This window comes from Gemmobacter sp. 24YEA27, from assembly GCF_030052995.1.
Taxonomy (GTDB): domain Bacteria; phylum Pseudomonadota; class Alphaproteobacteria; order Rhodobacterales; family Rhodobacteraceae; genus Pseudogemmobacter.
Genome location: NZ_JASJPW010000001.1, coordinates 2,504,898 through 2,620,240 on the forward strand (window position 1 = coordinate 2,504,898; position 115,343 = coordinate 2,620,240).

Annotated in this window: 98 protein-coding genes and 13 pseudogenes (2 of these 111 cut by a window edge); 48 read left to right on the forward strand and 63 right to left on the reverse strand. The window is 62.6% G+C overall.

Annotation, left to right across the window (positions count from 1 at the left end):
* Positions 1-576, reverse strand: the 5' portion of a protein-coding gene (gene gap / locus QNO18_RS12515; protein ID WP_198838739.1) for a type I glyceraldehyde-3-phosphate dehydrogenase. The gene continues 426 nt to the left of window position 1, outside the view; only the first 576 of its 1,002 coding nucleotides appear in the window; its start codon is at positions 574-576; its stop codon lies off the left edge, out of view.
* A gap of 248 nt (positions 577-824) precedes the next feature.
* On the opposite strand from gap, the pseudogene QNO18_RS12520 reads away from it, so the two are divergent.
* A pseudogene (locus QNO18_RS12520) lies at positions 825-1,794 on the forward strand (DUF808 domain-containing protein).
* A gap of 77 nt (positions 1,795-1,871) precedes the next feature.
* Here QNO18_RS12520 and rarD read toward each other — a convergent pair.
* The 4 genes and pseudogenes from rarD to QNO18_RS12540 all read right to left on the reverse strand — a co-directional run bounded on the left by rarD (position 1,872) and on the right by QNO18_RS12540 (position 4,403).
* Complete coding sequence (rarD, locus tag QNO18_RS12525; RefSeq protein ID WP_283177929.1) at positions 1,872-2,804, reverse strand: EamA family transporter RarD; 933 nt, start codon at positions 2,802-2,804, stop codon at positions 1,872-1,874.
* 95 nt (positions 2,805-2,899) lie between these two features.
* Positions 2,900-3,327: pseudogene (locus tag QNO18_RS12530) on the reverse strand (cupin domain-containing protein).
* A gap of 16 nt (positions 3,328-3,343) precedes the next feature.
* Positions 3,344-3,908 (reverse strand): annotated as a pseudogene (locus QNO18_RS12535) (pseudouridine synthase).
* Between the two features lie 178 nt (positions 3,909-4,086).
* A pseudogene (locus QNO18_RS12540) lies at positions 4,087-4,403 on the reverse strand (iron-sulfur cluster assembly accessory protein).
* A 136-nt stretch (positions 4,404-4,539) separates the two neighbouring features.
* Between QNO18_RS12540 and QNO18_RS12545 the strand changes: the two are divergent.
* Positions 4,540-5,739: a deoxyguanosinetriphosphate triphosphohydrolase gene (locus tag QNO18_RS12545; RefSeq protein ID WP_283178796.1), complete on the forward strand. Its 1,200-nt coding sequence runs from the start codon at positions 4,540-4,542 to the stop codon at positions 5,737-5,739.
* A gap of 103 nt (positions 5,740-5,842) precedes the next feature.
* Here the strand turns inward: QNO18_RS12545 and QNO18_RS12550 are convergent, their stop codons facing one another.
* Complete coding sequence (locus QNO18_RS12550) at positions 5,843-6,310, reverse strand: disulfide bond formation protein B (protein ID WP_283177930.1); 468 nt, start codon at positions 6,308-6,310, stop codon at positions 5,843-5,845.
* A gap of 224 nt (positions 6,311-6,534) precedes the next feature.
* Here QNO18_RS12550 and QNO18_RS12555 point away from each other — a divergent pair, with 224 nt between their 5' ends.
* Positions 6,535-7,404: a neutral zinc metallopeptidase gene (locus QNO18_RS12555; protein WP_283177931.1), complete on the forward strand. Its 870-nt coding sequence runs from the start codon at positions 6,535-6,537 to the stop codon at positions 7,402-7,404.
* A 1,152-nt stretch (positions 7,405-8,556) separates the two neighbouring features.
* Here QNO18_RS12555 and QNO18_RS12560 read toward each other — a convergent pair.
* Both QNO18_RS12560 and QNO18_RS12565 read right to left on the reverse strand, forming a co-directional pair.
* Complete coding sequence (locus QNO18_RS12560; protein WP_283177932.1) at positions 8,557-9,525, reverse strand: transposase; 969 nt, start codon at positions 9,523-9,525, stop codon at positions 8,557-8,559.
* 74 nt (positions 9,526-9,599) lie between these two features.
* Positions 9,600-9,929: pseudogene (locus tag QNO18_RS12565) on the reverse strand (transposase); the annotation flags it as partial.
* Between the two features lie 307 nt (positions 9,930-10,236).
* On the opposite strand from QNO18_RS12565, the gene QNO18_RS12570 reads away from it, so the two are divergent.
* Genes QNO18_RS12570 through QNO18_RS12585 form a run of 4 tightly spaced genes read left to right on the forward strand, consistent with a single transcriptional unit; the run spans position 10,237 to position 11,901 of the window.
* A complete protein-coding gene (locus tag QNO18_RS12570) occupies positions 10,237-10,368 on the forward strand; it encodes a hypothetical protein (protein ID WP_255532626.1) in 132 nt (43 codons plus the stop codon).
* Positions 10,368-10,556: a hypothetical protein gene (locus QNO18_RS12575; RefSeq protein ID WP_283177933.1), complete on the forward strand. Its 189-nt coding sequence runs from the start codon at positions 10,368-10,370 to the stop codon at positions 10,554-10,556. The genes QNO18_RS12570 and QNO18_RS12575 overlap by 1 nt, the downstream gene beginning before the upstream one ends.
* 11 nt (positions 10,557-10,567) lie before the next feature.
* The gene (locus QNO18_RS12580; protein ID WP_283177934.1) at positions 10,568-11,407 is read left to right on the forward strand and encodes a hypothetical protein; all 840 of its coding nucleotides are present in this window, start codon (positions 10,568-10,570) and stop codon (positions 11,405-11,407) included.
* Complete coding sequence (locus tag QNO18_RS12585) at positions 11,407-11,901, forward strand: hypothetical protein (RefSeq protein ID WP_283178838.1); 495 nt, start codon at positions 11,407-11,409, stop codon at positions 11,899-11,901. Before QNO18_RS12580 ends, QNO18_RS12585 begins: the two co-directional genes overlap by 1 nt.
* Here QNO18_RS12585 and QNO18_RS12590 read toward each other — a convergent pair.
* Positions 11,865-12,032: pseudogene (locus QNO18_RS12590) on the reverse strand (transposase); the annotation flags it as partial. The gene QNO18_RS12585 and the pseudogene QNO18_RS12590 overlap by 37 nt on opposite strands.
* Here QNO18_RS12590 and QNO18_RS12595 point away from each other — a divergent pair.
* The 7 genes and pseudogenes from QNO18_RS12595 to QNO18_RS12625 form a co-directional block, all read left to right on the forward strand.
* Entirely contained in the window at positions 12,023-12,229 is a 207-nt protein-coding gene (locus QNO18_RS12595; protein WP_283177935.1) for a PC4/YdbC family ssDNA-binding protein, read from the forward strand. The pseudogene QNO18_RS12590 and the gene QNO18_RS12595 sit on opposite strands and share 10 nt — an antisense overlap.
* Positions 12,226-12,567, forward strand: coding sequence for a hypothetical protein (locus QNO18_RS12600; RefSeq protein WP_283177936.1), 342 nt, complete (start codon positions 12,226-12,228; stop codon positions 12,565-12,567). Before QNO18_RS12595 ends, QNO18_RS12600 begins: the two co-directional genes overlap by 4 nt.
* A gap of 8 nt (positions 12,568-12,575) precedes the next feature.
* Positions 12,576-12,989, forward strand: coding sequence for a hypothetical protein (locus tag QNO18_RS12605; protein WP_283177937.1), 414 nt, complete (start codon positions 12,576-12,578; stop codon positions 12,987-12,989).
* Between the two features lie 116 nt (positions 12,990-13,105).
* On the forward strand, positions 13,106-13,291 hold the full coding sequence (locus tag QNO18_RS12610; protein WP_283177938.1) for an AlpA family transcriptional regulator: 186 nt from the start codon (positions 13,106-13,108) through the stop codon (positions 13,289-13,291).
* A gap of 101 nt (positions 13,292-13,392) precedes the next feature.
* Positions 13,393-13,722, forward strand: coding sequence for a hypothetical protein (locus QNO18_RS12615; RefSeq protein WP_283177939.1), 330 nt, complete (start codon positions 13,393-13,395; stop codon positions 13,720-13,722).
* A 104-nt stretch (positions 13,723-13,826) separates the two neighbouring features.
* Positions 13,827-14,115: pseudogene (locus QNO18_RS12620) on the forward strand (hypothetical protein); the annotation flags it as partial.
* Positions 14,101-14,357, forward strand: a pseudogene (locus tag QNO18_RS12625) (transposase); the annotation flags it as partial. The pseudogenes QNO18_RS12620 and QNO18_RS12625, both read left to right, overlap by 15 nt.
* 170 nt (positions 14,358-14,527) lie before the next feature.
* Here the strand turns inward: QNO18_RS12625 and QNO18_RS12630 are convergent.
* A complete protein-coding gene (locus QNO18_RS12630; protein ID WP_283177940.1) occupies positions 14,528-15,580 on the reverse strand; it encodes a lysine-2,3-aminomutase-like protein in 1,053 nt (350 codons plus the stop codon).
* A gap of 45 nt (positions 15,581-15,625) precedes the next feature.
* Positions 15,626-15,871: an usg protein gene (locus QNO18_RS12635; RefSeq protein WP_283178797.1), complete on the reverse strand. Its 246-nt coding sequence runs from the start codon at positions 15,869-15,871 to the stop codon at positions 15,626-15,628.
* Between the two features lie 390 nt (positions 15,872-16,261).
* Between QNO18_RS12635 and gyrA the strand changes: the two genes are divergently transcribed.
* The 4 genes from gyrA to gluQRS all read left to right on the forward strand — a co-directional run bounded on the left by gyrA (position 16,262) and on the right by gluQRS (position 21,673).
* Positions 16,262-19,033, forward strand: coding sequence for a DNA gyrase subunit A (gyrA, locus tag QNO18_RS12640; RefSeq protein ID WP_283178798.1), 2,772 nt, complete (start codon positions 16,262-16,264; stop codon positions 19,031-19,033).
* Between the two features lie 99 nt (positions 19,034-19,132).
* Positions 19,133-19,483 (forward strand): DUF6614 family protein, encoded by a 351-nt coding sequence (locus QNO18_RS12645; protein WP_283177941.1) that lies wholly within the window; start codon positions 19,133-19,135, stop codon positions 19,481-19,483.
* A 40-nt stretch (positions 19,484-19,523) separates the two neighbouring features.
* Complete coding sequence (gene trmFO / locus QNO18_RS12650) at positions 19,524-20,852, forward strand: methylenetetrahydrofolate--tRNA-(uracil(54)-C(5))-methyltransferase (FADH(2)-oxidizing) TrmFO (RefSeq protein WP_283177942.1); 1,329 nt, start codon at positions 19,524-19,526, stop codon at positions 20,850-20,852.
* Entirely contained in the window at positions 20,840-21,673 is an 834-nt protein-coding gene (gene gluQRS / locus QNO18_RS12655) for a tRNA glutamyl-Q(34) synthetase GluQRS (protein ID WP_283177943.1), read from the forward strand. Before trmFO ends, gluQRS begins: the two co-directional genes overlap by 13 nt.
* A 29-nt stretch (positions 21,674-21,702) precedes the next feature.
* Here the strand turns inward: gluQRS and hisI are convergent, their stop codons facing one another.
* Positions 21,703-22,062: a phosphoribosyl-AMP cyclohydrolase gene (hisI, locus tag QNO18_RS12660; protein ID WP_283177944.1), complete on the reverse strand. Its 360-nt coding sequence runs from the start codon at positions 22,060-22,062 to the stop codon at positions 21,703-21,705.
* A 91-nt stretch (positions 22,063-22,153) separates the two neighbouring features.
* Between hisI and QNO18_RS12665 the strand changes: the two genes are divergently transcribed.
* On the forward strand, positions 22,154-22,594 hold the full coding sequence (locus QNO18_RS12665) for an iron-sulfur cluster assembly scaffold protein (RefSeq protein WP_283177945.1): 441 nt from the start codon (positions 22,154-22,156) through the stop codon (positions 22,592-22,594).
* Between the two features lie 160 nt (positions 22,595-22,754).
* Here the strand turns inward: QNO18_RS12665 and QNO18_RS12670 are convergent, their stop codons facing one another.
* From QNO18_RS12670 to QNO18_RS12690, 5 genes are all read right to left on the reverse strand, one after another.
* On the reverse strand, positions 22,755-22,877 hold the full coding sequence (locus QNO18_RS12670; RefSeq protein WP_283177946.1) for a hypothetical protein: 123 nt from the start codon (positions 22,875-22,877) through the stop codon (positions 22,755-22,757).
* 150 nt (positions 22,878-23,027) lie between these two features.
* Positions 23,028-25,118, reverse strand: a complete 2,091-nt coding sequence (gene recG, locus QNO18_RS12675) for an ATP-dependent DNA helicase RecG (RefSeq protein ID WP_283177947.1) — start codon at positions 25,116-25,118, stop codon at positions 23,028-23,030.
* Positions 25,115-27,397, reverse strand: a complete 2,283-nt coding sequence (gene ligA / locus QNO18_RS12680; protein ID WP_283177948.1) for an NAD-dependent DNA ligase LigA — start codon at positions 27,395-27,397, stop codon at positions 25,115-25,117. The genes recG and ligA overlap by 4 nt, the downstream gene beginning before the upstream one ends.
* Before the next feature lie 153 nt (positions 27,398-27,550).
* Positions 27,551-28,264 (reverse strand): response regulator transcription factor CtrA, encoded by a 714-nt coding sequence (ctrA, locus tag QNO18_RS12685; protein WP_283177949.1) that lies wholly within the window; start codon positions 28,262-28,264, stop codon positions 27,551-27,553.
* A 111-nt stretch (positions 28,265-28,375) separates the two neighbouring features.
* Positions 28,376-28,654: a DUF1153 domain-containing protein gene (locus QNO18_RS12690; RefSeq protein ID WP_092897661.1), complete on the reverse strand. Its 279-nt coding sequence runs from the start codon at positions 28,652-28,654 to the stop codon at positions 28,376-28,378.
* A 155-nt stretch (positions 28,655-28,809) separates the two neighbouring features.
* Between QNO18_RS12690 and mnmA the strand changes: the two genes are divergently transcribed.
* On the forward strand, positions 28,810-29,949 hold the full coding sequence (gene mnmA / locus QNO18_RS12695; RefSeq protein WP_283177950.1) for a tRNA 2-thiouridine(34) synthase MnmA: 1,140 nt from the start codon (positions 28,810-28,812) through the stop codon (positions 29,947-29,949).
* A gap of 122 nt (positions 29,950-30,071) precedes the next feature.
* Here mnmA and lpxB read toward each other — a convergent pair whose 3' ends face one another.
* The 14 genes and pseudogenes from lpxB to pyrH form a co-directional block, all read right to left on the reverse strand.
* On the reverse strand, positions 30,072-31,238 hold the full coding sequence (gene lpxB, locus QNO18_RS12700) for a lipid-A-disaccharide synthase (RefSeq protein ID WP_283177951.1): 1,167 nt from the start codon (positions 31,236-31,238) through the stop codon (positions 30,072-30,074).
* On the reverse strand, positions 31,235-31,945 hold the full coding sequence (lpxI, locus tag QNO18_RS12705; RefSeq protein ID WP_349293858.1) for a UDP-2,3-diacylglucosamine diphosphatase LpxI: 711 nt from the start codon (positions 31,943-31,945) through the stop codon (positions 31,235-31,237). The genes lpxB and lpxI overlap by 4 nt, the downstream gene beginning before the upstream one ends.
* Positions 31,933-32,055, reverse strand: a complete 123-nt coding sequence (locus tag QNO18_RS25675) for a hypothetical protein (protein ID WP_349293859.1) — start codon at positions 32,053-32,055, stop codon at positions 31,933-31,935. Before QNO18_RS25675 ends, lpxI begins: the two co-directional genes overlap by 13 nt.
* Positions 32,052-32,857 (reverse strand): annotated as a pseudogene (lpxA, locus tag QNO18_RS12710) (acyl-ACP--UDP-N-acetylglucosamine O-acyltransferase). The gene QNO18_RS25675 and the pseudogene lpxA overlap by 4 nt, the downstream one beginning before the upstream one ends.
* Before the next feature lie 3 nt (positions 32,858-32,860).
* Positions 32,861-33,334, reverse strand: a complete 474-nt coding sequence (gene fabZ, locus QNO18_RS12715) for a 3-hydroxyacyl-ACP dehydratase FabZ (RefSeq protein ID WP_092901673.1) — start codon at positions 33,332-33,334, stop codon at positions 32,861-32,863.
* 148 nt (positions 33,335-33,482) lie between these two features.
* Entirely contained in the window at positions 33,483-34,163 is a 681-nt protein-coding gene (locus tag QNO18_RS12720; protein WP_283177952.1) for an OmpH family outer membrane protein, read from the reverse strand.
* A 25-nt stretch (positions 34,164-34,188) separates the two neighbouring features.
* Complete coding sequence (gene bamA, locus QNO18_RS12725; protein WP_283177953.1) at positions 34,189-36,588, reverse strand: outer membrane protein assembly factor BamA; 2,400 nt, start codon at positions 36,586-36,588, stop codon at positions 34,189-34,191.
* 387 nt (positions 36,589-36,975) lie between these two features.
* Positions 36,976-37,140, reverse strand: a complete 165-nt coding sequence (locus QNO18_RS12730; protein WP_283177954.1) for a hypothetical protein — start codon at positions 37,138-37,140, stop codon at positions 36,976-36,978.
* A 113-nt stretch (positions 37,141-37,253) separates the two neighbouring features.
* The gene (gene rseP / locus QNO18_RS12735) at positions 37,254-38,585 is read right to left on the reverse strand and encodes an RIP metalloprotease RseP (protein WP_283177955.1); all 1,332 of its coding nucleotides are present in this window, start codon (positions 38,583-38,585) and stop codon (positions 37,254-37,256) included.
* Between the two features lie 14 nt (positions 38,586-38,599).
* Complete coding sequence (gene dxr, locus QNO18_RS12740) at positions 38,600-39,838, reverse strand: 1-deoxy-D-xylulose-5-phosphate reductoisomerase (protein WP_283177956.1); 1,239 nt, start codon at positions 39,836-39,838, stop codon at positions 38,600-38,602.
* A 4-nt stretch (positions 39,839-39,842) separates the two neighbouring features.
* Positions 39,843-40,694: a phosphatidate cytidylyltransferase gene (locus QNO18_RS12745; protein ID WP_283177957.1), complete on the reverse strand. Its 852-nt coding sequence runs from the start codon at positions 40,692-40,694 to the stop codon at positions 39,843-39,845.
* A complete protein-coding gene (gene uppS, locus QNO18_RS12750) occupies positions 40,691-41,533 on the reverse strand; it encodes a polyprenyl diphosphate synthase (protein WP_283177958.1) in 843 nt (280 codons plus the stop codon). Before uppS ends, QNO18_RS12745 begins: the two co-directional genes overlap by 4 nt.
* Before the next feature lie 20 nt (positions 41,534-41,553).
* Positions 41,554-42,123 carry a ribosome recycling factor gene (gene frr / locus QNO18_RS12755; protein WP_283177959.1) on the reverse strand — a complete coding sequence of 190 codons (570 nt, stop codon included), beginning with the start codon at positions 42,121-42,123 and terminating at the stop codon, positions 41,554-41,556.
* A 375-nt stretch (positions 42,124-42,498) separates the two neighbouring features.
* Positions 42,499-43,257: a UMP kinase gene (gene pyrH, locus QNO18_RS12760; RefSeq protein ID WP_092897685.1), complete on the reverse strand. Its 759-nt coding sequence runs from the start codon at positions 43,255-43,257 to the stop codon at positions 42,499-42,501.
* A 181-nt stretch (positions 43,258-43,438) separates the two neighbouring features.
* On the opposite strand from pyrH, the pseudogene miaA reads away from it, so the two are divergent.
* The 6 genes and pseudogenes from miaA to QNO18_RS12790 all read left to right on the forward strand — a co-directional run bounded on the left by miaA (position 43,439) and on the right by QNO18_RS12790 (position 51,880).
* Positions 43,439-44,304 (forward strand): annotated as a pseudogene (gene miaA / locus QNO18_RS12765) (tRNA (adenosine(37)-N6)-dimethylallyltransferase MiaA).
* A gap of 187 nt (positions 44,305-44,491) precedes the next feature.
* Positions 44,492-45,289: an AraC family transcriptional regulator gene (locus QNO18_RS12770; protein ID WP_283177960.1), complete on the forward strand. Its 798-nt coding sequence runs from the start codon at positions 44,492-44,494 to the stop codon at positions 45,287-45,289.
* Positions 45,290-45,713: 424 nt separating this feature from the next.
* Positions 45,714-47,357 (forward strand): ABC transporter substrate-binding protein, encoded by a 1,644-nt coding sequence (locus QNO18_RS12775; RefSeq protein WP_283177961.1) that lies wholly within the window; start codon positions 45,714-45,716, stop codon positions 47,355-47,357.
* 102 nt (positions 47,358-47,459) lie between these two features.
* The gene (locus QNO18_RS12780) at positions 47,460-48,545 is read left to right on the forward strand and encodes an ABC transporter permease (protein ID WP_283177962.1); all 1,086 of its coding nucleotides are present in this window, start codon (positions 47,460-47,462) and stop codon (positions 48,543-48,545) included.
* Positions 48,546-48,555: 10 nt separating this feature from the next.
* Complete coding sequence (locus QNO18_RS12785; protein WP_283177963.1) at positions 48,556-49,719, forward strand: ABC transporter permease; 1,164 nt, start codon at positions 48,556-48,558, stop codon at positions 49,717-49,719.
* Positions 49,720-49,786: 67 nt separating this feature from the next.
* Entirely contained in the window at positions 49,787-51,880 is a 2,094-nt protein-coding gene (locus QNO18_RS12790; protein WP_283177964.1) for an ABC transporter ATP-binding protein, read from the forward strand.
* A 24-nt stretch (positions 51,881-51,904) separates the two neighbouring features.
* Here the strand turns inward: QNO18_RS12790 and QNO18_RS12795 are convergent, their stop codons facing one another.
* The 6 genes and pseudogenes from QNO18_RS12795 to QNO18_RS12820 all read right to left on the reverse strand — a co-directional run bounded on the left by QNO18_RS12795 (position 51,905) and on the right by QNO18_RS12820 (position 58,025).
* The gene (locus QNO18_RS12795) at positions 51,905-52,183 is read right to left on the reverse strand and encodes an antifreeze protein (RefSeq protein WP_283177965.1); all 279 of its coding nucleotides are present in this window, start codon (positions 52,181-52,183) and stop codon (positions 51,905-51,907) included.
* A 232-nt stretch (positions 52,184-52,415) separates the two neighbouring features.
* Positions 52,416-54,086 carry an amidohydrolase gene (locus QNO18_RS12800; RefSeq protein ID WP_283177966.1) on the reverse strand — a complete coding sequence of 557 codons (1,671 nt, stop codon included), beginning with the start codon at positions 54,084-54,086 and terminating at the stop codon, positions 52,416-52,418.
* 72 nt (positions 54,087-54,158) lie between these two features.
* Positions 54,159-55,187 (reverse strand): extracellular solute-binding protein, encoded by a 1,029-nt coding sequence (locus tag QNO18_RS12805; RefSeq protein WP_198836794.1) that lies wholly within the window; start codon positions 55,185-55,187, stop codon positions 54,159-54,161.
* Between the two features lie 40 nt (positions 55,188-55,227).
* Positions 55,228-56,031, reverse strand: a complete 804-nt coding sequence (locus QNO18_RS12810; protein ID WP_283177967.1) for an ABC transporter permease — start codon at positions 56,029-56,031, stop codon at positions 55,228-55,230.
* A complete protein-coding gene (locus QNO18_RS12815) occupies positions 56,024-56,956 on the reverse strand; it encodes an ABC transporter permease (RefSeq protein WP_283177968.1) in 933 nt (310 codons plus the stop codon). Before QNO18_RS12815 ends, QNO18_RS12810 begins: the two co-directional genes overlap by 8 nt.
* A gap of 3 nt (positions 56,957-56,959) precedes the next feature.
* Positions 56,960-58,025, reverse strand: a pseudogene (locus QNO18_RS12820) (ABC transporter ATP-binding protein).
* Between the two features lie 384 nt (positions 58,026-58,409).
* Between QNO18_RS12820 and QNO18_RS12825 the strand changes: the two are divergent.
* Positions 58,410-59,453, forward strand: a complete 1,044-nt coding sequence (locus QNO18_RS12825; protein WP_283177969.1) for a cytochrome-c peroxidase — start codon at positions 58,410-58,412, stop codon at positions 59,451-59,453.
* Positions 59,454-59,459: 6 nt separating this feature from the next.
* On the opposite strand, the gene QNO18_RS12830 is transcribed toward QNO18_RS12825, so the two are convergent.
* From QNO18_RS12830 to QNO18_RS12860, 7 genes are all read right to left on the reverse strand, one after another.
* Positions 59,460-60,533, reverse strand: a complete 1,074-nt coding sequence (locus QNO18_RS12830; RefSeq protein WP_283177970.1) for an AbrB family transcriptional regulator — start codon at positions 60,531-60,533, stop codon at positions 59,460-59,462.
* A 228-nt stretch (positions 60,534-60,761) separates the two neighbouring features.
* Positions 60,762-61,394 carry a thioredoxin domain-containing protein gene (locus tag QNO18_RS12835; RefSeq protein WP_283177971.1) on the reverse strand — a complete coding sequence of 211 codons (633 nt, stop codon included), beginning with the start codon at positions 61,392-61,394 and terminating at the stop codon, positions 60,762-60,764.
* A gap of 7 nt (positions 61,395-61,401) precedes the next feature.
* Positions 61,402-62,226, reverse strand: coding sequence for a L,D-transpeptidase (locus QNO18_RS12840; RefSeq protein WP_283177972.1), 825 nt, complete (start codon positions 62,224-62,226; stop codon positions 61,402-61,404).
* 354 nt (positions 62,227-62,580) lie between these two features.
* A complete protein-coding gene (locus QNO18_RS12845) occupies positions 62,581-62,790 on the reverse strand; it encodes a hypothetical protein (RefSeq protein ID WP_283177973.1) in 210 nt (69 codons plus the stop codon).
* 135 nt (positions 62,791-62,925) lie between these two features.
* A complete protein-coding gene (locus tag QNO18_RS12850; RefSeq protein WP_283177974.1) occupies positions 62,926-63,114 on the reverse strand; it encodes a hypothetical protein in 189 nt (62 codons plus the stop codon).
* On the reverse strand, positions 63,111-63,737 hold the full coding sequence (locus tag QNO18_RS12855; RefSeq protein ID WP_283177975.1) for an alpha/beta hydrolase: 627 nt from the start codon (positions 63,735-63,737) through the stop codon (positions 63,111-63,113). The genes QNO18_RS12850 and QNO18_RS12855 overlap by 4 nt, the downstream gene beginning before the upstream one ends.
* 206 nt (positions 63,738-63,943) lie before the next feature.
* On the reverse strand, positions 63,944-64,426 hold the full coding sequence (locus QNO18_RS12860; RefSeq protein WP_283177976.1) for a helix-turn-helix domain-containing protein: 483 nt from the start codon (positions 64,424-64,426) through the stop codon (positions 63,944-63,946).
* Positions 64,427-64,568: 142 nt separating this feature from the next.
* Here QNO18_RS12860 and QNO18_RS12865 point away from each other — a divergent pair, with 142 nt between their 5' ends.
* Together QNO18_RS12865 and QNO18_RS12870 are read left to right on the forward strand one after the other, a co-directional pair.
* The gene (locus QNO18_RS12865) at positions 64,569-64,952 is read left to right on the forward strand and encodes an antitoxin Xre/MbcA/ParS toxin-binding domain-containing protein (RefSeq protein ID WP_283177977.1); all 384 of its coding nucleotides are present in this window, start codon (positions 64,569-64,571) and stop codon (positions 64,950-64,952) included.
* A complete protein-coding gene (locus QNO18_RS12870; RefSeq protein WP_283177978.1) occupies positions 64,912-65,679 on the forward strand; it encodes an RES family NAD+ phosphorylase in 768 nt (255 codons plus the stop codon). The genes QNO18_RS12865 and QNO18_RS12870 overlap by 41 nt, the downstream gene beginning before the upstream one ends.
* A gap of 12 nt (positions 65,680-65,691) precedes the next feature.
* Here the strand turns inward: QNO18_RS12870 and msrA are convergent, their stop codons facing one another.
* The 8 genes from msrA to epmA form a co-directional block, all read right to left on the reverse strand.
* Positions 65,692-66,198, reverse strand: a complete 507-nt coding sequence (gene msrA, locus QNO18_RS12875) for a peptide-methionine (S)-S-oxide reductase MsrA (protein ID WP_283177979.1) — start codon at positions 66,196-66,198, stop codon at positions 65,692-65,694.
* 26 nt (positions 66,199-66,224) lie between these two features.
* Positions 66,225-67,391: a M20 aminoacylase family protein gene (locus QNO18_RS12880; RefSeq protein WP_283177980.1), complete on the reverse strand. Its 1,167-nt coding sequence runs from the start codon at positions 67,389-67,391 to the stop codon at positions 66,225-66,227.
* 97 nt (positions 67,392-67,488) lie between these two features.
* Positions 67,489-68,832: an FAD-binding oxidoreductase gene (locus QNO18_RS12885; RefSeq protein WP_283177981.1), complete on the reverse strand. Its 1,344-nt coding sequence runs from the start codon at positions 68,830-68,832 to the stop codon at positions 67,489-67,491.
* Positions 68,833-69,937: 1,105 nt separating this feature from the next.
* Entirely contained in the window at positions 69,938-71,230 is a 1,293-nt protein-coding gene (locus tag QNO18_RS12890) for a DUF3422 domain-containing protein (protein ID WP_283177982.1), read from the reverse strand.
* A gap of 157 nt (positions 71,231-71,387) precedes the next feature.
* The gene (locus QNO18_RS12895; protein ID WP_283177983.1) at positions 71,388-72,647 is read right to left on the reverse strand and encodes a glutamate-5-semialdehyde dehydrogenase; all 1,260 of its coding nucleotides are present in this window, start codon (positions 72,645-72,647) and stop codon (positions 71,388-71,390) included.
* A gap of 101 nt (positions 72,648-72,748) precedes the next feature.
* Positions 72,749-73,861 carry a glutamate 5-kinase gene (gene proB, locus QNO18_RS12900; RefSeq protein WP_283178799.1) on the reverse strand — a complete coding sequence of 371 codons (1,113 nt, stop codon included), beginning with the start codon at positions 73,859-73,861 and terminating at the stop codon, positions 72,749-72,751.
* A 17-nt stretch (positions 73,862-73,878) separates the two neighbouring features.
* A complete protein-coding gene (gene obgE / locus QNO18_RS12905; protein WP_283177984.1) occupies positions 73,879-74,904 on the reverse strand; it encodes a GTPase ObgE in 1,026 nt (341 codons plus the stop codon).
* Positions 74,905-75,082: 178 nt separating this feature from the next.
* Positions 75,083-76,141, reverse strand: a complete 1,059-nt coding sequence (epmA, locus tag QNO18_RS12910) for an EF-P lysine aminoacylase EpmA (RefSeq protein WP_283177985.1) — start codon at positions 76,139-76,141, stop codon at positions 75,083-75,085.
* A 113-nt stretch (positions 76,142-76,254) separates the two neighbouring features.
* Between epmA and efp the strand changes: the two genes are divergently transcribed.
* Both efp and QNO18_RS12920 read left to right on the forward strand, forming a co-directional pair.
* The gene (efp, locus tag QNO18_RS12915) at positions 76,255-76,821 is read left to right on the forward strand and encodes an elongation factor P (protein ID WP_198836773.1); all 567 of its coding nucleotides are present in this window, start codon (positions 76,255-76,257) and stop codon (positions 76,819-76,821) included.
* 277 nt (positions 76,822-77,098) lie between these two features.
* The gene (locus tag QNO18_RS12920; protein WP_283177986.1) at positions 77,099-77,896 is read left to right on the forward strand and encodes an alpha/beta hydrolase; all 798 of its coding nucleotides are present in this window, start codon (positions 77,099-77,101) and stop codon (positions 77,894-77,896) included.
* Positions 77,897-77,979: 83 nt separating this feature from the next.
* Here the strand turns inward: QNO18_RS12920 and QNO18_RS12925 are convergent, their stop codons facing one another.
* Complete coding sequence (locus tag QNO18_RS12925) at positions 77,980-78,741, reverse strand: pyridoxamine 5'-phosphate oxidase family protein (RefSeq protein ID WP_283177987.1); 762 nt, start codon at positions 78,739-78,741, stop codon at positions 77,980-77,982.
* Positions 78,742-79,047: 306 nt separating this feature from the next.
* On the opposite strand from QNO18_RS12925, the gene QNO18_RS12930 reads away from it, so the two are divergent.
* Positions 79,048-80,721 carry an SbmA/BacA-like family transporter gene (locus QNO18_RS12930; protein WP_283177988.1) on the forward strand — a complete coding sequence of 558 codons (1,674 nt, stop codon included), beginning with the start codon at positions 79,048-79,050 and terminating at the stop codon, positions 80,719-80,721.
* Positions 80,722-80,785: 64 nt separating this feature from the next.
* Here the strand turns inward: QNO18_RS12930 and QNO18_RS12935 are convergent, their stop codons facing one another.
* The 4 genes and pseudogenes from QNO18_RS12935 to QNO18_RS12950 form a co-directional block, all read right to left on the reverse strand.
* Positions 80,786-82,906 (reverse strand): TonB-dependent receptor, encoded by a 2,121-nt coding sequence (locus tag QNO18_RS12935; RefSeq protein WP_283177989.1) that lies wholly within the window; start codon positions 82,904-82,906, stop codon positions 80,786-80,788.
* Between the two features lie 178 nt (positions 82,907-83,084).
* Positions 83,085-83,897 (reverse strand): pyridoxamine 5'-phosphate oxidase family protein, encoded by an 813-nt coding sequence (locus QNO18_RS12940; protein ID WP_283177990.1) that lies wholly within the window; start codon positions 83,895-83,897, stop codon positions 83,085-83,087.
* Between the two features lie 376 nt (positions 83,898-84,273).
* A pseudogene (locus tag QNO18_RS12945) lies at positions 84,274-85,305 on the reverse strand (IS5 family transposase).
* 161 nt (positions 85,306-85,466) lie between these two features.
* Complete coding sequence (locus QNO18_RS12950; protein ID WP_283177991.1) at positions 85,467-86,609, reverse strand: PQQ-dependent sugar dehydrogenase; 1,143 nt, start codon at positions 86,607-86,609, stop codon at positions 85,467-85,469.
* A gap of 245 nt (positions 86,610-86,854) precedes the next feature.
* Between QNO18_RS12950 and QNO18_RS12955 the strand changes: the two genes are divergently transcribed.
* From QNO18_RS12955 to QNO18_RS12990, 8 genes are all read left to right on the forward strand, one after another.
* Positions 86,855-88,057, forward strand: a complete 1,203-nt coding sequence (locus QNO18_RS12955; protein WP_283177992.1) for an ABC transporter substrate-binding protein — start codon at positions 86,855-86,857, stop codon at positions 88,055-88,057.
* A 144-nt stretch (positions 88,058-88,201) separates the two neighbouring features.
* Positions 88,202-88,984: an ABC transporter ATP-binding protein gene (locus QNO18_RS12960; RefSeq protein WP_249495457.1), complete on the forward strand. Its 783-nt coding sequence runs from the start codon at positions 88,202-88,204 to the stop codon at positions 88,982-88,984.
* Between the two features lie 66 nt (positions 88,985-89,050).
* A complete protein-coding gene (locus QNO18_RS12965; RefSeq protein WP_283177993.1) occupies positions 89,051-89,764 on the forward strand; it encodes an ABC transporter ATP-binding protein in 714 nt (237 codons plus the stop codon).
* A 207-nt stretch (positions 89,765-89,971) separates the two neighbouring features.
* Entirely contained in the window at positions 89,972-90,292 is a 321-nt protein-coding gene (locus tag QNO18_RS12970) for a hypothetical protein (RefSeq protein WP_283177994.1), read from the forward strand.
* A complete protein-coding gene (locus QNO18_RS12975) occupies positions 90,292-91,296 on the forward strand; it encodes a branched-chain amino acid ABC transporter permease (RefSeq protein ID WP_283177995.1) in 1,005 nt (334 codons plus the stop codon). The genes QNO18_RS12970 and QNO18_RS12975 overlap by 1 nt, the downstream gene beginning before the upstream one ends.
* A 1-nt stretch (position 91,297) precedes the next feature.
* Complete coding sequence (locus QNO18_RS12980) at positions 91,298-92,593, forward strand: branched-chain amino acid ABC transporter permease (RefSeq protein ID WP_283177996.1); 1,296 nt, start codon at positions 91,298-91,300, stop codon at positions 92,591-92,593.
* The gene (locus tag QNO18_RS12985) at positions 92,590-93,504 is read left to right on the forward strand and encodes a hypothetical protein (protein ID WP_283177997.1); all 915 of its coding nucleotides are present in this window, start codon (positions 92,590-92,592) and stop codon (positions 93,502-93,504) included. Before QNO18_RS12980 ends, QNO18_RS12985 begins: the two co-directional genes overlap by 4 nt.
* Positions 93,505-93,560: 56 nt before the next feature.
* A complete protein-coding gene (locus QNO18_RS12990; protein WP_283177998.1) occupies positions 93,561-95,981 on the forward strand; it encodes an FAD-dependent oxidoreductase in 2,421 nt (806 codons plus the stop codon).
* A 270-nt stretch (positions 95,982-96,251) separates the two neighbouring features.
* On the opposite strand, the gene QNO18_RS12995 is transcribed toward QNO18_RS12990, so the two are convergent.
* A complete protein-coding gene (locus tag QNO18_RS12995; protein WP_283177999.1) occupies positions 96,252-96,854 on the reverse strand; it encodes a hypothetical protein in 603 nt (200 codons plus the stop codon).
* A 533-nt stretch (positions 96,855-97,387) separates the two neighbouring features.
* Positions 97,388-101,040 (reverse strand): annotated as a pseudogene (locus QNO18_RS13000) (vitamin B12-dependent ribonucleotide reductase).
* 689 nt (positions 101,041-101,729) lie between these two features.
* On the opposite strand from QNO18_RS13000, the gene QNO18_RS13005 reads away from it, so the two are divergent.
* Entirely contained in the window at positions 101,730-102,662 is a 933-nt protein-coding gene (locus QNO18_RS13005; protein ID WP_283178000.1) for a DMT family transporter, read from the forward strand.
* 141 nt (positions 102,663-102,803) lie between these two features.
* Positions 102,804-104,081, forward strand: a complete 1,278-nt coding sequence (eno, locus tag QNO18_RS13010) for a phosphopyruvate hydratase (protein ID WP_283178001.1) — start codon at positions 102,804-102,806, stop codon at positions 104,079-104,081.
* 93 nt (positions 104,082-104,174) lie between these two features.
* Here eno and QNO18_RS13015 read toward each other — a convergent pair whose 3' ends face one another.
* Both QNO18_RS13015 and QNO18_RS13020 read right to left on the reverse strand, forming a co-directional pair.
* A complete protein-coding gene (locus tag QNO18_RS13015; RefSeq protein WP_283178002.1) occupies positions 104,175-104,717 on the reverse strand; it encodes an RSP_2648 family PIN domain-containing protein in 543 nt (180 codons plus the stop codon).
* A gap of 1 nt (position 104,718) precedes the next feature.
* Complete coding sequence (locus QNO18_RS13020; RefSeq protein WP_283178003.1) at positions 104,719-105,942, reverse strand: RSP_2647 family RNA methyltransferase; 1,224 nt, start codon at positions 105,940-105,942, stop codon at positions 104,719-104,721.
* Between the two features lie 304 nt (positions 105,943-106,246).
* On the opposite strand from QNO18_RS13020, the gene edd reads away from it, so the two are divergent.
* Together edd and eda are read left to right on the forward strand one after the other, a co-directional pair.
* Complete coding sequence (edd, locus tag QNO18_RS13025) at positions 106,247-108,064, forward strand: phosphogluconate dehydratase (RefSeq protein ID WP_283178004.1); 1,818 nt, start codon at positions 106,247-106,249, stop codon at positions 108,062-108,064.
* Positions 108,065-108,193: 129 nt separating this feature from the next.
* Positions 108,194-108,838, forward strand: coding sequence for a bifunctional 4-hydroxy-2-oxoglutarate aldolase/2-dehydro-3-deoxy-phosphogluconate aldolase (eda, locus tag QNO18_RS13030; RefSeq protein WP_283178005.1), 645 nt, complete (start codon positions 108,194-108,196; stop codon positions 108,836-108,838).
* Positions 108,839-108,842: 4 nt separating this feature from the next.
* On the opposite strand, the gene QNO18_RS13035 is transcribed toward eda, so the two are convergent.
* Positions 108,843-109,109 (reverse strand): hypothetical protein, encoded by a 267-nt coding sequence (locus tag QNO18_RS13035; protein ID WP_283178800.1) that lies wholly within the window; start codon positions 109,107-109,109, stop codon positions 108,843-108,845.
* A gap of 19 nt (positions 109,110-109,128) precedes the next feature.
* Positions 109,129-111,927: a glutamine-synthetase adenylyltransferase gene (locus QNO18_RS13040; RefSeq protein ID WP_283178006.1), complete on the reverse strand. Its 2,799-nt coding sequence runs from the start codon at positions 111,925-111,927 to the stop codon at positions 109,129-109,131.
* A gap of 9 nt (positions 111,928-111,936) precedes the next feature.
* On the opposite strand from QNO18_RS13040, the gene QNO18_RS13045 reads away from it, so the two are divergent.
* From QNO18_RS13045 to QNO18_RS13060, 4 genes are all read left to right on the forward strand, one after another.
* Positions 111,937-112,074, forward strand: coding sequence for a hypothetical protein (locus QNO18_RS13045; protein ID WP_283178007.1), 138 nt, complete (start codon positions 111,937-111,939; stop codon positions 112,072-112,074).
* Between the two features lie 153 nt (positions 112,075-112,227).
* Positions 112,228-112,719, forward strand: coding sequence for a DUF2852 domain-containing protein (locus QNO18_RS13050; protein ID WP_283178801.1), 492 nt, complete (start codon positions 112,228-112,230; stop codon positions 112,717-112,719).
* Positions 112,720-113,068: 349 nt separating this feature from the next.
* A complete protein-coding gene (locus QNO18_RS13055; RefSeq protein WP_283178008.1) occupies positions 113,069-113,929 on the forward strand; it encodes an arginyltransferase in 861 nt (286 codons plus the stop codon).
* 518 nt (positions 113,930-114,447) lie between these two features.
* Positions 114,448-115,343, forward strand: the 5' portion of a protein-coding gene (locus QNO18_RS13060; protein WP_283178009.1) for an acetolactate synthase 3 large subunit. 853 nt of this gene lie beyond the right edge of the window; only the first 896 of its 1,749 coding nucleotides appear in the window; the start codon lies at positions 114,448-114,450; its stop codon lies off the right edge, out of view.

Here is a 115,343-nt window from a genome sequence, read left to right on the forward strand (position 1 = left end):
GGAATGGCGGCGGTCCAGCGTCGGCTGATCGCCGGTATAGGAATGGATCGTGGTCATGATGCCCGATTCAATCCCGATCGTGTCATTCAGCACCTTGGCCAGCGGCGCAAGACAGTTCGTGGTGCAGGACCCGTTCGAGACGACCAGATGCTCCGGCAGCAGCGACCGGTGATTGACGCCGTAAACAACCGTCAGATCGGCATTCTTCGCCGGCGCCGAGATCAGCACCCGTTTCGCGCCGCGCCCGAGATGGACGGCGGCCTTACTGCGGTCATTGAAATTGCCGGTGCATTCCAGAACGACGTCAACGCCCTCCCAGTCGAGCTCTTCCGGGTTGTAGGTCGACATCACGCGGATCGGCCCGCGCCCGAGATCCAGCGCGCCCCCCTCAACCTTAACAGTGCCGGGGAAACGCCCATGAACCGAGTCGTATTTCAGGAGATGCGCATTGGTCTCGATGGGCCCGGTCGCATTGATTGCCACGACCTGCACATCATTGCGGTTCGATTCCGCGATATGGGCGAGGGTGCAGCGGCCGATGCGGCCAAATCCGTTGATACCGACTGTGATGGTCATATCCTGTGTCTCCGCTGCACGAAATTATCCCGGGTCTCAGGTTGGTTAGCGCTGCCCTGCAGCTTTTCAAAGCATAAAAGATACGTATTTTCATTGTGTTAGCGCAAACCCAGACTGTTTGCGCTAGCGCTTGCGGTAACAGTTGCAGGCCCGGGCAGCAAGAAGGCGCCAGGGCCGGGATAACTCCCCCTTGCTTTGGCCGGGTGATTCCCTGTCATTGTGCTTGGAGGCGCTGAAACGGGTGTGACATGAGTGGTTTGCTGGCTTTGCTGGATGACGTCGCGGCGATTGCCAAAGTGGCGGCTGCATCGGTCGACGATATTGCGGCGGCGGCCGCTAAGGCAGGGGCCAAAGCCGCAGGCGTGGTGATCGACGATGCCGCGGTGACGCCGAAATATGTGACCGGGTTCAGGCCGGAACGCGAGCTTCCGATCATCTGGCGGATCGCGCTCGGATCGATGCGCAACAAACTGCTGGTCCTCTTGCCGGTCCTGCTGGCGCTGGAGGCGTTCCTGCCCGTCGCGATCACGCCGCTGCTGATGCTGGGGGGCCTATTTGTGTTTTGAGGGGGCGGAAAAGCTGTTCCATGCGCTGTTCCCGCATGGCGACGCGTCGCAAGCGGATCACGCGGCAGGGAATGAGACGCAGCTTGAGGAGGCGAAGGTCGCAGGGGCGATCAAGACCGATTTCATCCTCTCGGCTGAGATCATGACCATCGCGCTTTCGGTGATCGACAGCCCGGATTTCTGGATGAAGGCTGTGGTTCTTGCAGTGGTGGGCGCGCTGATTACGGTGGCGGTTTACGGCGCGGTGGCGCTGATCGTGAAGATGGATGATATCGGGCTGCATCTGGCGGCGACCGGGCGGATTGGCGTGACCAGGGCCTTTGGGCGCGGGCTGGTCAAGGGAATGCCGGTGCTGCTTGGGGTGCTGTCCGTGGTCGGAACGGCAGCGATGCTCTGGGTCGGTGGCAATATCGTTGTGCATGGGCTCGAGGTGACGCATCTCTGGGCCTGGCCCTATGAGACCATCCACCATATTGCAGCCTCTGCGGCATCAGCTGTTTCCCGGGCGGCAGGGCTGGTGGAATGGCTGGTGACGGCGGCGCTTGATGGCGTGGTCGGCCTGATTGTCGGGACGCTGCTGATCCCGGTGGCGACAAGGGGGATCGCGCCGCTCTGGCGCCTTGTCAGCGGCAAGGAAGGATCTGCTCCTTGAGACTTCGATAACCGGGCGCTGGCGAAATCTGCACAGATTTCGCGCCGGAGCCTTGGAAAGGCTCCGTGCCGGAGTTTTCAAAACTCCGGTTTCGTACCTGTCCGGCGGAGCATTGAGAGGGAATAGATCACCAGCCCCAGCCAGATGAAGCCGAAAGCGATCAGTTTTTGCCGGCTGAACGGCTCGTCAAAAACGAAAACCGCGGTCAGGAAGATCATCGTCGGCGCGATATATTGCATGATCGCGATGGTCGTCAGCCGCAGCTTCTTGGCGCCATTGGCATAGAGGATCAGCGGCCCTGCGGTCACCAGCCCCAGCAGGAACAACATTGCGCTCTGCCATCCAGGCCCGTGCAGAAACTGCATCTCACCCGATGTGGCCAGCCAGCCGATCACCGCCAGCGCCGGCAGCAGCAGCACCATTACCTCCAGGGTGAAGCCCTGGTTCGGACCGATCGGCAGGCTCTTCTTAAAATAGGCGTAAAAGCCCCAGGTCAGCGTCAGGGCCAGCGCGAGGACTGGCAGACGCCCGGCCTCGAGGGTCAGAATCGCGACCCCGATGAAGGCCGCAAGAATTGCGAGCCATTGCACGCCGCGCAACCGCTCGCCCAGCAACACGGCGCCCAGCAGGATCGAGAACAGCGGGTTGATGTAATAACCAAGCGCCGCATCCAGCGCCCGCCCGGAGGTGATCGCATAGACATAGAACCCCCAGTTGACCGAGATCAGCCCTGCCGTAACCAGCGTCATCCCGAGCATCGCCGGATTGCGCAAAGCCGCCTTCAGATCTGCAGTCCGGCGCGTCAGGGCAAGGATCAGCAGCGCGACCGGCAGCGCCCAGATCACCCGATGTGCCACCACTTCGATCGGCGAGACATGATCCAGCGCCTTCATATAAAGCGGCAGAAATCCCCAGAGAAGATAGGCGGACAGCGCGTAGAGGAACCCGGAGAGGCTGTCTCCTTCCTGCGAACCGGCGGGCTGTGGTTTGGGGGAGGGGCTGTGTTCCATGGGACCGGTTTATCCAGGGGCGCCCCTGGCGGCGAGGGCGCATCTTGTAATGGATACAAGATTTGCCATGACCGGCCAGCGGGGGGATGCCTATTTTACGTCCGGGCTGGCTCAACAGGCAGGCTCCAGCCCGCCGGGGCCAGCTCATAGCCCTCGAACCGAAAGCCCGGGCTGACCGTGCAGGACAGAAGCGTCCAGTCGCCGGTGCTCACGGCTTCCTGCCACCAGCCGGCGGGCACAATCATCTGACAGTGCTGCCCGCGAGGATATCTGGCCCGAGGGTGTAATGCCGCGCCGCGCGGTCCCCCATTGCGAGGTCGAGGGGCGCGCCCGCATGCCAGTGCCAGATTTCATCGGCATCGACCCGGTGCCAGTGGCTTCTCTCGCCCGCCTGAAGCAGAAAGAGGATCGAGGTGCCGCTGGCGCGCGCTTCACGGGTCGGGCCACGCCAGGTTTCGCGATACCAGCCGCCTTCGGGATGCGGTCTCAGATCGAGATGGGCGATGATTTCTTGTGCAGCAATGTTCACAAATTCCTCCTCACAAATCTCTCCATTGTCCCGGCGCAAGGCCTTTCAGTGTCCAGTCAGCCACCCGCCAGCGGATCAGGCGCAAGGTTGGCAGGCCGACCGCCGCTGTCATGCGGCGCACCTAGCGGTTGCGGCCCTCGCGGATGGTCAGCTCGATCCAGGAATCGGGCACCGATTTGCGGACCCGGATCGGTGGCTCGCGCGGCCAGAGCCAGTCGGGCGCCGCCACCAGCCTGGCGCGGGCGGGCAGGGCAGGGCCGTCATTGAGCATGACACCCTGTTCCAGCGCCGCCAGCGCGGCCGCATCAGGCGCACCCTCGACCTGGGCGTAATAGGTCTTTTCGGTCTTGTGCTTTGGATCGGAGATCCGCGCCTGCAGCCGCCGTCATCGGTCAGCACCACCAGCCCCTCGGTCAGCGATCCACCAGAATCGCGATCCAGCCGCGCCGCGCGGATAGACGCCGGGCTGGTCAAGGGCACCGCCGAGAGGGTCGGCGCGGGCGAAGGGCTCTTCAGATCGGTGAACTGGCAGAGAGCATATCGAAGGGTTTGTTCAGAAGGATGATGCGGGACATGGCGCCATAGTGCCATGCAGCCGTGACGCGGAAAAGCGGCTGTTGCATCGCACAGCGATGAGATGTGGGACTGACGCGAATATGAGGCAGCCGGGCTTGTCCGGAGGCAGGTGTTGCAACGCTAAGGTCGCAACCGCTGCCTGCGGCGTTTCAGCCGGTTCGTTTCAGCCCTTAAGCGTCAGATCGAGAATGAGGTGCCGCAGCCGCAGGAGCTCGACGCATTCGGTTCTCAATCACAAACCGCGCCCCGATCAGCTCTTCGGTGAAGTCGATTACCGCATTTTGCAGGAACGGAAGCGAGACGGGATCAACCAGCACACGCTGGCCGTCTTTCTCGAACACCAGATCCTCGGGGCCGGCCTCGCCCAGCACGATCTCATATTGAAAGCCCGAACAGCCGCCGCCAAGCACGCCCACGCGCAAAGGCTGTGGCGCGCCGGTGATCTCGGCAATTTCGGCCAGCCGCGCGAAAGCGCGGTCGGTGACGCGCGGCAGCGCATCGGCAAAGGGGACGGCATCGGGGGAAGCATAAGTTCCATGGCTGTTCCGGTATCTTTCAGCGCTTTCCCGGAATATAGGGGGCAGGGCCGCGCCGAACAAGCCGCCGCACTGAATTGGGAACCGGATCGTGATGCTTGCCGCTTTTGCCTGTCAGCCAGAAGAGTCGCGTGGGAGGCTGTTTGACGAAGGAATGAGCACATTCCGCTCGCCCTTTCAGCGGGATCGCGACCGGATCATTCATTCCTCGGCTTTCCGCCGCCTCAAGCACAAGACACAGGTCTTTGTCGAACATGAGGGCGATTACTACCGCACCCGCCTGACCCATTCGATCGAGGTCGCACAGGTGGCGCGCACGATTTCGGGGGTGCTGGGGCTGAACACCGATCTGGCCGAGGCGATCGCGCTGGCGCATGATCTGGGTCATACGCCCTTTGGCCATACCGGCGAAGATGCACTGGCACGGCTGATGCAGCCCTATGGCGGCTTTGACCATAATGCCCAGGCGCTGCGCATCGTGACGCGGCTGGAACGTCACTATGCGGGCTTTGACGGCCTGAACCTGACCTGGGAGACGCTGGAAGGCATTGCGAAACACAATGGCCCGGTGATCGGGCCCAATGCCGATGACAAACACAAGCATGACCCCGACCACTTGCCCTATGCGCTGGACGAGGTGAACCGCGCCTGGGATCTGGAGCTTTCCACCCATGCCAGCGCCGAGGCCCAGGTCGCGGCCATTGCCGATGACGTGGCCTATTCGCATCACGACCTGCATGACGGGTTGCGCTCGGGGCTTTTCTCCGAGGATGACCTGATGGAACTGCCGGTCGCCGGCCCTGCCTTCCGCAAGGTCGACGAGCTTTACCCAGGGCTCGACCGTATGCGCCGCAGGCATGAAGCGCTGCGCCGCGTCTTTGGCCGTATGGTGGAAGACGTGATCCATGTGGCGCAAAACCGGCTTGATGCCGCACAGCCACAATCGGTGAGTGAGATCCGCCATATGGGCACCACGATCATCCGCTTCTCAAAGCCGCTTTACCAGGAACTGAAAGCGGTGCGCAGCTTCCTCTTCCACCGGATGTATCGCGCGCCCTCGGTGATGGAGGTGCGGGCGCGGGTGACGGGTGTGATGGATGATCTCTTCCCGCTGTTCCTGAACCAGCCGGAGCTTTTGCCCGCTGAATGGCAGGAAGACATTCGTGATGCCGGCCAGGATGAAACCACGCTTGCCCGCATCGTCGCGGATTATGTGGCAGGGATGACCGACCGTTTCGCGATCCAGGAACATGCGCGCCTCTTCAATTGCGCGCCGGTGACCGACGGGGCCTGAGCCTTCTCTGGCCAGCCGCATCTCCCCGACTGAAATATTCCCGCCAAAGGCAACCGCGCCCTGCGAGGCGCCGGATGCCCTTGGTTGCGTCCCTCCCGTTGTTTCAGTCCCGGCGGCTGGCGCCGAAAACCCAGAACAGCGCCAGAACCAGCGAGACAATCGCGTTCCATCCCGCCATCGAGATCCCGAACAAAGACCATGGGATCGCATCGCAGCGCACCGGGGCAGGGGCCGCTGTTGCCGGGTTCATCAGATCAGACGCAGACAGTCCTGCAATCGACCCTTGCGTGCAGGTCGAGATATACTCCCACCAGCCCAGTTCGACACCCGCATGGAAAAGCCCGATCCCGGCGGTGGTCAGCGCCGCCGCAGCCCCCAGCCAGGGCCAGATCCGCCAGCCGGTCGCCAGCCAGAGCGCGAGAAACAGCACCGCAGCCGCATGCGGCCAGCGTTGCAGAAGGCACAAATGGCAGGGCGCCAGGCCGCCAATCAGCTGAAACCCAAAGGCCGCAGCCAGCATTGCGGCGGATCCGAGGCCCGCGATCAGGATTGCCGGTGTTTTCAGGATCATAGGGCGGGCTCCGATTCCCAGGCGATACGGCGTCAGGTTTAGGCCCGGTGTGACGAAAGGGGAAGTAACGCCTTCGCGCGCATGATCAGCCCAGGATCAGCGGCGGTGCAGTCCAGCCGCCTGGGCCATTCGACAGGGCTTTTCTGGTACAGCGGGGCAGGGTAGATTACCACAGGTGCGAGGCCTCATCTCTGACAGGGCCGCAGGACAGGGGAGCGTCCGCAATGCAATGGAAAGGCCGCCGCGGCAGCAACAATATCGAAGACCGCCGCGCGCAGGGCGGTGGCATCCGTGCACGTGGCGCGGCCGGGGTCGGGGGCCTTGGCCTTGTTGCGGTTTTCGTGATCGCGCTGGTGCTGGGCGTTGATCCGGCCCAGTTGCTGAACCAGGTCGGGCTGGATGCAGGCCAGGACAGCGGCCGCGCGAGTGAGCCACTGACCGTACAGGACCAGGAGGCCGGCGAATTCGTCTCGGTCGTTTTGGCCGATACCGAGGTGATCTGGGCCGATCTGTTCCGCAGCCAGCTGAACAAAACCTATAAACCCGCGACGCTGGTGCTGTTTAAGGGAGGCACCCAGTCGCCCTGTGGCGGTGCCTCCGAGGCCACCGGGCCGTTCTATTGCCCGGCCGATCGCAAGGTCTATCTCGATACCGGTTTCTTCGTAACACTCGAAAAACAGCTTGGCGCGAAGGGCGATTTCGCGGCAGCCTATGTCGTGGCGCATGAGGTCGGCCACCATGTCCAGAACGAGCTCGGCATTCTCGGCCGGGCCAATACGCTGCGCAGCCAGCTGAGTACGACCGACTCGAACCAGGTCTCGGTGCTGATCGAGCTCCAGGCCGATTGTCTCTCCGGCGTCTGGGCGCATGAGGCCGCAACGACGCTTGGCACCGTCGAGCGCGGCGATTTCGACGAGGCGCTGAACGCCGCGCGCCAGATCGGGGATGATACGCTGCAAAAGAATGCCGGCCAGCGCCCGATGCCGCATACCTTCACCCATGGCAGTTCGGCGCAGCGGGCTCAGTGGTTCAACACCGGGCTGCGCGGCGGCAAGATCGGCGAATGCCTGAAACTGACAGATCAGGTTTTGTGAGTCTTGATATAATAGGCTGATTTCAAATGAAATTCTCTCGATCCTGGTTCACAGACACTGGCCAAAGGATCGGGAACTCCCCTGGATTGAGCAGTATCTGAAAATCCCTCGATGCGGGGCAGTCGGAGACTGCCGCGATCGCGAATATGCCGCAAGACAGCAAATGGGCCGCGATGCAAGCGGTCTCGCCTGATCGGCCGGTCTCTCAGGACAAGACGAGCCCGAACCGCGGGTCAAGGCGGAACGCCAATGCCGCGGCGTCAGTAGGGAGAGCAATCCGGCCGTCACGGCAGACCTCCAGGTCCTGGGCGGTGCCAGAGAGTGCGTCAGAAAATCTCGCTGTACTTGCAATGCATCGCTTGCATAGCAAGTCATGGGAGTATCGACACGCCGATGATGAGAGCCAGATGAAGGCGGTGAATCAGGATGAGGGTCATAAATCGGTGAAGTGGACCGTTTTCCGACGCATGGAACCGGCGTCTCATGTGCGTGTTTACTGCGTTATCGGGGAGCCTTCCGGCGAGATTGGGTCTGGCTTGCCGCTGCTGCTGCGAGGGTGAAAAACAGGCAAAGCGAACGGAAATACTGTCCGGAAACGGAACTGGAAGGACGCAACGCCTGCTGAGGTGAAACCATCTTCTGACTATGGGAAAAGAGCATCACAATTGCTTGCGACGTTCGGAAGGTGCCTTATTCTGATGTCCTCTGGCGCAAAACCGACGGAAAACACCTCGCGAATGACCGTCAGCTGGTCCGCAGCACGGCCAGAGATGACTGCGCCAGTTCCTGGCTCAGAACAAGAAGATGGCACTCCGGATTGGTTACACTTTGAAACGCCAAGGAGCGGCGCCAGGCGACACAGTCAAAATATCGAACACCGCATTGCGAGAGGGCTCCCAGAAAGACCCAGAAAGAGATGCGCCAGATCTCTGCCAGTCGGCGGCTGCGACGCTGCCCCAGGCGGTGAGCCACCTGCAGCGCTCTGCAAATCATCCGGTCGGTCCAGACAAATGATGTAAACGGGCTGCCTTAACGTCGCATGGCTGCTCGAACCGATGGCGAGACCATGTTGCCTGTGCGTGATACCCGGAGCGCCGAAGTGGTGAATGGCCTGGTTCAGCTCTTCGACACCCTTGAATGTCCCCGAATTTCTTAGATGCGTTCACGTCTCATCTTCTGCTGCCGTTCGAACTCGGGGGGCGACAGCATCCCGTTCCTCGCATGTTTGCGCTTTGGATTGTAGAACATCTCGATGTAATCGAACACGTCCTGCCTTGCCATCGGCACCAACAGGTCGCGATCATGGCCTTGGTTAGTGACATCCTGCGCGACGATCAGATGCGTTTCGGTATCGACGGCGGTCTGAACATTGTAGCCAACCTTCCCACTGTTACGGGCACTGGTTGCCATAGCGCGGGCGTCAGGATCGGTCAGGGAGATCTGGCCGTCCGGAGCACTGGCCAAGGCCCGATCCAACTCCTGCAGATGCTGGATGTGCTGCCGCACGCGGCCGTAACGTTTGGCCAAGTGCGCGACCTTCTCGGCCCGAACCTCGCCTTCTTCCTGCCGATCAACGCGGACCATCTCCGCAATGTAGCGTTCTACGTCCGCCTCCAGATGGGCGATGCGGCTGGCGATCTTGCCTTTGGTGAAGTTCCGGTCGCGGGAGTTCACCGCCCGGAACTTGCTGCCGTCGATGGCAACGCATGCGCCCTTCAGCACACCGATGCGCCGGCAGAGTTCCACGAACTGGGCGCAGGTGCGGCGGATGCCGGGGCCGTTGTCGCGACGGAAATCGGCGATGGTCTTGTGGTCGGGAACCAGGCGCCCCGTCAGCCACATCAGCTCGACATTGCGCCCGGCCTCTCGCTCCAACCTTCGGCTCGACGGAATCCGGTTGAGGTAGCCGTAGATGAACAGCTTGAGCAGAACAGAAGGATGGTAACCGGGGCGACCCGTGCGGGCATGGGCAGCGCGCACGAACCCCAGGTCAACAAGGTTGAGTTCCTCAACGAAGAAATCGACCACACGGACCAGATGGTCCTCATCGATCCAATCTTCGAGACGGTCCGGAAACAGGACCGTCTGACCGCGTGCGATACCTTCGATGAAACCCGACATGCCACGCCCCCCGCAACCATGCCAAAAACTACCACAAACCGGAGTTTCCACACAGCCTCGGCTCGAACCAATGGCGCCACAATGGCTCCACTCACTTTGCATCCCTGACGAAATACGCGGTGGCCCTTCGTCGGGAAAACAGTCCACTGGACTGTTTTCTCACCCTCCTCGATTTAGGATGTCGCGCTCGTCGCAAACCCGGGCCAGCTCCCGCTTCAACAGGCGGATCTCGGCATCCTTCCCGGTCTCGCCTGATGCCGTCTTCGCGAACTTGCGCTTCCAGGCATAGAGCGAGTGCTTGCTCACCCGAGCCGTTCAGAAACCTCGCTGACCGGGTAGCCCCGCTCCGTGATCTGAGCGACCGCATCGCGCTTGAAGTCGTCGCTGAAAGTGGCTGCGCCCATCATGGCCTCCTTGTCTCAAAATTAGCAAAGAAGGCGTCCACAAAACATGGGGCTATTCACAGATTGGCGGGTGGGCAACAGGATGTCATTACGATTGATGCGTAAGATCATGTCCTGTTGGGCAAGGTGCTCAGAGTGGCATTCTCGTGTGTCAATAAGTGGCACAAAATGTAGATAAAGGCATAAATGCTGTTTAAAGTCACAACAGTTCCTTTAGCGAACCCGGCGCGGTTCCGGTACAATAATTACATAATACTGATTATGCGACAAAGGCATGCTTAACACCTTGATATAATGGGATAAGTATATGCTGAAAGCCTTCAAGCTCGTCTTGCCGCTCGTGCGCAAGATGTTGATCCCCGCTCTGACCGCCTTTGGCGGTTTTCTCGTCGGGGTCTATCCGTCCGAAATCACCGCTCTTTGCTCGCGGGTCGTCTGATGTCGGCCCGCGTCTATGGTGATGCGCTGCGACTGATCGTTGATGCGCACAAGGATTTGTCGTGGTTTTCCCGGCAAAAACTTCGGGCTGATCTCCCGCTGTTGTGTTCTTTCATCGCTGATCTTTTTCATAAGGATATCAGCGATGTAGAGCGCGACCTTGACAATCTTCTCAAGGTTCGACGCTGATGGATCCAGCAATGATTTCTGCCGTTAGCAGCGTTTTCAGTGGGCTATCCGGCATATTTGGCAAGAAGCGCAAAAATCCCACGCCTCGCGACAATATCATGTCGCAAGCCGCTGGCGTTCGCGAGGCTTCTGAGGCTTACGGGTTTAACCCCCTGACCTTGCTGCAATACGGCCAGCCCGGCGGCACCGGGCTGGCCAATAACGGCCCGCCTCTCGCCTCGTTCGACATGCTCACTCAAGGTTTCCGGGAAATCGGTGACATTACCTCTGGTGACGCTGAGCGTCGTCGCCAGCAGGAAGAGCTTAAGCTTGATCTCGCCAAGCTTGAAATCGAGCGTCTTAAGGCCGGTAAAGCTGCGGACGCGGTTGGCGGCGTTTCGCCTCTTGGGCGAAACGCTTCTATGCAGGTGCAATCCAATGTTGCAGATGCTCCACCGCGCATTTCCAGCAATCCTGAAAGAACATCAGTCCAGATTGGGGGAATTAATTCAATTCCTGATACTGGCTGGTCTGATGCTGAGGAAATTGAAAAGCGTGGCGGCGATGTTGCCTCGTGGATTTATGGTCTTGGTGTCATAGGCGCCGATGCATGGAACACGTTTTCAACTCACGCTGAACGCCGTGCTGTTAAGTCTGAGGCGGCTGGCGTTCCTCGCAAAACATGGGGCGGCCTTGGCCGCGCCATTGGTGTTGCGGATAATTCATCCGACAATCCGCGCGATTGGTCTGCTTACAGGCTGCGACAGGAGTTTGGTGCCGCGCCTGATGGTTATACCGATGATGACCGCCCCTTCTGGAAAGTCGGAAACGGCATTTCCACAACGCCCCCCAATAAACGAAAGGTGCAATGATGGCACGTCAATCTACAACCCCCGTTACCTTCAATCGCACTGTTCGTCCTGATCAGTCGGTTACTATGACCTCCGGCCGCGCCGGTAAGGTCGTTCCTGTCGGCTATATCCCACTGCTTGCTGGTGACAGTTGCGGCGGTCAGGCTGGTATTGACCTTGAGCTGCGCGAGATGCCGAAACCGCTTCTGAACGGCGTCACTGCGAACGTTCAAGCGTGGTTCGTTCCAAAATCGGCCCATCCGCAATTCTCCGGAATGGATGAATTGCTCCATGCCCGCACTGGCGAGCCTATCAAGTTTCTTGGTGGCGCTGGTAAGACGCAGCGTACTCCTCCTGCGTTCTTTCATCAGGCCACCGGTGCCAACCTTACGGCTGCAATGAATTCAGAGCTGTTCAAGTCGCTCGGCATTCATGTTGTTCCATCGGCCCCGATTAACACGGATCTGATTGACGCGTTCAACCGCCGCATCTCATCGGGAAGCAACCCGCCATAACGCTTCTTCCAGTTGAAGTATGTGGCCTGGCTGATCCCCGCCTTGCGGCAGATCTCGGCAACAGGCGTGCCTTCCTCGCCCTGCTTCAGAATGAACGCCTTCTGCGCTTCCGTGAACTTCGATGCCTTCATCGTCTTCAGCTCCTCTCCCAGCCAGGGAATACGGCGGGCATCAACTGTTCAATGCCCGCGTGTTCTTTGAGGCGCAGGACGGCGGCATGAGGCCGGGCAAGGCCGGTGTGGCCTTCCAGCTTGATGCGCTACCCGAGTTCGCCCGCGCCGTGACCGCTGCGCTTGATGAGGCACAGGTGCGAGGGCTTGTGAAGTGATCGAGGAAACCATTCGCCACAAAGAGCGAGTCTACCTGGCCGGGCACGGCTTGGTTGTCACCGATATGATGCACGCAATCGCTGCTGCTGTGGCGCTTTTAGATCATGTTCAAGATCGGCTTTTGGATATTCCAGAACACGAATTGAGCGATCAGACCCCGCGCCTTTTCGCGGAGTTCGATCAGGCTTGCGCAGATGTCACCGCCGCATTGCTTATTCGCAGAGGTCTGCGCAGTGGTTCATCCCGCCGGGGTTTGTTGATCACCTTCACGTGCTGGGGGCGGTGTTGGAGCGCGGGGCCGAAACTGAGGGGCAAGAAGCCGAATGGCAGGCGCTGAATGATGCTGTGGTCCAGGTGCAAGGGCTGCTGGCTCAAGGCAAGGTCGGGGGCTTCTATGTCTCAAGGCGTGCCCGCGATCCGGGCATGTTCCGCTTGCCGGATCATTTCTGGCTGCTGGCCGAGGGCACCACGGCGCTCTTGTGTGGCGAGTTTCACGACATGGGGCAGCCCAGCCCGCTGTTGTTTCAGCGGGGGGTGATCGAGGCCGCTCTGATGGCCCAGCCGGGGGCAGGTTCGCAGGCGAAGGGTGGCAGGCCGCGCAAGGTCGATGCCGCTCTTGCTGTTTATGCGGCGATCTATCCCGCCGGGCACGAGGCCGCAGGGGTCACATGGAAAGAGGCTGTCGCGCGAGTGTCGTCGGAAACTGGCGAGAGAATTGCAGTCGGAACCCTGCGGGATGCGCTGAAAACCACCCGATAACCCGCTCAAAACTACCGAAACCCGGCTCTCGGGTTTTTGGAGTTTTAGAGGGCTGCACTGTGCGCTGCCGTCCGGCGCAAACTTTGAACATCCGTCAAACAACGAGAGGATAAATCATGCTTGAGAAGCACCACAGAATGCCCGCCGTGGTCGAGGCGACCGGCCTGAGCCGCACCACGCTGTACGAAATGATGAAGGAGGGCACGTTCCCGAAGCCGGTCAAGCTGTCGTCGCGGGCAATCGCCTGGCCGGAAAGCGTCCTGAAAACGTGGATGGAGGAACGGGCAAACCTGTCCGCGTAATAGAAAGCCCCGCCATCATGGGCGGGGCGAGGCTTCCGGTCTGACAGCCAAAGGATAGCCCGGCCCGCTCACTGGCGCAACGAGCAGTGGGGATAAGACCAATGACAGATGCCGAACGCATCACCCGCGCCCTGAGTGGCCGCTGGCATGGCCGTTACGGCACAGCCATGTGCCCGGCGCACCAGAACACCCGAAGCCCGGCCCTGAGCCTGTCCTGTGGCAAGGATGGGCGGTTGTTGGCGCGATGCCACGCCGGTTGCAGCTTCACGTCCATATTGGACGCCCTGCGCGGACTGGGCCTGATCGAGGGGCAAAGTCACTTCGCGCCGCCCAGTGCCGCCGATCTGGCCCGCATCCGGGCGGCAGAGGAAGCAGAGGCCGAGAAGCGTGAAGCGCAAGGGATGGGTGTCCCGTTTCATCCCCGGCCGTGATGACCGTCTCACCTTCACCAACCCGGCCGATCCCGCATCGGACAAGGCGATGCGCGTTCTGTCCTATAGCGGGGATGCCGCCATTCTGATCCCGGTCGACGGGGTTGTCGATCACGCTGGAAGCCGACTTCTGCATAGAGGCTGTGAAGGCGGCGCTGGTTCACAACGGCACACCCTAGATATTCAACATGGAGCATGGTCGCGCCATCGGTTCGAGCGGCCATGCGACGTCAGGGCAGTCAGTTTACCTCCACCGAATTCATCAAGGTGCTGGCCGCGCGCGAAATCAAAATCAGCATGGATGGCAAAAGCGCCTGGCGAGACAACGTCTTCGTCGACCGCCTCTGGCGAACCATCAAATACGAGGAGGTCTACCTGCGGGCCTACGGGTCTGATAAAATTCGGGGAGACATCGAGAGACGCAACCTCCGCCCATGATACCGATGCGAAAGAACCGAAGGGTGCGCAAGGCTGTCGACATGAGCATCTACACCCTGCACAAAGTGGGCGAGTGCTGCTTCAACAAGCTGAAAAAAAGCCGTCGGCTGGCAAACCGCTACGACAAAACCGCCGAAAGCTTTCTCGGCTTCATCGACGTCGCCTGCATCAGGATATGGCTCCGCCAGTTTTGCTGAACGGCAAGCCAAGGGACAGTTTGGCAATATGCTCAAAGCCATGCAGTCCGGCTTCGCAACCGCACGGCAGTGCGTCACCACGGGTGTAAGGTTGATCCATCCCACTGACTAAATAACCCAACCAGGCGGGACTGCATCTGTCCCCGCCAAGGCCGTTCGTAGCCCCGAATTCAGAGATCCCGGTAGGAATGCGCGCGCCCCTGCGGATCGGTAACGGTCCAGCTGCCATCCCCGTGGTCTTGCAGATAGCCAGGGCCAACCGGAACCTTTCCAAAGCCGCCGGGGATATCCAGGACATAGGTCGGCAGCGCAGTGCCGGAGATTCGTCCGCGCAAAGCGGCCATGATCTCCTGCCCCTCGTGCAGGCTCAGACGGAAATGGCCGGTGCCTTTTGCGAGATCGGGGTGATGCAGGTAATAGGGCTTCACCCGGTTGCGGATCAAAGTACGGAACAACTGCTCCAGCGTGTCGGGATCGGCATTGATCCCCTTCAGCAGCACCGTCTGCGACAAGAGCGGCACGCCCGCCCGGGTCAGCCGTGCGAGTGCCGCGCTGGCGGCAGGGGTAATTTCGTCGGCATGGTTCGTATGCAGCACGAGCCAGACCACCGGGCGGACCTGCATCGCCCTTGTCAGGTCTTCGGTAATCTTCTCCGGCGCCACGACCGGGATGCGGGTATGGAAGCGGATCACCTCGACGCTTGGGATCTCTGCCAGTCGGGCCAGCATATCCTTCAGGCGCCGCGCGGACAGGGTCAGCGGGTCGCCGCCGGTCAGGATCACCTCCCAGATCTGCGGATGGTCGCGCAGATAGTCTTGTACGCGGATGAATTCCGCCTCCTCGAGCTGACCGTTTTCCCCCACCGCCTCCCGTCGGAAGCAAAAGCGGCAATAGACCTCGCAGATCTGGGTCGTGTGCAGGATCACGCGGTCCGGGTAGCGATGCGTCAGGCCGGGCACCGGGCGATGCACGTCATCCCCGATCGGGTCGATCAGCTCTTCCGGGAGGATGGTCAGCTCGCGCGGATCAGGGAGAAATTGCGCCAGGACAGCGTCAGATCCGATCTGCCGCATTCCGGGGCTCAGCCGCACCCGGAATTCCGCCGCAACCTGTTCAAGTTCTGCCCATTGAGCCACGGGGCTCAGACCCTCGCGGATCAGCCCGTCAACAGTGGTCAGCGCGCTCTGAGCCTGCGCCTTGCCGGGGGGAGACTGGTCATTCATGGCGCGGGCAATAGCCTCACCCGCGCCTCACGGCAAGCGCGCGCTTTAGTGCAGCCACAGTTCCGCCGTCACCTTGCGCCATTCCGCCGGCCCGATCTGCCGGCGATGGGTGAAGCGCACCGAATGCAGCGGCCCTTCGATGTTCGACTGCCAGTATTCAATGAAGCGAAACAGTTCCGGGTAGTCCGGCGCCAGATCATAGGTCTGCCAGATGAACGTGTTGAGCACCGACCGATAATCCGGCATCCGGTAGAAAATCTCGGCCGTGGTGAGCCCGTAGCCTTGCAGCATGAGGCTGGTTTCGCAGTGCTGCCCCTCACCTGCCCGCCCCTCACCTGCCCGCCCCTCACCCGCACGTCCCTCACCTGCCCGCCCGTCGCCGATCCGCCCGTCGCCTTCTTTCATGTCCTGTGCCTCCGTTCGTCCTCCCGTTCAGGAAAGCATGACAGAGATGAATATAAGGTCAATAAAATCAACGATCTGTCACTCACCTCGCCCCTGTGATGACAGCAAAGATGACAGAAGACCGCACCGACCATTTCACCGACCATTGCTCCCACCATTGCACCCAATGGCTGGTATGGTGTAACTTCTGCCCAACTAAATGCGGGCCAGGGGACATGTCCCCGAAAGGCCCGGCCGTGACAAAGAAGGCGTACCGTGTCAGACACTCCGGAAGATATTGAAAACGCAGGTGAAACTCCTGAGAAGCCGGTCTATCACGGCCCGCAGGTCGATATCACCCAGGAGATGCGGACCGCCTATCTCGACTACGCGATGTCGGTTATTGTCAGCCGTGCGATCCCCGATCTGCGCGACGGGCTGAAGCCGGTGCATCGCCGCGTGCTGTTCGCGATGCACGAAAGCAACAACACCCATGACAAGCCCTATCGCAAATCGGCCCGTCCGGTCGGTGACACGATGGGGAAATACCACCCGCATGGCGACAGCTCGATTTACGACGCGCTGGTGCGGATGGCGCAGCCCTTCAGCATGTCGCTGAAACTCCTTGATGGGCAAGGGAATTTCGGCTCGATGGATGGCGATCCGCCGGCGGCGATGCGCTATACCGAAGTGCGGATGGACAAGCCCGCCGCCTTTCTGCTGGCCGATATCGACAAAGATACGGTCGATTTCCAGGACAATTACGACGGCAAGGACCGCGAGCCGACGGTGCTTCCCTCCCGCTACCCGAACATGCTGGTCAACGGCACCGAAGGTATCGCGGTCGGCATGGCGACGCGGATCCCGCCGCACAACCTCGGCGAGGTTATCGACGCCACGCTGGCCATGATAGAAAACCCGGATATCTCCATGGAATCGCTCATGGAAATGCTTCCGGCGCCCGATTTTCCGACCGGGGGTCTGATCCTTGGTCGTTCGGGCGCGCGCAAGGCCTATCTCGAAGGGCGCGGCTCGGTGATCATCCGGGCGAAAACCCATGTCGAAGAGCTGCGCAAAGACCGCTGGGCAATCATCGTCGACGAGATCCCCTATCAGGTCAACAAGGCCTCGATGATCGAGAAAATCGCCGAAGCGGTGCGCGACAAGCGGATCGACGGGATCTCCTCGATCGCCGACGAGTCGGACCGTGTCGGCGTGCGGGTGGTGATCGAGCTGAAACGCGATGCCACACCCGATGTCGTGCTGAACCAGCTCTGGCGGTTCTCGCCGATGCAGGTGCATTTCGGCTGCAATATGCTGGCGCTGGTGGGCGGCAAGCCCGAGACCCTGACGCTTCGGGATTTTCTTAGCCATTTCCTTGTGTTCCGCGAAGAAGTTGTCGCACGTCGCACCGCTTTCGAACTGCGGAAAGCGCGCGAGCGCAGCCATATCCTTTGCGGTCTCGCGGTCGCGGTATCGAATGTCGATGAGGTTGTGGCGACGATCCGCTCCTCTGCCGATCCGGCCGAGGCGCGCGAGCGGCTGATGACCCGCAACTGGCCCGCGCATGATATCGCGGCCTATATCCGGCTGATCGACGATCCCGGTCATAAGATGAACGAGGATGGAACCTATAATCTCTCGGAGACCCAGGCCCGGGCGATCCTTGAGCTGCGCCTGCAGCGTCTGACCGCGCTCGGGGTCAAGGAGGTCACCGACGAGCTGGAAGAACTTGCCGGTAAGATCAAGGATTTCCTCGATATTCTCTCGTCTCGGGATCGGATCATGGGGATCATTTCCGATGAGTTGACCGAGGTTCGCTCGCTCTTTGCTGTGCCGCGCCGCACCCAGATCGCCGATTGGGAAGGCGATATGGATGACGAGGATCTGATCGAGCGCGAGGATATGGTCGTGACCATCACCTCGGGCGGTTACATCAAGCGCACGCCGCTGGCAGAGTTCCGCCAGCAGAACCGTGGCGGCAAGGGTCTGTCTTCCATGCAGACCAAGGAAGATGACGTCGTCACAACGCTTTTCGTAGCGAATTCGCATACCTGGCTCTTGTTCTTTACAACTTCCGGCATGGTCTACAAGCTCAAGACCTGGCGGCTTCCGGTGGCGGGCCGCAATGCCAAAGGTAAGGCACTGGTCAATATCCTGCCGATCGAACCCGGCGTTTCCATCGCCGCGCTGATGCCGGTCGATGTGCCGGAAGATGAGTGGGACAAGCTGCAAATTGTCTTCGCGACCTCGGATGGCGATGTGCGGCAGAATGATCTGTCGGACTTCACCAATGTGATGCGCAATGGCAAGATCGCGATGAAACTGCCTGAAAACGTTACACTTGTGAACGCAGCCATCGCCGATGAGAATGACGATGTCATGCTGGTGACGGCTTCGGGCCGCGCCATCCGCTTCTCGACGCAAGAGATCCGCGTGTTCAAATCGCGCGGCTCGACCGGTGTGCGCGGCATCCGCCTGAATGGCGAGGATAAGGTCGTCTCGATGTCGATCATCCGCCATTTCGAGGCAGATCCGGCCGAACGCGCCGCCTATCTGAAGCAGCGCCGCCTTGTCGCGGGTGTGACCGAAGAGATCGAGGCGGATGACGAGGAAGAGGCCGCAGCGGGCCAGCTTTCGCCCGAGCGTTATGCTGAAATGTCGGCGGCCGAGGATCTGATCCTCACCATCACCGCGCGCGGTCTCGGCAAGCTCTCGTCCAGCCATGACTACCCGGTGCGCGGGCGTGGCGGCCAGGGCGTGACAGCCTTCGCCAAATCCATGCCCGGCGGGCCGCTGGTGGCCTCCTTCCCGGTCGATCTTTCCGACCAGATCATGCTCGCGACCTCGTCCGGACAGTCGATCCGGGTGCCGGTGGACCAGATTTCTTTCCGCTCGCGGTCGGCTGGTGGCGTGAAGGTGCTGAACACCGGCGGCGAGGAAGAGGTGGTTTCGGTCGCCCGCATCGCCGAGCAGGAGGGTGTCGAAGCCCCGGACATGACGGTTCCCGATACGCCGTCCTCCGATACGCCGGCCCCTGACGTGCCGCCCGAGACCGCTCCGGAATGATGTGACAGCCCGCCCCTGTGGCGGGCCGTTTCATTTTAACCCGATGGTAAATCTTCGCTGTTTCACTCGATGCGGGCGGATGGCCCGAGGGAGGAAGCGGTGCATCTTTACCATTGCCTGATCGAGCTGCGGCCAGAGGCACGGGCCCTGGCATTCGCGGCTGCCGTCGCCGCCTGGATGGATCATCTGCGTGGCAAGGGCCTGGTGAGCGACTGGCGGCTTCTGCGTCGCAAACTGGGACTGGCCTCGGGGCAGCATACCGATTTCCTGCTGGAGATTGAGCTGCCTGGCCTTGCCGGCCTCGACACAGCTTTCGCCGGTCTCGCTGCCAGCGATGATGAGGCGCTGCGCCGCTACGACCAGATGCATGGCATGATCGCCCATGCCGATATCGGTCTCTACCGGCCCTGGCCCGATCCTGCGCAACGCGAACGTGTCGCCCTGATCTGAGGAGTTGAACTGTCGCCCTGGCAGGGCTACATCGCGAGCCATGGAAAAGCTCCACATCATCGGCGGCGGCATGGCCGGATCCGAGGCCGCCTGGCAGGCGGCCGAGGCCGGCGTCCCGGTCGTCCTGCACGAAATGCGCCCCTCTGTGGGCACTTTCGCGCATCGCACCGGCGACTTCGCCGAAATGGTCTGCTCGAACTCCTTCCGCTCGGATGATGATGAACGGAATGCCGTCGGCCTGCTGCATTGGGAAATGCAGGCGGCGGGCGGGTTGATCATGGAAATGGCCCGCCGTCACCGCCTGCCGGCAGGTGGCGCACTTGCTGTTGACCGCGACGCCTTTTCGGCTTCGGTGACAGAACGGCTGCGCGCGCATCCGATGATTTCATTCGACCCCGGTGAGATCCGTGCCCTTCCCGAAGATGGTCACTGGATCATCGCGACCGGCCCGCTGACCTCCGGCGCCCTGGCAGAAGCAATCCGCGCCGAAACCGGAGCAGACAGCCTCGCCTTTTTCGACGCCATCGCGCCTATCGTCTACGCGGAATCGGTCGATATGTCGGTCGCCTGGCGCCAGTCGCGCTATGACAAGGGCGAGACTGAAGAGGAACAAAAGGCCTATCTCAATTGCCCGATGACGCGGGAGCAATATGAGGCTTTCATCGACGCGCTGCTCGCCGCCGAGAAAACCGAATTCCATGAAGGTGAAACGGCGGGCTATTTCGATGGCTGCCTGCCGATCGAGGTCATGGCCGAACGCGGGCGCGAAACGCTGCGCTTTGGCCCGATGAAGCCGGTCGGCCTGACCAATGAACATGATCCCGAAACCAAAGCCTATGCGGTGGTTCAGCTGCGCCGCGACAATGCGCTCGGGACGCTCTATAATATCGTGGGCTTCCAGACCAAGATGAAATACGGCGCGCAAACTGCTGTTTTCAAAATGATTCCAGGCCTTGAGAATGCATCATTTGCCCGTCTCGGCGGCATCCATCGCAATACATTCATCAACTCGCCGACGCTGCTTGATGACCGGATGCGACTGAAGTCGCGGCCGAATATCCGTTTCGCCGGCCAGATCACCGGGGTCGAGGGTTATGTCGAATCCTCGGCAATGGGCCTGCTCGCCGGCCGTATGGCAGCAGCGGAAATCAAGGGCCAGGATCTGCCGCCACCGCCTGCGGACACTGCGATGGGCGCGCTTATCACCCATATCACCGGTGGTGCCGAGGCAAAGACATTCCAGCCAATGAATGTCAATTTCGGCCTCTTCCCCCCGATTGACGCCAAAGGCGGGCGCCGGGGTCGCAAGGATCGCTACAAGGCCTATACCGATCGCGCGAAAGACGCTTTCACAGAATGGCTCGGGTAACCCGCTTCGCGCCGTCGCCAACCGGGCCGCTCCATCTGGGCCATGCTTTCGCCGCGCTGACCGCCGCCGCGCGCGGAGATCGCTTTCTTCTCAGGATCGAGGATATCGACACCGCCCGCGCGCGGCCCGATTATGAGGCCGCCGTCTTTGACGATCTCAGCTGGCTGGGACTGCACTGGGAAACCCCGGTCCTGCGGCAGTCAGAGCGCCTCAACCTGTACCGTCAAGCCGTTGATAAGCTGACAGAAACCGGCATGACCTATCATTGCATCTGTACCAGGGGTGATATTCGCGCCTCTCTGTCGGCGCCACAGGAAGGCGCGCCTGTGACCGGGCCGGATGGACCGGTCTATCCCGGCACCTGCCGCCATGCCGGTCATAAGGACGGCGCGATCCGCCTCGATATGGCGAAAGCCATGGCGCGTGCCGGCGACGTCACCTTCACCGATAGCGGTCGCCGGCCGGGCCTTCATTGCCGCAATGCTGCGCAGATGGTCGCTGAGATCGGCGATATTGTTCTGGCGCGCCGCGACATAGGGACCTCTTATCACATTGCCGTCGTGACCGATGATGCTGCCCAGGGCATCACCGAAATCACCCGTGGCGAAGACCTGTTCGAGGCCACCTTCATCCATGCGCTGCTGATCCGCCTGCTCGGCCTGCCACAACCACTCTGGCACCATCACCGCCTGATCCGTGACGACAGCGGCAAACGGCTCGCCAAGCGCGATGACGCCCGGGCGCTGGCAAAATACCGCGAGGATGGTGCCACGCCCGGTGATATCCGCGAGATGCTCGGCCTGCCCGTTTCCCCTGACTGAAATACGCCTGCCGGAGGCGCAGACCAGCCTCAGCGGACCGGCTGCATCAGCTCAACCTCATCCCCGGTCTCGACCCCGGTATAAAAACAGGACCGCCGGTTGGTATGGCAGGCCGGTCCGGTCTGATCCACGAGCGCCAGCAGACAGTCACGATCACAATCCACCCGCAGCCCGACCAGCCGCTGCACATGGCCCGAGCTTTCCCCCTTGATCCAGAATGCCTGGCGCGAGCGCGACCAATAGGTCACCCTGCCCGTCTCCAGCGTCTTCGCCACGGCTGCCGCGTTCATCCAGGCCAGCATCAGCACCTCGCCTGTGTCATGCTGCTGGGCGATGCAGGCCACCAGCCCATTGGCATCGAATTTCAGACTGGCGGGATCAAAGCTCATGGTCTTCTCCTTGGCGCGGGCGCTCTGTCCGATTACATAGACGTCAGGCAAGGCAAGCCACAAGGGCAGCCTATCGGCAAAGGCGACAGCGATGAGCGACAGCGATCTGATCTCGCTATATTCCGGTAAGATTCTCGACCTGGCTGCGAATATCCCGCTGGCCGGACGGCTTGATGCGCCACAGGGCAGCGCGAAAAAGCGCTCCCCCACCTGCGGATCGACCGTGACGGTCGATCTGACACTGCAGGACGGACGGGTTGCGGATTATGCGCAAGAGGTGCGGGCCTGTGCCCTCGGCCAGGCCTCTGCCGCGATTTTTGGCCGTGCCGTAATCGGGCGCAGCGCTCAGGAGCTCCATCAGGTCCGCGACGCCGTTGCTGCCATGCTGAAAGACGGCGCCGAACCGCCGCCCGCGCCTTTCGATCTTTACGCGGTGCTGACCCCGGCGCGGGAGTTTCGCAATCGTCACGCCTCGATCCTGCTGGTGCTCGACGCCGCCTGCGAAGCCGTCGACAAAGCCCGGCAGGCCTAAAAAAAACCGCCGCGCGTCGGGATACGACGGCGGCGGAAGTCAAGCGTGTCTGGGACATGCGGGGATCTGCGGGACAGGTGCAGATCAGGGGCCTTCGGATCGGGACAGAGAAGGCCGGTGCATGTCAGGGGTCAGACCGCAGGCAGAAACTCGGATGCGCTTAACCAGCGACGGGCAGCGCGAGCGCAACAAACAAAAGTGCGAAGAGAGCGAATACGCCAAGAATATCCTCGGCCGCGCGGATATCTGCGCTGCGGCGAACGGCTTTCAGTCGGGCGATCATCTTCACTTCCTCCTGCTCTCTGTTTTGTTGCCCTATTGTTCTCATATGATTCATGAGTAGTAAAGAACTAAAGTGGAACATTCGCGAACATAACAGGTTTCAGGTGTTGCACCTTATGCGGAGGCTGCCTCCGCGCCCCCGAATACGGGTTCAGCCGACCGTCAAAAGCCGGATCGCCCGGTCCTGATCCAGCAGCCACAAAAGATGTCGTGCCGCCTTACCACGCGGGCTGTCGAGCGTCGGATCATCGTGCAAAAGCTTGCGCGCATCCGATTGCGCCACCGCCATCAGCGCCGATTGCCGTTCCAGATCGGCGACGCGAAATCTGGGCAGGCCCGATTGCGCGGTGCCGATCAGATCCCCGGCACCGCGCATCGCGAGATCTTCCTCGGCGATACGGAAACCGTCTTCGGTATCGCGCAGGGTCTTGAGACGACGCTCGCCGCTTTCGCTCAGCGGCGGCTGATACATCATCAGGCAGGTCGATTCCGCCGCTCCCCGGCCGACCCGCCCCCGGAGCTGATGCAACTGCGCAAGTCCAAAGGTCTCGGCGCGTTCGATCACCATGATCGAGGCGTTGGGCACGTTGACCCCGACCTCGATCACCGTCGTCGCGACCAGAACGCCGGTCTCGCCAGCGACAAACCGCGCCATAGCGGCATCCTTGGCCGCGGGCGGCATCTGGCCATGGACCAGCCCGACCCGCCCCTCACCCAAAGCGGCGCGCAGATGGGCAAACCGCTCCTCGGCCGAGGCCAGATCAACGAGCTCGCTTTCCTCAACCAGCGGGCAGACCCAATAGGCCTGACGCCCGCCCGCCACCGCCTGGGCCAGATGGGCCACCACCTCGTCGATCCGGCTTGTGGTGACCAGCACCGTCCTGACCGGTTTGCGGCCCGGCGGTTTTTCATCCAGCACCGAGACATCCATATCGCCGTAAGAGGCCAAAGCAAGGCTGCGTGGAATCGGTGTCGCGGTCATCACCAGCACATCCGCCGCCTCGCCCTTGGCGCCCAGCTCCATCCGCTGCGCCACGCCAAAGCGATGCTGTTCATCGATCACCGCGAGACGAAGATTATGAAAGACCACATCTTTCTGGAAAACCGCATGGGTGCCGACCAGGATCTGGATCTCTCCGGCCGCAAGAGCCGCCAGTTTGGCCACCCGTTCACTGCCCCGGTCGCGTCCGGTCAGAAGCTCCATCCGGATGCCGGCCTGGCCTGCAAGATCCGCCAGCCCCTCATAATGCTGGCGCGCGAGGATCTCGGTCGGGGCCATCAGCACACCCTGCCCGCCCGCCTCGACCGCAACCGCCAGCGCCATCAGCGCCACGAGCGTTTTCCCGGCGCCAACATCGCCCTGCAACAGCCGGTTCATCCGCAACGGCGCGGCCATGTCTGCGGCGATCTCGGTCACCGCACGCTCCTGCGCGGCTGTGGGCCGATAGGGAAAGCCGGCTAAAAGCCGCGCGCGCAGGCCTCCATCGCCCCGGCTCTGCATCCCGCGCCCGCGCCGCATCCGCGCCCGCGCAAGCGACAGCGTCAGCTGATGCGCGAAAAGTTCATCATAGGCGAGCCTTGCCCTGGCCGGATCTTCCGCCGCCAGATCCTGCGCGCTTGCGGGACGATGGGCCTGCGCGATCGCGGCAGACCAGGCGGGCCATCCCTCGCGCGCCATCAGCCCGGGGTCGATCCATTCCGCCAGATCCGGCAGCCGCGCCAGCGCTGACACCATCGCTTTTTGCACTGTTTTCTGCGTGATACCTGCCGTCAGCGGATAGACCGGCTCCCATCCCGGCAGGTTTCCCGCCTCTTCCGGCGCCAGCATGTGATCAGGATGCACGATGCGGATCGCAAAATCAGTGGCCTCGGCCTTGCCGGAAATCACACGGCGCGCGCCCTCCGGCAGGATGCGCTGCAAATAGTCGCCACGCGCGTGGAAGAAGACCAGTTCCAGCGCAGCGCCCTCATCGTCGCGGCACTGCACCACTGTCGGCGCCGAACGGGTGCGCCCCGGTTGATGGCGCAGCACCTCGACCGCGATGGTCACAGTTGTGGGCAAAACATAGTCGCGAATGCCGGCGCGCAGACTGCGGTCGATGCCGCTGTAAGGCAGCAGGTACAAAAGATCCTTCGGGCGGCTGACCGCCAGCCCCTCAAACGCCTTCGCGCTTTTCGCACCGACGCCGTCCAGCGTCTCCAGATTCGCGAAAAGCGGAAAGAGCGCCTCAGGACGGCTCATGCGCCGGTATCTCCTGGCTGACCAGCCGCCAGATCACCGATCAACACGAGCCAGCCATCCTCGTCGAGCGTGCGGATGTTTAGCTTTGCCGCTTCCTTCAGCTTGGAGCCGGCGCCGGGCCCGGCCACCAGAAGATCGGTTTTGGCTGAAACCGAGCCGGCAACCTTCGCCCCGAGCGATTCTGCGCGGGCCTTAGCCTCGGCCCGGGTCATTTTCTCAAGCGAGCCTGTAAAAACGACGGTCAGGCCCGCCACCGGGCTTTGAGTCGCCCGTTTCGCAGGCGGCGTGATCTCTTTAAGCTGAGCCACGAGATCATCGACCGCCTGGCGCTCATGCCCGCCAGGCGCCAGCGCGGTCACCAGCGAGACCGCCAGAACCGCGCCGATCCCGTCGATCGACAAAAGCTCCTGCCAGGCGACAAGCGTCGCCGGGTCCAGCGGATCCTGATCCCAGATCACCGCACGGGCCTTTGCCGGCTGCGCCCGCCGCCCCGCGTCACGGGCGGCGATACGCTCTTCCGCCTCAGCCTCATCCGCCGCGATCTGGCGCAAAGCGGCCGGATGGGCGATGTCGATGGCCGATGCCAGGGTGGTCCAGGACTGGTAGTGCCGCGCCAGATCGCGCGCCGCCACCTCACCGACATCACGGATGCCAAGCGCGAAGAGCAAGCGTTCAAATCCGATCGTCCGGCGTTCGTCGATCGCGGCCCAGAGCTTCCTGACCGAGGTCTCGCCAAACCCATCACGGTTCTTCAGCTTTTGCAGCGGGTTAGCAGTGTCACGAGCCTCAAGCGTAAAGATATCAGCCGGCGTTTTCACTGGCAAAAGGTCATCGAGATAGAACAGCTCAACCTGTTTCGCGCCGAGGCCCTCGATGTCAAACGCGTTGCGGCTGACAAAATGTTTCAGCCTTTCGACACCTTGCGCGGGACAGATCAGTCCGCCAGTGCAGCGACGCACGGAGTCTTCGGGGGCACGGATCGCCGGGCTGCCGCATTGCGGACAGGTCTCGGGGAAGGCATAGGGGATCGCGCCTTCGGGCCGTTTCGTAAGATCGACATCCGCGATCTTCGGGATCACATCACCGGCGCGGTAGACCTGGACGAAATCGCCGATCCGGATATCCTTGCCGCCGCGGATCTCTTCGCCGGCCGAGTTGCGGCCATGGATGTAATCCTCATTATGCAGCGTGGCGTTCGAGACCACCACACCGGCCACCGTCACCGGCACCAGCCGTGCAACCGGCGAGAGTGCGCCGGTGCGGCCGACCTGAATGTCGATGGCCTCAAGCCAGGTCCAGGCGAGTTCGGCCGGGAATTTATGCGCAATCGCCCAGCGGGGCGTGGTGGAGCGAAACCCCAGCCGCGCCTGCAGCGCCAGATCGTCAACCTTATAGACCACGCCGTCGATGTCATAGCCAAGCCCGGCCCGCAATTCACCGATATGGCGATACTGCGCCAGCATGTCCTCTGGCCCCGCACAAAGCCGCGTCAGGGGATTGGTCTGGAACCCCAGTTCCGCGAGGCGCCGGATCGCGCCCGACTGGCTGTTGGCGAGGGGCGCCGACACCTCCCCCCAGGCATAGGCGAAGAATTTGAGCGGGCGGCTCGCGGTGATCCGCGCATCGAGCTGGCGCAGACTGCCAGCGGCCGCATTGCGCGGATTGGCGAAGGTTTTTTCCCCCAGTTCTGCCTGGCGGCTGTTCAGCGCCGCGAAATCGCCATGGGACATATAGACCTCGCCCCGCACCTCCATAATGTCCGGGGCCCCGGAAACCATATGCGGGATATCGGCAATCGTGAGGGCATTCGCGGTCACGTTCTCGCCCGTTGCGCCATCGCCCCTGGTCGCGGCCTGGACCAGCCGCCCCGATTCGTAGCGCAAGGAAAGCGAGAGCCCGTCGATCTTCGGCTCTGCAGTATAGCTCACCCCGCCGGAATGGTTGAGGAAGGACCGCACCCGGTCGTCGAAATCCGAGACATCGCTGTCATCGAACGCATTTTCGAGACTGAGCATTGCGACGCGATGCGAAACCTTGCCAAACCCTTCCGCCGGCGCCGCGCCAATCTGATCACTGGCGCTGTCAGCCCGTTTCATCGCGGGAAAGCGCGCCTCGATCGCCGCATTGCGGCGCTTCAGCTGATCATATTCCGCATCGCTGATCACCGGAGCATCTTCAGCGTGATAGGCATGATTCGCGCCGGCAAGCTGTTGCGCCAGCATATTCAGCTCGGCCAGGGCCTCTGCTTCACTGAGATCTTCGACTGCTCTGGCTTCCATTGCCCCCTCCGCCCGGCTCGGCCCGAACCTAGGACCTGACCATCAGGAGGTAAAGCACCTCACGCGCCTGGCACCGGCTCAGCCGTGCCGAACCCCGTCACTCCGCGAGCGCAGGACAGCGGCCTTGCCCGGGCAAATCTGGTTCGTGCCCGATCAGGCCGTTGCCGCGAGCCGTCCGCCGCTGCGGTCCCCTTCCGGATCGCGCAGCACATATCCGCGCCCCCAGACGGTCTCGATATAGCTTTCGCCGCCGGTGGCTTCGCTCAGTTTCTTGCGCAATTTGCAAATAAACACATCAATGATCTTAAGCTCCGGCTCATCCATGCCGCCATAAAGATGATTAAGGAACATCTCTTTTGTCAGAGTGGTTCCCTTGCGCAGCGAAAGCAGCTCAAGCATCTGATATTCCTTGCCGGTCAGATGAACGGCCTTGCCTTCGGATTCAACGGTTTTGGCATCGAGATTAACCGTGATCAGCCCGGTCCGGATTGTGGACTGGCTATGTCCTTTTGAGCGGCGGATGATCGCATGGATCCGCGCCACCAGTTCTTCGCGATGGAAAGGTTTGGTCAGATAGTCATCGGCGCCAAAGCCAAACCCCCTGAGTTTGCTCTCGGTATCGTCCGATCCGGACAGGATCAGGATAGGCGTTTCTACGCGCGCGAGCCTGATCTGGCGAAGAACCTCATGCCCGCTCATATCGGGCAGATTGAGATCAAGCAGGATCAGATCGTAGTCATAAAGTCGGGCGAGATCTATCCCATCCTCACCCATATCGGTGCAATAGACATTCAGGTTGGCATGGGTCAACATCAGTTCGATACTGCGCGATGTTGTTGGATCGTCTTCGACAAGTAAAATACGCATATGGAAATCTCCGGTCCGGGCTGTCAGGTCATTTTCGTTAACGACACTCGCATCCCCTGGTTAATGCATGGTTACCACGCACAGCTTGCCAGAGAGAAATTCCAATACAATCTAAAGTTGTCTGAATTTTTGAATAGACGTGACTTTCAGCGCCTTCTCTCCGTGTTTTTCGACAGCGTCACACCAAAGCCGGAATTCCTCTTCTGACAGTGAATACCGCTCGCGCGCCTCTTCGGCCGTGATCAGCCCATGTGCTACAGCCCGCACAACCGTCGCCTTGCGGCTGGCAACCCAGCGTCGCGTCTCTGGCGCGGGCAGATCCGCCCGGGTCAGAATGGAGCCATCCGGCAAGGTCACCTGCCTCGGGCCGTCAACTCGTCTGAGATACATCGCGGTTTCCGTTCGCTGTCTGGTTCAGGCAGATTTGACCAGTTACCCTTAAACATTGCTGAACCCGCACCTTGAGAGTAGGAAAGCTTTTCATATATTCCGGGCTAATCCGGAACCTTTCCCCATCGGCGACCCTCCCATGCCCCGACGCTGCCATGCCCTTTGATACCAGGCTCAACTCGCTCGGCTTTGACCGGGCCCCACAAGATACCCGCGTGGTCGTCGCCATGTCGGGCGGTGTCGACAGCTCTGTCGTGGCGGCGATGCTCAAGGAAGAGGGCTATGATGTCGTCGGCGTGACGCTGCAGCTCTATGACCACGGGGCCGCGCTGGCAAAGAAAGGCGCCTGCTGTGCCGGTCGTGACATCCATGACGCGCGGCGCGTGGCCGAGACGATGGGATTCCCGCATTATGTGCTGGATTACGAGAACACCTTCCGCGAGGCGGTGATCGAGGAATTTGCTGAGGCCTACCTGGCTGGGGCGACGCCTGTGCCTTGCATCCGCTGCAATGAGAGGGTGAAGTTCAAGGACCTGCTCGCCACTGCGAAAGAGCTGGAGGCCGATTGCATGGCGACCGGCCATTACATCCAGCGCAAACTGGGCGGTGCCGGGCCAGAGCTGCATTCGGCCGCCGATCCGAACCGCGATCAGAGCTATTTCCTGTTCTCAACCACGCCGGAGCAGCTCTCTTACCTGCGCTTCCCGCTGGGCCACCTGCAGTCCAAGGCAGAGACCCGCGCCCTGGCGGCAAAATACGGTCTGCCGGTGGCCGACAAACCCGACAGCCAGGACATCTGTTTTGTCCCGAACGGCAATTATGCCAGCGTGATCGAGAAGCTGCGGCCCGATGCGGCCTCGCCCGGCGAGATCGTCGATCTCTCCGGCAAGGTATTGGGCGCGCATCGTGGCGTGATCCATTACACGATCGGCCAGCGCAAAGGTCTGGGGATCGGGGGGCTCGGCGAGCCGCTTTATGTGGTGAAACTCGATGCCGAAAACCGTCGGGTCGTAGTCGGGCCAAAAGAGGCGCTCTCGACCCGGGTGATCCCGGTGCGGGAAATCAACTGGCTGGGCGATGCACCCTTTGAGAGCCAGCCGGAATGGCACGTGCTGACCAGGGTGCGTTCGACCCGCGCGCCGCGCCCGGCAATCATCCGTCCGATCTCGGCAACAGAAGCCGAAGTGGAGCTGATTGAACCGGAAGATGGTGTCAGCCCCGGCCAGGCCTGCGTGTTCTACGCGAATGAGGGAAGCCGCATTTATGGCGGCGGCTGGATCTGGCGCGGGCGTTAAACAGAGAGGGGGCGCTGCCCCCTCGGCTCCTGAAGGAGCCTCACCCCCGGGATATTTAGAGACTGATGAAAGAGGTTACCCTTTTCATCTGTCCTTAAATATCCCCGCCGGAGGCATGCGCGTCAGCGCAGTTGCGCGGTATCAACCTGCAAAAAGGTCAGAACCGAGCGCGCGGCGCGCAACCCGGGGCCTTCGCCGCCACGGCCGAGCCGCTCCATTGTCAGGCGCATTGCCGCTTCCTGTCCCTTTGATTTTCCCGAAAGAAGTGCGGCCAGCGCCGGGACGAGCTTTGGCGCGCGGCAATCGCGGCCGATGAATTCGGGCACTGTCCGGGTCCCGGAAACGAGATTGACGAGGGTCACGGTATCGATCCGGATCATCCGCCGCATCAGCCAGAGCGTCAGCGGCGCCATGTCATAGGCGATCACCATAGGGCAATCCTGCGCTGCCAGTTCCAGGCTTACCGTGCCGGATGCGGCCAGTGCGGCATCTGCTGCGGCGAAGGCAGCAGTGCGGGTCGCGACATCGGGGGACCTGAGGATGACCGGCGCAGCGGCCCAATGCGCTACCGCCTCCGAGACAACCGGCATCAGATGGGTCGGCGTTGGCAGGATCACCCGCAGGCCAGCACAGGATGCAGCAAGCCCCGCCACCGTTTCACCAAATGGCGGCAGAAGCCGGCTGACCTCGCCCCGGCGCGATCCGGGCAGAACGGCAAGCAGCGGCGCGTCAGGGGCAATGCCATGCGCAGCACGGAAGGCCACCGCCTCCGCCGTGCTGGCAACCGGCTCAGAGACCACCGGATGGCCCACGAAATCGCAGCTCATCCCGGCGGCTTCCATATAGGGCGGCTCAAAGGGTAAAAGCGCCAGCACATGGTCGATCACCCCCGCCATCTTGGCGGCGCGGCCCGGGCGCCAGGCCCAGACCGAGGGCGCGACATAATGGATCGTGGGGATTTCCGGCGCGGCCTCTTTCACGATCCGCGCCACGCGCAGGCAGAAATCCGGGCTGTCGATGGTGATCAGGGCCGCCGGTCGCTCAGCCAGCACCAGATCGGCGCATTGGCGGATCCGCCGTTTGAGGTGAAAATATTTCGGCAATATCTCGGCAATGCCCATGACCGAGAGCTCTTCCATCGGGAAGGCACTTTCCAGCCCCTCGGCCTGCATGGCCGGGCCGCCGACGCCTTCGAACCGCGCCCCAAGCAGCAGCGCCTTCAGCCCGGCCATCAGCGCGGCCCCGAGCCGGTCGCCCGAGGGCTCTCCGGCAATCAGGATGAATTTCACGCGGGTTCTCCGGGCTGACGCGCCCAGAGGAAAAGCCCTGCCTCCCGCGCCGCCGCCTGCATTGCGGGCAGGTCGAGACAGATCACGCCACCGGCCTCCCAGACAATGCCGCCCAGACCGGCCTGAGCCACCTGAGCCAGGGTGACCGGCCCAAGCGCCGGCAGATCGATACGGCGGTCCTGCAGGGGTTTTGGCGCCTTATAAAGCAGCCCGCGCCCGCGCGGCGCCTCGGGTCGCAGCCCGGCGGGCAAGGCAGCCACGCCTGCGAGCATCGCGTCGGTCCCGGCCAGTGTCTCGGTCGCGAGGCAGAGCCCCTGTTGCACGACACAGCCCTGGCCAACATCGACCCGGCCAAGCGCCTCGGCGATCAGCGCGGCGCGCGCCGCATCCTGACGGTCGCGGGGCTGAACCTCGCCGGCATAAAACGCGGCTTGCGGCACCAGGGCGGGCGCAAGATCGGAGGCGCCGATCACCGAAAATCCGTCTTCCTCGAAGAGCGCGATCACTTCGCGCAACGTCGCGTCATCGCCCTGGGCCAGAGAGGCCATCAGACGCGGCACGATACCCGCGGTGATCGGGTCAAACAGCGCCGGGTCAAGCCGCGGGCGCTGCACGGCACCGGCGAAACAGACGGCGGTGACCCCCGCCTCATGCAAAGCGGCAAAGAACGGGTAGAGGCGTTCGATCCGGAAGGTCAGATCGGGCACCAGCCCTTCGGGGGGAACCCATCCAGCGCGGCCAGAAAGGGGCGTATCGGCGCCGCCTGCGCCAGCGCGGCAGGCAGCGCGCCACGCCCGGCAATGATCGCGACGCTCATTTCGCGCCTTTCGGCGTCAGGAACGACCGGTCGCTGGCCGAGAGGATGAACTCGCTGATCTCGCGCACATGGACGGCGTCGAAATCTTCCGCGAGACGCTCGGCGCGGTCATGGAAGGTACCCTCGCCCTGGGCCAGCATCTGGAAGGCGGCGCGCAGCTGGGTGATTTCGGCCCGGGTGACGCCGCGCCGTTTCAGCCCGACAAGGTTCAGCCCGTCCAGCTCGCCACGCGGGGCCTGGACGAGGCCATAGGGGATCACGTCATTGGTGACCATGGTCACCGCGCCGATGATCGCGCCGCGCCCGATGCGAACAAACTGATGGATGCCGGAAAGGCCGCCGATCACCACATCATCACCGATATGGCAATGTCCGGCGATGGCGACATTATTCGCCATCACCACCCGATTGCCGACAATCGCATCATGGCCGATGTGGACGCCGGTCATCAGCAGACAATCATCGCCAACGCGCGTCACCCCGCCACCGCCTTCGGTGCCGGTGTTCAGCGTGGCGCCTTCGCGGATTCGGCAGCGGGCGCCGACTTCCAGCCGGGTGCGCTCGCCCTTAAATTTCAGGTCCTGCGGCACTTCGCCCACGGATGCGAAGGGCCAGATCGTGGTTTCTTCGCCGATATCGGTCCAGCCGGTAACAACCGCATGGGATTTCAGCTCGACCCCGCGCTGCAATGTGACCTCGGGCCGACCACGCAAAACGGGCCGATAAAGCAATCAGGGCCAATCACGGCGCCGTCATCGATCACGGCAGAAGGGTGGATGACAGCGGTTCCGTGAATGGACATGGATCAGGCCTTTGGCAGGTCGAACATTGCGGTGAATTCAGCCTCACAGGCCAGTTCACCATCGACCGTGGCGCGGCCCGAGAATTTCCACACTTTGCCGCCGCCACGCAGCGCTTTCACATGCAGTTCCAGCACATCGCCGGGCACCACTTTGCGGCGGAATTTCACACCGTCGACGCCCATGAAGAACACTTTCGCATTCTTGTCGACCAGATCCATCGACAGCCCCACCAGCACGCCCGAGGTCTGTGCCATCGCCTCGATGATCATCACACCGGGGAAAATCGGCATGCCCGGGAAATGGCCGGTGAATTGCGGCTCGTTATAGGTGACGCATTTCACGCCGACGCAGGATTCGTTGATCACCACATCGCGGACCTTGTCGATCAGCAGAAACGGGTAACGATGCGGGATAATCCGCTGGATCAGATCCAGATCGGCATTGGTGACGGCCCTGGCTTCCGTATTGGCATCCATCTGGCGCATCCTCCTCCTGTCACATAGGGCTGATATCCGCAGCGGTTTCGCGCGGTTTTCCGACTGCTACCAAGTTGATAGCTGCGGGGCAAGTTCCGGCGAACAGCGCCGGCAAAGAGCGCCCAGGACGCCCGCCCCGGTTCGGCTTTCACGGTGCAGGCGCAGGTGTCCCGGCTGCCGGATCCTGAACCGGCGCAGGCAGGGGGTCTGAACCGCCCTCTGCGCCCTGCCCTTCGCCCTCCCCATCCGCCGGAGCGGCGTCGGGCGCCGGCAGACGCTGATCCATCAGGGCAATCGCGCGCTGCGTCACATCCGCCGAGGAACGCGAAAGAATCAGTACATCATCGCCAATGATCGCCACTGCGCCATATTCATCCAGCAATTCAACCATCAGCGGCACCGAGCGATCGAGAAATACCTTGCGGTCCTCGTCCAGCTTCCGGTTGATCGCGCGCACTTTCGCATCCTGCGACTGGCGGAAGTCCTCGACCCTGGTGTCGAAATCGCGCGCCAGAACCGAGAATGCCTCGGCTGTCATGCCGGCGCGTTTCGCCGTCAGATCACGCTCTTCCTGTTCCAGCGCGGCCTCGATGGCGCGGTTCTCAGCGCTGACTTCGGCAGCCGCCTGTTCCGCCGCCTTCGTTGCGGCCATCCCCCAGGCGGATTTTTCAAAGAGCTCCGCCTGGTTCAGGGTCAAAAGTGCGAAAGTCTCGCCCGCTGCCGTGTCGGGGACGGTCTCTGCCCCACCGGGTGCCGAAAGGGCTTCGGCGTCTTGCGCAAAAGCCACGCCAGCCCAGACCGGCAGCAGTGCCAGACCTGCCAGCATCATCCCCCGGAGCGCCGGCGCCGCCATCTCAGAACTTGGTCGAAACGGTCAGGTCGAAGGACTGCGTTTTATCGTAGTCTTCCTTCTTGAGCGCCTTGGCAAAGTTGAATCGCAGCGGCCCCACCGGCGTATCCCAGAGAACCGAGACACCGACCGCAACACGCGGCTTGAAACTGTCATCGATGGGCCCGGCAAGGCCGGCTTTGTCCGTAAGGCTCCAGACCGAGCCGATATCGAGGAAGGCAGCCCCCATGATGCCATATTCCTCGGGCAGGCCAACCGGGAATTCCGATTCGAACCGCGCCACCGCAAAGACATTGCCGCCGAGTGCATCTTCGAGATCGGTGCCGTCACGCGGGCCGATCCCGTTGGGCTCAAAGCCACGCATCTTGCCGCGCAGGAAGAAGCGGTCGGTCACGCGGGTGCCAGTATCGCCAAGATCCTGGAGATGCCCTGCTTCGAAGATCGCCCGAATCGTGACTTCTTCGTTCCAGATCTTCTGCTCGCCCATGGCGAAAAGCGATGTGGTGAGGAATTTGGTGTCGCCGCCAAGCCCGCCGATATCCTGGCCAAAGCGGAACAACAGGCCGCGCGTCGGATCAAGCCCGGTGATGCGGCTGTCATATTCATAGGTATAGCCGATGGACGACGAGGTCAGCGCGCCGCGGCTGACTTCATCCTTCAGAATCGGCGAACGCAGGGAGATCGGCGTCGGCGGAACGGTACTGTTGTCGTATTCATCCGCGTCGAGATCGAAGATATCGTCCCGGCTGAGCCGGTAACGCAGGCTGAGGCGGGATTGTTCGCCAAGCGGGAAGCCAAGCGAAAGCGAGAAGCCGGCACTGCGGGTGTTGTAAAGCGCATAATCCGAATCGGTCGTACGATAGAACAGGCCGAAGGAAAGGCTAAGATCCCGGCCGAACAGCGAGGGTTCGGTGAAGGAGAAGGACGAGCTTTGATTATCCGACGTGGTTGCGACGCTGGCCGCAATCGATTGTCCGCGGCCAAGGAAGTTCGATTCCGAGAAATTCACTGAGATCCCGGCCCCGGATTCGACCGAATAGCTCAGACCAAAGCCAAGCGAGCCGGTCGGCTGTTCATCGACATCGACATTCACGACCACCTGGTCCGGCGCCGAGCCCGGTTCCGCATTGACCCGTGCATCCGAGAAGAAGCCGAGCGCGCGGATACGCTCCGCCGACTGACGGATCTCGCGCGCGTTGAAGGGGTCGCCTTCAACGCTGCGGAACTGACGGCGGACGACTTCGTCCAGCGTGGTGGCATTGCCTTCGATATCGATACGCTCGACGAAAATCTTTTCGCCACGCACCACCGCGAATTCGATATTGACGCGCTGGTTGCGGTCATCCCGGGTGATACGGGGTTCGACTCGAACGAAATTCAGCCCTTTCTTCAGGGCGAGGTTCTCCATCCGGGCGATGTTGTTGTCGATCAGCGCCGGGCTCCAGGTCTGGCCCGCCCGGATCTTCTGCACCGCCGCGAAATCGTCGGCAGCAACGCCTTCGACCTCGGACACGGTAGAGATCGCGCCGATGGAATATTGCTGACCTTCCCGAATGGTGAAGGTCACGAAGCTTGCATCGCGTTCGCGCGAGACTTCGGCCGATGCGTCAAGCACCTGGAAATCGATATAGCCGCGCGAGCGGTAGAATTCGGTCAGAAGCTGCTTATCGACATCGATCCGTTCCGAGACATAGGTGTCGCGCTGGATGATCTGGCGCAAAAGCCCCGCCTGTTTGGTCTGCAGGACCTGGCGCAGCCGGCGGTCCGAGAAGGCGCGGTTCCCGACAAAGGAAAGCTGCTCGATCTCGACGACTTTGCCCTCGGTGATCTCGAACACCAGGTCGACCCGGTTGCCATCGCGACGGATGACCTTGGGGTTGATGGTCGCGGCGATACGGCCCCGCTGGCGGTAAACCTCAGCCAGGGTTGCGGCATCGGCTTCTGCCGTCGAGGGCGAGAAGACGTGACGCGTCTGTGACTTGACCAGTTTCGCGAGGTCGTCGTCCTTGATGCGCTTATTGCCCTCAAAGCTGATCACATTGATGAAGGGATATTCCTTCACCCTGATCACGAGCGTATTGCCCTGCGGGACGATCTCGACCGTCTCAAAAAGGCCCGAGCCATTGATGCGCTGATAGGCGTCATTCAGCGCCCCGGCCGAAACCTCCTGGCCCCGGCTGATCCCTGCATAAGACAGGATGGTAGAGGCATCGACGCGCTCATTTCCTTCGACCTTCACCGCTGAGAAGGCGAAAACCTGGGCGAAGGCGGGCTTCAGCCAGACCGGCGTCGAGGCCACCGATCCGAGCAGAACCGCAGTCACAAGCGTGACCCCGGCAACCCTTTTGCGGCCACCGGCAATACCACTGGCGCGCTGCTGTTTCCGGATCGAGCTTTTCACCATGACCTGCCACGCGCTCCGCAGTAGAAATTTCCCTGTGTCTGACTAACGACAAAGCTGGCCCTTGTCAAAAGCCTGCGGTCCTTGTGGATAAGTCTGGCAGATATAGTATGTCGCCCCACTGATCGCCGCAGACGAGGCAGGCAACTTAAGGGCAGCACAACCCGCAGGAAGCTGCAGCCAGATCGAATGCATCGATATGCTGAGAAATCGGCAGAAATGCGCGCCCGGACCGGGGGATTCCCGCCGCCATCCCCGCTGCCTGTTCGCCGAAAAAGCGAAAACCCGGCGCAAAAGAGCCGGGTTCAGATCATTTCTCACCAATGGCGCTAAAACACAGAGCAGTCAGCAAGCGGCGGAAATCTGCCTGGCCTCACCACTTGCACCGGCTCAGGGCGTAATTTGCAAGGGCGCCGCATAATAGCCCAGAATGGCGGATCCAAGAAACGCGCCGGCAAGAAGGCCCACGACAATCGTTCCCATGGTGAAAATACGGTCGAAATTGATCCTGGCGAGCAGGACAAGACCCGGGAAAGTGCGTTCAACCATCTGCATAGCATCACCTCTTGTTAGGCAGAGGGATAGGCCGTGAATCTGGCGAGACTATGGCGCAAATCGCGCAAGATCCGGCGGTGCCGGGAAAACCGCCCCGGCCACCGCCGTCAATGTCAGACGCAGGTGACGTCATTCCACAGGGCAAAGGCCATCAGCGACAGAAGCAGTGTCAGCCCCACCGTCATCAGAACCCGCAGCGCCCCGTCCGAGGGCGGTTTGCCCGTCACTGCCTCAAAGGCGTGAAACACAAGATGGCCGCCATCGAGCACCGGAATCGGCAGCAGGTTCAGGATCCCGACCCCCAGCGACAGCACCGCGAGCATGCTCAAAAAGCCCATGGTCCCGGTTTTCGCCGCGTCTCCCATGGTTTCGGCCATGCCGATCACGCCCGACATATTGCAGGTCGAAATCTGCCCGACGATCATATGCCACAGGCCCGAGAAGGTCGTTGTGGTCATATTCCACATCGCGCTGGCGGCGGTTGTGACCGCCTCCCAGACGCCGGCAGGGCGGCTCGCGGGCTCAAAGGTCATGCCGGAAAAAGCACCAAGCAGCCAGCGGCTCTCGAAACCGCCGCCGTCAGCCGCCGCGCGCGGCACATCGCGCGAACGCGGCGTCAGTTCCAGATCGAAGGTACGACCGTCGCGCCAGACCGTCAGCGGCAGGGTGCGGCCATTCGATCCGCGCACGATATCCGCCAGATCCTCAAACGCATTGATCTCCTTGCCATCTGCCCTGACCACCACGTCCCCGGCCTGAAGACCAGCATCAATCGCGGCCGATTTCACCTGCACGCCGCCCATCAGGCCGGGCTGCGGATGCGGCGCCAGCAGCGTCAGTTCCTGACCGTCCCGCTCGACGCGGAATTCCACCTCGGCTGTGCGCGGCAAGGCCCGCATCGCTTCGCCAAAGCTCTTATTGTCCGGTGTAGCCCGCCCGCCAAGCGCGAGAATGACATCGCCCTCCTGCAGCGTCTGCACCCCGGGCACCGGCACCAGCCTGCCCACGATAGGCCGGTCCAGCGATATGCCGTTGAACAATACCGTGCCCAGCAGGATCGCGAAGGTCAGAATGAAATTCGCCACCGGCCCCGCCAGCACGGTCGAAGCCCGCGCCCAGAGCGGTGCACCCGCCATCGTATGGCGGCGCTCAGACGCGCTCAGCCCCGAAGGCACTTCGGACCGGACAGAGGCCGCATCGGCATCACCGAGGAATTTCACATAGCCGCCAAAGGGAATCGCTGCGACCTGCCAGCGCGTGCCGCGCTTATCCACCCGCGACAGCAGCACCGGCCCGAAGCCCAGCGAGAAGACCTCGGCATGTATCCCCGACCAGCGTCCGATGATGTAATGGCCATATTCATGGATCGCCACGATGATCGAAAGCGCAACAATGAAGAAGACGACCGACCAGGCGGCCCCCGTGAGCAATCCGAGGATATCCATAAATCAGCCGTTCCTTATGCCTGTTCGTCTGCTTTTAGTCTGTTTGTCTGCTTTTTCGTCAGACCGCGTATTTCAGACCGCGCGCGCGGGGCAGCGGCGATCTCTGCCGCGCGGATCCTTGCGAGATGGTCCATCGCGAGCACATCCTCAAGAGAGCCTGCGTCTTTGTGAAGGCCGGAATCTGACGAAAGCCTGGTCAAAGTCGCCTCGACCAGCCGCGCCATATCCATGAACCCGATCTTACCCGCGAGGAAAAGATCCAGCGCGATCTCTTTTGCGGCATTGAAGGCGGCCCCGGCAAGGCCGCGGGTCTCCATCACCTCGCGCGCCAGCCGCAGGGCCGGAAAGCGGATCTCGTCGGGCGCCTCGAAACTCAGCCTCGCCAGTTTCGCAAGGTCAAGCCGCGCCACCGGGAGCGCCGCACGCGCGGGCCAGTTCAGCGCATAGCCGATCGGGTGGCGCATATCCGGCACGCCCAGATGCGCCATAACCGCGCCGTCCTGAAAGCCGACCATCGAATGGATGATGCTTTCGCGGTGGATGATCACCTCGATCTGATCGGGCCGGACGCCGAAGAGCTCGCGCGCCTCGATCACCTCAAGCGCCTTGTTGAACATCGAAGCGGAATCGATGGTGATCCGCTGCCCCATCGACCAGTTGGGATGCGCCAGCGCCTCGGCCACGGTCGCGCTCTCCAGCCGCGCCAGCGGCCAGTCACGCAAAGCTCCCCCCGAGGCGGTCAGGATGATGCGGTCAATCGTGTCGGTCTTTTCCCCGGCAAGGGCCTGAAAAATCGCCGAATGTTCGCTGTCGACCGGCAGGATATGCCCGCCGGTCGCGCGCATCCGCCGCATCATCAGCGGTCCGGCGGCGACCAGGCTTTCCTTATTCGCAAGTGCCAGCGTGGCACCGGCCTCAAGCGCGGTAAGGCCCGGAACCAGCCCCGCCGCCCCGATGATCGCATTCACCGTCAGGCTGACAGGGCGCGCAGCGGCCTCGCGGATCGCCTCCGGCCCGGCGGCGGTCGCGATCCCGCTGCCGGCAAGTGCCTCGCGCAGATCCCGCAGCAGCCCGGGTTCAGATGTCACCACGATTTCAGGCCTGAGCGCCCGCGCCTGTTCGGCCAGGAGCGCGATATTGCGCCCGCCAGTCAGCGCGGTGACGGAGAATGTGCCCTCGCCCGCACGGGTCACAAGGTCAATGGTCTGGGTGCCGACCGATCCGGTCGCGCCAAGGATGGATATTTTGCGCAAGACCTTACTCCGTCACGTCAAGCGGCAGGCTGTCCGCCATCGTCGCAACATCGCCGGGCGTCGGCAGGAAATGCAGCCCGAGATTGAGGATCACCGCCAGAACCGAGGCAAAAGCCAGCGCATCGAACCGGTCCAGCAATCCGCCATGGCCCGGGATCAGGTTCGAGGCATCCTTGACCCCTGCCCGCCGTTTGATCGCCGATTCCGCGATATCGCCCAGCTGCCCCGCGAAAGCGATCAGAGGCGAGACCCACAGAACAGCCGCGCCAAAGCCCGCATAATGCCAGAAGCCAAAGCCCACCAGCGCCGCCCCGATCCAGCCCGCCACCGTGCCGGACCAGGTCTTTTTCGGGCTGATCTTCGGCCAGAATTTCGGCCCGCCGAGGATGCGCCCCGCGAAATAGCCCAGCACATCCGAAGCGACCACCACCGACAGGAGCCAGGCGATCGCCACCACGCCATGCGTGTCGCTGCGCAGGATGATTAGCGCCATCGCCGTCATCACGATCACCAGCGCATAGGGGCCGAAGGCCAGAATATCGCGGCGCGGCGTCAGCACCCCGATCAGCGAGGGCAGCAAAAGAAATGGCAACGCCCAGGGCAGCGTGATCCCCATGACCAGAACCACAGCCGTGAGGGCCCCAAGCAGGATCGAGGCATCAAACCCCTGCCCGCGCGTCATCCGCGCCAGCTCCCACATCATCAGCGCCGAAGAGATCACCGCAAGCGCGAGAAACCAGATCCCGCCAAGCCAGATCGCTAACCCTCCGACCGCCAGCATGACAATGGCCGAAAGGATACGCGGCGCCAGATCCCCCCATCTTGCCGGTTTTTCGCCTGCGGATTTTGAGGTCATGGTTTTGCTCCGCCGAACCGGCGCTCCCGATTGCCGAAACGCGAAAGAATCGAGGCCAGTTCGTCCGGCGTGAAATCGGGCCAGAGCGTTTCGGTGAATTCATATTCCGAATAGGCCGCCTGCCAGACGAGAAAATTCGAGGTGCGGGTCTCGCCCGAGGTGCGGATCACCAGATCCGGATCGGGCACATCGCCGGTGTCCAGCGCATGAGAAAACGCGGCATCGGTCAGGTCGGCGGGGTTGAACCGCCCCTCGGCCGCCTCGGTCGCGATCCGGCGCGCGGCGCGCAGGATCTCGTCACGACCGCCGTAATTGATCGCAACGATCAGGTTCAGTCGCGTGAGATGCGCGGTCTTGGCCTCGATCCCCGCCATGAGACGCTGCAGCTTTGGCGCCAGACGCGAGCGGTCGCCGATAAAGCGCAACCGCACGCCTTCGCGCGCAAGGGCTGCCGCCTCGCGCTGGATGAAATGCGCGAAGATCCCCATCAGACCAAGGACTTCCTCGGTCGATCGTTTCCAGTTCTCCGTCGAGAATGCGTAAAGCGTCAGCCAGCGCAGCCCCATATCCGGCGCGGCGCGAACGATTTCACGCACCCGTTCCGCGCCCCGGCGATGCCCGACCAGTCGCGGCCAGCCGCGATTCGTCGCCCAGCGGCCATTGCCGTCCATGATGATCGCAACATGGCGCGCCGCCCCTGCACCTGCCTGCGCCAGATGCGCCTGCGCGGCTGCATCGGGGCCAGATATGGCGGTGCCAGATCCGGAAATGCCAGATCCGGAAATGCCAGACCCCGAAATGCGGGGCCCTGCAGCATCGGGGGTTTTAGCGGCGACCATGCGCGGCTCCTCCCGAAGGATCAGACCTGCATGATCTCCGCCTGTTTGGTCTCAAGCGTCTGGTCGATCAGCTTGATATGCTTGTCGGTCAGCTCCTGGACCTCGTCTTCCCAGAACTTCTGGTCGTCTTCCGAGAGCGAGTTCTTCGTCTTGGCTTTCTTGATCTGATCCATACCGTCACGGCGCAGGTTGCGGATCGCAACCTTGGCATGTTCGGCATAGGAGCCGGCGACTTTCGTCAGTTCGCGGCGGCGTTCCTCGTTCAGCTCGGGGATCGGCAGCATGATGATCGGGCCGTTGGTCTGGGGATTGATGCCCAGACCGGATTCGCGGATCGCCTTTTCCACCTTGTTGATCATGCCCTTGTCCCAGACGTTGATCGTGACCATGCGCGGCTCGGGGACGTTGACGGTGCCAAGCTGGTTGATCGGCGTCATCTGGCCGTAAGCATCCACCATGACCGGCTCCAGCATCGCGCCGGAGGCACGGCCGGTGCGCAGGCTGGCAAATTCGACCCGCAGAGAGGCGATCGCCCCTTCCATGCGGCGAATGAGATCATCGGTGTCGAGCATGAACTCTTCGTTCGACATCTGGCATATTCCTCAGGCTGGCCCGCGAGAGATGCGGGGAAATCTGGTTTCCTATAGGACAAAGATGACCCGGGGTATAGAAGCTTGTGGCATGGAATGCCGCCCGTGACCGGGACCTGCGCGGAAATTCCCTCTGCACCGCTATGGCGCGGGCGGTTTCTCTGCGCCCTCTGTCCTGATGCGCTGCGGCCTGTCCCGGCCTGATGCGCCAGCACAGCCAGCCGACAGGCAGAGCGTCGGTCACGGTGGCGCTGAAACAATGCGTCTGAAGGCCCGGACCCGGCTGAATAACCGGCCAGGAAACGGGCGGCCCCTGACATTCACGTCGAAATATAGGGACCGCCCCGGGTAAATTTACACGAAGACCGAGATATCTCAGCCCTTTGCATTCACCAGCGTATAGGTGCCCTCGCCGGCGAGGATGGTACGGAAGCCGCCCGGCTCGTCAAGCGAGAAGACGATGATCGGCAGATCATTGTCGCGGGCAAGCGCGATGGCGGTTGCATCCATCACGCCGAGATGTTTTTCCAGCGCCTCGTCGTAAGAAACGGTCTCGTAGCGCTTGGCATCCTCGTGTTTTTTCGGGTCTTTGTCATAGACGCCATCCACTTTGGTGCCTTTGAACACCGCCTCGCAGCCCATTTCATTGGCCCGCAAAGTCGCAGCGGTGTCGGTGGTGAAATAGGGGTTGCCGGTGCCGGCGGCGAAGATGCAGACGCGTTTTTTCTCGAGGTGGCGGACGGCACGGCGACGGATATAGGGCTCGCAGACCTGATCCATCGGGATGGCTGAAATCACCCGGGTGAAGACGCCGATCTGTTCCAGCGCCGATTGCATCGCGAGCGCGTTCATCACTGTGGCAAGCATGCCCATGTAATCGGCGGTTGTGCGTTCCATCCCCTGCGCCGAACCGGCGAGGCCGCGGAAGATATTGCCGCCGCCGATCACCATGCAGATCTCGACTCCAAGCTCCTGCACCGCTTTGACTTCCTGGGCGATGCGCGCAACCGTGGGCGGATTGAGGCCGAAGCCCTGGTCGCCCATCAGCGCCTCCCCCGAGATTTTGAGCATCACGCGGGAATATTTCACCGCCGAGGCCGTGACTGGCCCTGGCTTTGTGCTTGCGCTGGACATGGGAATCCCCTGGTCTTGTTCTGATTTTGAAGTTGCGCGCAAAATGGTCGAAAATCGGGCCGGGATCAACCGGGGTTGCGGCGGATCCGCACAGGCGCGAAAGAGAGCGCGAAAGGGCGCGCGGCCCCCATCCCGGCAACGTCGGGATTGACCCGGAATATTTGGATCAAGAGGACATTCAATGCCGGATCTCTCTGCAATTTCAAGGGAGCTGCCTGTGCTGATCGCCGGACCGACGGCGAGCGGAAAATCGGCGCTGGCGCTGGAACTGGCGGCGCGGGACGGGCGGGCGGTGGTGAATGCCGATGCGCTTCAGGTCTATGACTGCTGGCGGGTCCTGTCGGCGCGGCCCTCTCGGGCCGAGGTGGCGGCGGCGCCGCATCTGCTTTACGGCCATATCGGGCGCGATGCGGAATATTCGGTCGGCCACTGGCTGCGCGAGGTCACGGCTTTGCTGGCGCGCCCGGTGGTGATCGTCGGGGGACCGGGCTATATTTCATGGCGCTGACGGAAGGTCTGGCAGAGATGCCGCCGGTGCCGCCCGCGATGCGGGCCGAGGCGGACCGGCTGCGGCTGGAGGAATATCCCGCGATGCTGGCGGGGCTCGACCCCGAGACCGCCGCGCGGATCGACCTGCGCAACCCCGCCCGCGTGCAGCGCGCCTGGGAGGTTTTGCGGGCCACCGGGCGCGGGCTGGCCTTCTGGCAGGCGCAGACGGGCCCGGCACTTTTGCCGCGCGCGCGTAGCGAGGCCCTTGTGATGCAGCCCGGGACTGACTGGCTGAACCACCGCATCGACCGGCGTTTTGATCAGATGATCGGGAACGGGGCGCTGGAAGAGGCGCGCGCCGCGCTGCCGCACTGGGACGCCGCGCGCCCCTGGGCCAAAGCGATCGGGGCGCCGGAGCTTGTTGCTTATCTGCGTGGCGAGGCGAGCCTTGCCGAAGCGATCACTGCGGCAAAAATCGCCAGCCATCAATATGCGAAACGCCAGCGGACCTGGTTTCGCAGCCGGATGCGCGACTGGCAGAGGCTGGCGCTGCCCTGAGGCGCGCCCTGCCCCTTCCAATGTCGCGGCTGGCGTGGCTTGCCAGCGGCTTGCAAAACGTCCACATATTTACCCACAGCTTTCCGTGAGGGCTGTGGATAACTTGACTGAAATGTCATTTTTTTGGTTTCATTTTTGCAGACTTGCCGCTTACCTTTCGCCCATCGGCAGAAAAGATAAGAAGACAATGCAAGACTTTACCGCGATTTCAAACCTCCGGGTCCTCGCCATTCCACGTCTCGCCGCCGCCGGCCGCTGGCGTGTCGAAGCGATGCGCTCGCTGTCTGAATCCTGCCTTTTGTGGTTCACCAAGGGACAGGGCCGTATCACGGTCCAGGGGCAGACGCGCGGCTATACCGCACATAATGTGGTTTTCATTCCGCCGGGCGTTATGCATGGCTTTGATGCCGGCCCTTCGGTTTTCGGCACGGCGGTGTTTTTCGGGCGCAATTGCGGGCTGCCTTTGCCCGCATCACCGCAGCATCTGCGGATCCGCGAGGTCCATGCGCAGCAGGAAATCAACGTCTTGCTTGATTCGATTACGCGCGAGATGAGCTCGGATGTGCCGGCCCATGATCGGGCCACCGGGCATTATCTGGGGCTGCTCGGGGTCTGGCTGGAGCGCCAGGCCGCCCGGGCCGAGCCGGAAGCCACCCGCCCCGATGCCAGCCGCCGGCTGGCGGCGCGCTATTCCAGTCTTCTGGAAAAGGAGTATCGCTCGGGTCTTGGCGTCTCGGATTTCGCGGCAAAGCTGAATGTCACGCCCACCCATCTGTCGCGCTGCTGCAAACAGTCCTGCGGCAAACCGGCCTCAGTTCTGTTGCAGGACCGCCGTATCTTCGAGGCTCAGCGCCTGTTGAGCGAGACGAAGATCCCGGTGGGTCATATCGCAGCCAGCCTTGGCTTTGCCTCGCCGGCCTATTTCACCCGCGCCTTCCACCATATGACCGGCAAATCGCCGACGGCATTCCGCCGCACCGGCTGAGCCTGCGACAACGGACCGACTGGGCGCCGGCGCGGTCAGCCGGCGCACCGTGCCGGGCGTCCCGTGTGGCCGGCAACTGCCATGCGCCAGCTGCTGAACCTGCAATGCGTCTGGCGCAATTCCATGACCTCGATATCGCAAAAGCCCTGAGAATGGTCTGTCAAAAGCATTGACGCGAAAGCGGAAAACATGCGCAATGGACGGACCAGGGAATGAAGCCGGCGGAAAAAATCCGGCCCGCACCGCAGACCCCAACAGCCTGTTTCGCGGCGCGGTTCCTGCGTGGCCAGACAGCTCCGGCCGTTCCGGCATCAGCCCGGACAGGCGCCGGCAGGGTACTGCAGCCGGGAGAGAACGGCACGTCCCGGACCTCGTTTGCGCGACGCTTTCTGCCTCGCGCCCGAGCCTGACAGGGAGATGATGAATGACCCGGAATACCGATACCCGTCTGCACCCCGCCGCAACCATGTATGCCGAAGAGCATCGTGCGGGCCAGCTCAGCCGCCGCGAATTCCTGACCCGCACCACCGCGCTTGGCGTGGCGGCACCGGTCGCCTGGGGGCTCCTGGGGCTGGAAGCCCCGGCCTATGCCGAAGGCGCCCCGACGCCCGGCGGCACGCTCAGGATGTCGATGGAGCTGAAAGCGCTGAAAGACCCGCGCACCTCTGACTGGAGCCAGATCGCCAATTTCATGCGCGGCTGGCTGGAATATCTGGTCGAATACAACAATGACGGCTCGATCCGCGGCATGTTGCTGGAAAGCTGGCAGGCCAATGACGACGCGACCGAATACACGCTGAAGGTGCGTCAGGGCGTAAAATGGTCGAATGGTGACGATTTCACCGCCGAGGACGTCGCGCATAATTTTGCGCGCTGGTGCGATGGCTCGGTCGAAGGCAATTCGATGGCGGCGCGCTGTGTCGGTCTGCGGGACGGCAGCGAGGGCGGCAAGATGCGCGATGGTGCAGTCACCGTGGTTGATGGCTCGACCGTGAAACTGGTGCTGAGCGCCCCCGATATCGCCCTGATCGCGGCTCTGGCCGATTATCCCGGCATGGTCGTTCATAAAAGCTATGAGAATGGTGATCCGACCCAGACGCCGGGCACCGGCCCGTTCAAATATGATAATTTTGAAACCGGCGTGCGTGCCTCGCTGGTGAAATCGGATCAGCCCTGGTGGGGCACCGAGGTTTACGGCGGGCCCTATCTCGACCGGATCGAATATTACGATCTTGGCACCGACCCGGCGGCCGAGGTTGCGGCGGCAGGATCCGGCGAAATTGATGCCACATATCAGTCGGTTGGCGAATTCATCGAAGTGCTCGACGCGATGGGCTGGGATAAATCCGAAGCGGTGACCTCTGCGACGCTGGCGGTCCGGTTCAACCAACTGGCCGAGGAATATAAGGATGTCAGAACCCGCACCGGCCTGATCAAATGCGTCGACAATGCCGTGGTGCTGGAGCTGGGTTATTCCGGCCTCGGGACCGTCGCGGAAAATCACCATGTCTGCCCGATCCACCCGGAATATTACGAATTGCCGCCAGTGATCACCGATCCGGTCGCCGGCAAGGCTCTGGTCACCGAGGCCGGCTATGGTGATTTCGAATTCGAGCTGATTTCGCTTGATGATGCCTGGCAGGCTGCGACCTGCGACGCCATTGCGGCCCAGATCCGCGATGCCGGTCTCAAAATCAAACGGACGGTGTTGCCGGGTTCGACCTTCTGGAATGACTGGACCAAATACCCCTTTTCGGCCACCGAGTGGAATATGCGTCCGCTTGGTGTCCAGGTTCTGTCAGTCGCCTATCGCTCTGGCGAGGCCTGGAACGAATCCGCCTTCTCAAACGCAGAATTCGATGCTGAACTGGGCAAGGCGCTGGCGATTAATGATGCGACCGAGCGCAGCAAGGTCATGAAACGGGTCGAGGAAATCATGCAGGAGCAGGGTGTGCTCGTGCAATCCTACTGGCGCTCGCTCTATCGTCATACTGATCCGAAGGTGAAGGATTGCGGCATCCACGCAACCTTTGAACACCATCATTACAAATGGTGGATCGCCGCCTGATGCGGTTCCCGGGGCAGGCACCGCCCTGCCCCGTTTCCGCCCCGCCCCCCGGGCCCCCAGCCAACAAGCCGCCGCCTTCCCTGACCCGGAAGAGGAGAAGCCATGTTCGCCTTTGTCCTGCGCCGTACCGGCGTGATGTTCCTGACTGTCCTTGCGCTGACCTTCATTGTCTTTTGGCTGACCAATCTGCCGCCCAACCTGGAAAAGCTCGCGAAATCCGAGGCTTCGGTGCGGATGAGCGATGCCGAAGTCGCAAGCTGGCTCGACCGCAACGGCTATGGCACCCCGACGCTGCATCGCTATGGGCAATGGCTGGGTGTTGTGCCGGGCTGGACACGCGAAGAAGAGGGCCGCTTCACCGGCCGCTGCATCACCGGGACGGTGACGACCCCTGATGATATCCCCGCCCGCTGCGGCATTCTCCAGGGTCAATGGGGCTTTTCCACCGTGTTCAAACAGCCGGTGACCGATGTGATCAGACGCGCGCTGTCGATGACCTCCTGGCTGATGCTCTGGGTGATGATTGTGATGGTGCCAACCGCGCTGACCCTTGGCGTGCTCTCGGGGATGCGCGAAGGCTCCTGGACCGACCGCATCCTCTCGGGCTTTGCCATCGTGACCACGGCGACGCCGGAATATGTTTCGGGCGTGATCTTCATCGTGGTCTTTGCCTCGGCCACGGTCGGCATCTCGCCCGTGCTGGCGGAAATGGGCTGGATCGAGGGCAAGACCCTCTTCCAGGGCACCGCCACCAGCGCCATGGACAGGATCACGTTCTGGAATTTCGCCCTGCCGGTGATGACCATCGCGCTTTACGGCATCGGCTATATCGCCCGCATGACCCGCGCCTCGATGACCGAGGTGATGAGCCAGCAATATATCCGCACCGCGCGGCTGAAGGGCGTCAGCTTTGCCCAGGTGGTGATGAAACACGCGCTGAGAAACGCCCTGATCGCGCCGTTCACTGTGATCATGCTGCAATTCCCCTGGCTGTTGAACGGCGTGGTGATTGTCGAAACCCTGTTCAATTACAAAGGCTTCGGCTGGACGCTGGTGCAGGCGGCGGGGAATAACGACATCCCGCTTCTGCTGGGCTGTTCCGTTGTCGCGGTGGTCCTGGTGCTTATCACGCAGCTGATCTCGGACATCGGTTATGTCTTCCTCAACCCCCGCATCCGGCTGAGTTGAGGAGAGACAGATGCAAGACCTCTCCTGGCTCCAGATCGCCCTGAAATCCGCCCTGGCATTCGCCCCGGTCTGGATCGCCCTGATCGCCACATTCATCCTGTCGATCCGGTACCGCCGCCGCCTCGGCCTTTACGGCAAGCTCTTCGATTCCACCGTGGGCATGATTGGCTTTGCCGTGGTGATGTTCTGGATCTTCACCGCGCTTTTTGCCGATCTGATCATCACGCATGATCCGCTCGTGCAACTCTCTGGGATGAAAAACAAGCTCCCCGGCACGGCGCTGGCCAACGCGGCCGAAGGGGTCTATCCTTGGTATCTGCTCGGCGGCGACAACCTTGCCCGTGACGTGTTTTCGCGCATGGTGATGGGCGCGCGCGAGGTGCTGAAGATTGCCCCCGCCGCCACGGTCTTTGCCTTCATGGTCGGGATCACACTGGGCCTGCCCGCCGGCTATTTTGCGGGCAAGTTCGACACATTCCTCTCCTTCATCGCCAATCTCGTGCTGGCTTTCCCGGTGATCCTGCTCTTCTACCTGCTGGTCACGCCCGAGATCATCGAGACCGGCATCCCGATTTATTTTGCCGCAGCGCTCTTTCTCTTCCCGGTGATCTTTTTCACCATCCTCTTCAATTCGCGCTTCCATATTCTGCCTGCGCGCCGCAACCTCTATGTCGGCCTGACGCTGATCATCGGGCTCTGGGCCTGGGCGGGGCTCGCCTTCAACAAAGACCCGACCGGCCTCTTCTCGATGAGCCCCAATATGCTCAATGTCTTTGTCTCGGTGGTTTTCGTAAACTCGCCCGGTGTCTTTCGCATCGTCCGTGGTCTCACCATGGACATCAAAGCCCGCGACTATGTCGCCGCCGGCCAGACCCGCGGCGAGGGCCCCTGGTATATCATGCTGTGGGAAATCCTCCCCAATGCGCGCGGCCCCCTGATTGTCGATTTCTGCCTCCGGATCGGCTATACCACCATCCTCCTCGGCACGCTCGGCTTCTTCGGCCTCGGCGTCTCGCCCGAAAGCCCCGACTGGGGCTCCACCATCGACGATGGCCGCCGCCTCCTCGCGATCTTCCCCCATGCCGCCCTCGTCCCCGCCATTGCCCTGATGAGCCTCGTCCTCGGCCTCAACCTCCTCGCCGACGGCCTTCGCGAAGAAAGCCTGAAAGACTGATTTCATCTGTCCTTAAATATCCCGGGGTCCGGGGCAGCGCCCCGGCCACCAGCCAAAGGAAACCCATATGACCTCGAAGCCGAGCACCTGGGATCCCACACAGCCAATTCTCGAGATCGAAAACCTCTCGATCACCTTCTTCACCCGGCTCCGACAGATCCCGGCGGTGATGGATTTCTCCTGCAAGGTGATGGCGGGCGAATCCATGGGCCTCGTCGGCGAATCTGGTTGCGGCAAATCCACCGTCGCGCTGGCTGTGATGCGCGATCTCGGGAAGAACGGCAAAATCACCGCCGGGCGCATCCTTTTCAAGGGCCAGGACCTCACCACCATGGGCGAGGAGCAATTGCGCCGCATACGTGGCTCTGAGATCGCAATGATCTACCAGGAGCCAATGGCCTCGCTCAACCCCGCGATGAAGATCGGCGCACAACTTGCCGAAGTCCCGATGATCCATCGTGGCATGTCGCGATCTGAAGCCTGGGCGCTTGCCCGTCAGATCGTTGCCGATGTAAGGCTGCCCGATCCGGACCGGATGCTGAATTCCTATCCGCATCAGCTTTCGGGCGGCCAGCAGCAGCGCATCGTCATCGCCATGGCGCTGATGGCGAAACCCGCGCTCCTGATCCTCGATGAACCGACCACTGCGCTTGATGTCACCGTCGAGGCCGGCATTGTCGCCCTGGTAAAGGAACTGGGCGAGAAATACGGCACTTCGATGCTGTTCATCTCGCATAATCTCGGCCTGATCCTCGATGTCTGCGACCGGCTTTGCGTGATGTATTCCGGCGAGGCGGTCGAGACCGGCAATGTCACCGAGGTCTTCACCGAAATGCGCCATCCCTATACCCAGGCTCTCTTCCGGGCGATCCCGTTGCCCGGCGCAGACAAAAACGCCCGCCCGCTGATCTCGATCCCCGGGAATTTTCCGTTGCCGCATGAACGCCCCCAGGGCTGCAATTTCGGCCCGCGCTGCGTGTATTTCGAAGCCGGGCGCTGCAATGCCGGCGACATCGCGATGGCGCCGGTTCCCGGCGGCGAGCGCCACGCGACGCGTTGCCTGAAATGGCAGGAAATCGACTGGCACGCGCCGCCCAGGGCGGCCAAAGCCCGCGAAAAACTGCCGCCGGGCGAGATCGTTCTGAAAATGGATGATCTGAGGAAATATTACCAGGTTTCCTCGGGGGCCTTCGGCGGCGGCCTGACCAAAGTCGTCAAGGCCAATGAGACGCTGAGCTTCGAGGCCCGGAAAGGCGAGACCCTTGCAATCGTTGGGGAATCGGGTTGCGGCAAATCCACCTTCGCCAGGGTTCTGATGGGGCTGGAGACCGCAACTTCGGGCAAGATCATGCTGTTTGATGAAAACGTGCAATCCACGCCGATCCAGAAACGCGGCGCGGATACGGTGTCAAAGTTGCAGATGGTGTTCCAGAACCCGTTCGACACGCTGAACCCCTCGATGACGGTCGGGCGCCAGATCATCCGCGCGCTGGAGGTCTTCCGCTACGGCGACAGTGACGCCGCGCGTCAGGCCCGGATGCTCGAGCTTCTTGACCTTGTGAAACTGCCGCGCGCCTTTGCCGAACGGATGCCGCGCCAGCTGTCGGGCGGACAAAAACAGCGCGTCGGCATTGCGCGCGCCTTCGCGGGTGGCGCGAAAGTGGTGGTCGCGGATGAGCCGGTCTCGGCGCTGGATGTCTCGGTCCAGGCGGCGGTCACCGATCTGCTGATGGATATCCAGCGCGAGAATGGCACGACGCTTTTGTTCATCAGCCATGATCTTTCCATCGTGCGCTATCTCAGCGACCGGGTGATGGTGATGTATCTTGGGCATGTGGTCGAGATGGGCACGACTGAACAGGTTTTTGCCCCGCCCTATCACCCCTATACCGAGGCGCTTTTATCCGCAGTCCCGATCGCCGATCCGACGGTGACGCGCAAACATATCGTGCTGGACGGCGAGATCCCCTCTGCGATGAACCCGCCGCCGGGCTGTCCGTTCCAGACGCGCTGCCGCTGGAAATCCCAGGTCGGGGGCGGGCTCTGTGATCGCGTGATGCCGCCGGTTGTTCAGCTGGCCGGCGGGCATCAGATCAAATGCCACCTTTCGCCGGCGCAATTTGCCGCGATGGAGCCGGTGATCCGCATCGCGGCCCAGTGATCCGCCAGTGGCTTAACGGGTGGCTTAACGGGTGACGTCCCGCGCCAGCCGTTCGGCATTGGCTTTTGTGCGGCGGCGCACCGGGCGCAAAGCGGCCTCGGCCATCGTCGCGGGCGAGGCCCCCTTCATCGCGGCCTTCATCACCGCGATCTGCGCTTCTTGCAGGGCTGCGATCTTTTCCGACACCATCCGCGCATTCTCGCCCGGTGAAACCGGCCACATCCCCATCATCCCGGCCATTCGCATCGCGATCACCGCCTGTGCCTCGGCCATCATGACCGAAGATCGCAGGCCAAGGCGCATGAGCTGGGCCGCGCTGGGGGCAGGAATGGAAACATGACTGAGACCTTTGACGCGCCCGCCGGGCGGAGATGAACTGTCTTCTCGAAGAGGGGCAACTTAGGCGAAAGATTTCCACAGGCAAGTTAACAAATGACAACGCCGGCGGGATTCAGGCAAGCCCCGCCGGCGATTGTCTCAGTTTTGCTTCAGGTGCCGTAACGTCACCGTCTTTTGGCCCTGCGATCAGATGACCTTATCCGATGCTCTGGCCATCAGCCGCATAGGTCACCCGCCCGCCGCAAATGGTCAGCGCGACCTGGACTTTTCCGATCTGATCGGGTGCGACCTGTTCCAGATCTTCCTGCAAGAGCACCAGATCCGCCGCAAGGCCGGGTTTCAGCCGACCGGTGATATGATCTGTATGCGCCGCCCAGGCGCCGCCCGCCGTATAGGCGTAAAGGCTTTCCTCAAGGCTCAGGCGCTCATCGGTGCAGGCATCGCTGTATGGCAGCCGCGTCACCGCCGCCTGGACCGAACGCAGCACCGCCACATCGGTCACCGCCCAGTCCGAGGCATAGGCAACGGGCGCGCCATGATCGGCCAGCGTCTTGTGCAGATAGGCATCCGGCCAGCGCGCTTGCCCGATATTGGTCAGCGTCGGCTCCATCCCGAAATCCATCGCGCCCGGCGGATGCGAGGGCTGCAGGCTCGCAACAATCCCAAGCGCACCGACACGCGGTACATCGGCGCGGTCGATCAGTTCGATATGTTCGATCCGGTGACGCGAGTCGCGTTTGCCATTCTGGATCTGCGCGGTTTCATAGCCATCAATCGTGGTCCGCACGGCCCCGTCACCGATGGCATGAACCGCGATCTGCAGGCCGCGGCGGTCGATCTCGGCGGCCAGCGGGTTGAACTGATCCGGCGGGAAAAGCGCGACCGATTTATGGCCGGGCTTTGTCGGATAATCGTTCAGCATAAAGGCGGTATAGCTGTCGAGGACACCATCCATGAACATTTTCACAAAGCCCGAGCTGAGCCATTCATCATTGAAGCTCTCGGTCATCTCGACGGCGCGGTCCAGCTCGGAATGGTCCATACTGGGTTTGTAATGGAAGGGCACTTTGACCCGCGCCAGCAGCCGGCCTTCTTCCTGCAATTCGCGCAGGCATTCCAGCGTGTAGCGGTTGCCATCCATCATCACCATCGAGGTGATGCCATATTGCGCGCAATGGATCTGGCCGCGCTCGAACATATCCTTGTCCAGATCGCGCTCGGCCTGGCTCGGATTGACCGGCTCGCCCCCGGTCGCGATGCCCAGATTAAGCCGCCCGCGTCCGGCCAGATCAACCACCCGGCCAAAGGCTTCGAATTCCAGAAGCTCGCCGGTGGCGAGCCCGTCCGCCCCCATCACCACCTCATGGCCGGGCGAGCATTCCAGCCCGTTCAGCGTGCCGGAAAGCTCCAGCGCAAGGGTATTGGCCCAGATCGTGTGATGGTCATGCGAGGTCATCGCGATCGGGCGATCGGCGATGATACTGTCGAGGATATGGCGGTTGGCTCCGCCTTCAATAAGGCCATAATCGGCGCCCTGCGCCATGAGGAAGGGCAGATCCGGATTGGCCGCCGCATAGCCAAGAAAGGCCTCGCGCAGCTGGTCAATGCCATGCACATGAGTCAGTTGCAGATCGCTCAGCTCGGATCCGCCAAGCCCCAGATGCAGATGGCTTTCAACAAAGCCCGGCAGGAGCATCCGCCCGCCCGCATCCACCACTTTCGTGGCCGCCCCCTTCAGCGCGGTGATATCGGCATTGGAGCCCACGGCGAGGATGCGCCCCGCGGCAATCGCCACGGCCTCGGCCCGGGGCATGTCGGGATCCATGGTCAGGGCCTTGGCATTGATGAAAATCAGGTCGGCGGGCATATCTCAGGCTCCATTCGGCAGAAAGGCGGCCCGAAGCGGGCCGCCCTGGATTTTACAAAGCGGCGCTGCCGCTTATTTCATCAGCTCAGTCCAGATCGCGGTCATATATTCCTGCGCCTTGGGCGGGCAGCGTTGCAGGAAGTGACCGGCGGCTTTCGAGGCTTCCGGGATCTCAATCTCCGGGGCGCCCTTCATCTCTTCGGGCATGAATGGCTCAGAGCCGGTGATGCCATTGGCATATTTGGCATGGGTCGAGATCAGCGCGGCGTTTTCCGGCTCCATGATGAAGTTCAGGAATTTATACGCACCTTCTGGGTTTTTGGCATCCGAGAGGATCGCCACCGAATCCATGAACAGCGGATAGCCTTCTTTCGGGTAACCGAAATGCACATCGGGGTTATTGATGCGCGAGCGCAGGGCCGCCCCGTTCCAGTAAACGGTCGCCGCCCAGTCATTGCTCGACATCTTCTCGGTGGCGCCATAATCCATCGAAATCCAGTCGGGCTTGGCTGCGATCAGCGCGTCACGGGCCTTTTTCAGCACTTCGGTGTCTTCGGTGCAGGGCTCGCCGCCGACATACCACACCGCCATATAGACGATATCGTTCATCTCCGGCGTCACATTGATCTTGCCCTTCAGCTCATCCGGCACGTCCAGCCAGATCGCCGAAGTGTTGATGTCGCCGCTATAGACCGATTTGTTGACCATGATCCCGGTCGATCCCCACTGCCAGGGAATGGTATGGGCGCGGCCCGGATCCCAGGACACATCGCGCCATTCCGGGGCGATATTGCCGATATTGGGCAGTTTCGAATGGTCAAGCTCCGCCACCAGCCCCTCTTCGACGAAAATCGGCACGTAATTGGCCGAAGGCACCACCATGTCGAAGCCATGGCCGCCGGCGCGGATCTTTGCCAGGGCGGTGTCGTTTGAATCGTAATCGGTGACGATAACCTTGATGCCGGTCTCTGCCTCGAACTTCCGCAGCAGCTCGGCACTGGTATAATCGCCCCAGTTGTAAAGCTGCAGCACTTTGTCATCGGCGCTGGCCATGGCGGCAGTGGCGCAGAGAATGGCCACCGTGCTGAGGAATTTCTTCATATCCGTCTCCCTGTGAAACTTTGGACAAGAACCATTCGGTTCAGTTTTTCTTGCGGTTGATAAGTGAGAACCCGACCAGCAGCAGCACCGTCAGCACCAGAAGCCCGGTCGAGATCGCATTGACCTCGGGCGTCAGCGTCCGGCGCAGCTGGCCGAGCATATAGGTCGGCAGCGTATCCTGGCCTGCGGATTTCACAAACTCGGTAATCACCACATCATCGAGGCTGATGACGAAGGCAAGCATCGCGCCGGCGGCGATCCCGGGGGACAGAAGCGGCAGCGTGACAAAGCGGAAGGTCTGCCAGGGATTGGCGTAAAGATCCGCCGCCGCCGATTCCAGCGAGAGATCCATCCCTTCCAGCCTTGCCCGGATCGGCAGATAGGCAAAGGGCACACAAAAGGCCGAATGCGCGAGGATCAGATACCAGAGGCCCTGATAGCCGGTCCAGGCCTTGATCACCCCGAAGACGATCAAAAGCGCCACTGCGGTCACGATCTCGGGCACCATCAGCGGCTGGTTGATAAAGGCATAGATCGCCGTCTGGCCACGAAACGCGCGGCGCCTGGTGGTTGCGAGGGCGGCCATGGTCGCCACGACCGTCGCGATGAAACTGGCCGAAACCGCAATCTGCAGCGAGCGCAGCGCGGCGGCCTGTACGACATCATTCTCCCAGGCCTCGATATACCAGCGCCAGGAAAAGCCCTGCCAGACCGAAAGCGTGGTGCCGGCATTGAAGGAATAGAAGACCAGCGTGCAGATCGGCAGATAGAGCGCGATAAAGACCAGGATGGCGACAGTGGCGAAACCGGGCAGGCGCGAGACTTCAAAGCTTTTATCAGCCATGGCTCTTGCCCCCTTTGGTCGCGGCGCGGACATAGAAGATCATCGCCAGCATCACGATCAGCAAAAGCGTCATGGAAAGCGCCGCGCCGAGCGGCCAGTTCCGGCCCTGGCCGAATTGCAGCTCGATGAAATTGCCGATCATCATATTCTTGCCGCCCCCCAGCACGCGCGGCGTGACATAGGCTCCAAGCGAGGGGATGAAGACAAGGATCGAGCCTGCAATGATACCAGGCTTCACGATCGGCAGCACGACATGGCGCAGTACCTGAAGGCGCGAGGCGTAAAGGTCATAGCCCGCTTCCAAAAGCCGCATATCGAAGCGGTCGATGGCCGCAAACAGCGGCAGCACCATCAGCGGCAGATAGACATAGGCCATGCCGATCAGCACGGCGGTATCGGTGTTCATGATGCGGAGCGGCTCGGAAATCAGCCCGATCCCCAGCAGGATCTTGTTCAGAAGCCCCTCATTGCGGATGATCTCGGTGATCGCGAAGGTGCGGATCAGCAGATTGGTCCAGAAGGGAATGGTGATCAGGAACAGCCAGAGCGCGCGCTCTTTCAGCGGGCGTGTGGCAATGAACCAGGCTGTGGGAAAGCCAAGCACAAAGGTGATCAGCGTGGTCAGGATCGAGATTTTCACCGAACGCCAGAAGATCGTCAGATGCGCATCGGCCAGCACCAGATTGCCATCATCAAAGATGTCGCGGGTGTAAAGAACCCCAACCCAGGCCTCGGTCGAGAAGTCCCACACCACGCCGCCGGTCGGGCCAGCCGTGAGGAAGGAATAGATCAGCACAATCAGCAAGGGCCCTGCCGCCGCGCAGAACAAAAGGATCAGCGCCGGGGCCGAAAGCGCCCAGGCATTGCGGGTCGAGCTTGCGGCCTGAAGGCGCTCGGCCGCGCTCGCGCCATGTGTCCGGGCCATCGCTCAGTCCTCCAGCATGAGGACAGAGCCCGGCGCGAACCGGATCCCCACCTTCGCCCCTGCCCGATCAGCGCCTCGCCGGTGACGCCCGATTGTACGCAGGCCTCGATCCCGGTCCCGTCGGGCAGCACGATCTGGTAATTCATATCAGTGCCAAAATAGACCGAGCCCCGCACCTCGGCCGGGATCGCGCCCTGCGCCTCCGGCGGGGTGATCTCGACATGTTCGGGCCGCACCGCAAGCGTGATCTGCCCGCCTTTGCCGCCGGTATCGACCGCAATCACCTCACCCGAAGCGAGCTTCGCCCCGCCTGGCACGCCGGTTGCGGTCAGGAAATTCGTCTCGCCGATGAAGGAGGCGACAAAGCGGTTACGGGGATTTGTGTAGATCTCGCGCGGGGCGCCAAGCTGCTGGATCCTGCCCGCCGACATGACCGCGATGCGGTCCGACATGGTCAGCGCCTCTTCCTGGTCATGGGTGACGAAGACAAAGGTGATGCCGGTCTCGGTCTGGAGCCGTTTCAGCTCGACCTGCATCTCCTTGCGCAGCTTAAGGTCAAGCGCCGAAAGCGGTTCATCAAGAAGCAGAACCTTGGGCCGCGGCGCCAGTGCCCGCGCCAGCGCCACCCGCTGCTGCTGGCCCCCCGAAAGCTGGCTGGTCTTGCGCCCTGCCATTGCCTCGAGCCGGACCAGCGCCAGCATTTCCTGGACCGTCCGGTCGACCTCGGCCTTTGCGATGCCCTTCATCTTCAGACCAAAACCGATATTTTCGGCCACGCTCAGATGCGGGAACAGAGCATAGGACTGGAAGACCGTATTCACCGCCCGCCTGTTCGGGGCTGGCCGGTCACATCCTGGCCATCGATCAGGATCTGCCCGGCGCTTGGCATCTCAAACCCCGCGATCAGGCGCAAAAGCGTGGTCTTGCCACAGCCCGATGGCCCGAGAAGCGTAAAGAATTCGCCGGTTCTGATTTCGCAGGACACATTGTCCAGCGCCCTGACCACGGTTTCGCCCTGACCGAACGCCTTGGTCACATCTTTCGCCATAATGGCAGCAGTAACAGCCAAAAGATCACCCCTGTGGTGTGGTTCTCAGTCTTATTATATTTTGATCATATTGCGGGTACCCAATACGATTGAGCAAGAGAAATCGCCGCCCCTGCTGCAATTTCATCTTTCCGCCGCATGATCAAAGACCAGAGCTGTCTGAAAATCGGGCAATAGCACAATCCGAAACTGATCTCTTCCGGGGAGCCGGTCACTCAGAAAGGCTCCGCCCCCACAACCCGGGTAAAGTGGATCCGTGCGCTCGCAGTAAAATATTTTATTTTCATATACTTAATTAAATTAATCCAGCGCTGCCTCCGGCTTTGATCCCGATCATGGCGCCCTGCCCGCGCCTGGCCCCAGACTGGCCCTGCGCGAACGCCAGCTCAACCTTCAGGAGCAAGCATGAAACCAATCCTCCTCTCCCTCCTCGTCCCGGCGATTTTGTCCGGGACGGCGGCTTCTGCAGATACATTGCGCGATCTCGCGCTGGAAACCTTCAGAGCCTTGCCCTCGACGGTCCCCGCCATCAAAAGCAATCCCTCGACCCCGGCGAAGCTCGATCTGGGCAAAGCGCTGTTTTTCGATCCGCGTCTCTCGGCCTCGGGCGTGTTCAGTTGCTACAGCTGCCATAACCTGACCACCGGCGGGGATGACAATATGGAAACCTCGGTCGGTCATGGCTGGCAAAAAGGGCCACGCAATGCGCCCACGGTGCTGAATGCGGTGCTTAATGAGGCGCAGTTCTGGGACGGGCGTGCCGATGACCTCGCAGCCCAGGCCAAGGGGCCGGTCCAGGCCGGCGTCGAGATGGCCAATACGCCCGCCAATGTCATCGCCACGCTGGGGTCTATGCCGCAATATGTGACCTGGTTCGGCGCGGCTTTTCCTGATGATGCCGAGCCGCTGAGCTTTGACAATATGGCCAAAGCGATCGAGGTGTTCGAGGCGACCCTGATCACGCCCGCGCCCTTTGATGCCTGGCTCAATGGCGATGATGCGGCGATGACGGCGGATCAGCTGGCCGGCTTGCAGCTTTTCATGGAGAAGGGCTGTGCGTCCTGCCATTCGGGCGTCAATGTCGGCGGGCATGGCTATTACCCGTTCGGCCTGATCGAAAAGCCCGGGGCCGAAATCCTGCCCCCCGATGACAAGGGACGCTTCGCGGTCACTGCGACGGTGGATGACGAATATGTCTTCCGCGCCGCCCCCTTGCGCAACATCGCTTTGACCGCGCCCTATTTCCATTCCGGCAAGGTCTGGGATCTGCGCGTGGCGGTCGAGATCATGGCCGAAAGCCAGCTTGGCGAAGCGCTGCACCCCGAGGAGACCACGCAGATCGTGGCCTTTCTCGACAGTCTGACCGGCACCATGCCCCAGGTGGTGCTGCCGGTCCTGCCGGCGGAAACCGCAACCACGCCGCATCCCTTGACGGCGATCCTGCCATAAGACAGATCAGGGCGGATCCCCGGATCCGCCCTTCCCGGATCCCCCCGGCGCGAGACGGCGCTCGAACAGGGCGAAAACCACCGGGGCCGCGACAATGATCGCGATGATCCTGACCACGTGATGCAGCGCGACAAAGGCAACATCGGCATGGATCGCCAGCGCGATCAGCCCCATCTCGGTCAGCCCGCCCGGGGCAAGTGCGAGCATGGCCTGTTCCGGGCTGGTGCCGGACAGGATGCGCATCAGATGGCTGAAGCCAAGGGCAACGCCCAAAACCAGCACGGTTGATCCGATGCTAAGCGCCCCGGCCTTGCGCAGTTCCGAAAGTGGCACGCCGCGAAAGCGGCAGCCCAGCACGGTCCCAAGGATCACCTGGGCCGCATTGACCAGAACCGCGGGCGGCGCGGCTTCGGAAATCCCGCTCAGATGCAGCGCCGCCGAAAGCGCCATTGGTCCGAGAAAGGTCGGCGCCGGCCAGTTCAGCGCGCGTCCGGTCAGGCTCCCGAATATGGCGGCGGCCAGCAAAAGCCCGGCCTCCCGCCATTCCGGCAGAGCCGCGCCACTTGCCGCCCCCGCACCGACATCATGGCCCATGATGACCCGAAACCACAACGCAATCAGCGAGATGGTCACGACGATCCTGAGACTGTGGGCAAGGATAACGGGCTCGGGCTTGCCACCTTTGGCCTCGGCCAACTCGATCATCTCGGCCAGCCCGCCCGGCATCCCGGCAAAGAAAGAGGTGCGCCAGTCATAGCCGCCGGCATAGCGATACCAGGGCACAATGATCAGGCCGACGACCAGCAGATAGACCAGCAAAAGCGACAGCGTCCCGATCCAGGTGACCATATGGCCCAGCACTTCGGGGGCGAAACGAGAGCCCAGCAGCACGCCGATCACCGCCACGACCGCAGGGCGGATGGCATTGGGCCCCTGGATCCGCAGCCCGGCGACCGAGGCGATCATGGTGGCAAAAAGCGCGCCAAGCATCCAGGGCAGCGGGAGGCCAAGCCCCCAGGCGACCAGGCCTCCGGCAGTACCGAGACCGAGCGCGGGCAGATAGGACAGGAGGGAGGTCAAGGATCAGGTCCGAAATCAGAGCAGGTTGCGGCCCGGCGGCATCGCCGCATCACAGGTGCCGGGCGCCCGCCCATTTTGCCGATCCCGCCGCCAGTGTCGAGAGCAGTCATGACGGAACGGAGCGCGCGGCCCGCCTCGCCCGTGTTGTCGCACCGGTGTTGTCCTGACGGCCTCGTCTGGCCGACCCTGGCTGGGGCGCTGCCCCGGCCCGCCGGTCTCCCGCAGCGCTTACCCCCGGCGGACCGCCGCGACGGCGTCGCGCAGTTCCGCGATTTCGGTAACGCGTGGAAAGAGGTTCAGCCCGACCAGATAGGCCGGCGTGCCGGGCAGGCCGAAGAAATCAGCCTCGGCCATGGTACGGTCAATCAGCGCAACCCATTTGTCGCGTTCGCGCTCAAAGCTCGCGATGGCGGCCTCCGGATCCAGACCGGCGTCGCGTACCGCCGCATCCATCCGCAATGCATCGACCCGGCGTCCTTTTCCGGCCATCAGCGCGGCATTCACCTCCGCATAGCGGCCAAGTGCCACCGAGCCGAGGCCAAGCTGCACACCGCGCACGGAGGCCTCGCCAAAGATCGGCCAGTCTTTCATCACCAGACGGATATCGCCGTCAGAGCGCACATAATCCAGCAGGGCCGGATGCGAGTCGCGGCAGAAAGGGCACTGGTAATCAAAGTATTCCACGATGGTCACCGAGCCATCGGGATTGCCCAGCACCGGCTGATCAGGGTCATGCGTCAGCTCGCGCGGGGCCGCACCCGGCAGCATCTCTTCGGCCCGGACGGGAAATGCCGCCCCCGCCAGCATGATTGCTCCAAGCGAGCTCCCGAGAGAGCCCCTGATCAGATCGCGTCTTTTCATCACTGTCTCAGTTCAGGCTGCTGGTATAGGGGCTTTCAGGGAAGCCGGTCGGGTAGCCATAGGCCGGATCCGCCGTCGCAGGCTGGCTGGCCGGCTGGTTGAACGAGGCACCGCTATAGGGCGTGGTTGCGGGCACATAGGACCCGAAGGCACTGGCGCTCTGGTCCGGGTTCAGCACAAGCACCTTGCCGCCTTTGACATAGTTCGCCGCCAGGTGAATGGCGTCCTGGTTGTACATGCGGATACAGCCCGCCGAAGTGGCATGGCCGATCGAGGCGACCTCATTGGTGCCATGGATGCGGTAATAGGTGTCGCGCCCGCCCCGGAAGAGATAGATCGCCCGCGCGCCCAGCGGATTTTGCGGCCCGCCCGGCAACCCGTCGGCATAGGCGGCATACATATCCGGGCGCTCGCGGATCATATTGTCGGTCGGCCGCCAGCTCGGCCAGACCCGGTCATATTGCGCGACCGCCGCGCCCTCGAAGGACCGGCCCTGATCGCCCACCGCCACACGGTAGCGCAGCGCGCGATTGCCGCCCCGGATCAGATAAAGATAGCGCTGCCAGGGATCGACGATGATCGCGCCGGGGGATTCGGTGATCGCAAGATCCACCTCGGTGCGGGTGTTTTCGGCAATCAGATAGCGCGGGTTTACGGCCGGGATATGGAACCCGTTATCCTCGAGCTCGCCATACATCGCGAGGATTTCCGGAGGGACATTGGCGGCAGGATCAGGTTGCGACCCGGAGTCGGGCACCTTTGGCGCACAGGCCGATACCAGCCCCGAAAGGGTCATCAGAAGAGCCGCACGACGACTGACCACAACGCTCATAAAACTGTCCTTTCCCGCCGGCGGGAAGGAGCAGACACGCCCCGGATCTGGCAGGATCGCGGGATGCTTGCCGCCGGCTTTGCACACCTCCGCCGTGGCGCGATGCCGGAGCACCGCCCACGAGGAACCAATCCGGCCATGCGCCATGATCCGAAGGGCCTGGTCAAGCCCCGCCGTCACACAGCTGCGCGAGAAAGTGAAATACCGCCAAAGACTGGCATGGCTTGCGCCGATTCCGCGTTGAACCGCCGCGCGATCCAGGTCCCGGGAGCCGCTTAACCTATGGTCGGGCCGCAGATCCAGATCATGTATACCCGGACCCGCGCTGGTTTGCACGGCGGTCGGGATCGCTGTTCAGCCCCCGATTCCACTGAGAAGAATCGCCGCTGCCAGCAAGACCGTCGCGGCGACACAGATCAGAATGCCGTCGCCGGGGCCCGCGGTCGCCTGCGCGTTTTCGTCACTCTCCTGTGCTGCCCCGCCTGTCACCACTGCGCCCTGCACCACCCTGTCTTCACCTGCCAGTATCGCCAGCACGCCCGGATCAAAGCCATTATAGATCATCTGTCTCTCCGTTCTCTGGATGCCCGTGGTTCGCCGGATGCCCGTATCCGAGGCCGGATCACGGCTGATTTTCGGGCAACAGCATCGCCGTCGCATTCCGGTTGTGTGTCGCGCCCCTGCGACCGGTGCCCTGCCTCAGCGGGCGGGTTCCTCAACCAGCCGGCCGTCATAGGCATGTGCCGGTGTGGCGGAGAGGAAGCCGAGCGAATCTTTCGGCGTCAGGGTCAGCGCCAGCACAGCCGCCATCGCGAGGCTTGCCAGCAGGACCGCCGCCCTTTCCTGCCCCCGGCGCGGCGTAACGCGCGAGGTGCCCCCCGCGCTCACAGCGCCCCTCCAGTCCTGGTCCGGGCTGCGCTCAGCTGCGCGTCCGGCGCCCCATAGCCATAAGGCGCGCGAAATCGCGACGGCGCGGTGGTATCAGTCTGTGCCCCGGCAAGGAGAAGGTTGCGCAAGACGCGGCCCTCTTCCCAGGGGCCAAAGCCGGCTTCAGCATTCACATGGCCCGCAAAGCCGAGATCGACCAGTTCTGCCCCCCAGGCGCGGGAAAGCTGCGCCGCGCGCGAAAACCCCATCCATGGGTCATTGCGGCTGGCCGCGACGATCACCGGCAGGTCAAGCACCTGTTCCGGGATTGGGCCGAAATGGCCGATACGGTCGGCGCCTGCGGTCTCGGCCGGGGCAACCAGCAAGGCGCCCGCTACCCGCAGATGCGGCCATTGCGTCAAAAGCCGCGCGATCAAAATCGCCCCCAGGGAGTGACCAACCAGAACGCAATCGGGATGCGCGATAATCATCGAGGCCAGCTCTACTTCCCAAAGCGCCGCCACAGGGCGATGCGGGTTCGAGAGATCCACCGTCAGCGCATGAGGGTCACTGGCCGCCCACCAATGTTGCCAATGAGGTGCAGCCGACCCGTCAAGGCCCGGAACGATAAGCGTGTTGATCATCACCATGGTCCTTTCCCGAGGTCACAAGAAAAAACTACATGATTTATCGTGATTAAGAATTCTAAAGATGCCTCCAGGAAAGGAAGAGGATTCCCTTTCTGTCAGTGCGGTTGCAGGCCCTCCCCCTTGCCCCTCAAGCGGCAGCGGCCAGGTGCTTCGGCCCTGCAAGACCTTAGACAGGCAAGCGCACCTCCTGGCTAAGGCGTTTAGAAACCGGCTATTTTTCCGGTGACAGCCGTCTCACGCGGTCCTGGCCCTGTCTCTCCCGCCGCCGCGGGGTGATCGTGGTTGCACAGGCTGTGATCGCCCAGAACCTCGATCACCCGGCAATCGCTGATCGTGCCATGGGCGCATTGAACGACCATCCGCTCCAGCTCATGTTCCAGCGCTTTCAGCCGCGAAATGCGCTCACGCACCGCCCCGAGCTGGGTGCGCGCGATACTGTCTGCGGCGGCACAGGGCTGATCCGGCTGGTCGGAAAGCGAAAGCAGATCGCGGATCGCCTCGAGCGGGAAACCCAGATCGCGCGCATGGCGGATAAAGCGCAGCCGCTCTTCGGCGACCCGGCTGTAGAGGCGCTGATTGCCGGAAGAACGTTCCGCCTCGGGCAAGAGGCCGATCTGTTCGTAATAGCGGATCGTGGGCACCTTGACGCCGGTGCGGTCCCCGAGCTTGCCGATTGTGAGCATTTGCGCCTCCAATATCTCTATAAACTATAGGTATTGTCTTTCTTTGCTTCAACTGCGACCGATGTTTCGATACCACATGCCGGTTACCCCCTTTCATATGAAACCAAATGCGCCTATATTTTCACTTGAAAGGAGCCTTCAGATGATCTCTTTCCCCAATATCGCACTGGATCAGCCCTCGCCTGGCCAGGTGCTTGGCAAAGCCGCCCTGCGTGCAGCCGAACGTCTTGGTCTTTCGGCGCGGCAATTCGCCCGGGTGACCGGCCTCTCGGAACCGGGTGTGTCACGGCTGAAACGCGGCACTGCCGGGATCGAGGAAGGCAGCAAGACCTTTGAACTCGCGGCGATGCTTGTGCGGCTTTACCGCTCGCTCGATGCGATTACCGGTGGCGATGAGGCGGTGGCGCGGGCCTGGATTTCGGCCCCGAACGAGGCGCTGGGCGCCGCACCGGTGGAAAAGATCACCTCAGTTCAGGGACTTGTTGATGTCTGCGCCTATCTGGACAGCCGCCGCGCTCGGCTCTGAATGCAGGCCCTTTCAGGGGCGCGGCTGGCGGCTGGTCGAAGCGCAGCACCTGGTCTCGACCCTGAAACTGGTGGACAGCCTTGCGGAACAGGCGCTGCTGGAAGAGATTCTGGAAACCACCAAACCGCCGATGCCTGCCGCCTGTCAGGGGCTTGATTACCTGCTGGCCACGCCCTTTCGTTATCGCCCCTACCCGCATGGGTCGCGCTTTCGTCGCGCCGGGCTGACGCCGGGCGTCTGGTATGGCGCCGAAAAAGTGCAGACCGCGCTTGCGGAAATGGTGTTCTACCGTTTCCTGTTTTACGCCGAGAGCCCGGCGACGCCCTTTCCCGACGGACCGGCGGAATATACCGCATTTGCGGCCAAACTCGCGACCGCGCGGGCGGTTGATCTGACAGCGCCGCCGATGGCCGACCCGGCCTGGAGCCATCCGACCGATTACGCGCCCTGCCAGAGCCTGGCTGAGGCGGCCCGCGAGGCCGGGGCAGAGATCATCCGCTACACATCGGTGCGCGACCCGAAGGGCGGCGCCAATCTGGCGGTGCTCAGCTGCGGCGCCTTTGCCGCAACCGGGATCCAGGACCGCCAGACCTGGCGCATCCGTCTCAGCCCCACCGGCGCGATGGCCTTGCGCGAACATCCGCGCCAGGGGATTGATTTTCCGAGGGAAAGCTTCACCGATCCGCGGCTGAGCGCCATGGTCTGGGACCGCCCCCGCGCCAGGTAAAGGCCGCGCCGATCACTCCGCCGCGCGTTTTGGCAAGACCCAGCCGGGGCGCGGGAAATGACAGGTATAGCCGTTCGGCTGACGCTCCAGATAATCCTGATGTTCGGGCTCGGCCTCCCAGAAATCGGAAACCCGCTCCACCTCGGTCACCACCGGGCCAGGCCAGAGGCCGGAGGCATCGACATCTTTGATCGTCTCAAGCGCCACCTCGCGCTGATCCTCGGTCACCCAATAAATTGCCGAGCGGTAGCTCGGGCCAAGGTCATTGCCCTGACGGTCGCGGGTGGTCGGGTCATGGATCTGGAAAAATGCCTCAAGGATCTGGCGGTAGCTGATCCGGGCGGGGTCGAAAACCACCTCGATCGCCTCGGCATGGCGGCCATGATTGCGGTAGGTGGCATTGGGCACCTCGCCGCCGGTATAGCCGACACGGGTGTTCACCACCCCCGGCAGACGGCGGAGCAGCTGCTGCATCCCCCAAAAACAGCCCCCGGCCAGAACCGCACGTTCCTCAGTCATCTCTGTCTCCTTTCACGCGCCGTATTTCACGCGACCGGCATCCGCGCCTCGGCCATGCCGGCAAGCCAGCTTGCACCGAAGGGTGCGGCCTCATCGTCGAAATTATACCCGGCCTGGTGCAGTGGCGCGCTATTGCCATTGCCAAGGAAGATATAGGCACCCGGGCGCTCCTGCAGCATATAGGAGAAGTCTTCTGCCGCCATCAAAGGCGCGGTTTCGGCATCAACTTCGGGTGAGATCGCCCGCGCCACCGCCGCCGCATGGGCGGTGCCATCCTCATGGTTCACCGTCACCGGATAGCCGCGGCGGAAATGCACCTCGACCGTCGCGCCATAGGTCGCGGCCACGCCCGCGCAGATCTGGCGCAGCCGCGCTTCGATCATCGCGCGGACCCCCTCGTCCAGGGTGCGCACGGTGCCCTTCATCACCACCTCTTCGGCCAGCACGTTATAGGCGGTCGAATCGCTGTGGATCGTCGCGACCGAGACCACTGCCGATTGCAGCGGATCGGTGTTCCTGGACACGATGCTTTGCAGTGCCAGCACCAGATGCGATGCGACCACGGTGGTATCAATCGCCTCCTGCGGTTTTGCCGCATGGCCGCCGCGCCCGGTCAGGGTCAGCGAGAATTCATCCGACGCCGCCATGATCGCACCCGGGCGGATCGCGAAACGGCCAACCGGGATCCCCGGCATATTATGAAGGCCGTAAACCTCCTGGATGTTCCAGCGCTCCATCAGCCCGTCTTTGACCATGGCAAGACCGCCGCCGCCGCCCTCTTCGGCCGGCTGGAAGATACAGACCACCGACCCATCGAAATTCCGCGTCTCGGCGAGGTATTTCGCGGCGCCGAGCAGCATGGCGGTATGGCCGTCATGGCCGCAGGCATGCATGATCCCGGGTGTGCCGGAGGCGTAATCGAGGCCGGTTTTCTCATGGATCGGCAGCGCATCCATATCGGCGCGTAAGCCCACCACCCGGCCCGCGCTGTCCGAGCGCCCCCGGATCACCGCGACCACGCCCGAACGTCCGACCCCTTCCGTCACCTCGTCGCAGCCAAAGGCCCGGCACAGTTCCGCCACGCGCCCGGCGGTGCGCGGCAAGTCATAATTCAGCTCGGGGTGCCGATGGAAATCCTGGCGCCAGGCTTTGATCTCGGGGGCGAGTTCGGCGAAACGGTTCTTGACGGGCATGGGCGTCTCCTTCGGCGCGGAGTCTGATCTCCGGCGCGCGGAAGGGCAAGCCCCCGCCGCAGCGGCGGGAGCCGTTCCTCAAAACCGGAGCCCGGGCCTAAAGGCTCGGCCCCGGCACCAGTTTTGATCCGTCGGTGAAACGCGACAGCCGGAAGCGGCTCATGTCATGACCTATGTCTTCCCCCAGGATCATGCTGGCGATCACCCGGCCCATGCCCGGCCCGATGCCGAAACCATGACCGCAAAGCCCGGTCGCGATCACAACGCCCGGCAGCTTTTCGGTGCGGTCAATCACCGGGACGACATCGGGCATGGTCTCGATCATACCGGCCCAGCTGGCGGTCAGGCGCGGCTTGCCGATCTGCGGGAAGGCTTCGGCAAAGCGGGTCCGGAGCCGCTCCAGCGCCTTGCGATCAGGCGCGGGGTTCAGGATCCGCATCCGCTCGAACGGGGTTTCGACATCACCCTTCAGCCAGCGCGGCGTCGACCAGGCATCGGGATAGCCCTTCGGCGCCATCGGTTGCAGGCTGGTCTGGCCGAAAGTGCGTTTCAGCAACGGCCAATAGGTGCCGAATTCGCGGAAGGCATCGGGGCCGATCCAGAAATTCTGGTGGTCACCGGGGGCGAGCGTATAGCCGCCATCCTCGCGGCGGCGAAAGGCGAAATGGCTGTCCACAGCCGCGCCCGGGAAAAGATCCGGGAGAGGCTCGGTCGCCGCCACCGTCGCGCGGACCGAAAGCTGCGGGATCCTGACGCCATGCGCGCCGAGGAAAAGCCGCGACCAGGCACCTGCGGCAACCACAACCTGATCACAGGCGATGCGCCCGGCCTCGGTCACTACGCCCGCGACCCGGCCCGCCGAAAGATCAAGGCAGCGCACCGCGCAATGCTCAACGATCACCACCCCCGCCTCAACCGCAAGATCGGCCAGCATCGGCACCGCAACCCATGGCTCGGCCCGCGCATCCGACGCCGTCCAGAGCCCGCCGGTCCAGCCCGCTTTGGCCGACGGGACCAGATCCGCCACCTCGCGCGCGCTCAGCATCCGGCTGTCCACCCCCGAGCCCGCGACCGAATCGAGCCAGGACCGGAACCCCGCCATGTCACCTTCTTTATTGGCAAGGTACAGGACACCGGTTTGCCGGAACCCGAGCTGCCCGCCCGCCTCGACTGCAAGCTCACGCCACAGCGCGAGGCTTTCCATCATGATCGGCAGTTCCGCCGGATCGCGCCCCTGCTGGCGGATCCAGCCCCAATTGCGGCTGGACTGCTCGCCCGCGATCAGCCCCTTTTCACACAGAACCACGCGCTGGCCCTTTTTGGCCAGCGCCCGCGCGGTCATCACCCCGATGATGCCGCCGCCGATCACCACCGTATCACAGACCGCCGGCAACCGGCCCCGATACCGGACGGGGCTGTTTTCGTGGATGGGAAAACTCATTCTGCTTCTCCGCAAGCGTCCAGACCCAGATGTTCCGGCGGGCGCCTTTGCGGCAATGCCCGGGCCGGAGCCCTGCTCCGCATATCCGCCGGCTGCAGAAAAGGCGAGAAATGCGATGCGCCTTCGTTCCGGATCTGCAGGTCCGGCAATCGATCCTCAGAACCGCACAAGATTTCAATTCCTCCGGCAGCACCAGACGAATTTATCCCTTTCTGGTCGTTTTTTGTGCGCGGCATATGAAACTGACCCCAGAGCTTATCCACAGGACCGATTTTCGAAGCCAGGAAACGGATGCGTTTTGGTTTTCCGAACTCCCCTACACTAACGGCCCTCAGCCCCTCTGTACTCGCTGGAAGCGGTGGAGCGAGGAAGGGGTATTTTCCCGATGATGCACGGTCGGGCGTATGCGCGGCGATTCCGAAGATGGCGATGATCGATGTGGGGAGGCGAACGCCATGCGTTCAGGTGAGCAGGCGCAAGCGCCTGAACGCGCAGCGAGCGGCTTTTAGGCAAAGACCGTATGCCTGAGATCAGCGAAGACGTGCGATCAGGTGCAGAAAAGGGGGCCATGAACACAAGACTTCATGCCGTCGCCGATGCCGGTCTTCGCCGGCTCCGCCTCTTCATAATCTACATATTGCCAGGACCGAATCCACCGAACGTGACCAGTTCAAGATCAATGAACTGGAAGCAGTGATCGGCATCGACGCGAATGACACGATCTGCAACGGTGTTGGCGCTGATATCACCGGTGGCCCTGGCGCCGATACATTCACGTTCTGGAACATGGACGGCGTGACCCCACCTCAGCAACGATTGCAGACGCGCCCAGGGCGACAGGATCAGTTTCGAGATCTGGAACTTCAGATGTCTCGGCAGCGGTGGCTATACCGGTGACTGGAATGCGGCTGCGCTAAGAGGTGGCTGGATCGACCACCAGGCTTCTGGCGGACTGGAATGCAGATGGAGCTGCGGCGTTCCGGTTTGACCTCACCCGGGTGATCAACCTCATCGAAAGCGATTTCCTGCTCTGATCGCACGCAAAAACACCTGACCCTGCAGGCGCTCCCCTGGGGCGGCTGCTATTATCCGGACCAGCCTGGTTTCAGTGAAAGCTCTTCCGGATCCGGCGCAGGCCCAGCCAGACCAGCGCAAGCACCGGCACAACCAGCACCGCCGTCATCATCTCTTTCGACAGCCCCGCGAGTTTCCCCAGCGGATACAGCGCGTAAGACGCAAGGCTGACCGCGTAATAGCTGATCGCCACCACCGAAAGCCCCTCGACCGTATGTTGCAGCCGGAGCGCCAGATCCGCGCGGCGGTCCATGCTTTCCAACAGCCGCTGGTTCTGCGCCGAGCGGTCGACATCGACGCGGGTGCGCAAAAGCTCTGCGGCGCGCTCTGCCCGGGTCGACAGCGTTTCCAGCCGCGCCTGGGCCGATTTCACTGTCCGCATCGCCGGATCATAGCGGCGCATCATAAACTCGCCAAAGGTCTGCCGCCCTTCAAGCCGCTCTTCGCGCAAGACCTGGATGCGCTGGTTCAGGATCGCCTCATAGGCGGCGGTCGCGCCAAAACGGAACGAGACCCGCACCGCCAGCCGCTCAAGCTCGGAGGAAATCGACAACAGATCATGCAAAGCTGCCTCGGGCGCCGGCCCCTTGCCCCCCGTGGTATCCAGCCCCGAAACCAGCGCCGAAAGCCGCGGGTCCAGCTGGTTGAGTTTGCCCGACAGATCGCGCGCCCGCAAAAGCCCCAGCATCGACATGGCGCGGTAGACCTCGATCTCGCACAGACGCTGCACGATCCGCCCGATCCGCCGCCGCCCGGTGCCGGGGCGGATGAAGACCGCGAAACGCATATTGCCCGCCGGATCAATGCGGAAATCTCCGGCGATCACCGCCGCCCCGTCAACCACTTTCGACAAAGCGAGGCTTTCGGGCACGAACCAGTCCTCGCAGCGGGCGAAAAGCTCACCCATGCTCGCAGGCATATGCTCGATGCGGATCAGCACCGAGGCAATCCGCCCGCCCGGCGCCGCCTGCACCCAATCCTCGGGGAATACTTCCGTCTCGGCCGGATCAAAGGGGCGCGATGAGACCCCCGGCGTAAAGGCCGAATAGGTCACGAATTCGGTATGGCTTTCCCATTTCAGCTCGGTCCGGCCAATCGGACCCGAAAAATGCGTGGCATCGGGTTGCGGATGGGCGCCGCCATTGCGGTCTATCAGATCGATCAGATGATCGCGGTCGCGGGTCCGGTCGCGACCTGCAGCATCCACCGGCTCCTTGAACGCCATCATCACAGCGGTGCAGGGCAGATCCAGCGCCGGGAATGGCCGGGCATGGAGCTCATTCACCGTGGCATAGCGGAGCGGATGGTCGGTCACAGGAGGCATATCTTCGCTCATAAGTTGAGATCAGGCCGGGTTACGCCCGGGGGAACAGATACCGCCAGCACAAAGCCCGCATACCGGGGTATGCGGGCAATATGTTGCCGTAAAGACAAGGCCCTTCCGGCAGTCTGACGCCCATTCGGCGCCCGTCGCGTGCCGTTCAGCCGCGAATGGTGCCGTCGCCGGTCACAAGATATTTAAAGCTGCACAATTGTGCGGCACCGACCGGCCCGCGCGCATGCATCTTGCCGGTGGCAATTCCGATCTCGCCGCCCATCCCGAACTCGCCACCATCGGCAAACTGGGTCGAGGCATTGCGCATCAGGATCGCCGAATCGAGCCGCTGGAAGAAGCGCGCCGCCACTGCATCATCCTCGGTCAGCACCGCTTCCGTGTGGTTGGAGCCGTAGCGGCGAATATGGGCAATCGCGCCGTCCACCCCGTCAACCAGTCTGGCCGCGATGATCATATCCAGGAATTCGCGCCCGAAATCATCAGGTTGCGCCTCGACCGTACCAGAGACCTGCAGCAAGTCACCCTCGGTTCTGACCTCGACCCCGGCCTTCACCAGATCCTCGATCAGCACCGCACCGTGTTTCGCATAAAACGCCCGGTCAATCAGCAGGCATTCAGCAGATCCACAGATCCCGGTCCGCCTGGTCTTGGCGTTCAGCACCACCCGCCGCGCCTTTTCCAGATCCGCCGCGCCATCGGCATAGACATGGCAAATGCCTTCCAGATGCGCAAAAACCGGCACCCGCGCCTCGCGCTGCACCAGGCCCACCAGCCCCTTGCCGCCCCGCGGCACGATCACGTCGATATAGTCCACCGCCGTGAGCATGGCCGAGACCATATCGCGGTCCCTGACCGGAACCAGCTGGATCGCGGCCTCCGGCAGCCCGGCCTTTTTCAGCCCCAGAACCATACAACCATGGATCGCGACCGAGGAATGGAAGCTCTCGGAGCCGCCGCGCAAAATGACGGCATTGCCGGCCTTGAGACACAGGGCCCCGGCATCCGCCGTGACATTGGGCCGGCTTTCATAGATCACGCCGACCACACCCAGAGGCGTCGCCACCCGCCGGATCTGCAGCCCGTTGGGCCGGTCCCATTCCTCAAGAACACGGCCCACCGGATCAGGCTGGTGCGCCACCTCGCGCAGCGCAGCGGCAATCCCTGCGATACGGTCCCCGTCCAGCCGCAGCCGGTCAAGCATGGCGGGCGAGATCCCTTTCGCGCGAGCGAAATCCATATCCTTCGCATTGGCGTCAAGGATCAGATCAACACTTGCGTCAATCGCATCGGCCGCCGCAAACAAAGCCGCCGTCGTCTGCTCTGGTGGTGCAAAAGCCAGTTCCGCCGCCGCCTCACGCGCAGCCGATCCAATCTGTGTCATCAGATCCAGAAACTGACCATCCATAGCTTCACCTCTTCCTTTTCAGGCCTTCGTCTTGATTAAATACTCCGGGCGTCCGGGGGCCGGCCCCCGGCTGTCAGACCCGCCCGGCTTTCCGCACGGTTTCACATCACCATGTCATCACGATGCACCAAAGCCGCCCGGCCCTGATAGCCCAGTATCGCTTCGATCTCGCCCGAGCGATGCCCGGCAATCGCCCGCGCCTCGTCAGATGTATAGCGGATCAGGCCCTTGCCAAGCGCCTCGCCTGAAGGCCCGATGATCCCCACCGGCTCCCCGCGCCCGAACCGCCCCTCAACCGCGACCACCCCGGCAGGGAGCAGGCTCTTGCCCTGACGCAGCGCCTTCACCGCGCCCTCATCCACCCGGACCCGACCCTTTTCCTTCATCGCATTGATCCAGCGTTTGCGCGCCGCCTGCGGATCGGCCTCGGCCACGAACCAGGTCCGGTTCGCCCCTTCGGCCAGCGCTTTAAGCGGCCGCAAGGGCGAGCCCTCCATGATCGCCATGGCGCAGCCCCCGGCAACGGCCGTCTTCGCCGCCATCAGCTTGGTCTTCATGCCCCCCTTCGAGAGCCCGGAGATCGGATCCCCGGCCATCGCCTCGATCGCGGGCGTGATGTGATCCACCAGGTCGAACCTCACCGCCGTCGGATCTTCCTTCGGATTGGCGGAATAGAATCCATCCACATCCGACAAAAGCACCAGCTGATCCGCACCCGCCGTCACCGCGATCTGCGCTGCCAGCCGGTCATTGTCGCCAAAGCGGATCTCATCGGTCGCGACTGTGTCATTTTCATTGACGATCGGCACAACGCCAAGCCCCAGCAGCGTCTCCATCGTCGCGCGGCTGTTCAGATAACGGCGCCGGTCGGCGGTATCTTCCAGTGTTACAAGGATCTGCGCCGTGGTGATGCCATGCGGTGCCAGCACCTCTTCATAGGCGCGCGCCAGCCGGATCTGCCCGACCGCCGCCGCCGCCTGGGCCTGTTCCAAAGACAGCTCGCCCGAGGCCGGCAGCCCCAGAACCATCCGCCCCAAAGCGATCGAGCCCGAAGACACCAGCACCACCTGGGTGCCGCGAACCCGCGCCTCTGCCACATCCAGCGCCAGCGCAGAAAGCCAGGCCTGGCGCAGCCCCTTTGCGCGGTCGACCAGCAAGGCCGAACCGATCTTCACCACAAGACGACGCGCGGCCCGGATATCGGGCGCCTGCAAAACGCTCACTCTGTCGCTCAGGGCTGCCACGGCCCGCTTTCCTCTTCTTCGACTCCGGTCATCCGGATCTCTGCCATCAATGCACGCAACACTTCGGTGATCCCCTTCTGTGCTGCGCCCGAAATCACATAGACCGGGCCGCCGCTCGCTTTTTCCAGCGCCCGCCTGCGATCCGAGATCTGCTTCCCATCCATCGCATCGGTCTTGTTCAGCGCCAGAATGCGGGGCTTGTCGCCTAAGATTTCGGAATAGGCCTCCAGCTCCGTCACAATCGTGCGGTAATCTTTGGTGATGGTCGAAGACGTCCCGTCCACCAGATGCAGCAACACCTTGCAGCGCTCGACATGGGCGAGGAACTGCGTGCCAAGCCCGCGCCCTTCTGACGCCCCCTCGATCAGCCCCGGAATATCGGCCATCACGAATTCACGCCCGTCAATGCCGACCACACCAAGGTTCGGCACCAGGGTCGTGAACGGGTAATCCGCGATTTTCGGCCGCGCATTCGACACGGCCGCGAGGAATGTCGACTTGCCTGCATTCGGCAGCCCGACCAGCCCCGCATCGGCGATCAGCTTCAGCCTGAGCCAGATCGTCCGCTCCACCCCGGGAATCCCCGGATTGGCCCGGTTCGGAGAGCGGTTGGTCGAGGATTTGAACTGCAGATTGCCCCAGCCGCCATTGCCGCCCTGGGCCAGCAGCACGCGCTGCCCCGGCTCGGTCAGATCCGCGAGCACGGTTTCCTCATCCTCGTCAAGGATCTCGGTCCCCAGCGGCACTTTCAGGATAATATCATCGCCCGATTTACCGGTCTTCTGGCTGCCCATGCCATGCTGGCCATTCTTGGCAAAGAAATGCTGCTGGTAGCGATAGTCGATCAGCGTGTTCAGCCCCTCGACCGCCACCGCCCAGACCGAACCGCCACGCCCGCCATCGCCACCATCCGGTCCGCCGAATTCGATGAACTTCTCGCGCCGGAACGAGACACAGCCCGCACCGCCGCCGCCCGAGCGGATATAGACTTTGGCAAGATCGAGGAATTTCATCTGGGCATCTTTCAGAACGGGCGCAGGGCACTTTCCCCCAGCCGATACAGGAGAAGCGCCCCCACCTCAAGCGACGCGGCCCTTTCTCGCAGCTCCGGTTCATTTTCTGTCTGAAAATATCCCGGGGGAGTCTGCGATCAGCAGACGGGGGCAGCGCCCCCTTGCCCGGCGTCCCCCGTCACCCGGCAGGCACCCAGATCACATCCGCAATCCTTGGCGCCCCCAGAGCCAGCATCACCAGCCGGTCAAACCCAAGCGCACAGCCCGCCGCCGCCGGCATCAAAGCCAGCGCTGCCAGAAAATCCTCATCAATCGGATAGGTCTCGCCGTAAAGCCGCGCCTTGATCGCCATTTCCTCCTCAAACCGCGCGCGCTGCTCCACCGGATCGGTCAATTCGCCAAAGCCATTGGCCAGCTCCACCCCGCAGGCATAGACCTCGAAGCGTTCAGCCAGCCGCGCCTCCCCCGGCACGCGCCGTGCCAGCGCCGCCTCGCAGGCCGGATAATGATCAAGCACCGTCAGCCGTCCCAGCCCCAGATGCGGCTCGACCCGCTCCGAGAGCACCCGGCTGAACAGATCCGACCAGCTCTCGCCCGCCATATGGCGGATCCCTGCGCGGTCCATCTGCGAAGCCAGTGCCGCCGCATCGGTGACGCCCGCCGCATCCATCGTCGCCATGAGATCAATCCCGGCATGGCGCGAAAACGCCTCCGCAACACTCAGCCGCTCATAGGGCAGACCCGGATCACAGACCCGGTCGCGAAAGCGCAAAACCCCGTCCGGCTGCGCAAGCCGCATCCAGGCCGCGATATCCTCCATCAGCCGGGTGTAATCCTCGCCCACCCGGTACCATTCCAGCATGGTGAATTCCGGCTCATGCAAAACCCCGCGCTCGCGATTGCGCCAGACATGCGAAAAGGCGTGAATGCGGGTCTCACCAGCGGCCAGCAGCCGCTTCATCGCAAATTCCGGCGAGGTATGCAGATACATTTCGCGCAGGCCGCCATCATTGCCGATGGCCGTGGTGCGGAAGGCGTGCAGATGCGCCTCATTGCCCGGGCTGACCTGCAGTCCTGCCGGATCAACCTCGGTAAACCCCTCTTCCGCCAGCCATGACCTGATCCGCGCCTGGATGCGGTTGCGCTCCAGCAAGGCCGGGCGCCGGTCCGCATGGCGCGACGGCTGCCACCACTGACCCTGGCCCGGATCACGCATTTCACCGTCTCTGCCGCTCATCTTCGCCATTCCTGCTGGAAATCTGACACATCATACGCTAACCGGAGCGCAATCGCTGGCCGGAGCCTTCAGCCTTCCCGGTCGCGCATCCGCATATCAAAGGATATTCACCCGTGAAAGTCATCGCGTCATCGCTTCGCAAGGGCAATGTGGTTGAGGTGGACGGCAAGCTCTACGCCGTCCTTTCGGCCGAAACCTATCGTCCCGGCAAAGGCACCCCCACGACCTCCGTCGATATGCGCCGCATCTCGGACGGGGTGAAGGTCTCGGAACGCTGGAAAACCACCGACCAGGTCGAAAAAGCCACGGTGGACGAACGCGATTACGACTTCCTCTATGAGGATGGCGAAGGCTTCCATTTCATGCAGCCCGAAAGCTATGACCAGGTCGTGGTCACCGCCGACGTCATGGGCGACAGCAAGGTCTATCTGACCGAAGGCATGCGTTGCTACGTCAAGACCTATGAAGGCGCGCCGATCGCCATCGAAGTGCCGCAAAAGATCACCGTCGAAATCGCCGAGACCGAGCCGGTGGTCAAAGGCCAGACCGCCTCTTCCTCCTATAAGCCCGCGATGACCACCTCGGGGCTGCGGGTGATGGTGCCGGCCCATATCGGCGCCGAGACCCGTATCGTCATCAATACCGATGACAATTCCTATGTGGAACGCGCGAAAGACTGATCGCGGACTTGCGCCGGAGCATCGGTGAAACCACAGCCAAAAGGGGCAGGGCCGGACGCCCGGCCCCTTTTCTCATGCGCCCCGCCGCGAAGCAGAGCCGGGCTGCCGGCACCCCCGACCGGACGGGCGACCCGGCCTCGACGCGTCAGGCCATAAGGCCCTTTGTCAGCGGGACCATGGACCCGACGATCTTCTGTTCCTGCTGCAGGAGCCGGTCTATACCTCAGGAAGGGCCATTCGCCCGTTTACGGGCAGAGACCCAGAGAGGATGAGCTGAATGACGCGCCCGCCCTATGCCTGGCCTGATCCTGACCGTGACTATGCCAATGGCGCCTTTATCGCAGATGCCGCGCTCTTCCCCGCCCGCTGGACAGAAATGGCCCTTGCTTTCCGGGACGGTCTCGGCGCCCGTGCGCGCCCTGATCTGCCCTATGGCACCGGGTCACGCCAGGTCTATGATCTCTTCGAACCGGAAGGCGCGGCCCGGGGGAGCGTCCTCTTCATTCATGGCGGGTACTGGATGGCCTTTGGCCGCGAGAGCTGGTCGCATCTCGCCGCCGGCCCGCTCGCGCATGGCTGGCGTGTCGTCATGCCGTCCTACAGCCTCGCCCCCGATGCAAGCCTCACGCAGATGGTGCAGGAGATGGCCCATCTCACCCGGCTGATCGTGCAAGACCATCCCGGCCCGATCATCGCAACCGGTCATTCCGCCGGCGGACATCTGGCGGCACGTCTTGCCTGCACCGATCTTGCCTTGCCCATCGCCCGCACCGTCCCGATCTCGCCCCTCAGCGAACTTGGCCCCCTGATGGCCACGAAAATGAACGAAACGCTGCGGATCACCGCGGATGAGGCCGCCCGCGAAAGCCCCGCGCGCCTGAGGCTCGCCCCCGGCATCTCCGCCCATATCCATGTCGGCGCAGAGGAGCGCCCCGCCTTCCTCGCACAGGCCCGTATCCTCTCGGAGGAATGGTCCTGCCCCTGGTCCGCTGCCCCGGGCAAACACCACCTGAACGTGTCCGACGCCCTCGCCGATCCGGAATCCGCGCTCACGAATACCCTTCTCGCGCTGTGATCTTCCTGCTGATCTGAACACTCCCGGGGTCAGGGGGCCCGGGGTCAGGAAGCTGCCCCCTCACCCTCGATCTGCCCCGCCGGTCAGCCGCCGGCCATCCGCGCGGCTGCGGCCATAAAACCCTCTGCCGTCACCACCCGCTCCGGCAGGTCGAGCCGCAAAAGCCGCTCGCCCGAGGCCAGAACCAGCCCCGCCGGATCCAGCGCAATCGCCTTCCAGCGCCCCGCCGCCGCCCCGGCGCCAACAGCCATCTCGCCCAGTCGTGCCGGTGCGGCATTCAGCTCTGCCAGAACCGCGCCCTCAGCCGCGATCAGCCCCTCTGCCCCGGCAAGATCAATGCGATAGGCGTCGAACCCGATATCCGAGGCATTGCGCCCTGGACCGCCGCCGACAGTGACGCCCAGAACCTCGATCCGGAACAGCGCCGCATCGGGGAGTTGCAGATAGAGCTTTGCTTTCGGGAACCGCGCCGCGTAGCGCGCGCTCAAGGCCTCCATCCGCTCCGGCCCGACCCGCTTTGCATGACCCACAAGTGTCATCCTCGGCTGCGTCAGCGCGTCCGGCCTGTCAAACCCTGCCAGCGCCAGCGAGACCCGGTCATCGGCTGCGATATTTCTTGCATGCAGCGCCAGCCGCGCGGTGAAAAACACCGGGCTTCCATCGTAATCGGGCAGGATATTGGTCACCACACCATAAGGAAAACCGCCGGGATCCAGCGTCGAGAGCGCGGCATTGCGGCTTTCGTGCAAAAGCACCTGGCCCGCCCCACGCGGATCGAATTCCGCAGCTGCACCCGGGTTGATCTCGATATCACGCGGAGTGATGGCGGCGTCTATGCTTGGCATGGGAGGTCTCCGGATAGCCTTTGGTCACAAATCCGCTGGCTGGAACTCGGGCTACGGCGCGGCGGACGATAGCCAGCCCGCCCTGCATGCGAAAGACCATATTGCGACCCCTGCGACAAATTGCTAGCGCAAGGACAGTCCCTTGCCGCCAGCCGGTCCGGGCGGGCCCTTCCTGAGAAGAAGGCCCCGTGACCGTGACATAAGCGCGAGCCCCGAGCGGCCCCTGCAACAGATCCGCATCCTCTCGCGCTGACGCCCTTCCGCGCCATCGTTGAGACCTGCGGCGCGCATATAAAGCGGACAGATATGAGACAGCTCGCAGGCCGCATCTGGCGGCTGACAAGAATCGCGCTCTCCGGCCCGGGGACGTCGATTGCCCTTTTCACCTATTCCATCGTTCTGGGGCTGCAATTTTTCGGCGTCTGGATCTCGCTCCGGACCATCGCCTGGAACAAGGCCTTTTTCGATGCACTCGAACAGATGAACGCCGCCGAGGCGATGCATCAGATCGGGGTGTTCTTCGCGCTCACCATGACTTCGGTTGCGATTTTCCTTATCGGAGAATGGCTGCGCAAACGGCTTTTGATGCGGCTGCGCAGCCGGCTGACCGCGCGCGCCCTCGACCTCTGGGTCGGGCGCCGGGCCTATTGGTATCTCAGGCCGGGATTTTCGGCAGTGCCGGTCGACAACCCTGACCAGCGCGTGGCCGAGGATTGCCGGATTTTCTCCGAGAAACTCCTGATTGAGACCCTCGATCTGATCTCGAACATCGTGGCGCTGGTCTCTTATGTCACCCTGCTCTGGACCCTTTCAGACTTTACTCTCAGCTTCAGCATCGACGGACATGATATTGAAATTCATAGATATATGGTGATCCTTGCCTTTCTCTATGTGGCCATATCCTCGCTTGCGACGCATTTCCTTGGAAGGCCACTGAAGACCCTGCTTTTTACTCAGGAAAAGCGCGAGGCCGATTTCCGCCATGCCCTGGTGCAGCTGCGGGAAGAGGCCAGCCCCATCGCGCAATCGGGGGGCGAAGCGGCTGAGACGCGGCGGCTCTTGCGGCTTTTCGGCGCCTTGCGTGTCAACTGGAACCAGCTGATCCGGCGCGAATTCATCTTTGGCCTTTTCTCACGCAGCTATTTCCAGACCGTGCTGCGGGTGCCGACATTCTTTGCCCTGCCGGCCTATTTCGCGGGGGCGGTGACGCTTGGCGGGCTGATGCAGCTTGCGGCGGCCTTCTCGAATGTCGTCACAACGCTGAGCTGGTTCATCTTTTCCTACCGCGATCTGGCGCAGTTCGTGGCCGTATCCGAGCGTCTCGATGGCCTTTTCGCCGCAGCGGCGCGGCCAGAACTGCGCCCGGAACCACCCCAGGCGATCACCCGCGCCGCAACAGAGGATGGCGGGCTGCAGCTGCGCGGGCTGCGTCTTTTCACCCCTGAGGGACGGGCGCTGGCACCGGTTCCGGATCTGATCCTTGCGCCCGGCGAACGGCTCTGGATCACGGGGGCGTCCGGCCAGGGCAAAAGCACGCTTGTCGCCGCGATCACCGGCCTCTGGCCCTATGGCGAGGGCCAAATCGGGCTGCCGGCCCATGCCCCGACCGTGCTGTCGCAAGAGCCGCGCCTCTTCCCCGAAAGCCTCGCCGCCGCCGCCTGCTACCCGCTGGACCCGGCGGAATGCGATCCTTTGCAGATCGAGGCCGCGCTGCGCCTGACCGGGCTTGGCGCTGTTTCCCCCGATACGCCCCTCAAGACCCTTTCCGGGGGCGAGCGACAGCGGCTCGGCTTTGCGCGGCTTTTGCTGGCGCGGCCCGGTTTTATCATCCTGGACGAGGCGACCAGCGCGCTCGATGCGGCGGCGGCCGACGAGATGCTGGCGCTGTTGACCCGTGATCTGCCGGAGGCGACGATCCTTTGTGTCTCACATGATGAGCCAAAGGCGCTTGGAACCTGTCAGCGCCTGACGCTGGGCTGATACCAGCCTATGAAAAGGCCGGCCCCACATGACAGGGCCGGCCCGTTTCAGTCGCGATATCCGATCAGAACCGCGCGGTCATCCCCATGATAAAGGTCCGGCCCCGCCCGGATTCAGACCGGTAATTGTTCAGCCCCGAACCAGCATAGCCATAGGTCTTGTCGGTAACATTCTCGACCGAGAAGAAGGCCTGAACCGTGTCATTTACCTTATAGCTGCCATAGAGATCCCAGAGGTCGTAGGCAGCGGTCTCCTGCCAGCCATTGAAGAACTCGGCCTCTTTACCGGTACCGACATAGCGATATTGCGCGCCGAGTTGCAGCCGCTGATCCAGGAGCCGCACGCCGAAATCCACGGTCGCCACGCGGTCAGGCTGGATCGAGCCTTCCCCATTGCCGCCACCGGTGCCGAAGCCCGTCGGCACATCATCGGTCTTGCTGTCGGAATACCCGATATTGACGTAATAGAGCCCGGCATCATAAGCGCCCTCGATCTCGACGCCATGGCTTTTCACCGTGCCATCGGTATTCACCCAGCGAACCACGCCGCCCTGCAGATCATTGACGATGTAGTTTTTGATCCGGTTGTTGAAGTAACCGACCTTCAGCCGCACCTGGTCATCGGCGCTGAACAGCCCGTCACGCCGCCAGTTCACGCCGAGATCAACGCCTTTCGACAGTTCCGGCTTCAGATCCAGATTGTTGTTGTTCGAGCTGCCGACACCGGTGTTGAACGGCACATTGGCATAGAACACCTCATGCGAGCTTGGCGGCCGGAAGGTGTGGGAATAGGTGCCGTAAAGCTCGATCTCCGGTGTCAGATCGAAGGAGAGACCGAGCTTCGGCAGCACTTCGCCGCCCGAGCGTTCGACATATTCATTCGCCGGGGCCGTCCGGGTGCCCGAAACTTCCCAATGGTCATAACGCAGACCACCGATCAGGCTCCAGCGGCCAAAATCGGCCACCGCTTCGGAAAACAGCGACGATTTGTCGAGCGTTCCCGGATGGTTGCCACCGCGCCGCTCATAGGTTCTGAAGTCGTTTTGCTGCCAGCTGACGCCGAAGGTCAGATCAAGGTTCACGCCATTCGACAGATCGACATTGGCGTGGTTCGTCAGGCTCGCCCCTTTGGTGACATCAGCGGTGCGCCGCCCGGTATAGCCACCGGTCGAACCGGGGCGGTAGTTCAGCTCTTCCTCATTATGGAACAGTTCGAGATCAAGGTTGATCCACTGATTGTCCGGCCGCCATTTCCAGGACAGCGTATCGGTCTGGTTGTCGATATCCCAGTTGTAGTTCGAGTTGATGAACTGGTTGCGATACCAGCGGGTGCCGAATACGAATGTATGTTCGGAATTCGGCTTGACCTCGAATTTCACCAGCCCGCCCTTCGGCGAATTCGAGGCGCCCTTGCCCGCGACCACGATCCCGTCGCCATTCTCGTAATCGCTTTGCGAGGTATGGGCGATGGCGGCCATCACATTGACCTCGCCGTCGCCACCCCAAAGGCCGGTAAAGCGCTGCCCGTAAGCCAGCATCCCCGACTGGTCATAGCCGTTCGAGCCACCCTTCAGCCGCAGCATCCCGCCACGCGTCTCGCCCTCCAGCACCACATCATCAATCGCGAGCGTGCGGAAATTCGCAGCCCCGGACAGGGTGCCGGATCCATGGGCGCCCGAAACCGGGCCGCGCACCACTTCGACCGCGCCGGTCAGCTCGGGATGCACGTAAAGCATCGAGCCGCCGGAGGATTCGTGGCCGCCGATATTCCTGAAGGTCTGCGGCACGCCGTCGATCATCGCGGTGACCCGGCCATAGCCGCTCGTGCCGCGAATATTGACCTCGATCCCCGGCTGGTTGGCCTGCTGGCGCGAAAACACACCGGGGATTGCGCGCAACGCGGTCTGGGCATTGCCGGAATAGCGGCCAAGGATATCGGCGCCGGAAATCGCGCTGACCGGGGCCGGTGTCTCATAGACCGCATCGCCTGCGACGCCGAGCGTCAGCCCTTCGCCGGTCAGGAAGATGGTGCCCAGGTTATGCGGCACCGCCGTGCTGGTCTCTTCTTCACCTGTGGTCTGTGCGGTGGCGGAAAGCGGGTATTGCGCCAGGATGCTGCTGCCCAGCAAAAGCGCAAGGAATCTGGTCGAGAAAAGGCGCGGATATGCGCCATGATGATAGGACATTGCTGTCTCCGGATCTGTCTCAGGGAAATGACGTCCCCTGGATCGCCGGAGCCACAGATATCCTGGCCCAACTGTCTCGGATCTGGTCGGATGCCCGGCGCATCACGCCCGGGCGCCAGCGTTTTAGGAAATAGTCCCGCCCGGGGCAATGCAGCAGCGTGCAATTATTAAACAGAGATTAAGGTTTCCCACGAAATTGCGGCATCGCTGCCACGGCAGGCAGTACCCCCCGGGCCTGGACGCTCAGCCCCGCGAGCATCGCGCGCAGCTCTGCCCGGCTGGTGACGCGCTGAGGAAACCAGATCCGGTGCAGGGCGCGTTCAGCAGCCAGGTCGATCCCCTCGGGGTCGATGGCCGCGATCCGCCAGCGCCCGCGCGCGCCGCCGGCCTTCGCGGTCAGAAAGGCAAAACTCTCGCGGTCGGCCTGGAGGCGGGTGATCTCTTCGGCCTCATGGCCCATCAGATCATCGGCACCGGCGAGGTCGCAGCGCAGATCCGCCACGGTCAGCAGATCGGTATTGCGCGCAGCCCCGCCATTGAAATGGATCGCCTCGACCTCCACCCGAAAAAACATGGTATCTTTCAGGGGGATATAGGCCGAGGCCTTGGTAAAGCGGCGCCGGTAACGCTCGCCCGCGATGCGTGCGGCCTCGCCCTCCAGCCGGAGCGCGCGCCCCACCAGCGTCATCCGCCTTTCGCTGACCACATCCAGCCCCTCGGCCTGCGCCAACGTCATCGAGACCCGCGGATCGGCAAGGATATTGCGCGCGTGCAGCGAGATCCCCGCAGCATAGAACAGCGGGCTGCCATCGGGTTCCACCGAGAGATTGGTCACCGTGCTGTAAGGATAGCCGCTGTGCTGATCGAGCGTTGCCAGCGCAATGCTGCGGCAGTTTCGCAAGAGATCACGCGCCATCTGGCGGGCATCGAAAGGCGCGGCGGCGGTCTGGTTGATCGGCACGCGGCGCGGGGTGATGGCGCTGGCGCCCATGGTTCACTCTCCGGCAGGTCGGTCGGCTTGCCGGATGGCTGGCATCTGCCCGAACCCTATCCCGGAGGCGGGGCCTGCTTCAAGCCCTTCCGGAGCCAGTGTCCTGCAGGTGAAGAAAGGACCTTGGGGACGCGCTGGATCTTTCAGGCAGAGGTTGCCACGAACTTGTTGAACCAGTGACATTCCTCGCCCGGAAGACGATGGGCCTGTTCCGCGACGTGATCCGGCAGATCGAATCTGTGCCCCGATTTGCGATCCTGCACATCGGCGCTGATTTGTGTGCGCAGGAGCCTGTTTAACCTGGTGGCGAAATCCTCATAGCGGTCGATGCCCCCGATGAGGTGAAGCGGTTCTGGCCCGATAGCGCAGTGAGTTTTTAAAGACCATCCGCCAATTCGGAGCTTTCTGCCGGGCATTGACGACCTGCTCGTGGCTCTGTTGCATAAATTGGCTGATAGCCGAGGTTTCCCCTTCCCCGGACAGACCTGTTTCCCGGCTCTGTGATGGGCATTCCGAGCGCAGTGCAGCCGTTCATGACGGCGATCCGAACCAGAAGTTCCGCGACCTGGCGATCGAAGTCCCGCGCCGTGAGACGCTGACCCGGAAGTTTTACACAGTGTATCCTGGTTTCGACGCGGCTCTGGCGGTGGTATCCGCTCTATCGTCGCCACAGGGTGCGGCCCGGATACTTCGATGACCGCAAAGCTTCGTTGCCTGCGATGGCACCGGCGGTGACGGTCTTCGGGGGGGGCGCATTCCGGCGAGGCGGGATGACCGCATCTGCGCCACGCCCGGCAATAGCGTCATGGCATTTGCGAGTGTCGCAGGCACCGTCTGCCGTGACGCTGCCGATCTCCTGATCCTCGGGAATCCGGTCGGGCAGAACCGGAGCATCACCGATGTGGCTTCCCGTGATCCCGACGGCGCGGAGCTCCACTGTTCGTTCGTCGATGCCGATTTGGATTTTGCGCCAGACCCGCCGTTTGGGGCCGCCATGCCTGCGGGCGTTCCACTCACCTTCACCCTCGACCTTGATCCCCGTACTGTCGATCAGCAAGCGCAGCGGCCCTTTGGAACCGCGATACGGAATGGTCACGGCCAGTCTCTGCCGGCGGCGAGACAGCGTGCTGAAGTCGGGCACCGCCCGGTTCAGACCCATCAGCCGCAAGAGGCTCTCGACGAACCCCGTCATTTGTCGCAACGCCATGCCGGACAACACCTTCATCGAAAGGCAGCTCTGAATGGCCGCATCGCTGCAGGCCTGCTGCCGGCCACGCTTGCCCGTCGGCGCGGCAACCCAGTTCATCCCGGGGTCGAACCAGATCGTCGGCGAGCCTCGGCGCTTGAGCACTTCATTGCAGGTCGGCCAGTTCCTGGTCTTGTAACTCGGGCGCGCCGGCCTGCTCATGCCGCCTGGTTATCACATTGGATTCAAAACGTGAATCCAGTCACCGGATTTGTGCAACATAGCCTAAATGATCTGACGTGGCGCCAAAGTGCGAAAACCCTGAACTGGCCGGACCAGCCACCAGAGGCGCCGGAGCACCCATAGCCCTGATTTGCCGGGATTCACCCCTGGTCGGCAGGGGCCAGGCGATAGATCGCGCCCGCTGTTTCTGACAGGAACCAGATCGCCCCATCGGGCCCCTCCCTTATGTCGCGCACGCGGCTGGTCTCGGGGGCGGTGATCCGTTCTTCCGCCCAGCCAGTGGCGGCAGGCGTTTCCGGATCGAGCCGCGAGATGAAATCGAGCTTGAGCGAGCCGGTGAAGACATCGCCCTTCCATGCAGGGACCAGCGCCCCCGAATAGACCATCAGACCCGAAGGCGCGATGGACGGATCCCAATAATGCAGAGGCTGGTTCATACCATCCGCATGAGTGCCGCTGCCGATCTTCGTACCATTGTAATTCACCCCGTAGGATATCACCGGCCAGCCGAAGTTCTCGCCCCGTTGTGACAGGTTGATCTCGTCACCGCCCTTCGCCCCATGTTCCGAGACCAGAAGGCCACCATCGGGCATGGCGGCGGCGCCCTGGATATTACGGTGCCCGATCGAGAAGATGCCAGTGCGCCAGCCGGTCTGCGCGACCTCCGGGCTGCCATCCGGGCTGCCATCACGCGCGATGCTGATTACCTTGCCATGGCTCAGGGTCGGGTCCTGCGCCTCAAGCCCCGCCGGGCCGGTGCCACGGTCGCCGGTGGTGATGAAGATATTGCCCCTGGCCCCCTCGACGATGCGCGCACCGAAATGCCGGCTTGCGGCGGCTGTATCGCCGATGAACAGGGTCGCGAAATCCTCAAGCCGGCTGTTATCCGCAGAGAGACGCCCCCGCCCGGCCATGGTCGCAAGCCCCTCGCCGCTCCGGCCGGCCCAGGTCAGCCAGATCTCCCGACTGGTGGCGAAATCGGCCGGCACCATCACATCCAGGAGCCCGCCCTGCCCCAGCACGGCCACCTCCGGCAGACCACTGATCGCCTGTGTCCCGCCTTCGGCAAGGCGCAAAAGCCTGCCGCCCTTTTCGGTAACCAGCAGGCTGCCATCGGGCAAAAAGGCAAAGCCCCATGGCATATCTAGCCCCGCTGCCACCCGGGTGATCTCCATCGGGCCAGCCGAGGTCTCAACCCTGCCCTGCGCCCCGGCGGCCCCCGCACCGCCCAGCAGCGCAAACGCCAGGCCGGTCAGAGCCGTCTTCACTACGGATTTGATCATCACGCCCCCCTCGCTTCCGCGTCCCACTGCCAGAGCGTCCGGCAAAGCTGCCGCCAAAGCCCCGGGCAGCATCTCCGGTCAGATCTCCAGGTTAAGTCTTCGGGAGAAAAGATAGGGGCGGCTCTCCCGCGCTGCGAGGGCGGATAAGGAATTTATCCCTCTTAACTGGATTTTTCGGCGCTTTTCTTTTGAAATCGGCCCGGCTAGGGTCGGGAAAGGATCTCGGTCCAATCAGGGAGATATCAATGAAAAAGTTTCTGCTGGCCACTGCGGCCTGCGCGCTGGCGGCTGGCTCGGCCTCGGCTGAGGATGTGAAACTCGGCATCCTGCTCGGCTTCACCGGCCCCATCGAAACCATCGCGCCGAATATGGCGCTGGCGTCGGAAATGGCGATCAAAGAAGTGAACGACTCCGGCAAGGCCGCCAATGGCTGGGTTTTCTCGGGCGTGCGCGCAGACAGCAGCTGCATTGATGCGGCCCTCGCCACGGCAGCCGCCGAACGCCTGATCACCTCGGAAAGCGTCAAGGGCATCATCGGCGCCGATTGCTCGGGCGTGACCCGCGCCGTTCTGACCAATGTGGCCATGCCGAACGGGATCGTGATGATCTCGCCTTCTGCCACCTCGCCGGCCTTGTCGGATGATCCGGATGAAGGTCTCTTCTTCCGCACCGTGCCCTCGGATGCCCGCGAAGGCATCATCATGGGCGACATTCTGGCCGAGCGTGGCGTGAAGTCGATCGCGATCTCCTATTCCAACTCGGATTACGGCAAGGGCCAGGCGGATGCGATTGCTGCGGCTGCCGAAGCCAAGGGGATCAAGGTCACCATCAACGCGTCGCATGACGATGGCAAAGCCGATTACTCGGCCGAAGTCGCGGCGCTGGCCGCAGCGGGCGGCGATGTGCTCGTGGTGGCGGGCTATGTCGACCAGGGTGGCAAAGGCATCATCCAGGCCGCGGTCGACACCGGCGCCTTCACGACCTTCGGCCTGCCGGGCGGTATGTTCGGGGAATCCCTGACCGAAGCCATTGGCGCCCCGCTGGAAGGGTCTTACGGTCAGCACCCGTCGTCAGACGCGGCCGGCTACCAGACCTATCTGGACCTGGCCACCGCCAATGACCCGAGCTTTGACGGCACCACCAACTTTGCGCCGAACACCTATGACGCGACTGCGATCATGATCCTTGCCATGCAGGCCGCCGGGTCGACCGACCCCAAGGTCTACAAAGACAAGATCATGGAAGTCGCCAATGGCCCCGCCGATGGCTCGGGCGAGGTGATCAACCCCGGCGAGCTGGGCAAGGCGCTGGAGCTGATCGCGGCCGGCAAAGCCATCAACTATGAAGGCGCCACCGGCGTGACCTTCCTGGAGAATGGCGATGTCACCGGGCGCTACCGCGAATATGAAATCAAGGACGGCAAGTGGGAAACGGTGAAATATCACTGATTTCCGGCTGACGTAGGGGCAATTGCCCCGGTCTCTGCCTTGACAGGCCCTGCAGGCCCGTGCATCCGCGCGGGCCTGTGACAAACAAAGCGCCACCCGGCCGCGTCTGACGGCAGTATCAGCGGGGGCAATCAGGGGAAGTGCATGATCCGGGTCGAGAACCTTCACCGGCATTTTGGCGGCTTTCATGCTGTCGATGGCGCCAGTCTTGAGATCCGCAAGGGCACGATCACCGGGCTGATCGGTCCGAACGGCGCCGGGAAATCCACCCTGTTCAATGTGATCGCCGGCCGGCTGCCGCCGACATCCGGCAAGGTCTTCATGGATGGGGAAGAGATCACCGGCCTTGCGCCGCATGAGCTGTTCCACAAAGGCCTTCTGCGCACCTTCCAGATCGCCCATGAATTCGGATCGATGACGGTGCGCGAGAACCTGATGATGGTCCCGGGGAGCCAACATGGCGAGCATCTCTGGAACGCCCTCTTCTCACGCGGCAAAATCCGCGAAGAGGAAGAGCGGCTCCGCGCCAAGGCCGATGAGGTGCTGGACTTCCTGACCATCAGCCATATCGCCGATAACAAGGCGAGCCAGATTTCCGGCGGTCAGAAAAAGCTTGTGGAGCTGGGCCGCACCATGATGGTCGACGCGAAAGTCGTCTTTCTGGATGAGGTCGGCGCCGGGGTGAACCGCACGCTTCTGAACACGATCGGCGATGCGATCCTGCGGCTGAACAGGGAACGCGGCTATACGTTCTGCGTCATCGAGCATGATATGGATTTCATCGGCCGCTTCTGCGACCCGGTGATCGTCATGGCCGAAGGCAAAGTGCTGGCCGAAGGCAGCGCCGCCGAGATCCGCGCCGATGAGCGCGTGATCGAGGCCTATCTGGGCCGTGGCCTGAAGAACAAGCTGAAGGCCGGCGCATGAGGCGGTGGGTCGGGATCTCCCCGCGCATCAGGGTAATTTCAACATTCTTACTTTCGGGGAGGCGTAATGGCGCATCCTTTTCTGATCGGCGAAAACATGACCGGCGGCTATGGCCCGGTTGATATCCTTCATTCCTGTACCCTCGCCGTCGAAAAGGGCGAGATCGCGGTGATCGTCGGCCCGAACGGCGCCGGCAAATCCACCGCGATGAAGGCGGTGTTCGGCATGCTGTCCTTACGCTCGGGCACGGTGCGGCTGGATGGCGAGGATATCACGAAACTCTCTCCCCAGGCGCGGGTGCGCAAAGGGATGGGGTTCGTGCCGCAGACCCAGAACATTTTCACCACGATGACGGTCGAGGAAAACCTCGAAATGGGCGCCTTCATCCGCGAGGATGAAGGGATCCAGGATACGATGGCGCAGATCTATGACCTGTTCCCGATCCTGAAGGAAAAGCGCAACCAGGCGGCGGGCGAGCTTTCCGGTGGCCAGCGCCAGCAGGTCGCGGTCGGGCGCGCATTGATGACGCGGCCCAGGGTGCTGATGCTCGACGAGCCGACCGCCGGGGTCTCGCCCATCGTGATGGATGAGCTGTTCGACCGCATCATTGAGATCGCCCGCACCGGCATCTCGATCCTGATGGTGGAACAAAACGCCCGCCAGGCGCTGGAGATCGCGGATAAGGGCTTTGTGCTGGTTCAGGGCGCGAACCGCTATACCGACTCGGGTGCGGCGCTGCTGTCGGACCCGGAGGTCCGCAGATCCTTCCTAGGGGGCTGAAAAGGTGCGCAGCATCCCCCCGCTGGCCCCTGTGCTGCTTTCTTCGGGCCCCGCTTTGGCGGTCCGGCGTCTCAGCTGCAATGCGGTTTTCAGATGTGATGCTTTTGCTCACTTTTGCTCATTTCATATGAGCGCGCCCCTCGCGGCTCTGCCCCTGTCAGCCAGGAAAGCGGCGCTTGTCATGGCAGTCCTTTGCACCCTGCCCCCGTGAGTGTAAGCGCCCGCACTCTCGACTGCAGCGTCCGGTATGAATGTTCCGGCGGCAGCTGCAAAGAGACGAGCCGCCATTACCGCACCCATGCCGGCCCGAAAAAGATTGAGGTCCAGAGCCAGGGCTATGCGACCGATCTTGTGATGCTCGACAAAACCTCGGGCGGCGATCTTGTTTACGGGGGCCAGATCGGCCCGAATTTCTATGGTGTCTTCTTTCTTGCCCCGTCGAATGGCGCGCAGCTGATGCTGCAGGGCGTCAATGGCTGGTCGGAAAACAAGACCGAGATGCTGATTTGCACGGAGGCCACGGGCTGATGGATATTCTCAACGCCCTTGTGGCTTTCGCCAATTTCATACTGGTGCCGGGGCTGACCTATGGCAGCCAGCTGGCGCTTGGCGCGCTTGGGGTCTCGCTGGTCTTCGCGGTGCTGAGGTTTTCGAATTTTGCGCATGGCGACACGATGGCGCTTGGCACGGTGATGGCGATCCTTTTCACCTGGATGCTGCAAAGCTGGGGCATTTCTGCCGGCCCGCTGCCGACAGCACTGATCGCGCTGCCATTCGCGATCATCGCGACCTCGGTGCTGGTGCTGGGCTCTGATATCGTCGTCTACCGCTTTTACCGCCGTGCCAAAGCGAAACCGATCATCCTGATGATCGCCTCGATCGGCGTCATGTTCGTGATGAATGGCCTGGTGCGGATGATCCTTGGCACACGCGAGATTCAGTTTGCCGATGGCGAGCGCTTCCTGCTGCCACCCGCCGCCTTCCGCGCCGCCACGGGCCTCGCCGAGCCTCTGGCGATCCGCACCTCACAGGCGGTGTCCGTGATCGTCGCGGTGATCTGCGTTGCGGCGCTGTTCTGGTTTCTGAACCGCACCCGCACGGGCAAGTCGATGCGGGCTTTTTCCGACAATGAAGATCTGGCGCTGCTGTCGGGGATCAATCCGGACCGCGTGGTGATGGTGACCTGGATCATCGCCGCGGCGCTGGCGACCATTGCCGGCACGCTTTACGGGCTTGATAAAAACTACCGGGTCTTTGTCTATTTTGGGATGCTGCTGCCGATCTTTGCCAGCGCCATTGTCGGCGGGCTTGGCTCGCCCATCGGCGCGATCATCGGCGGCTTTGTCATCGCTTTCTCGGAAATCCTGATCACCAACGCCTGGAGCAAGATCCTCGGCTATCTGACGCCGGAGGGCTGGCTGGGCGACGGGCTCTACCAGGCGCTCTCGACCGATTACAAAGTGGCGGTGAGTTTCGTGATCCTGATCATCGTGCTTCTGGTAAAGCCCAACGGCATCATGGGGAGCAAATAAGATGCGCAATACCCTTCTCTTTGCCGGCGTCGCGGCTCTCTTCCTGCTGACCGGCTTTTTTCAAAGCTGGAACCTCGCGCTCAATATTCTGAACCTTGCGCTGATCTCGGCGGTGATGGCGATTGGTGTGAATATCCAATGGGGCTGGGCCGGGCTCTTCTCGGCCGGGATCGTCGGCTTTGTCGCCCTTGGCGGCGTCGGGGTGGCGCTGGTCTCGGGCAAACCCGTCGCCGGCGCCTGGGAGGCCGGCACGCCCGAAATCCTCTCGGCGCTGGTCTTTGGCGCCATTGCAATCGTGCTGGCGGTCTGGATGCAGAAAAAGCTGCCAAAGGGCAGCACGCGAACGCTGGCGACCATCGCTTTCCTGCTCGTCTGTTTCTTCATCTACCGCGCGCTGCTTGACCCTGCCGTCATGGCGGTCGAGGCGAATGACTCGTCGAAAGCCGGGCATATCGGTGGTCTCGGGCTCAACTCGCTCTGGGCCTGGCCAGTGGGTGCGGCTCTGGCGGGGGCCGTGGCCTGGGTGATCGGCAAAGTGGCGCTTGGTCTGCGCGAGGATTATCTCGCCATTGCGACACTGGGGATCGGCGAGATCATCATTGCCGCGCTGAGGAATGAGGACTGGCTGGCGCGCGGGGTCAAGAACCTGATCGACCTGCCCCGCCCCTGGCCGGTGCCATATGAGCTGGAGCTGCAGCGCAACCCGGATTTCACCGACTGGATCGGGCTGGTGAATGCCGATCCGGTTCCGGCCTCGGCCATTGCGGTGAAACTGCTTTACGCGGGCCTGTTTGCCATCGTTGTACTGGTGTTGTTGTGGCTGTGTGAGCGCGCGCTTAACAGCCCCTGGGGGCGCATGACCCGCGCGATCCGCGACAATGAAATCTCGGCCGCCGCAATGGGCAAGAATGTCAAATACCGCCATTTGCAGATTTTCATCCTCGGCTCTGCCGTGGTGGGGCTGGCGGGGGCGATGATGACCTCGCTTGATGGCCAGCTGACACCGTCAAGCTATGCACCGCTGCGCTTTACCTTCCTGATCTGGGTGATGGTGATCGTTGGCGGTTCGGGCAATAACAAGGGCGCCATTCTGGGCGGCATTCTGATCGGCTGGCTCTATCTGGCGGCAGAATCCTTTGGGCCGATGATCATGGGCTGGCTGACCTCGGTTCTGCCGGCAGGACCGGTGAAAACCCAGCTGGCGGAATCTGCGGCGCATATGCGGCTCCTGATGCTTGGGGTGATCCTCCTGCTGGTGCTGCGCTTTGCACCGCGCGGGCTGATCCCCGAGAAATGAGCCGAGAACCCGGCCCCTTGCCCTTCGCGCTCATCCTGGCGATCTGGGGGGAGCGCTATGGCGCCGCGCATATCAATGGCATCGTCCAGGGGGCCTTTGACCACTCGCCCGGGATGCGCGAGGCCGTGCTGGTCAGCGACCGCCCGCGTCCGGATCTCGATCCCCGAATCCGCCAATGCCTGTTCCCTGCCCCCTTCAACCAGCCGGAATTCTTTTTGCCCGGCTACCGTGCAAAACTCGCGGTGCTCTCGCCCGAGATCACGCCCCGCGATCTGCGCTGCATCTATATCGACCTCGATTCGGCGGTGATCGGTGATCTGGGGCGTCTGGCGGCCCTGGTCACGGATGAAACGAGCCTCTTCATGCTGCCCCCTCCCGGGCTTGGCTTTTCGCGGCTGCGCCGGCTGCTCGACCGGTTGCGCCCGGGGGCGCATTTTCCGGTCGGGAACTCTTCGGTCCTCGCATTTCACTCAGGCGTTACTCCCAATCCGGCCAGCCTCTACGCGGCCATTTTGCAAGATCCGCTGGATACGACCGCAGGCGGCATGTATATTGATGACGTCATCATCTCCTCGCTCGCACGCGACATCATCCGGGCCGTGCCGAAGGATTGCGCCGTGATGCTGCGGCGCGAATTCATGTCAAAACTGCCGTTCTGGCCCCGGATCAAGGCCGCTCTGCCCTGGATCGCCGCCCGGCGCCGCCATATCGCGGTGGTGACGATGAACGGGCCCGAGGTCAAAGCCGAACAGCTTGGCCAGCTGGCAACGGGCAGCCCAATCCGCGACGGGCGCGGCCGCAAAGGGGTCTGGTCTCCTGCGGCAATCGGCGCGGTATGGCCGGAACTGGCCCGCGCCTGCCGTCGCATCGCCGAGACCTGCTGTATAAACGACACTCAAAGTCGCCGATGAACAAGAATCCCGCCAGGTGCGCCCGATAATCCCGATATGATCTGAAAGGGATGGCTATGCGCACATCAGTCCGGGTTGTGGTGATTGGCGGCGGGGTGGTTGGGTGTTCGGTGCTTTACCACCTGACAAAGCTCGGCTGGACGGATGTGATGCTGATCGAGCGCTCGGAGCTGACCTCGGGATCGACCTGGCACGCGGCGGGCGGGTTTCACACCATGAACGGCGACACCAATATGGCGGCGCTGCAGGGTTATACGATCCGGCTGTACAAGGAACTCGAAGAGATCACCGGCATGTCCTGCGGGCTGCACCATGTTGGCGGCGTGACTTTGGCCGACAACCCGGCGCGGTTTGAACAGCTGAAGGCCGAGCGCGCGAAACACCGCTACATGGGGCTCGATACCGAGATCCTCTCGCCTGCCGAGATTTCAAAACTGACCGATGGCATGGTCAATCTCGACGGCATCATCGGCGGGCTCTACGACCCGCTGGACGGGCATCTTGATCCCTCGGGCACCACCCATGCCTATGCAAAGGCCGCGCGAATGGCGGGGGCCGTGATTGTCCTGAATAACCGCGTGCTGGAGACGAACCCGACGAAAGACGGCTGGGAGGTTGTGACTGAAAAAGGCACCGTGACCTGCGAACATCTGGTGAATGCCGGCGGCCTCTGGGCGCGGGAAATCGGCGCCATGGCCGGCGTTTACCTTCCGCTTCTGCCGATGGCGCATCAGTATCTGGTGACCGAGGACATCCCCGAGATCATGGAGATCCTCGCCCAGGGCCGCGAGTTCCCGCATGTGATGGATCCGGGCGGCGAGAGCTATCTGCGCCAGGAAGGTCGCGGTTTGTGCATCGGCTTTTATGAGAAACCCTGCGAGCCCTGGGCACTCGACGGCACGCCCTGGACATTCGGACACGAGCTCCTGAACGAGAATTTCGACAAGATCGAGGATTCCGTCGCTTTCGCTTATCGCCGCTTCCCGGTCCTGGAACGCTCGGGCGTCAAGCGGGTGATCCACGGGCCCTTCACCTTTGCCCCCGACGGCAACCCGCTGATCGGCCCGGTGCCAGGGCTCAAAAACTACTGGTCGGCCTGTGCGGTCATGGCGGGCTTCAGCCAGGGCGGCGGCATGGGACTGGCACTGGCGCAATGGATGATCGAAGGCGAGGTCGAACGTGACCCGCGCGGCTTTGACGTGGCGCGTTTCGGCACCTGGACCAGCCCCGGCTATACCGTGCCGAAGGTCATCGAAAACTACCAGATGCGGTTTAACGTCTCTTACCCGAACGAGGAACGCCCGGCCGCCCGCCCCTTCCGCACCACGCCGATGTATGACGTGTTTGACGGGATGGGCGCGGTCTGGGGGAGCCAATACGGGCTTGAGGTGGTGAATTACTTCGCCCTGCCCGGCGAGCCGCGCTATGAGACGCCCACCTTCAAACGCTCCAATGCCTGGGAGGCCACCGCGCGCGAGGTCAGGGGCCTTCGCGAAGGCGTCGGCATCAATGAGCTGCAGAATTTCGGCAAATACCTCGTCAAAGGTGCCGGTGCCCGCGCCTGGCTCGACCGGATTATGGCCGGCCGCATCCCGAAACCGGGCCGTATCTCGCTGACCCCGATGCTGGCGGTTTCGGGCAAGATCATCGGCGATTTCACCGTCTCCTGCCTGTCTGAGACCGAGTTTCAGCTGACCGCCAGCTATGGCGCGCAAGGCTGGCATCTGCGCTGGTTCCAGGACCATGCCGCGCCGGGCGTCACCGTTGAGAACATCTCGGATACGCGATCCGGCTTCACCATCGCCGGGCCGAATGCCCGCAAGTTGCTGGCGCGCGTCACCCGCACCGATGTCTCGGCGAAATCGTTCAAATTCATGGATGTGAAGCCGATGACCGTCGGCATGGCGAACTGCTTTGTGCAACGCGTCAGCTACACCGCCGATCTGGGATATGAGATCTTTTGCGACCAGATGTTAGTGCGCCATCTCTGGGAGGTCCTGATGAAGGCCGGCGCGGATCTGGGCATCACCCCCTTCGGGATGCGGGCGATGATGAGCCTCCGGCTCGACAAATGGTTCGGCTCCTGGGGGCGCGAATTCTCGCCCGATTACACCCCGGCCGAGACCGGTCTTGACCGGTTCATCGCCTGGACAAAACCTGTCGACTGGATCGGCAAAGAGGCCGCGCTGAAGGAACGCGAAACCGGCCCCGCGCGCCGCCTTGTCACGATGGAGGTCGATGTCAGCGATGCCGATGTCGTGGCCTGGGAGCCGGTCTGGCTGGACGGAAAAGTCGTCGGCTGGTGCACTTCGGGCGGCTACAGCCACTGGACCGGAAAGTCCCTGGCACTGGGCTTCATTCCCGCCGGCCGCGTCGAAGACGGTCTGGCGCTGGAGGTCGAAATCCTCGGCGAGCGCCGCCCGGCACGGGTGCATCTGGCGCCGGTCTGGGACGATGGCGGCCGGATGCGCGACTGATCTGACACCGCGACCGATCAGTGATGACAGGTTGGTCGCCCCTCCTGACAGCACTTATATCCCATAGGGATCCGGACAGGATCGGCAGGAACCAGTAAGGACGAGGCATCGATCATCGGCGTTGACCTTACGAAACAGGTCTGTCAACTGCACGAAGCGACAGAGGGCGCGATCGTGTTTCGCGAGAAGCTGTCGCGCAAGCAGTTTCTGGCTTTCATGCAATCTCACCCAGAATGCGCCGTTGCGATGAAAGCTTGCGCTACGCCTCACCTATAGATCAGTTTCTTTCGCCGCGGGCTGAAGGCAGTGGAACCGTCGTTCGATCACCTTTTCCTCCAGCACCATGGAATTGCGCTCGAGCAGCCAGCTCATCATGATGTGGTTTCGCAGGATCGCAGGGTCAGGCTCAAACCATGAATTGCTGCCGCCGTCCCGCGTCCACCATGCGTGGATGCAACCATAGCGACCTTGTGGGCGATCCTGAACGGCACCCTCCGCAAAGCGCAGGGCCTCGAAGAACTTCAGAACCACTTCAGGGCCGCCTATAGGAACCGTGACCCCGCCTGAAACCGCTTCGGCAAGCGTTCCGGAACTGCAAGGTGTCACACCTCGGTTCTTCCCGAACAGCAGGGAGGCATCGATCATCTCGGCACATTCGCCCACGATTTCAACATCCAGCATGTCGATCCATGCGTTGCCGATCCGGTTTTGTGAGGTGGTCTCGCGCCCGGATCCCGAAAAATGCGGCCCCGCTCCCAGCTTTGCCCCGCACGTCATGCGCGTGCCGAATTGCCGAAAATCTTTGGAAACGGACGGCGAGACATCGACGAGATGCAACAGCGCCAGGTCTGGAAAAGGGCTCGCAGCGGTCAAGAGACAAGGCCGAACGCCTCGGACACGATCCTGAGATACACATTCCCGGGGCAGGCGCGCCCCTGTCGTCCAGGGATCTCCGAAAGGGCCAGTCGTTCTGACCTGATCCAGACAAGCCCATCATCCGAAGCCCCGCAGAGATCGGGCGTGTCTAACCGCCATAGTCGGCCAGGAGTTTTATCTGACCCTCATCTCGTTAACCTGGGCCGTCAGATCCAGCCCGAGGGCCCACAAAGGGGTAAAGAGCCGACACACACGATTTGCCACCGCAAGACGCGTGGCGAAAGAGATCATTATCGCCTCGGGCAACAATGGAACGGTAACGGGATTGGCAATCGGATGCGCATACTCAGATCCTGAGACAGCATAGCGACACAACACACTGATCTGAAACGGGAAAGGCGCGGATCCATGTCGATCCGCGCTCTTCCATTTAAGTCGGCTCATGTGCAGGAATGCAGGTCATGGCGGGGTCAGTGCAAGCTTATGGGTACAACCCGCTCTCATATGCTTCAATGACACCCCGCGCGCCCTCAGCTGCAGCCGGTTGTGCCACCGCAGGTGGTGCATTTCAGGCAGGTTCCGTTGCGGACCAGCGTGTAATTGCCGCATTCAGTGCAGGAATCTCCGGTATAGCCCTGCAGTTTCGCGCGGCTCCGCGCGTCGGATCCGGCATTCAGCGCAGCAAGGCTGCTGCCGGGCGTTCGGGTGCCCGGGATCAGCATATTCAGCGCCGTCACCGGATCGATTCCGGCTGCTGACTTGTCATGACCCGGAAGCAGATCCTGCGGCAGGCGATTTCTCAGATAGCCGGTCGAACTGATCGATTTCAGAAGCTCCACCGAACGCGTCACCGGTGCGGCTGCGGCACGCTGATCGGGCTTGCCCTCGTCATCGCCACGGCCGAGATCGTCAAACGCGGTGCCCTTGGGCGCGACATGCGCCAGATCGGTGCGGTCGAGATAGGAAATCGCCAGTTCGCGGAAGATGTAGTCGAGGATCGAGGTCGCGTTGCGGATTGAATCGTTCCCCTGCACCATCCCCGCCGGCTCAAACCGGGTGAAAGTGAAGGCATCGACGAATTCCTCAAGCGGAACACCATATTGCAACCCGACGCTCACTGCGATTGCGAAGTTGTTCATCATGGCACGGAAGCCCGCACCTTCCTTATGCATGTCGATGAAAATCTCGCCAAGCGCGCCATCGGCATATTCGCCGGTCCTGAGATAGACCTTATGGCCGCCGATTAGCGCTTTTTGCGTATAGCCCTTGCGCCGCTCGGGCAGCTTTTCGCGGTGTGAACGGACGATCTCTTTGACGACCACCTTTTCGATGATCTTCTCGGCAATCACCCGGGCCTTTTCCTGCGGCGTGCCGGTCTCCATCACCTCTTCGGCCTCATCATCGCCTTCGATCAGCGCCGCCGCCAGCGGTTGCGACAGTTTCGATCCGTCGCGATAGATCGCATTGGCCTTGACGCCGAGGCTGTGGGACAGTGCGTAAGCCGCCAGCACCTCGTCGATCCTGGCGAGGACGGCATGTTGATCGTCTTGGAAATCGCGCCCGAGATAAAGCTCTGCGCGGCGGCCATCATGAGGATATGGCTTTCGACGCTGAGCAGACGATTGCCCTTGCGGCCGCAGGGGCTGGCGCAGTCGAAGACTGCAAGATGCGACGGGTTCAGATGCGGCGCGCCTTCCAGCGTCATGGTGCCGCAGACATGATCATTTGCCGCCTCGATCTGGGCGCGGGCAAAGCCCAGATGTTTCAGCAGATCGAAACCGGGATCCATCAGCTCGGTTTCCGGAATGCCAAGCGTGCCCTTGCAGAACTCTTCGCCAAGCGTCCATTGGTTGAAGACAAAGCGGATATCGAAGGCCGTGGGCAAAGCCGCCTCGATCTTCGCGATTTCGGCGGCCCCAAAGCCATGACCGATCAGCGCGGTATGGTTGATTGCGGGTGCCTGGGCGAGACTGCCATGCCCGACCGCGTAAGCCACAATCTCGGCCGCCTGATGCGCGGGATAGCCCAGGGCTTCAAGCGCCGCCGGCACCGACTGGTTGATGATCTTGAAATAGCCACCGCCGGCGAGTTTCTTGAACTTCACCAGCGCGAAATCTGGCTCGATGCCGGTGGTGTCGCAATCCATCACCAGACCGATCGTGCCGGTGGGCGCGATGACCGAGACCTGGGCATTGCGGAAGCCATGCACCTCGCCCAGCGACAGTGCCTCATCCCAGGCGCGCCGGGCAAGTGCTACCAGCGCCTCATCGGGGCAATTCGCATGATCAAGCGCGACCGGGGCCACGTTCAGCCCGGCATAGTCGCCGCTGCCATTGGAAGCCGCGCGGTGGTTGCGGATCACCCGCAGCATCGCATCGCGGTTCTTCGCATAGCCGGGGAAAGCGCCCAGCTCTGCCGCCATCTCGGCAGAGGTCGCGTAGGAAATGCCGGTCATGATCGCGGTCAGCGCGCCACAGAGCGCGCGGCCCTGGGCGGAATCGTAGCCGAGCCCCATATTCATCAAAAGCCCGCCGATATTGGCATAGCCGAGGCCCAGGGTGCGGAATTCATACGACCTTTGCGCGATTTCCTTTGACGGGAATTGCGCCATCATCACCGAGATTTCCAGCGTCAGCGTCCAGAGCCGGCAGGCATGGACAAAGGCCTCGGCCTGGAACCTCCCGCCCTTCCAGAAGGTCAGCAGGTTCAGGGACGCCAGATTGCAGGCGGTATCATCCAGGAACATATATTCCGAACAGGGGTTCGAGCCCCGGATCGGCCCGTCTTCCGGGCAGGTATGCCAGGCATTGACCGTGTCATGAAACTGGATCCCGGGATCTGCGCAGGCCCAGGCGGCATGGCCGACCTGATCCCAGAGATCACGGGCCGAAACGGTTTTCGCCACCCCGCCATCGGTGCGGCGGATCAGCTCCCATGGCAGATCGTCGCGCACCGCCGCAAGGAAAGCATCCGTCACCCGCACCGAATTGTTCGAATTCTGGCCCGAGACCGTGGAATAGGCCTCGGAGTCCCAGTCGGTGTCATAGGTCGGGAATTCGATACTGTCGAAGCCCTGGGCGGCATATTGCAACACGCGATTGGTATATGTGTCCGGGATCAGAGCTTTCTTCGCGGAACGGATCGCTGCTTTCAGGGCCTTATTCCGGCCCGGATCAAAGGCATCCGCCTCATTGCCATCCCAGGCGCGGATCGCCGCGAAAATCCCGTTCAGCTCGCGCTCATGCGCTTTGGATCCGGCGACCAGCGAGGCGACCTTCTGCTCCTCGATCACCTTCCAGTTGATGAATTGCTCAATATCGGGGTGATCCATGTCGCAGATCACCATCTTGGCCGCGCGCCGCGTGGTGCCACCGGATTTGATCGCCCCTGCCGCCCGGTCACCGATCTTCAGGAACCCCATCAGCCCCGAGGATTTGCCGCCCCCCGACAGCTTTTCATTCTCGCCCCTGAGCGACGAGAAATTGGTACCCGTGCCAGATCCATATTTGAACAGACGCGCCTCACGGACCCAGAGATCCATGATGCCGCCCTCTTTCACCAGATCATCCGAGACCGACTGGATGAAACAGGCATGCGGCTGGGGGTGCTCATAGGCGCTGGTGGATTGCACCAGTTTGCCGCTGACATGATCGACATAGAAATGGCCCTGCCCCGGCCCGTCGATCCCATAGGCCCAATGCAGCCCGGTATTGAACCATTGCGGTGAATTCGGCGCCGACATCTGCCGCGCCAGCATATAGCGCATCTCGTCAAGATAGTGCTGCGCGTCTTCCGCGCGGGTGAAATAGCCGCCTTTCCAGCCCCAATAGGCCCAGGCGCCGGCAAGGCGGTCGAAGACCTGCTTTGCCGAGGTCTCGCCGGTATAGCGCTCACCCTCGGGCAAAAGCGCCAGCGCCGCCTCATCCGCGACCGAGCGCCAGAGAAATTCGGGCATGCCCTTTTCTTTGACCCGCTTCAGCCGCACCGGAACGCCTGCGCGGCGGAAGTATTTCTGGGCGATCACATCCGATGCGACCTGGCTCCAGCCCTCGGGCACCTCGACCGCGTCATTGCGAAAGACGATGCGGCCATCCGGGTTGCGGATCTCGGAAGTGGTGGTGGTGAAATCCACCGCGCCCCAGGCGCCGCCCGTGGCATTGGTAAATCTGCGCTCGATTTTCATTGCTCTGTCCCCTGTGGGTCATTTGCGGCCCTTGTTTTTGCGGATGTAGCGCTGGTCGTGACATCCCGGGCATGAACCACCACACGGGGCCCGGTTCCGCCGCCAAAAGCCGGCCTGGAAAGGTCTTGGTGTAACGAATACAACATATGGTGGTCTGACTTGCCTCGCGAGCAACGTGTCGTAGGAAAACCGCAGTTTCAACGGATTTATTTCCGTCCTGGTCCGCATTGTCATCTTGACGTCACGGGGTCATATGCCTGCGACGGGCCAGGCCCCGCCCCAGGGCTCACGGGGCGCGGATGTGGGCAAATCTGTGGACGATTCCGGGATGTCTTCTGGCCGGTGCCGGCTTTTCCCTCCGATCCGGGCGGTTTGGCCCAAAAGCTTCACATCGCGGATGAAGCCTGGCCAGATACGCGGTGCACTGGGTTAGCCTGTGGAAAACAGTCATGCGACCGATTCCCCAAAACGCCGTATGTGGTGCCGGGCAAAAATGTCGCAACCGCGCGAAATCGCAAACAGGGGTCGCCGCTGCCTCATTCTGTCGCAGGTGAGACGGCTGCGTCACTTTCCCCTGCGTAAAACTCGGGCTAAGAGCAGGAAAGTCACCACCATATGCCGGGCGTAAGCGCGTCCCTGATGGCAAAACCGGCCCAGGGGCCGGCAGGCGGTGTGAAGGAGTTTAGCGAATGAGTGCCCCGAATGCCGCCCCGGACAGCGCCGCAGAACGCGCGGCAACAAGCGCTGCCGCAAGCGTGACAGAAAACCGCAGGGCCGCTGTACTGATGGTCAGCGCCATGGCCGCTTTTGCCATCGAGGATACCTTTCTCAAACATGCCGCAGTCTCGATGCCGCCGGGCCAGGTCCTGGTGATCAACGGCCTTGCGGGGGGCGGTATTTTCGCGCTCCTGGCGCTGCGTCGTGGCGAGGCGGTGTTCAGTATGGCCGCATTGCGCGGCATGGCGCTGATCCGCAATGTCTCGGAGGGGGTGGCAGCTTTCACCTATCTGCTGGCACTGGCGCTGGTGCCTATGGCAATGGCCTCGGCGCTGTTACAGGCTTCGCCCCTGATGATCACTGCGGGGGCCGCGCTGTTTCTGGGCGAGACCGTCGGCTGGCGGCGCTGGATCTCGATCCTGACCGGCTTTGTCGGTGTGATGATCATTCTGGAACCCTGGAAGGCCGGGATCGACATTGCCGGCCTCGCCATGGTCGGCTGCGTCATAGCCCTTTCGGTACGCGACCTCGTGACGCGCCGGTTGCCGCCGCATCTGGGAACAATGAGCCTTTCCTCCTGGGGGGTTCTGGCCTCGGTCCCTGCGGGCGTGCTTCTGATGCTGGTGCGCGGCGAGGGCTTCCAGGCGCCCGCCCCCGAACAGGGTGTGGTGCTGGCCTGCGCGGTCTTAGCCGGGCTGATCGGTTACTATATGGTGGTCGAGTCGATGCGGATCGGCGAAGTTTCGGCCGTGGCACCGTTTCGTTACACGCGCCTGGTATTCGCGTTCATACTGGCTGTCCTTTTCCTTGGCGAACATCTGAGCCTCAATGTGGTGATCGGATCGGGCCTCGTGATCCTGTCCGGCCTCTATATGTTCGGCCGCGCCAGAAAACGGGCGCATTAACCAGAACGCAACAAGCCCTGCAAAAAACACGCAGGCCTGGGGATTGCCGCCCTTCCCCAGGGCGGCGGCTCCCGCTAAACGGGGATCGGGATCGGCCCATCCCGCCCGACTGAAACAGAAACGTCTGACCCGGAGCTTACGATGAGCACGATCATTGACATTCACGCCCGCGAAATTCTCGACAGCCGCGGCAATCCGACCGTAGAGGTCGATGTGGTGCTGGAAAGCGGCGCCATGGGCCGCGCTGCAGTGCCCTCGGGGGCCTCGACCGGCGCCCATGAGGCCAATGAGCGCCGCGATGGCGACAAATCCCGCTATTTCGGCAAAGGCGTGCTGGAGGCGGTGGCTGCCGTCAATGGCGAGATCGCCGAAGAGCTGGTTGGCTATGACGCCACCGAACAGACCGGCATCGACCGCACCATGATCGAGATGGACGGCACGCCGAACAAATCCCGCCTTGGCGCGAATGCGATCCTCGGCGTCTCGCTCGCGGTGGCAAAGGCTGCGGCGGAATACACCACCCAGCCGCTCTACCGCTATATCGGCGGCACCTCGGCGCGCGTGCTGCCGGTCCCGATGATGAATATCATCAATGGCGGCGAACATGCCGACAACCCGATCGACATTCAGGAATTCATGATCATGCCGGTCGGCGCGGATGATATCCGTGACGCGGTCCGCATGGGGTCGGAAGTCTTCCACACGCTGAAAAAAGAGCTGTCGGCAGCGGGCTATGGCACCAATGTCGGCGATGAGGGAGGCTTTGCGCCGAACCTGTCTTCGTCGCGCGTGGCGCTCGACTTCATTCTGAAGGCGATTGAAAAGGCAGGTTACAAGCCCGGCGAGGATATCTACCTCGCCCTCGATTGCGCCGCGACCGAGTATTTCAAGGGCGGCAAATATGAGATGAAGGGTGAAGGCATCTCGCTTTCCTCGGAAGAGAATGCCGAATACCTCGCGAAGCTCGCGGCGGATTACCCGATCATCTCGATCGAAGACGGTATGGCCGAAGATGACTGGGCGGGCTGGAAGCTTCTGACCGACAGGATCGGCAACAAGGTGCAGCTGGTGGGTGACGATCTTTTCGTGACCAATCCGCGCCGTCTGGCCGAGGGCATCAGCAAGGGTATCGCCAATTCGATGCTGGTGAAGGTCAACCAGATCGGCACCCTGACCGAGACGCTTGAGGCCGTCGATATGGCACATCGCGCGCGCTATACCAATGTGATGTCGCATCGTTCGGGCGAGACCGAAGACAGCACCATCGCTGATCTCGCCGTCGCGACGAATTGCGGTCAGATCAAGACCGGCTCGCTGTCGCGCTCGGACCGGATGGCAAAATACAACCAGCTGATCCGTATCGAAGAAATGCTGGGCGAAACCGCCGAATACGCGGGGCGTTCGATCCTGAAGGGCTGACCTCAGCCAGAAGCCGGATTTTTTCAAAAAATCCGGCACAAATTTCGTTTCCGAAATTTGCGGGCGCCTTTAGGCGCCCGTTTTCGTGCCGGATCAGCCGGCCAGGGCTTTGGCGAGACGAAAGAGCCGCACGCGTTTCAAAAGCGGTTTCACGCCGACCGGCTGGCCGGACAGGTTTTCGGCTTTTGCACGCACCCGCTCGACAATCGCCGCCATCTTTTCCGGCGCGCGCGAGTGCAGCTCCCACAGAAAGCCATCCGGATCCCTTCGGGAAATGCCTTCCTCCGCCAGAACATGACCAGGAAAATCCGAGGCGTTGAAGGTCACAATCGCATCGGCATGGCCGGCGATGCCCGTCGCCAGCACATGCAGATCGCCGGGATCGGGCAACACCAGGCGCGCCTCGATGGCCGGTTGTGGCGCCACCCGTCCGCGCGGGAAAGCCGCGCGAAACAGCGCAGCCTCGCCTTCGGCCACCACCTGCACCCCGGGCCCGAGTTTGGCCGACGAATGCGTCCATTCGCCGAGGATCCGGTCGGACCAGACCGGCTCATAGAGACCCGCCTCACCCGCGCCCTGCAAGATCTCCCGCAAAACCGTCGGGAAGAGGACACAAGCGTCGAGAACGGCCTTCATCTCAGCCGTCCAGGCGGAAGGCGAGCGCCTTGAGATACCCCGTTTCCGCAAGCTGCGGCAGCACCGGATGGTCGGGGCCGGCAAAACCGGTATAGATCAGCTGCCCGCGCCGCCCGCCCCGCCCGATCCCGCGGGCCGAAGCATTGCGGAAGGATGAAAGATCCGCGGCATGCGAACAGGAACAGAGGACCAGATAGCCGCCGGGCGCAACCAGCGCAGCCGCCAGCTTTGCCACCCGTTCATAGGCCCTGAGCCCGGCCTCAAGCGCCGGTTTGGCCGGAGCAAAGGCCGGCGGGTCGCAGATCACCAGATCGAACTGCGCCCCTTCCGCCCCAAGCGCCTCGAGCACCTGGAAGGCATCGCCCTGCCGCGTCGAAAACCGCTCTGCTACGCCCGAGGCTTTTGCGCCTCCCTCGGCCAGCGCCAGCGCCGGCGCAGATCCGTCGACTGCCAGTGCGCTTTCGGCGCCCCCGGCCAAAGCCGCCAGAGCGAAACCGCCGACATGGCTGAACATATCCAGCACCCGCGCCCCGCGCGCCAGCCGGGCCGTGAATGCATGGTTCTCGCGCTGGTCAAAGAAGAGCCCGGTCTTTTGCCCCCCGGTCAGGTCGGCAAGATAGGTCGCACCGTTCATCGGTACAGCAAGCGGCGCGGCAGGCGTTGTGCCCAGCACGGTCACGATCTCTTCGGAAAGGCCCTCAAGCCCCCGTGCCCGGCCCGAGCCGTTCTTGATCACGGTTGTCACGCCGGTGACTGCTGCCAGCGCCGAGACGAGGGTCGCGAGATGCGCTTCGGCCCAGGCGGCATTGGGCTGCACCACCGCCACATCGCCGAAGCGGTCGATCACAACGCCGGGAAGCCCGTCGGCCTCGGCATGAACCAGGCGGTAGAAGGGCTCGGGGTAAAGCCGTGCCCGCGCAGCCAGTGCCCGCGTCAGACGTGCTTTGAACCAGGCCTCATCAATCGCCGCCTCCGGATCGCGGTCGAGCATCCGCGCCACGATCTTCGATGCGGGATTTATGGTCACAAGGCCAAGCGGCCGGCGCTCGGCATCTTCCAGCACCGCGAGCGCACCCGGCGCCAGCGCGGAGGTCCGGCGGTCCATCACCAGCTCATCGGCATAGACCCAGGGGTAGCCGTGGCGGATCGCGCGGGCCTCAGCCTTGGGCCGCAGCCGCACAGTTGGATATTTATACGCGGCGGTGGGGATATCTGTCTCTGTCATGCCCTCCTCTTACTCAACCGCGTCACTTTGTGAAAGTGGCATGGTCGCTCTTCGGCAGTGGAATACGGTTGCGCCCGGCTCTCACGCCGGATCGCGATATCCGGCCTTTGACCCAGCCGCCATTTTGTGCTGTTCCCATGGCAAAGCTCTTGCAAAATGGGGCTCACCCCTTTAATGTTAGCGCTAACAGACTTATCTTCAACCAGGATTCCCCTGCCGACCCGATTTCCGCCCCAGCTTCTCCGATATGCGGCCCTCTGACACCCGCGACGGAGATCCCCAAAGCCAGGACCGAGAGACCATCATGACATCGAGGCCAGACCTGAACCCGATCATCGCCCGCGTCACCGACCGGATCCGCAGGCGGTCAGAGCACTCGCGCTCCGCCTATCTGGCGCGGATGGAGGCGGCGGTTGCCAAAGGCCCGGTGCGCGCGCATCTGAGCTGTTCCAACCAGGCCCATGCCTATGCGGCGATGGGCCCCGACAAGGCGGATCTCGCGCTTGGCCGGGCGCCGAATATCGGGGTGATCACGGCTTACAACGACATGCTCTCAGCGCATCAGCCCTATGAGGATTACCCGAAGATCATCCGCGAGACCGCGCGCAGGCTCGGGGCCACTGCCCAGGTCGCAGGCGGTGTACCCGCGATGTGTGACGGCGTGACCCAGGGCCAGCCGGGGATGGAGCTGTCGCTGTTTTCGCGTGATGTGATCGCGCTGGCGGCCGGCGTCTCACTCAGCCATGACTGTTACGACTCGGCGCTGTGGCTCGGGGTTTGCGACAAGATCGTGCCGGGGCTGATCATGGCCGCCGCCACTTTTGGCCATATCCCGTCGATTTTCATCCCCGCAGGCCCGATGACCAGCGGCATCGGCAATGACGAGAAAGCCAGGGTCCGTGCCGCCTTCGCCGAGGGCAAGGCCACGCGCGAGGAACTGATGGCGGCCGAGATGGCCTCCTATCACGGGCCGGGCACCTGCACCTTTTACGGCACCGCCAATACAAACCAGATGCTGATGGAGGTGATGGGCCTCCACCTCCCCGGCGCCACTTTCGTCAACCCGGGCACGCCTTTGCGCGAGGCGCTGACCGAGGCGGCTGTGGCGCGCGCGGCGGCGATCACCGCTTTGGGCAATGATTTCCGCCCGGCGGGCGAGATCCTTGATGAGCGCGCCTATGTGAACGGGATTGTCGGACTGATGGCCACGGGTGGCTCGACCAATCTTGTGCTGCATCTGCCCGCTATGGCCAGGGCCTCGGGCGTGCTGCTCGACCTTGAGGACTTTGACGATCTGTCGGGGGCCGTGCCGCTGATGGCACGGGTCTATCCGAACGGGCTGGCGGATGTGAACCATTTCCACGCGGCGGGAGGCTTGCAGTTCCTGATCCGCGATCTGCTGGGCGCGGGGCTTTTGCATGAGGATGTGAAGACGGTCGCGGGCGACGGGCTGACACATTACACGCGCGAGCCCGAATTGCATGAGGGCACCTTCCGCTACCGCGAAGGCCCGGCAAAAACACTGAACGACAGGATCCTGCGTCCGGCTGCCGATCCCTTTGCCGAGACCGGCGGGTTGCGGCAGCTGGAGGGCAATCTCGGTCGCGCGGTGATCAAGATCTCCGCCGTGGCGCCCGAGCGCCATGTGATCGAAGCACCTGCCCGGGTGTTCCATGACCAGGAAAGCGTCAAAGCGGCCTTCAAACGCGGAGAGTTCACCAGCGATATGATCGTGGTGTTGCGCTTCCAGGGGCCGCAGGCCAATGGAATGCCCGAGCTGCATTCGCTGACGCCGGTGCTGACCGTGTTGCAGGATCGCGGGCTGAAAGTGGCGCTGGTGACCGATGGCCGCATGTCGGGTGCCAGCGGCAAGGTGCCGGCTGCAATCCATGTCTCACCCGAAGCTGCCTGTGGCGGCCCGCTCGCGCGGTTGCAGGATGGTGATCTGTTGCGCCTTGATGCAGCGAAGGGGGAGCTGACCTGCCTCGCCCCCGATTTCGCGACCCGTGCCCCGGTCGTGGCCGATCTGAGCGCCAACGGATATGGCACCGGACGCGAGCTTTTCGAGATGTTCCGCCGCTCGGTCGGCAATGCGGAACATGGCGCGGCAGTGGTGGTCTGATCCGCCGCCGCGATTCCTGACATCTGCCGGAGGCCTCTGGCGGGAGAATTCAGGTCAAGAGGAAGATGCTGTTTTCCCCTTGATAAAACTTAACGCTGCCGCTGGCAGATCCCTGTCCGAGGAAGAGACATGACCCCCGCAGAGCAATCCATTGCCGCTGAACAGATCTGCCGGCTGGCACCGGTTGTACCGGTTCTGATCGTAGAAGATGTGACCCAGGCCGCGCCGCTGGCGAAAGCCCTGGTCGCAGGTGGCCTGCCCGCGCTTGAGGTTACCCTGCGCACGAAGGCTGCGCTGGAGGTGATCCGCGCAATGGCCGAGGTCGAGGGCGGTGTGGTCGGGGCGGGGACGCTCCTGACCCGCACGGATGTGAAGGCGGCGATGGCCGCCGGCGCGAAATTCGGGGTTTCGCCCGGTGCCACCCAGGCGCTGATCGAGGCCTGCGAGGATGAGGGGCTGCCACTGCTGCCGGGGGCGGCTTCGGCCTCGGAGGCCATGGCTTTGCTTGAGCGCGGCTATACGGTGCAGAAGTTCTTTCCCGCCGAACAGGCCGGCGGTGCCGGGTTTCTTAAGGCGCTCTCATCACCACTGCCCCAGGTGCGGTTTTGCCCGACCGGTGGCATCAGCCTGAAAAACGCCGGGGATTATCTCGGCCTGCCGAATGTGCTTTGCGTGGGCGGCAGCTGGGTGGCGCCGAAAGACGCACTTGCGGCCGGCAGCTGGAGCGAGGTCACCCTTCTGGCCGCTGAGGCCAGGGGCCTTGCCCGCCGCTGACCTCTCAGGCTGACCTTCCCAGACGACCGCCGCGGCGCTTTGGCTCTGCGGCGGGCATCAGCCCCGCGGTCAGCACCTCGTTCATCGGATGATCCGGCGCGGTGGCGCTGTATTCCGCGATCAGGGTGCGCAGCGCATCGGGGATCTTGCGATTATCCGCGACACTCAGCGCCCAGTCCATGAAGATCGACCGGCATTCGCCAGGCGAAATCCCTTCGATCCGGTAGCTCTCCCGGACCAGTCCTTTCGGATCTGCCTCTTCCAGCCGCACAGCCAGCCTCCCCATCGCCTTACCCGTTCTGTTTTGCCGCAAATTGCCGCGTGCAGACGCCGCCTGCAAGCACCACCACCGACCGAAGCTGTGCCAGAAGCGTCTCCATGTCGCTTTCCCCGGTCTCGCGCAGCAAAAACGCGCGCCCCCCTTCGCCGATCATGGCCGGATCAAGTGGCCCTTCGCTCAGGAGCCGCGCCGCACAATGGAGCGACCAGAGGAAGCGCCAGGCCTTTGCAAGGCCTTCCTGATCGGACTTCTCAAACACCTGTTTCGCGCCGGCAAGCTGGCGCTCGATCGTTCGGGCCGGGTTCGCGGTGATCAGCGCCGCCATTTCGGCGACAAGCTCGATATCCATGAGCCGGCCGGGGCCGTTTTTCGTTTCCCATTCCCCGCGCGCGGGCTTGGCCTCCTGCAACCGCGCCCGCATCGCCGCGACATCGGCGACCACATTTCCGCCTGCGCCTTTCACCGCGATCACCTCGCGGCGGGCCTCTTCGACCGCGACGGCAAGCGTCGGATCGCCGGCCAGCACCCGCGCCCGCGTCAGCGCGAGATGTTCCCAGGTCCAGGCCTCAGTCATCTGATAATCGCGCCAGCCTGTCAGCGAGGTCGCAACCGGCCCCTGGCGCCCCGAAGGGCGCAGCCGCACATCGACCTCGTAAAGCCTGCCCCCCGCCGTCTGGGCCGACAGCGCGGTCACCATCGCCTGGGTCAGCCGCGCGTAATAGGTGCGCACCGGAAGCGGGCGGCGGCCCTCAGAATGTTCGGCCTCGACCCCGTCCGCGAAAGCATCATAGATCAGGATCAGGTCAAGGTCAGAACAGGCATTGAGCCGCCCTGCCCCAAGGCTTCCCATGCCCAGCAGCACCGCGCCCCGGCCCGGCGGCGCGCCATGTTTGGCCGCGAATTCAGCCAGGACCCGGGGCCAGAGCGCGGCCACCACCGCCTCGGCCAGATCGGAATATTGCTTGCCGGCTTCGAAACTGTCGATCAGCCCGCGCAGGTGATGAACGCCGATGCGGAAATGCCATTCCTTCATCCAGCGCCGCGCCTCATCGAGCTGACGTTCGTAATCGGCAAGGTCCCCAAGCCGCTGCGACAGCGCCGCCGTCAGGCCGCGCGCGCCGGGCCAGGGCTCGAAGAACGCCCCCCCGATCACCGCATCAAGAACCGCCGCATTGCGTGAGAGATAACGGGCAAGCTCCGGCGCGGTGCCGGCAATGTCGATGATCAGGGCCACCAGCTGCGGATTGGCCTCGAACAATGAGAAGATCTGCACGCCCGAGGGCAGGCCCGCCAGAAACCCGTCAAGTGCCACCAGCGCCTCATCCGGATTGGCGGCTGCGGCCAGCGATTTCAGGAATTGCGGGCGGAGGCGGCGGAAAATGGTCTGGGCGCGATCCGAGCGCAGACAGGGGTAATGCTGCCAGCCCCCGACGATCGAACGGGCGTGATCGGAGAGCTGCGGCACTTCCTCTGCGGGCGCATCAGGGGCGAAGAAGCCCTCGGTCAGATCATCGGTGCGCTTCAGCCGCGTGATCAGCCCCTCGCGGAACTGGTCCTCGGCTTCGCCCATGAAGGCGGCGATCCGCGCGACGCCCCCGGCCGTCGGCGGCATGGTCTGGGTCTGAGCGTCGCCGACCATCTGGAGCCGGTGCTCCAGCTCGCGATGCGCGCGGTAAAGCGTGGTCAGCTCAGTGGCCACATCGCCGGGGATCCAGCCCTTTTCTGCCAGCGCCGCAAGGCCGCCTTCGGTGGTCGGATCACGCAGATCCGGGTCGCGGCCCCCGGCGATCAGCTGGCGGGTCTGGGTGAAAAACTCGATCTCGCGGATGCCGCCAAGGCCGAGCTTGATATTGTGGTTCTCGACCGTCAGCGGCCCGTTCAGCCCGCGATGTTCGCGGATCCTCAGCCGCATGTCATGCGCGTCCTGTATCGCGGCATAGTCGAGATGTTTGCGCCAGACAAAGGGCGTCAACGACTGCAAAAAGCGCCGCCCGGCCTCCAGATCGCCGCCACAGGGCCGCGCCTTGATATAGGCCGCACGTTCCCAGGTGCGCCCCTCCGCCTCATAGTAATTATAGGCCGCCCCCATCGAGAGGCAGACCGGCATCACCGAGGCATCGGGCCGGAGCCGCAGATCGGTGCGGAAAACATAGCCCTCGGAGGTCACGTCCGAGAGGATCGCCGTCATTTTCTTGGTCACGCGAATAAAACTGGCGCGGGCCTCGGCCTGGTCCTCGCCATAGCGCTCCTGGTCGAAAAGGCAGATGAGGTCGATATCCGAGGAGTAGTTCAGCTCTCCCGCGCCCATCTTGCCCATGGCAAGCACGGTCATGCCACCCGCGGTCTCCGCATCCTGCGGGTCAGCACCCGGCAGTTTGCCGCGGCGGATTTCCTCAGCCACAAGCCATTTGACACTGAGATCGACCGCGAGATCGGCAAGCGCGGTGAGCGCGCCGGTCACTTCATTCAGCTGCCAGACCCCGCCCAGATCGCACAGCGCCGTCAGGAGCGCCGCACGCCGCTTGGCCTGGCGCAGCGCCGCACCCAGAGTATCAAGCCCGGCCTCGCGCGGCTCGGCCAGCAACGAGGCGAGCGCATGTTCCGGCGCGCCCGCGAGCGCCTGGCGGATCCAGACGGCCTCGCGTTCCAGCAAGCCGCCGAGATAGGGCGAACAGCCCGCTATGCCCCCGATCAACCCCGCCATCAGAGGCCCGAGATCGGCAAATTCAGCCATGGCCCCCGCCCCGGCTGCGGGATCGAAGGCGATGGGCTGGCGGGTGATGCGGGCGGCAAAGGCGTGATCTGACATGAGCGCAAAATGCGGCGCGGTGACGGGGGGGTCAATTCCCCTGATCGCGGGCGGAGCGGCTTTGGCAAAGAATTCCACCTTTCCGGCCAGCAGGAACCGCTCGGGCTGCCTGAGGTGTCACGGCTGGCCCAGGCGAAAAGCCGCTGAACCGCCAGGCATCGCGGCTCCGGCCATGTAAATATCATTCACATCCCCCTTGAAAGAACCGGGAGCCAGCCGCAAATTATCCATGTGAACGACATTTACATCTGAACAGGGAGTGACCTTGAGATGAACAGCACAGCTGGTTCCCGCACGGGCATGATGGCCTTTCGCGGGTTTACCGACCGGCTTCGCCAGGCTGAGGCCTGGCTTGATGCCCGTGGCAAATGGGCCTGGATTGCCGCCATGGTGGCGGGGTTCGTGATTTTCGTTCCACTTGGCCTCGCAATTCTGGCCTGGATGATCTGGGGAAAACAGATGTTCGGATTCGCCTGCAGCAACCGCAGACATGACCGCAGCGCCCGTAATGGCTTTGGCCGCCAGGGCTTTGACCGCCACGCGCCGTTCCGCGCCACCGGCAACGCGGCCTTCGACTCTTACCGCGATGAGACCCTGCGCCGTCTGGAAGACGAACAGAGCGCATTTGAATCCTTCCTCCAACGCCTGCGCGATGCCCGCGACAAGCAGGAATTCGACCATTTCATGGAAGAACGCGCCCGGGGCGTCTCTGATGCCGCCGCCGCCCGGCCTGAAACCGGCGCTGAAACCCGGCCGGAAACCGGCGAAGCGCCCCGCCGTGGCGAATACTGAGGCACTGCGCCCCTGATGTCGCCTGTATCAAAGCCGCAGCCGGCGAGGCATACCAGCTGAGAGGTGCCCGGCGAAGGATTTCCACCACCTGACAGACAGGAAAACATCAGCGCTCCGGCCAGTGGCCGGAGCGCAGCTTTGCCGAATTTGCGCTGTTGTCGGATGGGATTGCCCTTGCTAGGGTCTCGCCTGACCACCGCTGGCTCTCTCCGGGTTCATGCCCGATCCGCCAGGCCTGCCTGAAAATATTGCCCGCGTCCCAAAGACCATCCTGCGAAAGGGCGCCCTTCCCGCGCCCGGACTTAAGACACGCCAACCGACAGAGACCCGTAACACCCCCGACAGCCCGATGCGCCATACCCTTCCCATCGCCCCACAATTCTATGTGACAGCACCCCAGCCCTGCCCCTATCTCGACGGGCGGATGGAGCGAAAGCTGTTCACCGCATTGCAGGGCGAGCATGCGCAAAAGCTGAATGATGCGCTGTCGAAACAGGGCTTCCGGCGCAGCCAGAATGTGCTTTACCGCCCGTCCTGCGCGGAATGTTCGGCCTGTCTCTCGGCGCGGATCCGGGTTGCGGATTTCAAGCCCTCGCGCACCCAGAAGCGGGTTTTGAAAAAGAACGAGGATCTGACCCGCAACGCAACCAGCCCCTGGGCGACGGAAGACCAGTTCCAGCTGTTCCGCCGCTATCTCGACACCCGTCATGCCGATGGGGGTATGGCGGATATGGATATTTTCGAATTCGCTGCCATGATCGAGGAAACTCCGATCCGGTCGCGGGTGATCGAATATACCCGTCCCGTGGACAGCGCTGATCCTGGCGGGTCGGACCGCTATGGATCAGACCACGACAGCCGGCTCGCGGCGGTCTGTCTGACCGATGTGTTCGATGACGGGCTTTCGATGGTCTATTCCTTTTATGACCCTGCGATGAACGCGCGCTCGCTGGGCAGCTATATCATCCTTGATCATGTCGAGATCGCGCGCGAGGCCGGGCTGCCCTATGTCTATCTTGGCTATTGGGTGCCAGGCAGCCGCAAGATGGGGTATAAGGCCAGCTTTGACGCGCTGGAGATTTTCAAGGGCGGGCAATGGACCGATCTGGGCTCGCCCGCCGATCACCGGGCCGAGCTTCATCCGCTCTCGGTCGATCCGATCGCCGAACAGGTCGCAAAGATCAGTCTGCCGGAGGCGCGTGGCTCCTGAAAAGATTTAGCACCTCCGGCTGGTCCTGCTTGCCGCCGTCGGGACAATTAGTGCCAGGATGAAACCTGCACCCGCCCGTCCGCCTCTGTGCCCTGTTGCGATTATCCGTTGTGAGTACGGGTTCACCCTGAAGGAAAATCAGGCGGCGCGGCGCGCTCCCTCCTCAGCCACAAGCCAGCGCTGCAACAGATTCGGGGCACGAAAACACGAAAATTGCCCTCCGCGACCAGTGGTCGAAATATTGTTGCGATTTTCACCCCTTCCTGGACAGATTCGGTGCAGATTTACGGTTGACGCCCCTCAGCAGCTTGCCTTAGGGTCCCGTCAGTCGCGCGGGCTTTCACAGTCCGCTGCGCTGAGGAGATGCGTATGGGCAGGATTATTGTCGTCGTAAGGGACAGGCGCATGGGCCGGTAACGGTTGCCATAATGGTCTCCCATGCGCCCCCGGATTAACCCTCGGGGGCTTTTTGTTTTGGAACGGCTGGCAGGAGCTGGCGAGAGGATGACGGTGCAGCGATGACGGCAAAGGTGATGACCGGCGCGAAGATGGTGGTGCAGGCTCTGAAGGATCAGGGCGTCGAGGTGGTGTTTGGCTATCCCGGCGGCGCAGTCCTGCCGATCTATGACGAGATTTTCCAGCAAAACGACATCCGCCATATTCTTGTCCGTCACGAACAGGGCGCAGTCCATATGGCCGAAGGCTATGCGCGTTCGACCGGCAAGGTGGGGGTGGCGCTGGTGACCTCGGGGCCGGGTGCGACCAATGCCGTGACCGGGCTGACCGATGCGCTGATGGATTCGATCCCGATCCTCGTCCTCTCGGGCCAGGTGCCGACCTTCATGATCGGGACCGACGGGTTCCAGGAGGCTGACACCGTTGGCATCACCCGCCCCTGCACCAAGATGAACTGGCTGGTGAAAGAGACCGAGAAGCTCTCGGATACGATCCACCAGGCTTTCCATGTCGCGAAATCTGGCCGTCCGGGCCCGGTGCTCGTCGACATCCCCAAGGATGTGCAATTTGCAACCGGCCCCTATTCCGCGCCGGAGAAAGTAAAGGTCTCGCATTACCAGCCGCGGGTGAAGGGCGATATCGACGCCATCACCCGGATGGTGGAACTGATGGAGACCGCCGAGCGGCCTTTGTTCTATACCGGCGGCGGCGTGATCAATTCCGGCAAGGGCGCGAGCCAGCTCTTGTGTGAGTTTGTCGAGGCGACCGGTTTCCCGATCACGTCGACGCTGATGGGGCTTGGCGCCTATCCGGCCAGCGGCAAGGCCTGGCTGGGGATGCTGGGGATGCACGGGCTTTACGAGGCCAATCTGGCGATGCATGGCTGCGATCTGATGATCAATGTCGGCGCGCGTTTTGACGACCGCATCACCGGCCGCGTCGCCGATTTCTCGCCGAA

Excerpts from the sequence above, each read along its gene's own strand:
- rarD (WP_283177929.1), bottom strand. The coding sequence starts at position 2,804 with ATGGAACACAGCCCCTCCCCCAAACCACAGCCCGCCGGTTCGCAGGAA.
- QNO18_RS12545 (WP_283178796.1), top strand. The coding sequence starts at position 4,540 with ATGCTTGCCGCTTTTGCCTGTCAGCCAGAAGAGTCGCGTGGGAGGCTG.
- QNO18_RS12550 (WP_283177930.1), bottom strand. The coding sequence starts at position 6,310 with ATGATCCTGAAAACACCGGCAATCCTGATCGCGGGCCTCGGATCCGCC.
- QNO18_RS12555 (WP_283177931.1), top strand. The coding sequence starts at position 6,535 with ATGCAATGGAAAGGCCGCCGCGGCAGCAACAATATCGAAGACCGCCGC.
- QNO18_RS12560 (WP_283177932.1), bottom strand. The coding sequence starts at position 9,525 with ATGTCGGGTTTCATCGAAGGTATCGCACGCGGTCAGACGGTCCTGTTT.
- QNO18_RS12570 (WP_255532626.1), top strand. The coding sequence starts at position 10,237 with ATGCTGAAAGCCTTCAAGCTCGTCTTGCCGCTCGTGCGCAAGATGTTG.
- QNO18_RS12575 (WP_283177933.1), top strand. The coding sequence starts at position 10,368 with ATGTCGGCCCGCGTCTATGGTGATGCGCTGCGACTGATCGTTGATGCG.
- QNO18_RS12580 (WP_283177934.1), top strand. The coding sequence starts at position 10,568 with ATGATTTCTGCCGTTAGCAGCGTTTTCAGTGGGCTATCCGGCATATTT.
- QNO18_RS12585 (WP_283178838.1), top strand. The coding sequence starts at position 11,407 with ATGGCACGTCAATCTACAACCCCCGTTACCTTCAATCGCACTGTTCGT.
- QNO18_RS12595 (WP_283177935.1), top strand. The coding sequence starts at position 12,023 with ATGCCTTCATCGTCTTCAGCTCCTCTCCCAGCCAGGGAATACGGCGGG.
- QNO18_RS12610 (WP_283177938.1), top strand. The coding sequence starts at position 13,106 with ATGCTTGAGAAGCACCACAGAATGCCCGCCGTGGTCGAGGCGACCGGC.
- QNO18_RS12615 (WP_283177939.1), top strand. The coding sequence starts at position 13,393 with ATGACAGATGCCGAACGCATCACCCGCGCCCTGAGTGGCCGCTGGCAT.
- QNO18_RS12630 (WP_283177940.1), bottom strand. The coding sequence starts at position 15,580 with ATGAATGACCAGTCTCCCCCCGGCAAGGCGCAGGCTCAGAGCGCGCTG.
- QNO18_RS12635 (WP_283178797.1), bottom strand. The coding sequence starts at position 15,871 with ATGCTGCAAGGCTACGGGCTCACCACGGCCGAGATTTTCTACCGGATG.
- trmFO (WP_283177942.1), top strand. The coding sequence starts at position 19,524 with ATGGAAAAGCTCCACATCATCGGCGGCGGCATGGCCGGATCCGAGGCC.
- gluQRS (WP_283177943.1), top strand. The coding sequence starts at position 20,840 with ATGGCTCGGGTAACCCGCTTCGCGCCGTCGCCAACCGGGCCGCTCCAT.
- hisI (WP_283177944.1), bottom strand. The coding sequence starts at position 22,062 with ATGAGCTTTGATCCCGCCAGTCTGAAATTCGATGCCAATGGGCTGGTG.
- QNO18_RS12665 (WP_283177945.1), top strand. The coding sequence starts at position 22,154 with ATGAGCGACAGCGATCTGATCTCGCTATATTCCGGTAAGATTCTCGAC.
- QNO18_RS12670 (WP_283177946.1), bottom strand. The coding sequence starts at position 22,877 with ATGATCGCCCGACTGAAAGCCGTTCGCCGCAGCGCAGATATCCGCGCG.
- recG (WP_283177947.1), bottom strand. The coding sequence starts at position 25,118 with ATGAGCCGTCCTGAGGCGCTCTTTCCGCTTTTCGCGAATCTGGAGACG.
- ligA (WP_283177948.1), bottom strand. The coding sequence starts at position 27,397 with ATGGAAGCCAGAGCAGTCGAAGATCTCAGTGAAGCAGAGGCCCTGGCC.
- ctrA (WP_283177949.1), bottom strand. The coding sequence starts at position 28,264 with ATGCGTATTTTACTTGTCGAAGACGATCCAACAACATCGCGCAGTATC.
- QNO18_RS12690 (WP_092897661.1), bottom strand. The coding sequence starts at position 28,654 with ATGTATCTCAGACGAGTTGACGGCCCGAGGCAGGTGACCTTGCCGGAT.
- mnmA (WP_283177950.1), top strand. The coding sequence starts at position 28,810 with ATGCCCTTTGATACCAGGCTCAACTCGCTCGGCTTTGACCGGGCCCCA.
- QNO18_RS25675 (WP_349293859.1), bottom strand. The coding sequence starts at position 32,055 with ATGAGCGTCGCGATCATTGCCGGGCGTGGCGCGCTGCCTGCCGCGCTG.
- fabZ (WP_092901673.1), bottom strand. The coding sequence starts at position 33,334 with ATGGATGCCAATACGGAAGCCAGGGCCGTCACCAATGCCGATCTGGAT.
- QNO18_RS12720 (WP_283177952.1), bottom strand. The coding sequence starts at position 34,163 with ATGATGCTGGCAGGTCTGGCACTGCTGCCGGTCTGGGCTGGCGTGGCT.
- bamA (WP_283177953.1), bottom strand. The coding sequence starts at position 36,588 with ATGGTGAAAAGCTCGATCCGGAAACAGCAGCGCGCCAGTGGTATTGCC.
- QNO18_RS12730 (WP_283177954.1), bottom strand. The coding sequence starts at position 37,140 with ATGCAGATGGTTGAACGCACTTTCCCGGGTCTTGTCCTGCTCGCCAGG.
- rseP (WP_283177955.1), bottom strand. The coding sequence starts at position 38,585 with ATGGATATCCTCGGATTGCTCACGGGGGCCGCCTGGTCGGTCGTCTTC.
- QNO18_RS12745 (WP_283177957.1), bottom strand. The coding sequence starts at position 40,694 with ATGACCTCAAAATCCGCAGGCGAAAAACCGGCAAGATGGGGGGATCTG.
- uppS (WP_283177958.1), bottom strand. The coding sequence starts at position 41,533 with ATGGTCGCCGCTAAAACCCCCGATGCTGCAGGGCCCCGCATTTCGGGG.
- frr (WP_283177959.1), bottom strand. The coding sequence starts at position 42,123 with ATGTCGAACGAAGAGTTCATGCTCGACACCGATGATCTCATTCGCCGC.
- pyrH (WP_092897685.1), bottom strand. The coding sequence starts at position 43,257 with ATGTCCAGCGCAAGCACAAAGCCAGGGCCAGTCACGGCCTCGGCGGTG.
- QNO18_RS12770 (WP_283177960.1), top strand. The coding sequence starts at position 44,492 with ATGCAAGACTTTACCGCGATTTCAAACCTCCGGGTCCTCGCCATTCCA.
- QNO18_RS12775 (WP_283177961.1), top strand. The coding sequence starts at position 45,714 with ATGACCCGGAATACCGATACCCGTCTGCACCCCGCCGCAACCATGTAT.
- QNO18_RS12780 (WP_283177962.1), top strand. The coding sequence starts at position 47,460 with ATGTTCGCCTTTGTCCTGCGCCGTACCGGCGTGATGTTCCTGACTGTC.
- QNO18_RS12785 (WP_283177963.1), top strand. The coding sequence starts at position 48,556 with ATGCAAGACCTCTCCTGGCTCCAGATCGCCCTGAAATCCGCCCTGGCA.
- QNO18_RS12790 (WP_283177964.1), top strand. The coding sequence starts at position 49,787 with ATGACCTCGAAGCCGAGCACCTGGGATCCCACACAGCCAATTCTCGAG.
- QNO18_RS12795 (WP_283177965.1), bottom strand. The coding sequence starts at position 52,183 with ATGCGCCTTGGCCTGCGATCTTCGGTCATGATGGCCGAGGCACAGGCG.
- QNO18_RS12800 (WP_283177966.1), bottom strand. The coding sequence starts at position 54,086 with ATGCCCGCCGACCTGATTTTCATCAATGCCAAGGCCCTGACCATGGAT.
- QNO18_RS12805 (WP_198836794.1), bottom strand. The coding sequence starts at position 55,187 with ATGAAGAAATTCCTCAGCACGGTGGCCATTCTCTGCGCCACTGCCGCC.
- QNO18_RS12810 (WP_283177967.1), bottom strand. The coding sequence starts at position 56,031 with ATGGCTGATAAAAGCTTTGAAGTCTCGCGCCTGCCCGGTTTCGCCACT.
- QNO18_RS12815 (WP_283177968.1), bottom strand. The coding sequence starts at position 56,956 with ATGGCCCGGACACATGGCGCGAGCGCGGCCGAGCGCCTTCAGGCCGCA.
- QNO18_RS12825 (WP_283177969.1), top strand. The coding sequence starts at position 58,410 with ATGAAACCAATCCTCCTCTCCCTCCTCGTCCCGGCGATTTTGTCCGGG.
- QNO18_RS12835 (WP_283177971.1), bottom strand. The coding sequence starts at position 61,394 with ATGAAAAGACGCGATCTGATCAGGGGCTCTCTCGGGAGCTCGCTTGGA.
- QNO18_RS12840 (WP_283177972.1), bottom strand. The coding sequence starts at position 62,226 with ATGAGCGTTGTGGTCAGTCGTCGTGCGGCTCTTCTGATGACCCTTTCG.
- QNO18_RS12845 (WP_283177973.1), bottom strand. The coding sequence starts at position 62,790 with ATGATCTATAATGGCTTTGATCCGGGCGTGCTGGCGATACTGGCAGGT.
- QNO18_RS12855 (WP_283177975.1), bottom strand. The coding sequence starts at position 63,737 with ATGATCAACACGCTTATCGTTCCGGGCCTTGACGGGTCGGCTGCACCT.
- QNO18_RS12860 (WP_283177976.1), bottom strand. The coding sequence starts at position 64,426 with ATGCTCACAATCGGCAAGCTCGGGGACCGCACCGGCGTCAAGGTGCCC.
- QNO18_RS12865 (WP_283177977.1), top strand. The coding sequence starts at position 64,569 with ATGATCTCTTTCCCCAATATCGCACTGGATCAGCCCTCGCCTGGCCAG.
- QNO18_RS12870 (WP_283177978.1), top strand. The coding sequence starts at position 64,912 with ATGTCTGCGCCTATCTGGACAGCCGCCGCGCTCGGCTCTGAATGCAGG.
- msrA (WP_283177979.1), bottom strand. The coding sequence starts at position 66,198 with ATGACTGAGGAACGTGCGGTTCTGGCCGGGGGCTGTTTTTGGGGGATG.
- QNO18_RS12880 (WP_283177980.1), bottom strand. The coding sequence starts at position 67,391 with ATGCCCGTCAAGAACCGTTTCGCCGAACTCGCCCCCGAGATCAAAGCC.
- QNO18_RS12885 (WP_283177981.1), bottom strand. The coding sequence starts at position 68,832 with ATGAGTTTTCCCATCCACGAAAACAGCCCCGTCCGGTATCGGGGCCGG.
- QNO18_RS12890 (WP_283177982.1), bottom strand. The coding sequence starts at position 71,230 with ATGCCTCCTGTGACCGACCATCCGCTCCGCTATGCCACGGTGAATGAG.
- QNO18_RS12895 (WP_283177983.1), bottom strand. The coding sequence starts at position 72,647 with ATGGATGGTCAGTTTCTGGATCTGATGACACAGATTGGATCGGCTGCG.
- obgE (WP_283177984.1), bottom strand. The coding sequence starts at position 74,904 with ATGAAATTCCTCGATCTTGCCAAAGTCTATATCCGCTCGGGCGGCGGC.
- epmA (WP_283177985.1), bottom strand. The coding sequence starts at position 76,141 with ATGAGCGGCAGAGACGGTGAAATGCGTGATCCGGGCCAGGGTCAGTGG.
- QNO18_RS12920 (WP_283177986.1), top strand. The coding sequence starts at position 77,099 with ATGACGCGCCCGCCCTATGCCTGGCCTGATCCTGACCGTGACTATGCC.
- QNO18_RS12925 (WP_283177987.1), bottom strand. The coding sequence starts at position 78,741 with ATGCCAAGCATAGACGCCGCCATCACTCCGCGTGATATCGAGATCAAC.
- QNO18_RS12930 (WP_283177988.1), top strand. The coding sequence starts at position 79,048 with ATGAGACAGCTCGCAGGCCGCATCTGGCGGCTGACAAGAATCGCGCTC.
- QNO18_RS12935 (WP_283177989.1), bottom strand. The coding sequence starts at position 82,906 with ATGTCCTATCATCATGGCGCATATCCGCGCCTTTTCTCGACCAGATTC.
- QNO18_RS12940 (WP_283177990.1), bottom strand. The coding sequence starts at position 83,897 with ATGGGCGCCAGCGCCATCACCCCGCGCCGCGTGCCGATCAACCAGACC.
- QNO18_RS12950 (WP_283177991.1), bottom strand. The coding sequence starts at position 86,609 with ATGATCAAATCCGTAGTGAAGACGGCTCTGACCGGCCTGGCGTTTGCG.
- QNO18_RS12955 (WP_283177992.1), top strand. The coding sequence starts at position 86,855 with ATGAAAAAGTTTCTGCTGGCCACTGCGGCCTGCGCGCTGGCGGCTGGC.
- QNO18_RS12960 (WP_249495457.1), top strand. The coding sequence starts at position 88,202 with ATGATCCGGGTCGAGAACCTTCACCGGCATTTTGGCGGCTTTCATGCT.
- QNO18_RS12965 (WP_283177993.1), top strand. The coding sequence starts at position 89,051 with ATGGCGCATCCTTTTCTGATCGGCGAAAACATGACCGGCGGCTATGGC.
- QNO18_RS12975 (WP_283177995.1), top strand. The coding sequence starts at position 90,292 with ATGGATATTCTCAACGCCCTTGTGGCTTTCGCCAATTTCATACTGGTG.
- QNO18_RS12980 (WP_283177996.1), top strand. The coding sequence starts at position 91,298 with ATGCGCAATACCCTTCTCTTTGCCGGCGTCGCGGCTCTCTTCCTGCTG.
- QNO18_RS12985 (WP_283177997.1), top strand. The coding sequence starts at position 92,590 with ATGAGCCGAGAACCCGGCCCCTTGCCCTTCGCGCTCATCCTGGCGATC.
- QNO18_RS12990 (WP_283177998.1), top strand. The coding sequence starts at position 93,561 with ATGCGCACATCAGTCCGGGTTGTGGTGATTGGCGGCGGGGTGGTTGGG.
- QNO18_RS13005 (WP_283178000.1), top strand. The coding sequence starts at position 101,730 with ATGAGTGCCCCGAATGCCGCCCCGGACAGCGCCGCAGAACGCGCGGCA.
- eno (WP_283178001.1), top strand. The coding sequence starts at position 102,804 with ATGAGCACGATCATTGACATTCACGCCCGCGAAATTCTCGACAGCCGC.
- QNO18_RS13015 (WP_283178002.1), bottom strand. The coding sequence starts at position 104,717 with ATGAAGGCCGTTCTCGACGCTTGTGTCCTCTTCCCGACGGTTTTGCGG.
- QNO18_RS13020 (WP_283178003.1), bottom strand. The coding sequence starts at position 105,942 with ATGACAGAGACAGATATCCCCACCGCCGCGTATAAATATCCAACTGTG.
- edd (WP_283178004.1), top strand. The coding sequence starts at position 106,247 with ATGACATCGAGGCCAGACCTGAACCCGATCATCGCCCGCGTCACCGAC.
- eda (WP_283178005.1), top strand. The coding sequence starts at position 108,194 with ATGACCCCCGCAGAGCAATCCATTGCCGCTGAACAGATCTGCCGGCTG.
- QNO18_RS13040 (WP_283178006.1), bottom strand. The coding sequence starts at position 111,927 with ATGTCAGATCACGCCTTTGCCGCCCGCATCACCCGCCAGCCCATCGCC.
- QNO18_RS13045 (WP_283178007.1), top strand. The coding sequence starts at position 111,937 with ATGCGGCGCGGTGACGGGGGGGTCAATTCCCCTGATCGCGGGCGGAGC.
- QNO18_RS13050 (WP_283178801.1), top strand. The coding sequence starts at position 112,228 with ATGATGGCCTTTCGCGGGTTTACCGACCGGCTTCGCCAGGCTGAGGCC.
- QNO18_RS13055 (WP_283178008.1), top strand. The coding sequence starts at position 113,069 with ATGCGCCATACCCTTCCCATCGCCCCACAATTCTATGTGACAGCACCC.